This window comes from Streptomyces sp. NPDC002463 (genome assembly GCF_042889835.1).
GTDB classification, from domain to species: domain Bacteria; phylum Actinomycetota; class Actinomycetes; order Streptomycetales; family Streptomycetaceae; genus Streptomyces; species Streptomyces nymphaeiformis.
In genome coordinates this window covers 57,015-169,954 of sequence record NZ_JBIARL010000006.1, presented here as the reverse complement: position 1 = coordinate 169,954, position 112,940 = coordinate 57,015, and the positions used below count along the sequence as shown (strand labels likewise).

At 73.3% G+C, this 112,940-nt stretch carries 100 protein-coding genes and 4 pseudogenes (2 of these 104 cut by a window edge); 55 read left to right on the top strand and 49 right to left on the bottom strand.

Annotation, left to right across the window (positions count from 1 at the left end; translation table 11 throughout):
- A protein-coding gene (locus ACFYX3_RS14775) for an acyl-CoA synthetase (RefSeq protein ID WP_385657717.1) crosses the window boundary here: on the bottom strand, window positions 1–237 show its beginning. It extends 1,452 nt beyond the left edge of the window; the window shows 237 of its 1,689 coding nt (coding positions 1–237); it begins with the start codon at window positions 235–237; its stop codon lies beyond the left edge, outside the window.
- A 172-nt stretch (window positions 238–409) separates the two neighbouring features.
- On the opposite strand from ACFYX3_RS14775, the gene ACFYX3_RS14770 reads away from it, so the two are divergent.
- The 8 genes from ACFYX3_RS14770 to ACFYX3_RS14735 all read left to right on the top strand — a co-directional run bounded on the left by ACFYX3_RS14770 (window position 410) and on the right by ACFYX3_RS14735 (window position 9,623).
- Entirely contained in the window at window positions 410–1,210 is an 801-nt protein-coding gene (locus ACFYX3_RS14770; RefSeq protein WP_376585394.1) for a crotonase/enoyl-CoA hydratase family protein, read from the top strand.
- Between the two features lie 569 nt (window positions 1,211–1,779).
- Window positions 1,780–2,742 carry a Zn-ribbon domain-containing OB-fold protein gene (locus ACFYX3_RS14765; protein ID WP_389012753.1) on the top strand — a complete coding sequence of 321 codons (963 nt, stop codon included), beginning with the start codon at window positions 1,780–1,782 and terminating at the stop codon, window positions 2,740–2,742.
- Complete coding sequence (locus ACFYX3_RS14760; protein WP_389012750.1) at window positions 2,739–3,791, top strand: thiolase domain-containing protein; 1,053 nt, start codon at window positions 2,739–2,741, stop codon at window positions 3,789–3,791. The genes ACFYX3_RS14765 and ACFYX3_RS14760 overlap by 4 nt, the downstream gene beginning before the upstream one ends.
- Window positions 3,784–4,965: a thiolase domain-containing protein gene (locus ACFYX3_RS14755; protein ID WP_376585400.1), complete on the top strand. Its 1,182-nt coding sequence runs from the start codon at window positions 3,784–3,786 to the stop codon at window positions 4,963–4,965. Before ACFYX3_RS14760 ends, ACFYX3_RS14755 begins: the two co-directional genes overlap by 8 nt.
- A 29-nt stretch (window positions 4,966–4,994) precedes the next feature.
- The gene (locus ACFYX3_RS14750) at window positions 4,995–5,405 is read left to right on the top strand and encodes an ACT domain-containing protein (RefSeq protein WP_382657281.1); all 411 of its coding nucleotides are present in this window, start codon (window positions 4,995–4,997) and stop codon (window positions 5,403–5,405) included.
- A 397-nt stretch (window positions 5,406–5,802) separates the two neighbouring features.
- The gene (locus ACFYX3_RS14745) at window positions 5,803–8,673 is read left to right on the top strand and encodes an ATP-binding protein (RefSeq protein WP_389013204.1); all 2,871 of its coding nucleotides are present in this window, start codon (window positions 5,803–5,805) and stop codon (window positions 8,671–8,673) included.
- Between the two features lie 66 nt (window positions 8,674–8,739).
- On the top strand, window positions 8,740–9,240 hold the full coding sequence (locus ACFYX3_RS14740; protein WP_116162955.1) for a hypothetical protein: 501 nt from the start codon (window positions 8,740–8,742) through the stop codon (window positions 9,238–9,240).
- Between the two features lie 17 nt (window positions 9,241–9,257).
- The gene (locus ACFYX3_RS14735) at window positions 9,258–9,623 is read left to right on the top strand and encodes an RNA-binding S4 domain-containing protein (RefSeq protein ID WP_389012745.1); all 366 of its coding nucleotides are present in this window, start codon (window positions 9,258–9,260) and stop codon (window positions 9,621–9,623) included.
- Window positions 9,624–9,687: 64 nt separating this feature from the next.
- Here the strand turns inward: ACFYX3_RS14735 and ACFYX3_RS14730 are convergent, their stop codons facing one another.
- The 3 genes from ACFYX3_RS14730 to ACFYX3_RS14720 all read right to left on the bottom strand — a co-directional run bounded on the left by ACFYX3_RS14730 (window position 9,688) and on the right by ACFYX3_RS14720 (window position 15,455).
- Window positions 9,688–11,886 (bottom strand): germacradienol/geosmin synthase, encoded by a 2,199-nt coding sequence (locus ACFYX3_RS14730; protein ID WP_389012742.1) that lies wholly within the window; start codon window positions 11,884–11,886, stop codon window positions 9,688–9,690.
- Window positions 11,887–12,045: 159 nt separating this feature from the next.
- Complete coding sequence (locus ACFYX3_RS14725; protein WP_389012739.1) at window positions 12,046–13,965, bottom strand: N-acetylmuramoyl-L-alanine amidase; 1,920 nt, start codon at window positions 13,963–13,965, stop codon at window positions 12,046–12,048.
- A gap of 362 nt (window positions 13,966–14,327) precedes the next feature.
- Window positions 14,328–15,455 carry an aminoglycoside phosphotransferase family protein gene (locus ACFYX3_RS14720; RefSeq protein WP_389012736.1) on the bottom strand — a complete coding sequence of 376 codons (1,128 nt, stop codon included), beginning with the start codon at window positions 15,453–15,455 and terminating at the stop codon, window positions 14,328–14,330.
- A 233-nt stretch (window positions 15,456–15,688) separates the two neighbouring features.
- Between ACFYX3_RS14720 and ACFYX3_RS14715 the strand changes: the two genes are divergently transcribed.
- Window positions 15,689–17,179 carry a hypothetical protein gene (locus ACFYX3_RS14715; RefSeq protein WP_389012733.1) on the top strand — a complete coding sequence of 497 codons (1,491 nt, stop codon included), beginning with the start codon at window positions 15,689–15,691 and terminating at the stop codon, window positions 17,177–17,179.
- Between the two features lie 174 nt (window positions 17,180–17,353).
- On the opposite strand, the gene ACFYX3_RS14710 is transcribed toward ACFYX3_RS14715, so the two are convergent.
- The gene (locus tag ACFYX3_RS14710; protein WP_389012730.1) at window positions 17,354–18,838 is read right to left on the bottom strand and encodes a PP2C family protein-serine/threonine phosphatase; all 1,485 of its coding nucleotides are present in this window, start codon (window positions 18,836–18,838) and stop codon (window positions 17,354–17,356) included.
- 434 nt (window positions 18,839–19,272) lie between these two features.
- On the opposite strand from ACFYX3_RS14710, the gene ACFYX3_RS14705 reads away from it, so the two are divergent.
- The 3 genes from ACFYX3_RS14705 to ACFYX3_RS14695 all read left to right on the top strand — a co-directional run bounded on the left by ACFYX3_RS14705 (window position 19,273) and on the right by ACFYX3_RS14695 (window position 22,537).
- On the top strand, window positions 19,273–20,667 hold the full coding sequence (locus tag ACFYX3_RS14705) for a hypothetical protein (protein ID WP_389013201.1): 1,395 nt from the start codon (window positions 19,273–19,275) through the stop codon (window positions 20,665–20,667).
- Window positions 20,668–20,766: 99 nt separating this feature from the next.
- The gene (locus tag ACFYX3_RS14700) at window positions 20,767–21,969 is read left to right on the top strand and encodes a pyridoxal-phosphate dependent enzyme (RefSeq protein WP_389012727.1); all 1,203 of its coding nucleotides are present in this window, start codon (window positions 20,767–20,769) and stop codon (window positions 21,967–21,969) included.
- Between the two features lie 55 nt (window positions 21,970–22,024).
- Entirely contained in the window at window positions 22,025–22,537 is a 513-nt protein-coding gene (locus ACFYX3_RS14695) for a GNAT family N-acetyltransferase (RefSeq protein WP_389012724.1), read from the top strand.
- Here the strand turns inward: ACFYX3_RS14695 and ACFYX3_RS14690 are convergent.
- The gene (locus tag ACFYX3_RS14690; RefSeq protein WP_389012721.1) at window positions 22,519–23,124 is read right to left on the bottom strand and encodes a YdeI family protein; all 606 of its coding nucleotides are present in this window, start codon (window positions 23,122–23,124) and stop codon (window positions 22,519–22,521) included. The genes ACFYX3_RS14695 and ACFYX3_RS14690 overlap by 19 nt on opposite strands.
- 179 nt (window positions 23,125–23,303) lie before the next feature.
- On the opposite strand from ACFYX3_RS14690, the gene ACFYX3_RS14685 reads away from it, so the two are divergent.
- From ACFYX3_RS14685 to ACFYX3_RS14645, 9 genes are all read left to right on the top strand, one after another.
- Window positions 23,304–24,290: a LacI family DNA-binding transcriptional regulator gene (locus ACFYX3_RS14685; protein WP_389012718.1), complete on the top strand. Its 987-nt coding sequence runs from the start codon at window positions 23,304–23,306 to the stop codon at window positions 24,288–24,290.
- 74 nt (window positions 24,291–24,364) lie between these two features.
- Window positions 24,365–26,053 (top strand): ABC transporter substrate-binding protein, encoded by a 1,689-nt coding sequence (locus tag ACFYX3_RS14680; RefSeq protein ID WP_389012716.1) that lies wholly within the window; start codon window positions 24,365–24,367, stop codon window positions 26,051–26,053.
- 67 nt (window positions 26,054–26,120) lie between these two features.
- Window positions 26,121–27,098: an ABC transporter permease gene (locus ACFYX3_RS14675; protein WP_389012714.1), complete on the top strand. Its 978-nt coding sequence runs from the start codon at window positions 26,121–26,123 to the stop codon at window positions 27,096–27,098.
- 15 nt (window positions 27,099–27,113) lie between these two features.
- The gene (locus ACFYX3_RS14670; RefSeq protein ID WP_389012711.1) at window positions 27,114–28,064 is read left to right on the top strand and encodes an ABC transporter permease; all 951 of its coding nucleotides are present in this window, start codon (window positions 27,114–27,116) and stop codon (window positions 28,062–28,064) included.
- On the top strand, window positions 28,061–29,008 hold the full coding sequence (locus ACFYX3_RS14665; RefSeq protein ID WP_389012708.1) for an ABC transporter ATP-binding protein: 948 nt from the start codon (window positions 28,061–28,063) through the stop codon (window positions 29,006–29,008). The genes ACFYX3_RS14670 and ACFYX3_RS14665 overlap by 4 nt, the downstream gene beginning before the upstream one ends.
- Entirely contained in the window at window positions 29,005–30,018 is a 1,014-nt protein-coding gene (locus ACFYX3_RS14660; RefSeq protein ID WP_389012705.1) for an ABC transporter ATP-binding protein, read from the top strand. The genes ACFYX3_RS14665 and ACFYX3_RS14660 overlap by 4 nt, the downstream gene beginning before the upstream one ends.
- On the top strand, window positions 30,015–31,511 hold the full coding sequence (locus tag ACFYX3_RS14655) for a glycoside hydrolase family 32 protein (RefSeq protein ID WP_389012702.1): 1,497 nt from the start codon (window positions 30,015–30,017) through the stop codon (window positions 31,509–31,511). The genes ACFYX3_RS14660 and ACFYX3_RS14655 overlap by 4 nt, the downstream gene beginning before the upstream one ends.
- An 83-nt stretch (window positions 31,512–31,594) precedes the next feature.
- On the top strand, window positions 31,595–35,188 hold the full coding sequence (locus ACFYX3_RS14650) for a glycoside hydrolase family 32 protein (protein ID WP_389012700.1): 3,594 nt from the start codon (window positions 31,595–31,597) through the stop codon (window positions 35,186–35,188).
- Between the two features lie 3 nt (window positions 35,189–35,191).
- Window positions 35,192–36,121, top strand: a complete 930-nt coding sequence (locus ACFYX3_RS14645; protein ID WP_389012697.1) for a carbohydrate kinase — start codon at window positions 35,192–35,194, stop codon at window positions 36,119–36,121.
- Here ACFYX3_RS14645 and ACFYX3_RS14640 read toward each other — a convergent pair.
- The 3 genes from ACFYX3_RS14640 to ACFYX3_RS14630 all read right to left on the bottom strand — a co-directional run bounded on the left by ACFYX3_RS14640 (window position 36,099) and on the right by ACFYX3_RS14630 (window position 38,444).
- Window positions 36,099–37,388: an ATP-binding protein gene (locus ACFYX3_RS14640; RefSeq protein ID WP_389012694.1), complete on the bottom strand. Its 1,290-nt coding sequence runs from the start codon at window positions 37,386–37,388 to the stop codon at window positions 36,099–36,101. The two genes, ACFYX3_RS14645 and ACFYX3_RS14640, sit on opposite strands and share 23 nt — an antisense overlap.
- A gap of 111 nt (window positions 37,389–37,499) precedes the next feature.
- Window positions 37,500–37,859, bottom strand: a complete 360-nt coding sequence (locus ACFYX3_RS14635) for a DUF805 domain-containing protein (protein WP_389012691.1) — start codon at window positions 37,857–37,859, stop codon at window positions 37,500–37,502.
- 225 nt (window positions 37,860–38,084) lie between these two features.
- Window positions 38,085–38,444 carry an SPW repeat protein gene (locus ACFYX3_RS14630; RefSeq protein ID WP_389012688.1) on the bottom strand — a complete coding sequence of 120 codons (360 nt, stop codon included), beginning with the start codon at window positions 38,442–38,444 and terminating at the stop codon, window positions 38,085–38,087.
- Between the two features lie 381 nt (window positions 38,445–38,825).
- Between ACFYX3_RS14630 and ACFYX3_RS14625 the strand changes: the two genes are divergently transcribed.
- The gene (locus ACFYX3_RS14625) at window positions 38,826–39,197 is read left to right on the top strand and encodes a cupin domain-containing protein (RefSeq protein WP_389012685.1); all 372 of its coding nucleotides are present in this window, start codon (window positions 38,826–38,828) and stop codon (window positions 39,195–39,197) included.
- A 93-nt stretch (window positions 39,198–39,290) separates the two neighbouring features.
- Here ACFYX3_RS14625 and ACFYX3_RS14620 read toward each other — a convergent pair whose 3' ends face one another.
- Window positions 39,291–39,689, bottom strand: a complete 399-nt coding sequence (locus tag ACFYX3_RS14620) for a hypothetical protein (RefSeq protein WP_389012682.1) — start codon at window positions 39,687–39,689, stop codon at window positions 39,291–39,293.
- A gap of 145 nt (window positions 39,690–39,834) precedes the next feature.
- Here ACFYX3_RS14620 and ACFYX3_RS14615 point away from each other — a divergent pair, with 145 nt between their 5' ends.
- A complete protein-coding gene (locus ACFYX3_RS14615; protein ID WP_389012679.1) occupies window positions 39,835–41,277 on the top strand; it encodes a carboxylesterase/lipase family protein in 1,443 nt (480 codons plus the stop codon).
- Window positions 41,278–41,325: 48 nt separating this feature from the next.
- On the opposite strand, the gene ACFYX3_RS14610 is transcribed toward ACFYX3_RS14615, so the two are convergent.
- Window positions 41,326–41,832, bottom strand: coding sequence for a DinB family protein (locus ACFYX3_RS14610; protein ID WP_389012676.1), 507 nt, complete (start codon window positions 41,830–41,832; stop codon window positions 41,326–41,328).
- 136 nt (window positions 41,833–41,968) lie between these two features.
- Here ACFYX3_RS14610 and ACFYX3_RS14605 point away from each other — a divergent pair, with 136 nt between their 5' ends.
- Entirely contained in the window at window positions 41,969–42,661 is a 693-nt protein-coding gene (locus tag ACFYX3_RS14605) for an RraA family protein (protein ID WP_389012673.1), read from the top strand.
- A gap of 9 nt (window positions 42,662–42,670) precedes the next feature.
- Here ACFYX3_RS14605 and ACFYX3_RS14600 read toward each other — a convergent pair whose 3' ends face one another.
- The 3 genes from ACFYX3_RS14600 to ACFYX3_RS14590 form a co-directional block, all read right to left on the bottom strand.
- Window positions 42,671–43,108 (bottom strand): OsmC family protein, encoded by a 438-nt coding sequence (locus tag ACFYX3_RS14600; RefSeq protein ID WP_359518070.1) that lies wholly within the window; start codon window positions 43,106–43,108, stop codon window positions 42,671–42,673.
- A 65-nt stretch (window positions 43,109–43,173) separates the two neighbouring features.
- On the bottom strand, window positions 43,174–43,926 hold the full coding sequence (locus ACFYX3_RS14595) for a type 1 glutamine amidotransferase (RefSeq protein ID WP_389012669.1): 753 nt from the start codon (window positions 43,924–43,926) through the stop codon (window positions 43,174–43,176).
- A 510-nt stretch (window positions 43,927–44,436) separates the two neighbouring features.
- Entirely contained in the window at window positions 44,437–45,090 is a 654-nt protein-coding gene (locus tag ACFYX3_RS14590) for a class I SAM-dependent methyltransferase (protein WP_389012666.1), read from the bottom strand.
- Window positions 45,091–45,254: 164 nt separating this feature from the next.
- On the opposite strand from ACFYX3_RS14590, the gene ACFYX3_RS14585 reads away from it, so the two are divergent.
- Together ACFYX3_RS14585 and ACFYX3_RS14580 are read left to right on the top strand one after the other, a co-directional pair.
- A complete protein-coding gene (locus tag ACFYX3_RS14585; RefSeq protein WP_389012663.1) occupies window positions 45,255–47,618 on the top strand; it encodes a molybdopterin cofactor-binding domain-containing protein in 2,364 nt (787 codons plus the stop codon).
- 14 nt (window positions 47,619–47,632) lie between these two features.
- Complete coding sequence (locus tag ACFYX3_RS14580; RefSeq protein ID WP_116163013.1) at window positions 47,633–48,112, top strand: (2Fe-2S)-binding protein; 480 nt, start codon at window positions 47,633–47,635, stop codon at window positions 48,110–48,112.
- A 28-nt stretch (window positions 48,113–48,140) separates the two neighbouring features.
- Here the strand turns inward: ACFYX3_RS14580 and ACFYX3_RS14575 are convergent, their stop codons facing one another.
- The gene (locus ACFYX3_RS14575) at window positions 48,141–48,833 is read right to left on the bottom strand and encodes a FadR/GntR family transcriptional regulator (RefSeq protein ID WP_389012660.1); all 693 of its coding nucleotides are present in this window, start codon (window positions 48,831–48,833) and stop codon (window positions 48,141–48,143) included.
- Window positions 48,834–48,983: 150 nt separating this feature from the next.
- Between ACFYX3_RS14575 and leuA the strand changes: the two genes are divergently transcribed.
- Window positions 48,984–50,717, top strand: a complete 1,734-nt coding sequence (gene leuA / locus ACFYX3_RS14570; RefSeq protein WP_389012657.1) for a 2-isopropylmalate synthase — start codon at window positions 48,984–48,986, stop codon at window positions 50,715–50,717.
- 216 nt (window positions 50,718–50,933) lie between these two features.
- Window positions 50,934–51,737 carry an ABC transporter ATP-binding protein gene (locus ACFYX3_RS14565; protein ID WP_389013198.1) on the top strand — a complete coding sequence of 268 codons (804 nt, stop codon included), beginning with the start codon at window positions 50,934–50,936 and terminating at the stop codon, window positions 51,735–51,737.
- Here the strand turns inward: ACFYX3_RS14565 and ACFYX3_RS14560 are convergent.
- On the bottom strand, window positions 51,667–52,041 hold the full coding sequence (locus ACFYX3_RS14560) for a MerR family transcriptional regulator (RefSeq protein WP_376585447.1): 375 nt from the start codon (window positions 52,039–52,041) through the stop codon (window positions 51,667–51,669). The genes ACFYX3_RS14565 and ACFYX3_RS14560 overlap by 71 nt on opposite strands.
- Before the next feature lie 62 nt (window positions 52,042–52,103).
- On the opposite strand from ACFYX3_RS14560, the gene ACFYX3_RS14555 reads away from it, so the two are divergent.
- Complete coding sequence (locus ACFYX3_RS14555; protein WP_389012653.1) at window positions 52,104–53,345, top strand: MFS transporter; 1,242 nt, start codon at window positions 52,104–52,106, stop codon at window positions 53,343–53,345.
- 130 nt (window positions 53,346–53,475) lie between these two features.
- Here the strand turns inward: ACFYX3_RS14555 and ACFYX3_RS14550 are convergent, their stop codons facing one another.
- The 4 genes and pseudogenes from ACFYX3_RS14550 to ACFYX3_RS14535 all read right to left on the bottom strand — a co-directional run.
- Window positions 53,476–54,303, bottom strand: coding sequence for a hypothetical protein (locus ACFYX3_RS14550; RefSeq protein WP_389012650.1), 828 nt, complete (start codon window positions 54,301–54,303; stop codon window positions 53,476–53,478).
- Window positions 54,303–55,577 (bottom strand): VWA domain-containing protein, encoded by a 1,275-nt coding sequence (locus ACFYX3_RS14545; protein WP_376594452.1) that lies wholly within the window; start codon window positions 55,575–55,577, stop codon window positions 54,303–54,305. Before ACFYX3_RS14545 ends, ACFYX3_RS14550 begins: the two co-directional genes overlap by 1 nt.
- 52 nt (window positions 55,578–55,629) lie before the next feature.
- Window positions 55,630–56,166, bottom strand: a complete 537-nt coding sequence (locus ACFYX3_RS14540) for a hypothetical protein (RefSeq protein ID WP_389012646.1) — start codon at window positions 56,164–56,166, stop codon at window positions 55,630–55,632.
- A 112-nt stretch (window positions 56,167–56,278) separates the two neighbouring features.
- A pseudogene (locus tag ACFYX3_RS14535) lies at window positions 56,279–56,489 on the bottom strand (flavodoxin family protein); the annotation flags it as partial.
- 507 nt (window positions 56,490–56,996) lie between these two features.
- On the opposite strand from ACFYX3_RS14535, the gene ACFYX3_RS14530 reads away from it, so the two are divergent.
- The 5 genes and pseudogenes from ACFYX3_RS14530 (at window position 56,997) to ACFYX3_RS14510 (ending at window position 63,472) form a co-directional block, all read left to right on the top strand.
- Window positions 56,997–57,353: a CU044_2847 family protein gene (locus tag ACFYX3_RS14530; RefSeq protein ID WP_389012643.1), complete on the top strand. Its 357-nt coding sequence runs from the start codon at window positions 56,997–56,999 to the stop codon at window positions 57,351–57,353.
- Window positions 57,350–61,510, top strand: a complete 4,161-nt coding sequence (locus ACFYX3_RS14525) for a trypsin-like peptidase domain-containing protein (protein WP_389012640.1) — start codon at window positions 57,350–57,352, stop codon at window positions 61,508–61,510. Before ACFYX3_RS14530 ends, ACFYX3_RS14525 begins: the two co-directional genes overlap by 4 nt.
- A gap of 57 nt (window positions 61,511–61,567) precedes the next feature.
- Window positions 61,568–62,320: pseudogene (locus ACFYX3_RS14520) on the top strand (lycopene cyclase); the annotation flags it as partial.
- 129 nt (window positions 62,321–62,449) lie between these two features.
- A pseudogene (locus ACFYX3_RS14515) lies at window positions 62,450–62,606 on the top strand (glycosyltransferase); the annotation flags it as partial.
- Between the two features lie 74 nt (window positions 62,607–62,680).
- Window positions 62,681–63,472: a DNA-methyltransferase gene (locus ACFYX3_RS14510; RefSeq protein WP_389013195.1), complete on the top strand. Its 792-nt coding sequence runs from the start codon at window positions 62,681–62,683 to the stop codon at window positions 63,470–63,472.
- A gap of 682 nt (window positions 63,473–64,154) precedes the next feature.
- Here ACFYX3_RS14510 and ACFYX3_RS14505 read toward each other — a convergent pair.
- The 3 genes from ACFYX3_RS14505 to ACFYX3_RS14495 all read right to left on the bottom strand — a co-directional run bounded on the left by ACFYX3_RS14505 (window position 64,155) and on the right by ACFYX3_RS14495 (window position 66,355).
- Window positions 64,155–64,871: a flavodoxin family protein gene (locus tag ACFYX3_RS14505; RefSeq protein ID WP_389012637.1), complete on the bottom strand. Its 717-nt coding sequence runs from the start codon at window positions 64,869–64,871 to the stop codon at window positions 64,155–64,157.
- A gap of 367 nt (window positions 64,872–65,238) precedes the next feature.
- On the bottom strand, window positions 65,239–65,502 hold the full coding sequence (locus tag ACFYX3_RS14500) for a DUF6296 family protein (protein ID WP_389012634.1): 264 nt from the start codon (window positions 65,500–65,502) through the stop codon (window positions 65,239–65,241).
- Window positions 65,503–65,512: 10 nt separating this feature from the next.
- Entirely contained in the window at window positions 65,513–66,355 is an 843-nt protein-coding gene (locus tag ACFYX3_RS14495) for an N-formylglutamate amidohydrolase (RefSeq protein ID WP_389012631.1), read from the bottom strand.
- A gap of 202 nt (window positions 66,356–66,557) precedes the next feature.
- Here ACFYX3_RS14495 and ACFYX3_RS14490 point away from each other — a divergent pair, with 202 nt between their 5' ends.
- Window positions 66,558–67,115 (top strand): HPP family protein, encoded by a 558-nt coding sequence (locus ACFYX3_RS14490; RefSeq protein WP_389012629.1) that lies wholly within the window; start codon window positions 66,558–66,560, stop codon window positions 67,113–67,115.
- A 213-nt stretch (window positions 67,116–67,328) separates the two neighbouring features.
- Window positions 67,329–68,822 carry a SulP family inorganic anion transporter gene (locus ACFYX3_RS14485; RefSeq protein WP_389012626.1) on the top strand — a complete coding sequence of 498 codons (1,494 nt, stop codon included), beginning with the start codon at window positions 67,329–67,331 and terminating at the stop codon, window positions 68,820–68,822.
- A 10-nt stretch (window positions 68,823–68,832) separates the two neighbouring features.
- On the opposite strand, the gene ACFYX3_RS14480 is transcribed toward ACFYX3_RS14485, so the two are convergent.
- On the bottom strand, window positions 68,833–69,261 hold the full coding sequence (locus ACFYX3_RS14480) for an ATP-binding protein (protein WP_389012623.1): 429 nt from the start codon (window positions 69,259–69,261) through the stop codon (window positions 68,833–68,835).
- Window positions 69,262–69,439: 178 nt separating this feature from the next.
- On the opposite strand from ACFYX3_RS14480, the gene ACFYX3_RS14475 reads away from it, so the two are divergent.
- Window positions 69,440–70,309 carry an RNA polymerase sigma factor SigF gene (locus ACFYX3_RS14475; RefSeq protein WP_389012620.1) on the top strand — a complete coding sequence of 290 codons (870 nt, stop codon included), beginning with the start codon at window positions 69,440–69,442 and terminating at the stop codon, window positions 70,307–70,309.
- A gap of 36 nt (window positions 70,310–70,345) precedes the next feature.
- Here the strand turns inward: ACFYX3_RS14475 and ehuA are convergent, their stop codons facing one another.
- From ehuA to ACFYX3_RS14425, 10 genes are all read right to left on the bottom strand, one after another.
- A complete protein-coding gene (gene ehuA, locus ACFYX3_RS14470) occupies window positions 70,346–71,143 on the bottom strand; it encodes an ectoine/hydroxyectoine ABC transporter ATP-binding protein EhuA (RefSeq protein WP_389012617.1) in 798 nt (265 codons plus the stop codon).
- Window positions 71,133–71,768 carry an ectoine/hydroxyectoine ABC transporter permease subunit EhuD gene (gene ehuD, locus ACFYX3_RS14465; protein ID WP_389012614.1) on the bottom strand — a complete coding sequence of 212 codons (636 nt, stop codon included), beginning with the start codon at window positions 71,766–71,768 and terminating at the stop codon, window positions 71,133–71,135. Before ehuD ends, ehuA begins: the two co-directional genes overlap by 11 nt.
- Window positions 71,768–72,442 (bottom strand): ectoine/hydroxyectoine ABC transporter permease subunit EhuC, encoded by a 675-nt coding sequence (gene ehuC / locus ACFYX3_RS14460; protein WP_389012611.1) that lies wholly within the window; start codon window positions 72,440–72,442, stop codon window positions 71,768–71,770. The genes ehuD and ehuC overlap by 1 nt, the downstream gene beginning before the upstream one ends.
- A 12-nt stretch (window positions 72,443–72,454) precedes the next feature.
- Window positions 72,455–73,345, bottom strand: a complete 891-nt coding sequence (gene ehuB, locus ACFYX3_RS14455; protein ID WP_389012608.1) for an ectoine/hydroxyectoine ABC transporter substrate-binding protein EhuB — start codon at window positions 73,343–73,345, stop codon at window positions 72,455–72,457.
- Window positions 73,342–74,238: an ectoine hydroxylase gene (thpD, locus tag ACFYX3_RS14450; protein ID WP_376594469.1), complete on the bottom strand. Its 897-nt coding sequence runs from the start codon at window positions 74,236–74,238 to the stop codon at window positions 73,342–73,344. The genes ehuB and thpD overlap by 4 nt, the downstream gene beginning before the upstream one ends.
- A 31-nt stretch (window positions 74,239–74,269) precedes the next feature.
- Window positions 74,270–74,680, bottom strand: coding sequence for an ectoine synthase (locus ACFYX3_RS14445; protein ID WP_389012605.1), 411 nt, complete (start codon window positions 74,678–74,680; stop codon window positions 74,270–74,272).
- A gap of 28 nt (window positions 74,681–74,708) precedes the next feature.
- On the bottom strand, window positions 74,709–75,989 hold the full coding sequence (gene ectB / locus ACFYX3_RS14440) for a diaminobutyrate--2-oxoglutarate transaminase (protein ID WP_389013192.1): 1,281 nt from the start codon (window positions 75,987–75,989) through the stop codon (window positions 74,709–74,711).
- Window positions 75,990–76,060: 71 nt separating this feature from the next.
- Window positions 76,061–76,591, bottom strand: a complete 531-nt coding sequence (ectA, locus tag ACFYX3_RS14435; RefSeq protein WP_389012602.1) for a diaminobutyrate acetyltransferase — start codon at window positions 76,589–76,591, stop codon at window positions 76,061–76,063.
- A 348-nt stretch (window positions 76,592–76,939) separates the two neighbouring features.
- Window positions 76,940–77,743, bottom strand: a complete 804-nt coding sequence (locus tag ACFYX3_RS14430) for an endonuclease I family protein (RefSeq protein WP_389012599.1) — start codon at window positions 77,741–77,743, stop codon at window positions 76,940–76,942.
- 197 nt (window positions 77,744–77,940) lie between these two features.
- The gene (locus ACFYX3_RS14425) at window positions 77,941–78,405 is read right to left on the bottom strand and encodes an Lrp/AsnC family transcriptional regulator (RefSeq protein WP_389012597.1); all 465 of its coding nucleotides are present in this window, start codon (window positions 78,403–78,405) and stop codon (window positions 77,941–77,943) included.
- A 118-nt stretch (window positions 78,406–78,523) separates the two neighbouring features.
- On the opposite strand from ACFYX3_RS14425, the gene ACFYX3_RS14420 reads away from it, so the two are divergent.
- From ACFYX3_RS14420 to ACFYX3_RS14410, 3 genes are all read left to right on the top strand, one after another.
- Window positions 78,524–79,645 (top strand): asparaginase, encoded by a 1,122-nt coding sequence (locus ACFYX3_RS14420; protein ID WP_389012594.1) that lies wholly within the window; start codon window positions 78,524–78,526, stop codon window positions 79,643–79,645.
- A gap of 276 nt (window positions 79,646–79,921) precedes the next feature.
- Window positions 79,922–81,364 (top strand): aspartate ammonia-lyase, encoded by a 1,443-nt coding sequence (locus ACFYX3_RS14415; protein WP_389012591.1) that lies wholly within the window; start codon window positions 79,922–79,924, stop codon window positions 81,362–81,364.
- 121 nt (window positions 81,365–81,485) lie between these two features.
- Entirely contained in the window at window positions 81,486–83,135 is a 1,650-nt protein-coding gene (locus ACFYX3_RS14410) for a GMC oxidoreductase (protein ID WP_376588013.1), read from the top strand.
- 56 nt (window positions 83,136–83,191) lie between these two features.
- Here the strand turns inward: ACFYX3_RS14410 and ACFYX3_RS14405 are convergent, their stop codons facing one another.
- The 4 genes from ACFYX3_RS14405 to ACFYX3_RS14390 all read right to left on the bottom strand — a co-directional run bounded on the left by ACFYX3_RS14405 (window position 83,192) and on the right by ACFYX3_RS14390 (window position 86,721).
- Window positions 83,192–83,680, bottom strand: coding sequence for a carboxymuconolactone decarboxylase family protein (locus tag ACFYX3_RS14405; RefSeq protein ID WP_116163075.1), 489 nt, complete (start codon window positions 83,678–83,680; stop codon window positions 83,192–83,194).
- A complete protein-coding gene (locus tag ACFYX3_RS14400) occupies window positions 83,680–84,756 on the bottom strand; it encodes a dihydrodipicolinate reductase (protein WP_389012586.1) in 1,077 nt (358 codons plus the stop codon). Before ACFYX3_RS14400 ends, ACFYX3_RS14405 begins: the two co-directional genes overlap by 1 nt.
- Before the next feature lie 80 nt (window positions 84,757–84,836).
- On the bottom strand, window positions 84,837–85,277 hold the full coding sequence (locus ACFYX3_RS14395) for a GNAT family N-acetyltransferase (protein WP_376588020.1): 441 nt from the start codon (window positions 85,275–85,277) through the stop codon (window positions 84,837–84,839).
- A 31-nt stretch (window positions 85,278–85,308) separates the two neighbouring features.
- A complete protein-coding gene (locus tag ACFYX3_RS14390) occupies window positions 85,309–86,721 on the bottom strand; it encodes a pyridoxal phosphate-dependent decarboxylase family protein (RefSeq protein ID WP_389012582.1) in 1,413 nt (470 codons plus the stop codon).
- Window positions 86,722–86,972: 251 nt separating this feature from the next.
- On the opposite strand from ACFYX3_RS14390, the gene ACFYX3_RS14385 reads away from it, so the two are divergent.
- Window positions 86,973–87,764 carry a hypothetical protein gene (locus ACFYX3_RS14385; protein ID WP_389012579.1) on the top strand — a complete coding sequence of 264 codons (792 nt, stop codon included), beginning with the start codon at window positions 86,973–86,975 and terminating at the stop codon, window positions 87,762–87,764.
- A 69-nt stretch (window positions 87,765–87,833) separates the two neighbouring features.
- On the opposite strand, the gene ACFYX3_RS14380 is transcribed toward ACFYX3_RS14385, so the two are convergent.
- Window positions 87,834–89,210 (bottom strand): NAD(P)/FAD-dependent oxidoreductase, encoded by a 1,377-nt coding sequence (locus ACFYX3_RS14380; RefSeq protein ID WP_382657124.1) that lies wholly within the window; start codon window positions 89,208–89,210, stop codon window positions 87,834–87,836.
- 136 nt (window positions 89,211–89,346) lie between these two features.
- Here ACFYX3_RS14380 and ACFYX3_RS14375 point away from each other — a divergent pair, with 136 nt between their 5' ends.
- Window positions 89,347–89,919, top strand: coding sequence for an NADPH-dependent FMN reductase (locus ACFYX3_RS14375; RefSeq protein WP_359508923.1), 573 nt, complete (start codon window positions 89,347–89,349; stop codon window positions 89,917–89,919).
- 14 nt (window positions 89,920–89,933) lie between these two features.
- Here the strand turns inward: ACFYX3_RS14375 and ACFYX3_RS14370 are convergent, their stop codons facing one another.
- The 3 genes from ACFYX3_RS14370 to ACFYX3_RS14360 all read right to left on the bottom strand — a co-directional run bounded on the left by ACFYX3_RS14370 (window position 89,934) and on the right by ACFYX3_RS14360 (window position 92,270).
- Window positions 89,934–91,112 carry a YncE family protein gene (locus tag ACFYX3_RS14370; protein WP_389012575.1) on the bottom strand — a complete coding sequence of 393 codons (1,179 nt, stop codon included), beginning with the start codon at window positions 91,110–91,112 and terminating at the stop codon, window positions 89,934–89,936.
- A gap of 170 nt (window positions 91,113–91,282) precedes the next feature.
- Window positions 91,283–91,864: a dienelactone hydrolase family protein gene (locus ACFYX3_RS14365; protein ID WP_376588034.1), complete on the bottom strand. Its 582-nt coding sequence runs from the start codon at window positions 91,862–91,864 to the stop codon at window positions 91,283–91,285.
- Window positions 91,865–91,955: 91 nt separating this feature from the next.
- The gene (locus ACFYX3_RS14360) at window positions 91,956–92,270 is read right to left on the bottom strand and encodes a hypothetical protein (protein WP_389012572.1); all 315 of its coding nucleotides are present in this window, start codon (window positions 92,268–92,270) and stop codon (window positions 91,956–91,958) included.
- Between the two features lie 192 nt (window positions 92,271–92,462).
- Between ACFYX3_RS14360 and ACFYX3_RS14355 the strand changes: the two genes are divergently transcribed.
- The 6 genes from ACFYX3_RS14355 (at window position 92,463) to ACFYX3_RS14330 (ending at window position 98,645) form a co-directional block, all read left to right on the top strand.
- Complete coding sequence (locus ACFYX3_RS14355) at window positions 92,463–93,671, top strand: RNA ligase (protein ID WP_389012569.1); 1,209 nt, start codon at window positions 92,463–92,465, stop codon at window positions 93,669–93,671.
- A gap of 4 nt (window positions 93,672–93,675) precedes the next feature.
- Window positions 93,676–94,593: an AAA family ATPase gene (locus ACFYX3_RS14350; protein WP_389012566.1), complete on the top strand. Its 918-nt coding sequence runs from the start codon at window positions 93,676–93,678 to the stop codon at window positions 94,591–94,593.
- A gap of 66 nt (window positions 94,594–94,659) precedes the next feature.
- A complete protein-coding gene (locus tag ACFYX3_RS14345; RefSeq protein WP_376588046.1) occupies window positions 94,660–95,361 on the top strand; it encodes a ribonuclease H in 702 nt (233 codons plus the stop codon).
- Between the two features lie 288 nt (window positions 95,362–95,649).
- Entirely contained in the window at window positions 95,650–96,333 is a 684-nt protein-coding gene (locus ACFYX3_RS14340) for a GNAT family N-acetyltransferase (RefSeq protein ID WP_389012561.1), read from the top strand.
- Window positions 96,334–96,600: 267 nt separating this feature from the next.
- Entirely contained in the window at window positions 96,601–97,725 is a 1,125-nt protein-coding gene (locus ACFYX3_RS14335) for an enoyl-CoA hydratase/isomerase family protein (protein ID WP_389012559.1), read from the top strand.
- Window positions 97,722–98,645, top strand: coding sequence for a glutaminase (locus ACFYX3_RS14330; protein ID WP_116163105.1), 924 nt, complete (start codon window positions 97,722–97,724; stop codon window positions 98,643–98,645). Before ACFYX3_RS14335 ends, ACFYX3_RS14330 begins: the two co-directional genes overlap by 4 nt.
- An 18-nt stretch (window positions 98,646–98,663) precedes the next feature.
- On the opposite strand, the gene ACFYX3_RS14325 is transcribed toward ACFYX3_RS14330, so the two are convergent.
- Window positions 98,664–99,272, bottom strand: a complete 609-nt coding sequence (locus ACFYX3_RS14325; protein WP_389012555.1) for a TetR/AcrR family transcriptional regulator — start codon at window positions 99,270–99,272, stop codon at window positions 98,664–98,666.
- Between the two features lie 58 nt (window positions 99,273–99,330).
- On the opposite strand from ACFYX3_RS14325, the gene ACFYX3_RS14320 reads away from it, so the two are divergent.
- A complete protein-coding gene (locus tag ACFYX3_RS14320; protein ID WP_389012552.1) occupies window positions 99,331–99,759 on the top strand; it encodes a DUF4345 domain-containing protein in 429 nt (142 codons plus the stop codon).
- 15 nt (window positions 99,760–99,774) lie between these two features.
- Here ACFYX3_RS14320 and ACFYX3_RS14315 read toward each other — a convergent pair whose 3' ends face one another.
- Window positions 99,775–100,461 carry a lysophospholipid acyltransferase family protein gene (locus ACFYX3_RS14315; RefSeq protein ID WP_389012549.1) on the bottom strand — a complete coding sequence of 229 codons (687 nt, stop codon included), beginning with the start codon at window positions 100,459–100,461 and terminating at the stop codon, window positions 99,775–99,777.
- 198 nt (window positions 100,462–100,659) lie between these two features.
- Here ACFYX3_RS14315 and ACFYX3_RS14310 point away from each other — a divergent pair, with 198 nt between their 5' ends.
- On the top strand, window positions 100,660–101,151 hold the full coding sequence (locus ACFYX3_RS14310; RefSeq protein ID WP_389012546.1) for a hypothetical protein: 492 nt from the start codon (window positions 100,660–100,662) through the stop codon (window positions 101,149–101,151).
- A 145-nt stretch (window positions 101,152–101,296) separates the two neighbouring features.
- Complete coding sequence (gene secD, locus ACFYX3_RS14305) at window positions 101,297–103,585, top strand: protein translocase subunit SecD (RefSeq protein ID WP_389012543.1); 2,289 nt, start codon at window positions 101,297–101,299, stop codon at window positions 103,583–103,585.
- A 57-nt stretch (window positions 103,586–103,642) separates the two neighbouring features.
- On the opposite strand, the gene ACFYX3_RS14300 is transcribed toward secD, so the two are convergent.
- The 3 genes and pseudogenes from ACFYX3_RS14300 to ACFYX3_RS14290 form a co-directional block, all read right to left on the bottom strand.
- The gene (locus ACFYX3_RS14300) at window positions 103,643–104,041 is read right to left on the bottom strand and encodes a DUF4440 domain-containing protein (RefSeq protein WP_376588068.1); all 399 of its coding nucleotides are present in this window, start codon (window positions 104,039–104,041) and stop codon (window positions 103,643–103,645) included.
- A 10-nt stretch (window positions 104,042–104,051) separates the two neighbouring features.
- Window positions 104,052–105,315: pseudogene (mgt, locus tag ACFYX3_RS14295) on the bottom strand (macrolide-inactivating glycosyltransferase); the annotation flags it as partial.
- Window positions 105,312–106,484, bottom strand: coding sequence for an FAD-dependent monooxygenase (locus ACFYX3_RS14290; RefSeq protein WP_389012539.1), 1,173 nt, complete (start codon window positions 106,482–106,484; stop codon window positions 105,312–105,314). The gene ACFYX3_RS14290 and the pseudogene mgt, both read right to left, overlap by 4 nt.
- Before the next feature lie 79 nt (window positions 106,485–106,563).
- On the opposite strand from ACFYX3_RS14290, the gene ACFYX3_RS14285 reads away from it, so the two are divergent.
- The 3 genes from ACFYX3_RS14285 (at window position 106,564) to ACFYX3_RS14275 (ending at window position 110,237) form a co-directional block, all read left to right on the top strand.
- On the top strand, window positions 106,564–107,136 hold the full coding sequence (locus ACFYX3_RS14285) for a TetR/AcrR family transcriptional regulator (protein ID WP_389012536.1): 573 nt from the start codon (window positions 106,564–106,566) through the stop codon (window positions 107,134–107,136).
- 237 nt (window positions 107,137–107,373) lie between these two features.
- Window positions 107,374–108,084, top strand: coding sequence for an NPP1 family protein (locus tag ACFYX3_RS14280; protein ID WP_389013189.1), 711 nt, complete (start codon window positions 107,374–107,376; stop codon window positions 108,082–108,084).
- A 65-nt stretch (window positions 108,085–108,149) separates the two neighbouring features.
- The gene (locus ACFYX3_RS14275) at window positions 108,150–110,237 is read left to right on the top strand and encodes an NAD-binding lipoprotein (RefSeq protein WP_389012533.1); all 2,088 of its coding nucleotides are present in this window, start codon (window positions 108,150–108,152) and stop codon (window positions 110,235–110,237) included.
- On the opposite strand, the gene ACFYX3_RS14270 is transcribed toward ACFYX3_RS14275, so the two are convergent.
- On the bottom strand, window positions 110,206–111,222 hold the full coding sequence (locus ACFYX3_RS14270; RefSeq protein ID WP_389012530.1) for an AraC family transcriptional regulator: 1,017 nt from the start codon (window positions 111,220–111,222) through the stop codon (window positions 110,206–110,208). The two genes, ACFYX3_RS14275 and ACFYX3_RS14270, sit on opposite strands and share 32 nt — an antisense overlap.
- Before the next feature lie 125 nt (window positions 111,223–111,347).
- On the opposite strand from ACFYX3_RS14270, the gene ACFYX3_RS14265 reads away from it, so the two are divergent.
- On the top strand, window positions 111,348–112,187 hold the full coding sequence (locus ACFYX3_RS14265) for an NAD(P)H-binding protein (RefSeq protein ID WP_389012527.1): 840 nt from the start codon (window positions 111,348–111,350) through the stop codon (window positions 112,185–112,187).
- 55 nt (window positions 112,188–112,242) lie between these two features.
- On the opposite strand, the gene ACFYX3_RS14260 is transcribed toward ACFYX3_RS14265, so the two are convergent.
- A protein-coding gene (locus ACFYX3_RS14260; protein WP_389012524.1) for a class I SAM-dependent methyltransferase crosses the window boundary here: on the bottom strand, window positions 112,243–112,940 show its 3' portion. The gene runs 73 nt beyond the window's last position; the window shows 698 of its 771 coding nt (coding positions 74–771); the start codon falls outside the window, past its right edge; the stop codon is at window positions 112,243–112,245.

Here is a 112,940-nt window from a genome sequence, read left to right as displayed (position 1 = left end):
GGCGAGGACGGTCTGGAGGTACTCGACGCCGTTGTACAGGTGGAGGCCGAGGTGCTCGCCGGGCCGGATGCCCGCGTCGGTCAGGTGGTGCGCGATCCGGTTGGCGGCGGCGTCCAGCTCGGCGTAGGTGAGCCGCCGCTCCTCGCCGGTGCCCGGATGGTCGACGTACACCAGCGCCTCGCGGTCGGGGACCACGTCGACGACCGATTCGAACAGGTCGGCAAGGTTGTACTCCACCGTTCCTCCTGACCCCGGTTCGCTGGTTCACATGGACGTGGCGGTCATTAGAGCGCCGACCGCCCGCCGGGGGAAGGGGGTGCGCAGAAGAATCTGACTGAGTGTCAGAAAACTATTGAACTGGGCCCGCGGCTCCTGCAACCTGTTCCAGAACTGGAGACGGGAGACCCCCATGGGCGGCACCGAACACCTCAGCGTCCGGCGCGAAGGCGCCACGCTCGTCCTCACCTTGAACCGGCCCGAGGCCAAGAACGCCCTGTCCTTGCCGATGCTCGTCGGCCTGTACGACGGGTGGCTCGAAGCCGACGCCGACGACACCGTCCGCTCGGTCGTCCTCACCGGTGCGGGCGGTTCCTTCTGCGCCGGCATGGACCTCAAGGCGCTGGCCGGGAAGGGAATGGAGGGCGAGCAGTACCGGGACCGGATGAAGGCCGACCCCGACCTGCACTGGAAGGCGATGCTCCGCCACCACCGACCCCGCAAGCCCGTCATCGCGGCCGTCGAGGGGTACTGCGTCGCCGGCGGCACCGAGATCCTCCAGGGCACCGACATCCGGGTCGCCGCCGCCTCCGCGACCTTCGGCCTCTTCGAGGTCCGGCGGGGCCTCTTCCCCATCGGCGGCTCCACCGTCCGCCTGCCCCGGCAGATCGCCCGCACCCACGCCCTCGAAATGCTCCTGACGGGCCGGCCGTACAGCGCCGAGGAGGCCGCCGCGATCGGCCTCGTCGGGCGCGTCGTCCCCGACGGCACCGCCCTCGACGCCGCCCTCGACATCGCCGAACGCATCAACGCCTGCGGGCCGCTCGCCGTCGAGGCGGTCAAGGCCTCGGTGTACGAGACGGCCGAGCTGAGCGAGACGGAGGGGCTGGCGGCCGAGCTGAAGAGGGGGTGGCCGATCTTCGACACGGCGGACGCGAAGGAGGGGGCGCGGGCGTTCGCGGAGAAGCGACGGCCGGTGTACCGGAGGGAGTGAGCCTTCCCCTACCCCGCCCCTCCCCGAAACCGCGGGCTCGGCCCCCGACCCGGGTGAACGGGGCTCGGCCCCCGACCCGGGTGAACGGGGCTCGGCCTCCGATTCCGGTGAACGGGCCTATGCCTTCGGACCCTGGTCATGGGCTCTGCCCCGGACCCCGGTCGTGGGGCGTTTCGCCCCGCACCCTCACCGTGACCGGGCTCCACCCCGAACCCACCCGTGACCGGGGCTCCACCCCGGACCCACCCATGACCGGGGCTCCACCCCTGGAACCCCGGTCATGGAGCTTCGCCCAGCCCCCGGTCGTGGGGGCTCCGTCCCGGACCCTCGCCTCGAGCTCCCCCTACGCCTGCGGCGCGGGGGGATCCCAGCGGGGCTGAACTCCCCGTCCAGCGGGCGGGAGTTCAGCCCGCCCGGCGTTCGAGGGCACGGCCGCAGGCCGTGCGGGGCCCGGGGGCTCGCCCCCGGTTCGGGAAGGGGCGGGGTGGGGAGAAGGCCCCGCGCAGCGGCCCCACCCGCACCCCACGCCGCCCGCCCGTCCACCCATCCCACCCCAGAGGAGCCGTCCCATGACAGCCGCCGCACCCCCGCCCGAAGCCCTCCAGGCGCCCCTCGTCGTCGAGTTCCCCTTCACCCGCTCCCTCGGCCCCGTCCAGTCCGCCTTCCTCACCGGACTCCGCGAGCGCACCGTCCTCGGTGTGCGCACCGAGGCGGGTGGCGTGCTCGTCCCGCCCGTCGAGTACGACCCCGTGACCGCCGCCGAGCTCCGCGAGCTCGTCGAGGTCGCCGTGACCGGCACCGTCACCACCTGGGCCTGGAACCCCGAGCCCCGCACCGGCCAGCCCCTCGCGACCCCTTTCGCCTGGGTCCTCGTCCGTCTCGACGGCGCCGACACCGCCCTGCTCCACGCCCTCGACGTCCCCGGCCCCGAGGCCGTCCGCACCGGCCTGCGGGTGCGGATCCGCTGGGCCGCCGAACGGGCCGGCGCCATCACGGACATCGCCTGCTTCGAGCCGTACGAGAGCAGCCCGCAGGACAGCACCACCCCGCACGACGGCCGGTTCGAGGAGCCCGTGACCGGCATCGTCGCCCCCGCCCGCCTCGACTACACGTACAGCCCCGGCCGCGCCCAGACCCGCTATCTGCACGGGCTCGCCGAACGCCGCACCGTCGGCGAACGCTGCCCCTCCTGCGCCAAGGTGTACGTGCCGCCCCGCGGCGCCTGCCCCACCTGCGGCGTCGCCACCACCGACCAGGTCGAGGTCGGCCCCCGCGGCACCGTCACCACCTTCTGCATCGTCAACATCAAGGCGAAGAACCTCGACATCGAAGTCCCGTACGTCTACGCCCACATCGCCCTCGACGGCGCCGGGCTCGCCCTCCACGGCCGGATCGCCGGCATCCCCTACGACGAGGTCCGCATGGGCCTGCGCGTCGAACCCGTGTGGAGCGAGGACGGCCGCTACCCCGACCACTACCGGCCCACCGGCGAGCCCGACGCCGACTACGACACGTACAAGGAGCTGCTATGAGCCGGGACGTGGCGATCGTCGCCTTCGCCCAGAGCGACCACCGGCGGCACACCGACGACCTCTCCGAGGTCGAGATGGTGATGCCCGTGCTGCACGAGGTGCAGCGCCAGACCGGCCTGAAGGCCGCCGACATCGGCTTCACCTGCTCCGGCTCCTCCGACTACCTCGCCGGGCGCGCCTTCTCCTTCACCATGGCCCTCGACGGCGTCGGCGCCTGGCCGCCGATCTCCGAGTCCCACGTCGAGGCCGACGGCGCCTGGGCCCTCTACGAAGCCTGGGTGAAGCTGCTCACCGGAGAGGCCGACACGGCCCTCGTCTACTCCTACGGCAAGTCCTCGCCCGGCTCCGTCCGCGACGTCCTCACCCGCCAGCTCGACCCGTACTACCTCGCCCCGCTGTGGCCCGACTCCGTCGCCCTCGCCGCCCTCCAGGCCCAGGCCCTCATCGACGCCGGGGAGACCGACGAACCCGCCCTCGCCGCGATCGCCGCCCGCAGCCGCGAGGACGCCCGTACCAATCCCCACGCCCAGCTGCCGGGCGCCCGGCCCCAGGGCGCGTACGCCGTCCAGCCCCTCCGCACCGGCGACTGCCCGCCGGTCGGCGACGGCGTCGCCGCCGTGATCCTCGCCGCCGGCGACCGGGCCCGTGAGCTGTGCGAGCGCCCCGCCTGGATCCGGGGCATGGACCACCGGATCGAGGCCCACTCCCTCGGCGTCCGCGACCTCACCGACTCGCCCTCCACCCGCCTCGCCGCCGAACGCGCCGGAGCCTTCGAACGGCCCGTCGACACCGCCGAACTCCACGCGCCCTTCACCTCCCAGGAGGTCGTCCTGAGGAAAGCCCTCGGGCTCGGCGACAGCGTGACGGTCAACCCCTCCGGGGGTGCCCTCGCCGCCAACCCCGTCATGGCCGCCGGACTGATCCGGCTCGGCGAGGCCGCCGCCCGCATCCACCGCGGCGAGTCCGACCGCGCCCTCGCCCACGCGACCTCAGGACCCTGCCTCCAGCAGAACCTCGTCGCCGTCCTGGAAGGAGACAGCCGTGGCTAAGGCCGTGACATCGAAAGAGTGCGTCGCCGTCGTCGGCATCGGCCAGACCAAGCACGTCGCCGCCCGCAGGGACGTCTCGATCGCCGGACTCGTCCGCGAGGCCGCCCTCCGTGCCCTGGAGGACGCCGAGCTGACCTGGGCGGACATCGACGCCGTCGTCATCGGAAAGGCCCCCGACTTCTTCGAGGGCGTCATGATGCCGGAGCTGTACCTCGCCGACGCCCTCGGCGCGGTCGGCAAGCCCATGATCCGCGTCCACACGGCCGGATCGGTCGGCGGCTCCACCGCCCTCGTCGCCGCCAACCTGGTCTCCGCGCGCGTGCACCGGACCGTCCTCACCCTCGCCTTCGAGAAGCAGTCCGAGTCCAACGCCATGTGGGGCCTCTCCCTGCCCGTCCCCTTCCAGCAGCCGCTGCTCGCCGGTGCCGGCGGATTCTTCGCCCCGCACGTGCGCGCGTACATGCGCCGCACCGGCGCCCCCGACACGATCGGCTCCCTCGTCGCGTACAAGGACCGGCGCAACGCGCTCAAGAACCCGTACGCCCACCTCCACGAGCACGACCTCACCCTGGAGAAGGTCCAGGCCTCCCCGATGCTCTGGGACCCGATCCGCTACTCCGAGACCTGCCCCTCCTCGGACGGCGCCTGCGCCATGGTCCTCACCGACCGCGCCGGAGCCGACCGCGCACCCCGTCCGGCCGCCTGGGTGCACGGCGGGGCGATGCGCAGCGAACCCACCCTCTTCGCGGGCAAGGACTTCGTCTCCCCGCGGGCCGGCCGGGACTGCGCCGCCGACGTCTTCCGGCAGGCCGGCATCACCGACCCCCGGCGGGAGATCGACGCCGTCGAGATGTACGTGCCGTTCTCCTGGTACGAACCCATGTGGCTGGAGAACCTGGGCTTCGCCGAGGAGGGCGAGGGCTGGAAGCTCACCGAGTCCGGGGTGACCGAACTCGACGGCGACCTGCCCGTGAACCCCTCGGGAGGGGTCCTCTCCACCAACCCCATCGGAGCCTCCGGGATGATCCGCTTCGCCGAGGCCGCCCTCCAGGTACGGGGGGACGCCGGCGCGCACCAGGTCGAAGGCGCCCGCCGGGCCCTCGGCCACGCCTACGGCGGCGGCGCCCAGTTCTTCGCCATGTGGGTCGTGGGCGACACCCCGCCCACCGGCTGAGCCGCGGCGGGGCACCTACCCTGACCTCCATGAACGCGGAACGTGATCTCACCCGGCTCCTCGCCGGCATGCGCCCGGAACTCGACCCCGGCCGCTACGTCTTCACCACGGTGGACGGCCCCGCACCCGCCGGGGTCGCCCCCGTCGTCACCGTCACCGAACCCGAGGGACTCACCCTCGTCGTACGCCAGGAGGAGGCGGACACCGCCGGCCTGCCGTACGACTACGTGGCCGGCTGGATCACGCTCCGGGTGCACTCCGCGCTCGACGCCGTCGGACTCACGGCCGCCGTCGCGGGCGAGCTCGCCGCGGCGGGCCTGAGCTGCAACGTCGTGGCCGGATTCCATCATGACCACCTCTTCGTGGAACACGACCGCGCAGGTGAGGCGTTGGACGTTCTGACCCGGCTCTCGGAGCGGTCGGCCCTCTTGGCCGAATGACGGTCACAAGCGGCCCCGCCGGGCGTACGCTGGGGCCTTCGCGGGGCCAGTCGCCCGGTCCTCCCGGACATGCGCCGGGCGTGTGCCCTCGGTGTGGGGGTGGAACGTGGCGCGACAGGGTGACCGGCCGACCCGTCAGGGATTCGGCCTCTTCGAACGCGAGGCGGCGCTCGACGCGGCCGAGGACGCGCTCGACCTCCTGACGGGACTGACGGATCCGGTGGGGCTGCCCGGATCGGCTGCCGTCACCGGCGAGCCGCCCCGGCCCGAGCGGATCCCCGCCCCTCGCGAGGCCGCCGGCCCGCACCTCGTGGTGGTTCCGAGCGGCCCCCACGCGCGCGTGGACGGCGAGACCGCGACCACGCCGGGACCTCACGCGCGCGCGGCCCGCGAAGCCATGACCGTGCGGGCGCCCCGCCCCCGCGTGGACGGCGAGACAGTGACCTCCGGGTCCCCCGATGCCGATGCCGCCGCCCACGGCTCCGGCGCCCCCGCCCGCCCCCGTACCGCAGCCCGGCGCGGAGGCGTGCTCGCCTACGCCGCTCCCGCCGGACTCGGCAAGACCACCCTGCTCGCCGAGATCCGCCGCCGCGCCGCCGCCCGAGGCTGCACCGTGCTCTCCGCGCGCGGCGGCGACCAGGAGCAGCGGGTCGCCTTCCACATGGCCCGGCAGCTGCTCCAGCCGCAGCTGGCCCACGCCTCCGACGCCGAACTGCGCGAACGCCTCGGCTCCTGGTACGACATCGTCGGCCCCGCCCTCGGGCTGCGGGCCGCCGGCGAGGGCGCGCCGCCCGACCCCCAGGGCCTTCGTGACGGCCTCGACTGGGTCCTCACCCACCTCGCCGTGCGCCGCGACCCGCTGGTCGTCGTCCTCGACGACGTCCACTGGGCCGACCCCGAGTCCCTCGGCTGGCTGGCGGCCTTCGCCCCGCGCGCCGAGGAGCTGCCCATGCTCCTCGTCGCCGCCTACCGGCCCGACGAACTCCCCGACGAGGGGAAGGAGTTCACCGGACACCGGTCCGGGCAGCGGCCCCACGGGCTGGCCCCGCTCACCTCCGCCGCCGTCGCGCACCTCGTCCGCGACCGCGTCGGCGCCCACGCCGACGACGCCTTCTGCCGCGACTTCTGGACCGTCACCTCCGGCAACCCCTTCGAGGCCGTCGAACTCGCCGCCAAGGTCCGCGACCGCGGCCTCGAACCGACCGCCCACGGCGCCCGCCACCTGCGCGACCTCGCCGCCGCCCTCAAGGGCAGCGGACTCGTCACCCGCCTCGAACGCCTCGGCGCCGCCACCGTCCGCCTCGCCTGGGCCTGCGCCGTCCTCGGCACCGAGATCTCCCCGCAGGTCGCCGGGGCCGTCGCCGGCCTCGGCGGAGAGGCGGTCGCCGACAGCGCCGCCCGGCTGCGCGAGGCCCGCGTCCTCGCCGGGGCCGAAGGGCCCGACGAACCCCTGGAGTTCGTCCACCCCCTCATCGCCACCACGGTCTACCGCTCCATCCCCGCCGCCACCCGCGTCGCCCTGCACGGCCAGGCCGCCTGGTGCGTCGTAGACGCCGGACTCGGCCCCACCGCCGCCGCCCGGCACCTCCTGGAGACCCACCCCGAGGGCGACCCGTGGGTCGTCCACCAGCTGCGCGCCGCCGCCGGGGAGAACCTCCGCGCCGGAGCCCCCGACGCGGCCCGCCGCTTCCTCGCCCGCGCGCTGCGCGAGCCGCCCGCCGCCGACGACCGCGCCGCCGTCCTCTACGAGCTCGGCTGCTCGTCCCTCCTCACCGAACCCGCCACCACCGTCAACCACCTGCGCGCGGCCCTGGAGGAGCCCGTCGCCGACCCGGCGCTCCGGCACGGCATCGTCTACCGGCTCTCCCAGGTCCTCGCCCACAGCGACCGGCTCGTCGAGGCCTCCGAGCTCCTCGGCCGCGAGGCGGGCCGCACCACCGACGCCCGCAGCCGGCTGCGGATGCAGGCCGAGAAGTTCATGTGGGACGCGTTCCGCGCAGACGAACCCGAGTCGCCCGCCCGCTCCCGCCGCCTCGCGGCCCTCGCCGACCGGCTCACCGGGCGCGACCTCACGGAGCGGTACGTGATCGGCCTGCGCGCCTGGGACGCCACCCTCCGCGCCGAACCCTCCGCCACCGCCCTCCGCCACGCCGAGCGCGCCCTCGAAGGAGGCCTCAGCTGGGCCGACGAGAGCCGCGGCTTCGAGGTCCCGGTCCTCACCGCCCTCACCTTCCTCTACGCCGACCGCCCCGGCCGCGCCGAGGAGCTCTTCGCCGCCGGCACCGCCGAGTTCGAGCGCCAGGGCTGGCGCGGGGCGCACCTCTCCTTCGCGTACACCCTCCTCGGGTACATCCGCCACCGGCGCGGCCGGCTCGTCGAGGCCGAGGACTTCGTCCGCGCCGGCCTGCGCCTCGCCGAACGCGTCGGACCCCGCACGCCCGCCCAGTGGTACGCCGTCGGCGTCCTCATCGAGGTCCTCCTCGCGCGGGGGCGTACGGAGGAGGCCGCCAGGATCGCCTTCGACCACGACTTCGGCGAACCCTTCCCCGCCGCCGTCACCTTCCCCGACTCCCAGACCGTCCACGCCGAACTGCTCCTCGCCCGGGGGCGCACCGACGAGGCCGCCGCCGAGCTCGCCGCCGTCGGCCGCCGCCTCGACCCGCGCGGCATGCGCAACCCCGCCTGGTGCCCCTGGCAGCTCCACCTCGCCCTCGCCGAGGCCGCCACCGCCCCGGGCAGGGCCCGCCGCATCGCGGAGGACGCGGTCGCCCGCGCCCGCCAGTACGGTGCGCCCTCCGCGATCGGACAGGCGCTCCGGGTGACCGCCGAGGTCTCCGAGCCCTCCGCGCGGGTGAAGCTCCTGGAGGAGTCCGTCGACTGGCTCGACCAGTCACCCGCCGCGTACGAGCTGGCCCGCTCCCTCGTCGCCCTCGGCGCCGCCCTGCGCCGCACCGAACGCGCCGGGGAGGCCGCCGAGCACCTCTACCGGGGCCTGGAGACCGCCCAGGACTGCGGCGCCGACGGCCTCGTCGACGAGGCGCGGGCCGAGCTCGCCGCGGCGGGGCTCCGCCCCCGCGCCCTGCACCCGGCGGGCACGGACGCGCTCACCGCCCGTGAGCGGGCCGCCGCCGAGCTCACCGTCCGCGACGAGGACGCGGCCGCCGCGCTCGGCGTCGACACGACCACCGTCGGCAGGCTCCTGTCGTCCGTCTACCGCAAGCTCGGCACCGACCGCTCCGGCCTGGCCCAGGCACTGGGGCGCCGCTGAGAGGCGCCGACCGGAGGCGGCCGCCCGGCGCGTCGCGCCACGCGCGGAGACACGTACCATGGCCGTATGTCCTTCCTCCGCCGCCGCAGCGCCGCCACACCCGCGGGCCCGGACTTCGACGTCCTGGCCATGGATCCGGGGGACTGGCCCGGCAATCTCGGCGCCGGCCTGCTGCCCGCACCCGACGGCTCCTGCCAGGGCGTGTTCCTCCGCTACGACCTGTTCGGCGGCCGGGGACCCGCGATGATCATCGGCAACCTCCCCGAGGGCTCCCCGGCGCGCGAGCTCGCCGACGGCCAGATCCCCTTCGAGGTCGCCCAGCTCCTCGTGGCCCTGGAGAACGACGAGCCGGTCGAGGTCCTCGACACCGAGGACATGCCCGTCATGCAGGGCGACAACCTCCTCATCGTGCGCCGCCTCAAGCTCTCCGAGAGCCGCATCTCCTGCGTCCAGTTCGACCGCAGCGACAACGTCCTGGTGACGATCGCCAGTTGGGACCGGCCGATCACCGACGACCTGTACGCGCTGCTCAAGCCGCTGCCCGCCGAGCTGTTCCAGCAGGGCTGACGGGGGAGCGGGGGCCGATGAGCGCGCGCGTCGACGCCTGGATCTGGGCGGTCCGCCTGACCAAGACCCGCTCGCAGGCCGCGGCCGCCTGCCGGGCCGGGCACGTCAAGGTCAACGGCGAGCGGGTCAAGCCCGCGCAGGCCGTGAAACCCGGCGACGAGGTCCGGATCCACCACGGCGGCCGGGAGCGGATCGTCGAGGTCAAGGAGCTCCACACCAAGCGGGTCGGCCCGCCGGTCGCCGTCGAGGCGTACGTGGACAACAGCCCGCCCCCGCCGCCCCGCGAGCACGTCGCGGTCGCCGCCGTGCGCGACCGGGGCACGGGCCGCCCCACGAAGCGCGAGCGCCGCGAACTCGACGAACTGCGCGGCCGCCGCCCCTGATTTGTCGACTCGTCGACCCGAAGGCCTCCGGGAGTCCTCCCGGAGGCCTTCGGCGTACGTCGGGTCAGCGGGGGCCCGCGCCGAGCAGCTCCGCGATCCGGGCCGCCGAGGTGCCGAGCCCCCTCGGCCCCCGCAGCAGCAGCGGGCTGCCGCTGCCCGCGCGTACGTCCTCCGCGCCGTAACGCCGTACCTTCCGGTGCCAGTTGAGGACGCCCGCGAGCCAGTCCTCCAGCTCCCGCAGATACGCCTCGAAGGCCGCACGGCCCGCCGCGTCGAGCCCGAAGTCCTCGTACAGCAGCGGGATCTCACGCTGCTTCAGGGTCTCGTACTGGCGCAGCCGGCCCCGCATCAGGTCGTCGACCATCGACACCGCGGTCGGGTAGTCGCAGTCGAAGAACTTCTGGAGCACCAGGACGCCGTTGTGCACCTCGCCCTCGACCTCGATCTCCTTCTGGTACGAGAAGAGGTCGTTGACGAGCGCCCCGTAGTCCATGACCGAGTTCTCCAGGCTGCGCACCGTGCCGGACCGGAACAGCTCCGGCGGCAGCGCCGCGTCCTGCCGCAGCCGGCACAGCAGCATGGTCAGCTCGGAGCCGAAGGTGCTGCGCCGCATCTCGATGTAGTCGACCGGGTCGGGCACCCGGTGCTGCACCGTGTTGTGCATCTCCCACATCCAGCTGTCGAGCATCACGTCGAGCGCGACCCGCAGCTGCGCCCGCGCCTCGGGCGCCATCGGCGCGGCGGTCCGCTCCCAGATGTCGGCGAGCGAACGCTCCAGCGGGTTCACCGCGCTCGCCGCGCCGGCCGCGGGCTCGTCGAGCGGCATGCAGGCCTTGAGCCGCTCGGTCTGCTCCTTCGCGCCGGCCAGACCGCCCGTCCGCCCGAAGACGGCCGGGTAGTAGTCGTCCGCGTAGGTGCCCCAGGTCAGCCAGTCGGAGCTGAGCTCCAGCTGCTCCAGGGACGCGTCCGGGTCGAGACCCGCCGCGCACAGGGCGAGGTCGAAGCCCTCCGCCATCGGCCGGTCCCAGAGGTCGTCGAGGAGGCCGAGCCGCTCGGCCCAGTCCACCGTGTGCCGCGCCGCCTCCGGGTGGTGGGGGTTGATCGTGAGCGGGTACGGCAGGTCGAACCCGGGCAGCCGCGAGGGCCCCACGTGCTGGTGCGGGGCATGAGTGAACGCCCGGTGCCGCGCCGCCGCCGGCCGGCCGAAGAGGGTGCGGATGTCGAGCGCGGAGGTGCCGATGATCCCGTCCAGGTGGGAGGGACCGCCGACCATGCCCTCGTTCATGTAGCGGCTGGAACGCATGTGCCACTCGTGACCGCCGGACTGCCAGTCCTGGAGCCCCTTCGCGTACGCGGCGACGGCCGCGCACTCCTCCGGGCTCAGCCCCTTCTCGGCGGCGAGCAGCGGCACCTCGGTGAGCGCGGTGTTCTCGAACTGCTGGACCCGCGAGGTCAGCAGGTCGTTGACGGCGTTCGCCGCCTCCTGGGTCGTGCAGCCCAGGAACCGCTCCAGGACGAGGACGCCGTTGCTGTTCTCGCCCTCCTCCTCCACCTCGCGCTGGTACGAGAAGAGGTCGTTGCGCAGGTGCACGGCGTCCGAGAAGGCGTCCCTGAGCACCCGCAGCGGCCGGGAGTACGCCACCTGGGCGGGGACCTCGGCCCCCGCCGCGTACTCGACGAGACCCGCCGACCAGGGCGCGCCGCCCACCTTGCGGCGCATCTCGATGTACTCCAGGGGGTTGGCCACCCGCCCGTCGTTGATGTTGTCGAGCTCCCACAGGGACTCGTAGAGCAGGTGCTCGGTGGCCTCCGCGAACCGCACCCGCCAGCCCTCGGACATCGAGGGGACCGTCCGCCGCCAGAGGTCCGCGAGACCCGCCTCGACGGGGTTGGTCGGCTCGGGCATGCCGGTCGCCGGGTCCGCCGGCATGAACAGGGGGAGCCGGTCCAGATAGGCCTTGCTGCCCGCCCGGTCCTGGGTGCGCTTGAAGACCTCAAGGAAGTGGTCGTCGAAGAAGAAGACCCAGGTGTACCAGTCGGTGACGAGGTTCAGTGTCTCCTCGTCGCAGTCGGGATGCGTGTACGAGCAGAGCAGCGCGTAGTCGTGGGACTGGAGGTCCTCCTCCTCCCAGACCCCGGAGCCCTCCAGCATCCCCATCTCCCGCGCCCAGTCGCACGTGTGCGTGCGCGCGGCCTCCAGATGGGGATTGAGCCGGGCCGGATACGGAACATAGAAATCCGGCATGACGAAGGGCTGAGGCATTTCCTGGGGGGCCTTCCGGTGAGCTGGGCGATGACCGGCCCCAGCCTTACCCCTCGTCCATGGGGCGCACGCGCTCTCCCGAATAGTCGTATGAACGCCGACGGGGTGGTGCCGGACCCCGCGTCCGGCACCACCCCGCACCCTCCGGCCGGCCCTCCGTCAGCCTTGGGAAACCCGCACGTCAGCGGCCTTCACGAAGGCGACCCGATGGCCGAACTGGATCTGGTAGTACTCCTCCTGGCCCCGGACGACCGTGTGCCCACTGGGGTCGAACACCGGAGCGAAGTAGTACTCGCCGGGGGTCTGGCCCCCCACCACGTACCGCTGACCGGCGAGCAGCTTGTACGGCAGCGGCGACACCGACTGCACCGGCACACCCGCCGGATACGCCGAGGCCTCCGGATACGCCCGCCCGTACACCGACACCTGCGCCAGTCCCTCCCGGGGCGTCAGGACCTGCCCCCGGACGTTGACCGCCGTCGGCTCCGCCACCGGGTTGCTGAACCAGGCCTTCTGTCCGAGGTACCAGACGGCCGTCCAGTCCCCCCGGCGCTCCGCCACCGCGAAGCTCTGCCCGGTCGAGGCCCGCGCCCCCGTGTCGTTGACCCCGGTGGTGGAGTCCTGCCCGCCGGGCCGCAGACCGATGTCCTTCACCAGGGGCGCGTCGGCGCTCGGTGCGGTGTGCAGGCGCACCGCCCCGCTGCCGTGCGGCACACACGCCTGCCCCGCCGTCACACAGCCCGTGTAGACCGGCCGGTGGGACTCGTAGTCGGGCCGGATCGTCACCACGCCCGCCTGCGGACCGGCGCTCGGGGTGATCGGACGGCCGAGCAGCTGGAAGTAGTGCGCCCAGTCCCAGTACGGCCCCGGGTCCGTGTGCATGCCCTTGATCGAGGACGTCACCGTGCCCGGCACGTTGTCGTGGCCCAGGACGTGCTGTCGGTCCAGCGGGATGTCGTACCGCGCGGCGATGTACCGCACCAGGCGCGCCGACGACCGGTACATCGCCTCCGTGTACCAGGAGTCCGGCGAGGTCAGGAAGCCCTCGTGCTCCAGACCCACCGACTTGGCGTTCACGAACCAGTTCCCGGCGTGCCAGGCCACGTCCTTCAGCGGCACGTGCTGGGCGATGTGCCCGTCGGAGGACCGCAGCGAGTACTGCCAGGACACGTACGTCGGGTCCTGCACCAGCTTCAGGGTGGTCTTCCAGTCGGCCTCGGTGTCGTGGATCACGATGTAGTCGATCGACTGGGAGACGGGCCGGTTCGCCTTGTCGTGGTTGCCGTAGTCGCCGTCGCCGAACTCCTCGTACGGCGCGGGGATCCACTCGCAGGCCACCGAGGCCGGGCACTCCACGGGCCCCGCGGCCGGCCGGCGCAGCCCCAGGGCCGCCAGCTGCCCCGTCGCAGGCGCGACCGAGGGGGCGGCCGGGAGCGTCACCACCTGCCCGCTGTCCGTCGTCCGCGTCTCACCGCTCCGGATCACGTCGAAGACGTCGTTCGCGTACGTCGCCGCCGTCGCCGAGTCGTCCGCGCCGGAGAACCGCGCCACCGCCCCGTACCAGTCGGCCGGGTCCGCGCTCGCCGGAAGGCCGGCCTCGCGCTGTGCCGCGGCGAGCAGCGCCGCCCCGCCCTCGATGTTCGCCGCCGGTACGGTACGCAGCTCCTCGGCCGGGATCCCGGACAGCGCGGACGCCCGCTCCAGGGTCCGCAGCCGCTCGGGCAGCTCCTCGGGCGCGGGCACCGGGAGGTCCTCGCCGGCACGCGCCGGGCGGGAGTCGTCGCCCCGGGCGTCCTCCTCGCCCTCCGAGTGGTGCGGGACGGTCCCGGCCAGTGCCGTCACCGCGTCCGTCAGGTGCATCGGACCGTAGCCGCCGGTCACGCTGGGCGCCCCGCCGTGGGTGTCCCACCGCGACTGCAGGTAGGAGACGGCGAGCAGCACGCTCTCGGGCACGCCCTGACGCTCGGCGGCCCGCGCGAACTGCCCCTGCAGGACACCCGCCTCGGGCACCTCGGCGCCGGCGGGCGGGGCGGCGGACAGCAGGGGGAGCAGCAGGGCGGCGGACGCCAGGGCGCCCACCGCCCCCCGTACACGAATCGGGGAAGGGTGTCTGCGCGCAGCGGAACGGAGCAAGGCAGCCTCCAGAGGCAGGGGGTGACACGGGGGCGTGCGGGGCCGAACCCGTACAGGGGTATCGGCTCCCGGACGCTGCGTCAATCACACCCGCACGAAAGGAAGTTCCCACGTCAGGGCGGGAATGGAGGCCATGTGGCGGAGTTTCGCGGAGACGGGTCCCGGGCCTGGGACGCGTCACTGGAGTGGACCAATGGAGTGCCTCTCCACGCCGATTTCGACGCGGAGAAGCCGATGCGCCGCGTCCCGGTGTGTCGGCACCGGGCTCACGGCGCATCGCCCCCGTGTGGTCGGCCGGACCCGCCCCTTCAGCGCGTCCCGACCGCCGCGCGCACGGCCCGCCGTGCCAGCGCGCAGTCGTCGTGCAGCCGCCTCAGCAGCAGCCGCTGTTCCTCGCCGGGCGCCAGCGCCCCCGAGGGCACCGGAACCGAACCGGCCGGCGGAGCCTCCTTCATGGTGCGCTGCACCGCCGTCTCGTAGGTACGGATCTCCCGCGTCAGCACGATCATCAGGTTCACCAGGAAGGCGTCCCGGGAGGCCGGGCCCGCCTGCTGGGCGAGCTGACTGATCTGCCGCCGTGCCAGCGGCGCGTCACCGAGCACCGTCCACAGCGTCGCCAGGTCGTAGCCGGGCAGGTACCAGCCGGCGTGCTCCCAGTCGACGAGGACCGGTCCTGCCGGGGAGAGCAGGATGTTGGACAGCAGGGCGTCACCGTGGCAGAACTGGCCCATGCCCTGACGGCCGCCCGCGTGCGCCAGACCGTGCAGCAGCTTCTGCAGGTCGTCCCGGTCCCGGTCCGTGAAGAGCCCGAGCTCGTGGTAGCGGGCGATCCGGGCGCCGTAGTCCAGCGGGGCGTCGAAGGTCCCGGCCGGCGGCCGCCAGGCGTTGAGCCGGGCGATCGCACCGAGCGCGGCCCGCACGTCGGCCCGGGGCGGGGCCTCGACGGGGTGGCGCGAGAGCGCCGCCGCCCGCCCGGGCATCCGCTCGATCACCAGCGTGCAGTTCTCCGGGTCCGCGGCGATCAGCCGCGGTGCCCGCACCGGAGGACGGTGGCGGACGAAGGAGCGGTAGGACGCTATCTCGTGCCGGAACCGCTCGACCCACGCGGGGGAGTGGTCCAGTAAACACTTGGCGACCGCCGTCATCCGCCCGGTCGTCCCGACGATCAGTACGGAACGGCCGCTGCGTCGCAGCACCTGCACCGGGTTGAACTCCGGGCAGATCCGGTGGACCGACGCGATCGCCATCTTCAACTGCGCCCCCTGGGGGCCGGACAGATCGATTCTCCCGCTGACCGGCTGGGTACCGGTGCCGCCCGCCCAGCGCCTCGGCCGGACGGCCTGGGGCGCGGGGGCGAGGTACGGTCCGGCGCCTGCCGGGACGATGCGGTGCTGCGGCCGGGGCGGGGCGGACACGGAGGACGATGCTGTGTACATGGAGGTGACAGATCCCTTCGTGCGCCGACGAATTGCGTGCGTCGCCCCGCCCGCCCCCGGTCCGCACCCTGGGGAATGAGGGCCGGTCGGCGGGGCGGGGTGGCGCGTTCCTACCTGACACCCGGGCGCGGGTGGCGGAACATCTCGCGCACCCTGGCGAAGCCTGGCGAATTGTCGCCAGGCCTATGACAGAGGGCTACTGTCAACTCAGCCGAGAACCTGGGGGCTTAGACGTGACCGGACAAACCAACACCCGCCTGGCAGACCTGTTCGGCCTGGCCGGCTGGTCCAAGGGCGAACTCGCGAGACTCGTCAACCGGCAGGCGGCGGCCATGGGCCACCCCCAGCTGGCGACGGACACCTCGCGGGTGCGGCGGTGGATCGACCGGGGCGAGACCCCGCGCGATCCCGTGCCCCGGGTGCTGGCAGCACTGTTCACCGAGCGACTCGGCCGTGTCGTGACCATCGAGGACCTCGGGTTCGTACGACACGGGCGTGCCGGAAAGAAGCAGGACGTCAGGAAGACGGAGAACCCTGACGGGCTGCCCTGGCCCCCCGATCGTGCGGCGGCGGTCCTCACCGAATTCACGGGAATGGACCTCATGCTCAACCGACGCGGCCTGGTGGGCGCGGGTGCCGCGCTTGCCGCCGGCTCCGTACTCAGCAACGCCATGCACGACTGGCTGCAGACCGACCCCACGCGCACGGGCGTCGCCCCGCGAGCCACCGATCCCCTCCACGCCGACCCCGCTGGGTTCGACCGCTACGAGGCCGCCCCCATCGGGTCGGAGGAGATCGAGGCCCTGGAGCACTCCGTCATCGTCTTCCGCGCCTGGGACGCCTCCCGGGGCGGAGGTCTGCAGCGCAAGGCGGTCGTGGGCCAGCTCAACGAGGTGGGCGGCATGCTCGCCTACCGCCACGCCGACCACCTCCAGCGGCGCCTGTGGGGCGTCGCCGCCAACCTCGCGGTCCTCGCGGGCTGGATGTCCCACGACGTCGGCCTCGAACCGACGGCGCAGAAGTACTTCGTCATCGCCGCCCACGCGGCCCGCGAGGGCGGCGACCGGCCCCGGGCCGGCGAGGCGCTGTCCCGGGCCGCCCGCCAGATGGTGCACCTGGGCCGGCCCGACGACGCCCTCGACCTGATGAAGCTCGCCAAGGCGGGCTCGGGCGAGCGGGTGCTTCCCAGGACCCAGGCCATGTTCCACACCATCGAGGCCTGGGCGCAGGCCTCGATGGGACGGGGGCAGGCGATGCGGCGGACCCTCGGCGAGGCCGAGGACCTCTTCGTCTCCGACACGGGCGAGGAGAGGCCGAGCTGGATGCAGAACTTCGACGAGGCCGACATGCACGGCATGCAGGCCCTCGCCTACCGCACCCTCGCCGAGCACGACCCGGCCGCCGCGATCCCCGCGCAGCGGCACGCCAAGCTGGCCATCGAACTGCGCCACGGCGGGCACGAGCGGTCGAAGCTCTTCGACCACATCTCGCTCGCCTCGGCCTGCTTCATCGCCGACGACCCGGAGCAGGCCGACCGGTACGCCCGGCTCGCCCTGATGTCCATGGGGGACACCTCGTCCCACCGGACCTGGGACCGGCTACGGGAGATGTACCGGCTGACCGGCCAGTACGCGGGCTACTCGAGGATCGAGAGCCTGCGGGAGGAGATCGAGCTGGCCCTCCCGAGGTCCCCCGTCAACCGCCCGAGGACCGGGCAGGCCTGAGCCTCCCGGTCCTGAGGGAAGGGGAGGCCCGGGTCGTCGGGGCTCGGCGGTTTTCGGCTCGTCGGGTGGCTGGACGGCTTCAAGGCCGGCGATGGCCCGGCGGATTCAGGCTCGTCGGGTGGCTGGGCGGCCTCCAGGGCCGGCGGTGGGTCGGCGGCTTCATGCTCGCCGGCTTCAGGCTCGGCGGGCGACCCGGACCACCATCACGCAGGCGTCGTCCTCGCGTGACTCCTCGCCGAACTCCTCCACCACCGCGCGCACACCGTCCTGCGCGTCGCGCGCCTCCGCCAGCCGGGGGCCGAGGGCGAGCAGCCGTCGCGTGCCCGTGTCGTCGTCCGCGCCGGTGCCACGGGTCAGCCCGTCGGTGTGCAGGACAAGGAGGTCGCCAGGGAGCAGCCGGGTCTCGGCCTCGCCGTACACGGCGCCGGTCGTCGCCCCGAGCAGGACACCCTCGGGCCGCCGCAGCGTGTGCCCCGTCCCGTCGCGGAAGAGCAGCGGGGCGGGGTGTCCGGCCTGCGCCCAGGCCAGGGTCTGGGCCACCGGGTCGTAGCGGCAGCACATCGCGCTGCCGAGCGCGGGCTGCCCGGAGGTCTCCAGGAGCTGGTTGAGGTGGCTCATCAGCGCGGCGGGGCGGATGCCGGCGACGGCCATGCCGCGCAGCGCGCCGAGGAGCATGGCCATGGAGGAGGTCGCGGCGACCCCGTGGCCCGTCAGGTCGCCGACGGTGAGCAGCGCGTCCCCGTCGGGCAGTGCGAGCGCGTCGTACCAGTCGCCGCCGATCAGACCGGTGCTGGCGGCCGGGAGGTAGTGCGCGGCCACGTCGAGCGGGGCGGGGCCGTCGTGGGCGAAGCGGAGCGAGCCGCGCCACGGCGGGAGGACCGCCTCCTGGAGCTCGACGGCGACCCGTCGCTCGGTGAGCTCGATGTGGCGGCTGCGCTCCAGGCTGTCCCGGCTCTCGCGGACGGCCCGCTCGCTGCGCCGCAGCTCGCTGACGTCGCGCAGGACGGCCCACATGGAGGCGGTGCAGCCGTCGGCGTCGAGGACGGGCTCGCCGGTCATGTGCACCGTGCGCACCCGGCCGTCCGTCCGTACGATCCGGAACTCGCCGTCGATCGGCTTCCCGTCGATCAGGCAGTCCGTCACCATGCTCTGCAGGACGGGCTGGTCCTCGGCGAAGACCATCGTGGGCATCTCGTCGAGCGACATCGGGCCGCTCTCGCGGAGCCGGCCGAAGATCTGGAAGAGCTCGTCGGACCAGCTGACCTCGTCGGTGAGCAGGTTCCACTCGGCGCTGCCGACCCGGGAGAGCAGCGAGCCGGTCCGGGGCGGGGCGGCCACGCCGTACGCCGTGCCGGGGACGGTCGCGTGCGCGGTGTCGACGGGGACCTCGATCTCCTCGGCCGCGTCCACGAGGCTCGCGCTCGCCGGGACTCCGGCGCGGAGCTGACCCAAGTGGGCGCCCAGGTCGTCGAGTTGATGGACTGCCAGGTCGCACAGGGCGCGCTGCCACCGCTGCTGGGGGTCGTCCTCGTCCGCCACGGCGTCCCGGCGGACGGCGTCCACCTCGCCGCGCAGGCGGCGGGTCTGTGAGATCAGCGCGTCCACCGCGCCCGGCTCCGGCGGCTGGGCGGGGCGATCCGCGAACAGATGGGACGGCATGTCGTACTCCGATACAGGCGCGGCGCGGCCAGGTGTGGAAGGTGGCCCGTAGACGACTGTTGCACAGCCCGGGACAGCCCGTAAGGGATTTGGCAACACTCGATCCGGTGGTGCTTCCGTCATATGCCAAAGGCCCGGCGATTATCGGACAGGCCGTGACCCGTTACGGTGCTGGGGTGGTGAACGACGACGCAAACAGCACGGTGGGCGCGGGTGCGACGGTCACGGGCGGGCCGGCCGCGGGCGGTTCGGACGTGCGTACGGGGGCGGGTCCGGGAGTGCCGGGGGCTCTTGCGCCCGGCGCCGTGACGGGTGCCGCGGGCACGGCTGTGGGCGGTCCGGACGCGCGTACGGACGCGGGTGCGGCCGCCGCCGTGAACGCGGTGGGCACCGCCTTCCTGCTCGCCGCGGCGCCCGCCGGCCGGGGCCGCGCCATGGACGCCGCCTCCGTGCTGCCGGCGCTCGCCGCGGTGCCGCCCGGGGTCCTCACCGGCGCCACGGCCGCCACGGTCGTCGAACTCGCCGACCCGCTCGACCCGCAGACCGTCCTCACCCGGCTGCGCGCGGCCGCCGCGAGCCCCGGCCCCCTGGTCGTCTGCCTCGCGGGCCAGCTCCACCTCGACCGCCGCCAGCAACTGCCCCATCTCGCCCTCGCCCGCACCACGCAGGCGACCCTCCGCTACACGGCGCTGCCCTGGCACTGGCTCGCCGGCGAGCTCGGCGTACGGCAGCCCGGCACCACGACCGTCGTCGCGGACCTCGCGGCCGACCCGGATGTCTGGCAGCGCCTCACGGCAGCGCCCGGACTCCTGCACCTCGGGCCCGGCCCCCTCCTCTACGGGCGCGTGGTGCCCGCCCCGCGCAGGGGCGAGCCCACGACCCCCGAGTACCTGCGCGCCTGGGCCGAACTCTGGCGCTCCGGAGCCCGGTTGACACCGGCGTCGGCGCACGCGGAGGCGGCGGCGCGGGCGATGACGGTGGCACCGGCACCGGAACCGGTGTTCCTGACACCGGGACTTGCGCCCCCGGGGGCCTCGGCCGCCGGGCCGGCGACGCGCCACGCGCCTGCGCCGGGGTCCGTACCCTCGGCCGGTCCGCCGGCCGGCCACCCGGCAGCTTGGGCACCGGCGCCCGGCCCGGAGGCAGCGCACCCGGCCGGTGGTCCGGGAGCCGTGCGCCCGGCCGATGCGGCAGCCGCGCCCGGTCGGGGAGACGTGCACCGGGCCGGTGGGGCAGTCGTGCCGGGTTCCCCAGCCGCGCACCCGGGCGGTACGGCACCTGGGCCCGGTCCGGCGGCCGTACCCCCGGCCCGTACCGCACCCGCACCCGCTCCGGCTTCCGTTCCCGTGACCCGGCCCGCGCCCGCGTTCCCTCCGGTGCCGGCGCCCCCGCCCGCCCGTGCGCACGCGCCGGCGGTCGCCGCCGTCGACCCGCACCCCGCGATCCTCGCCGCCGCCATGGCAGGCCGGCACGGGGAGGCGGCGGCGGTGGCGGCCGCCTGGGAGCACGAGGCCTTGCGCCGTCACGGACCCCGGTCGGTGGAGGCCGTGCACTGGACGGAGGTACGGGCCGACCTCGCCCGCCTCGCCGGGGAACCGGCCCGCAGCTGCGAGCTCTGGATCGCCGCCGCCGAGGCCCGGCTCGGGCTGCACCAGCGCCCGGACGACCCCGACGTCGAAGGGGCCGTCGACCGGGCCCACCACCAGTGGGAGCACATCGAGGATCCCGGCCGCGCCCGGGCCATCGGGCCCCTCCTGGTCGACCTCCGCCGACGGGTCCCCGGCCGCAGGCCCGGCGCACTGGCCGCGCTCACCCGCCGCATGGGCTGAGCGGCCGGGACGGGGGCGAGGGGCGGCGGCCTCCGCCCGCGCCCGTACGGCCACGACGGAAAGCAGGCCCCGATCTCCCGTCCTCGAAAGGACCGCCCCATGACCTCGCTCGCCCTCGCCCAGCGCTCGCTCGCGGATCCGTCCGTACGCCACCCGCTGTGGCCGCCGCTCACCAGGGGCTGCCCGGTCACGTCCACCGAGGACGTGGCGTACCCCCTCGACATCGACTACGACTACGACCGGGTCCCCGCCGACCTGTTCGAGCGCCCGGCCGTCCACGGCCTGGAACGGTGGGCCCCACTGCTCCCGCCCCTCGCCGCGCCCGGCCTCGGCGAGGGGAACACGCCCCTGGTCGAACTCCCCGACGGCGTCTGGATCAAGGACGAGTCCCGCAACCCCACCTGGAGTCACAAGGACCGGCTCAACCGGGTCGCCGTCAGCGCCGCCGTCGCCTCGGGCGCGCGGGGCGTCGTCGTCTCCTCGTCGGGCAACCACGGCGCCGCGGCCGCCGCCTACGCGGCCCGTGCCGGCCTGCCGTGCGCCGTCTTCACCTCCCCCGACGCCCCGCCCGCCGTCGCCTCCCACCTCCGCGCCTACGGGGCGACGGTGCTGACCGTCCCGTACGAGTCCGTTCGCCCGCTGATGCGCCGCATCGTGGACGAGCTCGGCTTCCAGAGCGTCAACAGCGTCACCGAAACCGCCCACACCGGGCACCCCTTCGGGCCCGAGGGCTACAAGACGATCGCGTACGAGATCGCGCTCGACCTCGGGCGCGCGCCGGCGGAGGTGCATCTCCCCTGTGGATACGGCGAGTTGCTCTTCGGGGTGGCCAAGGGCTTCCAGGAGCTCGCACGGCTCGGCGTCACCGACTCCGTGCCCCGTGTGTACGCGGCGGAGCCCGCCGCGGCCGGTGCCCTCACCGAGGCCCTGCGCACCGGCCGGCCCGTGGCCCGCGTGCCCGTCGGGCCGACCGCCGCGTACGCCATCGACTGCGAGATCAACAGCTACCGGGGCGTCCTCGCCGTACGCACGACCGGGGGCGGCGCACGCACGGTGACGGACACTCAGATGGCGTCTGCGCGAGCGGAGTTGGCGGCCCAGGGCGTCTGGTGCGAGACCTCCTCCGCCGCAGGCCTCGCCGGCCTCCGCGCCCAGGGGCCGCGCGAGACCGAAGGACCGGTGGTGTGCGTGGTCACCTCCAGCGGCTACAAGGACATCGCCACGGCGAAGGAGGCCTTCGCGCCGACGCCCCCGGACTGGGAGCCGATCAAGGAGGCCCTGACCTCCACGAGGCCTTCCTGACACCGGCCCCGGCCCCCGGTCGCCGGTCGCCGGGTTCAGGCCCGAGCCTGCGATGATGGGAGGCGTGACCGTCTCCCCGCACCCCGTCCACCACGTCGGCCCGCTCGTCACCGCGCGGCTGGTGCTGCGGCGCGTCCGGAGCGGGGACGTGGCTGCTGTGACGCGGCTGTGGACCGACCCGCTCGTGCGGCAGCACCTCGGTGGTCCCGTCATCGAGTCGGTCGTCCGGATCCGGCAGCGGCGGATCGTGGGGGCGCCCGGTTTCCACGCGGTCGTCAGGGCCGAGGACGGTGTCCTCGTCGGTCTGGTCACGGTGGAGGACGGCGCGCGGAACGGGGAGACGGAGGTCTCGTACCTGTTCCTGCCCGAGCACTGGGGGCAGGGGTACGCGCGCGAGGCGGTGGACGCGGTCGTCGCCCGCGTCCTGGAGGGTGTGCCGAGCGTGGTCGCGCTCACGCAGGAGGCGAACCATCCCTCGCGGCGACTCCTGGAGGCGGTCGGTTTCGAGCACGCGGAGTCGTTCGTGGAGTGGGACGCCCGTCAGGTGCTCTACCGCCGGCGCGTCTGATCGGTGTCCTGTCGGGGACGCCTTCCCGCAGCCAGTGCTGTCACCGCCCGTTCCAGTCGCGCCGCCCGGGTCTTCGCGGTGCGGGCCTGCCAGAGGCCGAGGATCACCAGGTAGCGGTCGGTCTTCCCCAGGGCCTCGAAGGCCTCCGCGGCGCTCGGCTCCGCCGCCAGGGCCGCCGCCAGGTCGTCCGGCACCGTCGCGTCCTTCTGGGAGGGGTACGCGGCCTCCCACCGGCCGTCGGCCTGCGCCGCCCGCACCTCGGCGAGGCCCGGCTCCCGCATCCGGCCGGCGGCGGTCAGCGCCTCGACCTGGCGCACGTTGACCCGGGACCAGAGGCTGCGGGGCCGGCGCGGGGTGATCTTCTGGAGGTAGCTCCGCCCGTCGCGGGCCATGCGCTTGCCGGTGATCCAGCCGTACGCGAGCGTGCCGTCCAGGATCTCCTCCGCGCTGGGCGAGGCGAGGTCCGAGCCCTTGCGGGCGAGCAGCAGCCAGATGCCCGGAGTGTCCCCATGGTGCTTTTCCAGCCAGGCCTCCAGCTCCTTCCCGCCGCCGAAGGCCATGACCGGAAGCCCCTCGACCGTCTCCATCGGGCACCTCTTCCCCACCGTCGGTCATCCCTGGTGACCAGGATATTGACAGTGGCCGGAAGACGGCCGTAACTTGCCTGCAACGTCGTACTAACGCGCGTTACTAAAGCGCGTAACCAAGAGAGAACGACAAAGGCAGGGGGAACGACATGGCGGCCGGCAGTCCTCGCAGCGTCACCATGAGTGATGTCGCCCGGCGGGCGGGGGTCTCGCGCACGGCCGTCTCCTTCGTCCTGAACGACCGCCCCGGCGCGGCCATCCCGGACGAGACCAGGCGGCGCATTCTGGCCGCGATCGACGAGCTCGGCTACCGCCCCAACGCGGGCGCCCGCGCCCTCGCCGCCCAGCGCAGCGAGTGGTACGGGCTGATCACCGAGATCGTCACCGCGCCCTTCGCCGTCGACGTCATCAAGGGAGCCCAGGACCGCGCCTGGCTCGACCGCAAGTTCCTGCTGATCGCCGCGAGCGAGGGGGACCGGGCCCAGGAGGCCGCCGCCCTCGACAAGCTCCTCGAACAGCGGGTCGAGGGACTGCTCTACGCCACGACCTGGCACCGGGCGGTCACCCTCCCCAAGGCGGCCCGCGAGGTCCCCACGGTCCTCGTCAACTGCTACGACGCCGAGGGCGAACTGCCCTCCGTCGTCCCCGACGAGATCGGCGGCGGCCACCGCGCCGCCCGCCGGCTCGTCGAGGCCGGCCACGAGCGCATCGGCTTCATCAACCTCGACCCCGACATCCCCGCCGCCCTCGGCCGGCGCGAGGGGTACGAGCGGGCGCTGCGCGAGGCCGGTCTGCCGCTGGACCCGTCGCTGGTCGTCTCCGGCCACGCGACCGCCGACGGCGGCTACACCGCCGCCTGCGAACTGCTCGACCGCGCCGACCGGCCGACCGCGCTCTTCTGCGGCAACGACCGGATGGCGATGGGCGCGTACGACGCCATCAAGGAACGCGGGCTGCGCATCCCGGACGACGTGGCCGTGGTGGGCTACGACAACCAGGAACTCATCGCCGCCTATCTGCGGCCCAAACTGACCACGCTCGCCCTGCCGTTCGAGGCCATGGGCGCCAAGGGCGTGGACATGCTCGCCGCTCTCGCAGCGGGGCAGCCGCTCGACACCCCTCGGGTGATGGTCGACTGCCCGCTGCTCGAACGCTCGTCGGTCTGACCGCGAATCAGATCCGTCGAGTTCTTCCGTCCCGTCTTCGTCCGGTGTGTTGAAGAGAGGAAAGAGCCACCATTATGACACCCTCCCCTGCCCGCGGCCGAGCGCCGCGGGGGCTCCGCCCCGCCCTCCTGGCGGGCGCCGCGGCGACCGCCCTGCTCCTGACCGGCTGCTCCGGCGGCGCGGGAGCAGCCGGCGCCGGAGACACCTCCGGCAACCAGCTCCTCACGATTCCCCGCGAGGACATGGGCACCTTCACGCGGAACTTCAACCCCTTCTCCCCGAAGGCCGCGCCCATGACCAAGGAGGCGGTCTACGAACCGCTGATGGTCCACAACCCGGCCGACGGCAGGGACACTCCCTGGCTCGCCACCGCGTGGACCCAGGCGCCCGACGGGAGGTCCGTCACCTTCACCCTTCGCGAGGGCGTGAAGTGGTCCGACGGGAAGCCCTTCGCCGCCGAGGACGTCGTCTACACCTTCGAGCTCCAGAAGAAGCTGCTCGGCGGCTTCGACTACCTCCGCGAGGTCACCGCCGACAGCCCGCAGGAGGTCACCTTCCACTTCACCAAGCCGTTCTCGCCGTCGCTCTACGAGATCGGCGGGCACTACATCGTCCCGAAGCACATCTGGTCGAAGATCGCCGACCCGGCCAAGGACACCAACGCCACCCCCGTCGGCACCGGCCCGTACACGCAGGTCGGCCACTTCCAGAGCCAGTCCTACGAGCTGCGGAAGAACCCCTCGTACTGGCAGCCGGCGAAGCAGCGGATCGCCGGCATACGCCTGCTCGCCTTCTCCGGCAACGACAGCGCCAACCTCGCCTTCACCAACGGCGAGGTCGACTGGACCCAGGCGTTCATCCCCGACATCCAGAAGTCCTTCGTCGCGAAGAACCCCAAGACGAACCACTACTGGTTCCCCACCACCGGCGCGATGATCAACTGGCAGCTGAACACGGCCAAGGCGCCCTTCGACGACCCCGCCCTGCGCAAGGCGCTCAGCCGGGCCGTCGACCGGGCCAAGATCGCCAAGGTCGCCATGAACGGCTACAGCGTCCCCGCCGACTGCACCGGCCTGTCGAACGCCTACGACACCTGGCGCGACAAGAACGTCGCCGCCGCCTGCGACTGGACCACGTACGACACCGAGGCCGCCGCCCAGGCCCTCGACGACGCCGGCTACAAGCTCGGCGCCGGCGGGAAGCGCACCCAGAAGAACGGCAAGCCGCTCGCCCTCGACATCTCCGTCGGCTCCGCCTCCTCCGACTGGATCTCGGTCGCCAACATCATCAAGCAGAACCTCGCCGAGGTCGGCGTCACCGCCACCGTGAAGTCCCCGGACTGGTCCGCCGTCGTCTCCTCGTACGAGACGGGCACCTTCGACAGCGGCATCGTGTGGAGCAACAACGGCGCCACGCCGTACGAGTTCTACCGCGGCGCCATGGCCACCACCCAGGTCAAGCCCGTCGGCCAGAAGGCCACCGAGAACTACCACCGCTTCGGCGACCCGAAGGCCGACAGGCTCATCGACGCCTTCGCCGCCACCACCGACCCGAAGACCCAGCGGGCCGGGGCGAGCGAGCTCCAGAAGCTGTTCGCCGCCGACGCCCCCGTCGTCCCGCTCTTCCCGGGACCCGAGTGGGGCGCGTACACCGACGCCCGCTTCACCGGCTGGCCGACGAAGGACGACCCGTACGCGACGCTCTCCAACCGGTCCGTGACCACGATCCTCGTGCTCACCTCCCTCCAGCCCGTCAAGGGCTGACCCGCCCCAGGGGGGACGGCCCCACCGGGCCGTCCCCACCCCCCGAGAAACAACAGGGAGAAGAGCAGTGCGTCTCGTCCTGCGCAACCTGGGGTTCTACCTGATCGCCTTCTGGGCCTCCGTCACCCTCAATTTCCTGCTTCCGCGCTTCATGCCCGGAGACCCCGTCTCCCGGATGTTCGCCCAGGCCCAGGGAACGATGCAGCCCGATCAGATCGCCCAGTTGCAGAAACTCTTCGGTCTCGACGACCGCCCGCTGTGGCGCCAGTACGTCGACTACCTCCACAGCGTCGCCACCGGCGACCTCGGCATCTCCATCTCGCGCTTCCCGACCCCGGTCTCCGAGGTCATCGGCTCCCAGATCGGCTGGACGCTGCTCCTCGGCCTCACCGCCCTGGTCGTCGCCGCCCTCGTCGGCAACCTCCTCGGCGTCCTCGCCGCCTGGCGCCGGGGTGGGATCCTCGACTCCGCGCTGCCGCCGCTGCTGATCTTCGTCGGCTCGTTCCCGTACTTCTGGCTGGCGATGGGCGCGCTGTACCTCTTCGGCGTCACCCTCGGCTGGTTCCCGCTCCGGCACGCGTACGACGTCGGGCTCGAACCCGGCTTCGACGCCGTGTTCCTCGGGAACGTCGCCACCCACCTGGTCCTTCCGGCCCTCACCATCGTGCTCGTCTCGATCGGCGGCTGGATGCTCGGCATGCGCAACACCATGATCGCCACCGCCGCCGAGGACTACATCACCATGGCCGAGGCGAAGGGGCTCAGCCCCGTCCGGATCATGTTCCGGTACGCCGCCCGCAACGCTCTGCTGCCGTCCGTCACCAACTTCGGCATGGCCCTCGGCTTCATGGTCGGCGGCGCCCTCCTCACCGAGGTCGTCTTCGCCTACCCCGGCATCGGCTACCAGCTCCTCGCCTCCGTCCAGGCCCTCGACTACCCGCTGATGCAGGGCATCTTCCTCACCATCACGGCGGCCGTCCTGCTCGCCAACTTCGTCGTCGACCTCATCCACGTCCGCCTCGACCCGCGCGTCCGCGTCCGCTGAGGAGGGAACCCCGCCATGCCCGGCCCCGACATGCCCGTCCTCGACACCCCGGACACCGCCACGGCCGTGTCCCACGCCCCGCCGCCCGGCCCGCCGGGCACCCCGCGCCCCGCCCGCCGGGGCCTCGGACGCCGGCTGCTCGCCGACCGCAAGGCCCGCGCAGGACTCCTCCTGCTCGCCGTCTTCGCGCTGCTCGGCGCGCTCGCCCCGGTCCTCGCCCCCGGCGACCCGTCCCTCATCACCGACCTCGGTGCCACCCCGCCGTCCGCCGGCCACTGGCTCGGCACCACCGCCAAGGGCCAGGACGTCCTCGCCCTCACCCTGTGGGGCACCCGCAGCTCGATGCTCGTCGGCTTCACCGTCGGCATCGCCGCCACCCTCGTCGCGCTGCTCGTCGGCCTCGCCTCCGCCTACCTCGGCAAGCTCGTCGACGACCTGCTGACCCTCGTCACCAACGTCTTCCTGCTGCTGCCGGGCCTGCCGCTGCTCGTCATCCTCGCCGCGTTCCTGCCGCCCGGCACCACCACCGTCGTCCTCGTCCTCACCGTCACCGGCTGGGCCGGCTCGGCCCGCGTGCTGCGCGCCCAGGCCACCTCCATCCGGGGCAAGGACTTCGTGGCCGCCGCCGTCGTCACCGGCGAGCGACCGCTGCGGATCATGTTCCGGGAGATCCTCCCCAACATGGCGTCCGTGGTCATGACCACCCTGCTCGGCTGTGTCATCTTCGGCATCGGCGCCCAGGCCGGCCTGGAGTTCCTCGGCCTCGGCGACGCCTCCGTCGTCAGCTGGGGCACCAACCTCTACTGGGCCGGGAACGACGGCGCCCTGATGACCGGGGCCTGGTGGGCGTTCGTCCCCTCCGGCCTGTGCATCGCGCTCGTCGCCTTCGCGCTCGCCCTCGTCAACTACGCGGTCGACGAGATCACCAACCCGCGACTGCGCGCCCGCCGGAAGGGGAAGAAGTGAACGTCCTCGACGTCCAGGGCCTGCGGGTCGAGTACCAGGGCGACGGCCGCACCGTCGTCGGCGCCGACGACGTGTCGTTCACCATCGGAGCCGGAGAGATCTTCGGACTCGCCGGCGAGTCCGGCTGCGGCAAGTCCACCGTCGCCAACGCCGTCATGCGGCTCCTCAAGCCGCCGGCCGAGATCACCGCCGGCTCGGTCACCTTCCGCGGCCGCGACGTCCTCGCCATGGACGCCCGCGAACTGCGCGCCTTCCGCTGGCGGGAGATCGCCATGGTCTTCCAGTCCGCGATGAACTCCCTCAACCCGGTCCTCACCATCGGCGAACAGATCGGCGACATCTTCACCACCCACGAGAAGCTGAAGAAGCGGGCCGCCCGCGACCGCTCCGCCGAACTCCTCGACCTCGTCGGCATCTCGCCCGACCGGCTGAAGGCCTACCCGCACCAGCTCTCCGGCGGCATGCGCCAGCGCGTCGTCATCGCCATGGCCGTCGCCCTCAGGCCTGCCCTGCTCATCATGGACGAGCCGACCACGGCGCTCGACGTCGTCGTCCAGCAGGAGATCATGGCCCAGATCCGCGAACTCCAGCAGACGCTCGGCTTCTCCGTCCTCTTCATCACCCACGACATGTCCCTGATGGTCGAGCTGTCGGACCGCATGGGCGTGATGTACGGCGGCCGGCTCGTCGAGCTCGCGGCGGCCGAGGAACTGTTCGCGCGGCCCCTCCACCCGTACACCGAAGCGCTGATGAACGCCTTCCCGCCGCTCACCGGACCGCGCCGGGAACTCACCGGCCTCTTCGACGCCCCGCGCACCGCCGACAGCTGCGGCTTCCACGTCCGCTGCCCCGACGACCGCTCCGACTGCTCCACGAACATCCCGGACCTGCGCCAGGTGGCCCCCGGTCGCTGGGCAGCCCTCACCGAAGGCACCGCCGCATGACCCTCCTCCAGATCCGCGGACTCACCAAGGACTTCCCGGTCGGCACCGTCTTCTCCCGCCGCCGCGTCCGCGCGGTGAACGGCGTCGACCTCGACCTCGCCCCCGGCCGCGTCACCGCCCTCGTCGGCGAGTCCGGCAGCGGCAAGTCCACCATCGCCCGCTGTCTCGCCCGCCTCGAACGGCCCACCTCCGGGCAGATCCTCCTCGACGGCGAGGACGTGCTCCGCACCGAGCGCCGTCGCGCCTCCCGTACGTACCGGGGCAAGGTCCAGATGGTGTTCCAGGACCCCTTCGGCTCCCTCAACCCCGTCCACCGCATCGAGCACTTCCTCACCCGCGCCCTCGTCCTCCACGGCCACGCGGCCGACCGGGGACGACTCGCCGCCCTCATGGAGGAGGTCGGCCTCACGCCGGACATGCTCGACTCCTACCCGCACGAGCTCTCCGGCGGACAGCGCCAGCGCGTCGCGATCGCCCGCGCCCTCGCCGTCGGACCGGACGTCCTCCTCGCCGACGAACCGACCTCCATGCTCGACGTGTCCGTCCGGGTCGGCGTCCTCAACCTGATGCGCCGGCTCCGCGACGAACGCGGCCTGTCCATGCTCTACATCACCCACGACCTGGGCTCGGCCCGCTACCTCGCCGACACCACCGTCGTCATGTTCGCGGGCGAACTAGTCGAGGGCGGCGACGCGCTCGCCGTCATGGACGCCCCCGCCCACCCGTACACCCGGCTGCTGCTCTCCGCCGTGCCCGACCCCGCCCGGCGCACCGGCTACGACAAGGCCGAGCGCGCCGGGCTGCGGGCCGCCGTCCTGAACCCCGAGTCCTGCCCGTACGACGACGACACCTGCAGCACCACCACTCCCGTACGCCACACCGTCGGCGAGGACGGAGGGCAGCCGCACTGGGTGCGCTGCCACCTCTACGCGCCCGCCCACGAGATCGCCCGACGAGTGCTCCAGCCCGCCGACGACGCCTCCCCGGAAGCCGAGAACACCGCCGCATGACACACGACCTGATCGCCACCGCCGTCGAGGAAGGGCTCTCCGAACGGGCCTTCCGCGACCCGCACCGGCCCCGTTTCCACTTCACCTCGCCCGGCGGCTGGCTCAACGACCCCAACGGGCTCAGCCACTGGGACGGCGTCTACCACCTCTTCTACCAGTACAACCCGCTCGCCCCCGCCCACCACCGCATCCACTGGGGCCATGCCGCCTCCACCGACCTCGTCACCTGGACCGACGAACCCGTCGCCCTCGTCCCCGGCACCACAGGACCCGACCGCGACGGCTGCTGGTCCGGCGTCCTCGTCGACGACGGGGGAGTGCCCACGCTCGTCTACTCGGGCCGGCACGGCGAACGCGAACTGCCCTGCGTCGCCACCGGCAGCCCCGACCTGCGCCACTGGACGAAGGACCCCGCCAACCCGGTGATCGCCGCGCCGCCGGCGGGCGTCGACGTCACCGCGTACCGCGACCACTGCGTGTGGAAGGAGGATGCCGTCTGGCGCCAGCTCGTCGGCTCCGGCATCCGGGGCAAGGGCGGCACCGCCTTCCTGTACGAGTCCCACGACCTGCGTCACTGGCGGTACGTCGGCCCGCTCCTCACCGGCGACGCGAGCCGCGGCACCGCCGCCGACCTCGACTGGACCGGCACCATGTGGGAGTGCGTCGACCTGTTCCGGGTGGACGGCACCGACGTCCTCGCCTTCTCCGCATGGGACGAGGGCGCCACCCACCACCCCCTGTACTGGACGGGCCGGTACGAGGGCGACCGCTTCGAGCCGAGCGCCCTGCACCGCCTCGACTACGGGCAGAACTACTTCTACGCGCCCCAGTCGACGCGCGACGAGCACGGCCGCCGGATCATGTTCGGCTGGCTTCAGGAGGGCCGCGGCGAGGAGGCCACCGCCTGCGCCGGCTGGTCCGGCGTCATGTCCCTGCCGCGCCTCGTCACCCTCGGCCCCGACGGCGCCCTCGCCCAGACGCCCGTGCCGGAGCTGTCGCGGCTGCGCCGCGACCACGTGCACGCCGGCCCCTTCGAGGGGGACGTCGACCTGGACGCGATCCGCGGCGATCAGCTCGACCTGGAGGCGACCCTCCGGCTTGCTCCCGGCGCCACGGTACTGCTCGGGGTGCGGGAGACCCCGGACGGCGCCGAGAGGACCGTCGTCGAGATCACCCGCGACGACGCCGGCACCTCGGGCACCCTGCGCCTCCACCGCGAGGCGAGCAGCCTCGACCCGGACGTCGACACCGCACCCCGTCACGGCGAGCTGCCCTTCGGATCGGACGGTACGGTCGAACTCCGCGTCCTCGTCGACCACTCGGCCCTGGAGGTCTTCGCCAACGGCCGCGCCCTGGCCGCCCGCGTCTACCCGACCCGCCCCGACGAGGCGACCGGCGTCTCGCTCACCGTCACCGGCCGCGCGACCGTCACCCGCCTCGACGCCTGGCACATGGCCCCGATCGAGACGGCCCCGCGCCCGCTCTGGCCCTGACGGCCCTCCCGGTGCCGGGCACCGGCCCGGCACCGGCCCCCATTCTTTCGTACAGGCGCCACCCCACCGCCGAGGAGGCCCTCATGCGCATCCCCGAACTCCCCCTCCACCGCCGCACCCTGCTCCAGGCCGGCGGACTCGCCCTCCTGCCCGCCCTCACCGCACCCCGCACCGCCGAGGCCGCCCCCGCGCGCCGCCGCCGGACCGCGACGCTCCCCGAGGCCGTCACCTCACCGCTCCCCGACCCCCTGCCGTACCAGGGGAGTTGGCAGCGCACCCCCGACGGCGGGCAGCGTGCCTCCGCCGCCTCCGGGGCCGCGCTCGCCGTGTCCGAGCACCGGATCGGCGCCCGCGCCGGCTGCTCCGTCCGCATCACGACCGATCCGGCCACCCCGCACGCCCGGGGCGGGCTCGTTCTGCGGGCGGCGTCCGACGGCTCCACCGGCTACGCCGTCCTCCTGGGACCCGCGAACGGCCACGTCGAGCTCGTCGACCTGGCTTCCGGCACCACCCTCGCCACCGGCGGCAACGGCCCCGGAACGACCCTCGACGTCACCCTCGACGGGTCCGCCCTCACCGTCCACGTCGACGGCGAGCAGGTCCTCACCGCCGTGGACCGCCGCCACACCGCCGGCCATGTCGGCCTGCTCGCCGACGGCGGCGCGGTCACCTTCGGACCGCCCCGGACCTGGACCGTTACCACCGACCTGAGCGGCTGGACCTCCAGCGGCACCTGGACCCCGACTCCGCTCGGGCTCACCGGGGCCGCGCCCGAGGGCGCCAACATCCGTACGATCGCCGCCGAGGAGGCGTACGACACCTCCGTCCAGGCGGACCTCCTCGTCCACGACCCGTACGCCGTCGCCGCCCTCCTCGTCCGCGCCGACGCCACCGGCACCCGGGGCTACGCCGTCGAGGCCGACCCGAACCTGGGCCGCCTCCGCCTGTACCGCGTGGACGGCGACGTCACCCTCGCCACCCACACCACCCCGATCACCCCCGGCACCGTCCACCGCCTGCGCGTCGAGGCCGAGGGCCGCCGCCTCCGCGTGTACTGGCAGAGCGACTTCCTCCGCCCCGACGGCTACGCCCCCGTCATCGACGCCGAGGACCCGGCGCCCGCCCCACACCTCTCCGGCCGCCCCGGGCTCCTCGCCTACAACGGGCGGGTCTCCTTCGAGAACGTCACCGCCGCCGGTCCGCCCGCCGAACTCCCGGGCGCCACCACGCTCTCCGGCACCTGGACCCGCGACCTGAAGGGCGTGCGCGGCCACGACGGGGTGCGCACCGCACCCGCCCCGGACGGCCCCGGCCTCGTCGCCTCCGCCGACGTCCTGCTCGCCGGGGCGAGCGCCGCCGGACTCCTCGTGCGCGGTCACGAGCTCCTCCTGGACACCGCGACCGGCGCGATAAGGCTTCTCGACCACACGAGCCGTACCGTCCTCGCCACCGCGCAGCCGTCCGTACGCCCGATCCGCACGGGAACCCCGTACCGCGCCGAACTGCACCTCCTTGGTGGCGAGTTCACCGCCTACGTGGACGGGGTGGAGGCCCTGCGCGTCCCGGTCACCGCCTCCGGCGACACGGTCGGGCTCGTCGCGGCCGGCGGCACCGCGTACTTCCAGGACGTGTACGCCTCCGACGTGCGCGACCACTACACCGAGCCGTACCGCCCCGCCGTCCACCACTCGCCGCGCACCGGACCGGGCAGCGACCCCAACGGCCTCGTGCACCTCGACGGCGAGTACCACCTCTTCCACCAGGCCGAGGGCCGCTGGGCACACGCCGTCTCCACCGACCTCCTCCACTGGCGCGCCCTGCCGACCGCCCTCGACTGGGACGAGTACGGCCACCGCTGGTCCGGCTCGGCCGTCGCCGATCTCGGCGACGTCTCCGGCCTGTTCGGCGGCGGTACCGGCCTGATCGCGTACTACACGAGCTACCACCCGGACAAGATCGGCGGGAACCAGGCGGTCCGCGCCGTCTACAGCACCGACCGGGGCCGATCCTGGCAGCCGTACGGCGGTCCCGAGCCGCTCGTCGGCAACCCCGGCGGCCCGGACGGCGGCTGGGACTTCCGTGACCCGAAGGTCGTCCGGGACGAGGCCCGCGACCAGTGGGTCATGGTGGTGTCCGGTGGCGACCACGTGCGCTTCTTCACCTCCCGCGACCTCCTCCACTGGTCCCACACCGGCTCCTTCGGCTACGGGGACTGGGTGGCCGGCGGCGGGGTCTGGGAGTGCCCCGACCTCTTCCCGCTCCCCGTCGACGGCGACCCCGCCCACACGGTCTGGGTCCTCACCTTCAGCACCGGCGCCGTCCGCACCACCGACGGCTCCACCGCCCGATACCTCACCGGCGACTGGAACGGCACCGTCTTCACCGCTCACCAGGCCCCGGGCCCGGCCCCGCGCAGCGACCACGGCCGCGACTTCTACGCGGCCATCACCTTCGCGGACCTGCCCGACGCACGCCGCGTCTGGCTCGGCTGGACCACCAACTGGGACTATCCGTTCAGCGCCCCCACCCACCCGTGGAACGGCCAGCACTCCGTCCCCCGTGAGCTCACCCTCGCCGACGGCCCGGACGGCCCCGTCCTGCGCCAGTGGCCCGTCGCCGAACTGGCCTCCCTGCGCACGGACACGATCGTACGGAGGGACCTCACGGCCGGACCCGGCGTGCCCGACCCCTGCGCGGGCCTGACCGGCACCACGTACGACCTGGAGGCCGAACTCGTGCTGCCTCCGGCCGGCGCCGCGACCAGCTGCGCCTTTCACCTGCGGGCCAAGGACGGGCAGGCCACCCTCGTCGGCTACGACGCCGTCCGCGAACGCCTCTTCGTCGACCGCACCGCCTCCGGACGCACCGACTTCACCCGGTACTTCGCGGGCCGCACCGAGGCCCCGCTCGAAGCCGTCCGGGCCGCCGACGGCAGCCGGACGGTCCGGCTGCGGATCCTCGTCGACTCCTCCTCCGTCGAGGTCTTCGGCGGCGCGGGCGAGGCCGTCGTCACCAGCCTGGTCCTGCCCGACCCCGACGCCGACGGGATCGCCCTCACCGCCGAGGGCGGGACGGTCCGGATCGCCGAACTCGCCGTCCACCGGCTCGCCTCCACCCGCCGTCTGAGCGAGACGCTCCCGGCTCTGCCCCCGCCCCCGCCGCCGGGGGAGTTCCGCACGGACCTCGGTACCCTCGCCACCGTCCCCGCCGGGCGCTGGGAGGCCACGGGCGCCGGGCACACCGGGGTCTTCGACCGTGACAGCGACGCGCTGTCCACCCGCCGCTTCGCCGACCTCGAACTCACCACCCTGCTCCGGCTCGGCGGCTCCGACGGCACCCGGGGCGCCGCCTCCCTGATCTGGCGGGCCTCGGCCGACGGCGCCGACGGGTACGTCCTCAACCTCGACCCCGATCTCCGGGCGGTCCGGCTCGTCGTCCGGCGCGGCGGCTCCTTCGACGACGCGGCCGCCCTCGCCCGGGTGCCCGCCCTGGTACGGCACGGCGCCACGTACGATCTGCGGATCGTCCACCAGGGCACCCGTATCCAGGTCTTCCTCGACGGGGAGCGGATCATCGACCTCACCGACCCGGCGGCCACCTACACCGACGGCCACGTCGGCCTGAACGTCTTCGGCGGCCGGGCCGGCTACCAGGACACCTACGCCAAGGAGCTCTGACCCATGTCCTTCCTGGTGATCGGCGAGTGCGTCGCCGACATCGTGCGCGGCGCCGACGGCACCGAACGGATCCACCCGGGCGGCAGCCCCGCCAACGTCGCCTACGGCCTCGCCCGCCTCGGCCGGGACGTCACCCTGCTCACCCAGCTCGCCGACGACCCCAGCGGGCGGCTGATCGCGGACCACCTGAAGGACGCGGGGGTACGGGTGGAGGTCGGCGGCGTACCCGTACGCACCCCGTCGGCGGTCGTCGGGCTCGACGCGCACGGCGGGGCCTCGTACACCTTCGACATCGCCTGGACCCTGGAGACCGGGGAGCTCCTGGTGGAGCAGCCCGGTCATGTGCACATCGGCTCGATCGCCGCCGTCACCGCTCCCGGCGCGGCCACCGTCCTCGCCGAGGTCGAGCGGCTGCGCGACCGGGCCACGGTCAGCTACGACCCGAACGTGCGGCCCGCGCTGATGGGGGACCACACCGAGGCCGTCGCACGCGTCGAGCGCTGTGTCGCGCTGAGCGACGTGGTGAAGGCGAGCGACGAGGACCTGGACTGGCTGTACCCCGGAGCGGAGCCGCACGAGGTCGCCGCCCGCTGGCGGGCCCTCGGCCCGGCCGTCGTCCTGATCACCCGGGGCGCGGCCGGATCGATCCTCTTCACCGGGCGGGAGACGATCACCGCGGAGGCGCCGCCGGTCACCGTCGTCGACACCGTCGGCGCGGGCGACTCCTTCATGTCCGCCGTCCTCGACATCCTCGGCCGGCGGGGTCGGGAGACCCTCGCCGGGCTCGGTGCCCATGACCTCGTGCGGATGCTGTGCAGAGCGACCGCGGCGGCGGCCGTCACCGTCTCCCGGGCCGGCGCCCAGCCCCCCGACCGGGCCGAACTGGACGCGGCCGAAGAGCGGTTCACCCTCAGGTTCGGGCGTGTGAGGTGATGTCCGCCGCGAACTGCTCGACCATCTCCGGCGTGACCGTCGGCCGGCACTCGGCGATGGCCTCCAGGTAGTCCGCCGTGCTCGCGCCGGGCGCCGGATCGTCCCCGACGCGCCCGCCGACCGCGACCAGGTCCCGCTCGAAGGAGGCCTGGGCGGCGATCCGCGCCGCGTGCTCGATGTCGGCGGGGGTGAACAGCTCGCTCGCGAGGACCAGTTCGTCGATGTCGACGTCCGTCCGGCCGTCGGTGTAGCGGGCCCAGATCGCCGCCCGCGCCGCCTTGTCCGGCGTACCGATCGGGATGAGGTAGTCGAAGCGGCCGGGCCGCAGGAACGCCGGGTCGAGGGAGCGGATCGAGTTGGTCGCGCAGACGAGCAGCCGCTCGTCCCGCTCCCGGAAGCCCGGTATCAGCTTCAGGAGTTCGTTCGTCACCCCGTGCATGCCGCCCGGCTGGGCGGGCTCCGAACGGACCGGGGCGATCTCCTCGACCTCGTCGATGAAGACCAGGACCCGCTCCAGCTCGGCGATCCGCGCGAACGCGGACCGCAGCGCGGCGGCGAGGTTCCCCTCGTCGGCGAGGCGGGACGGCAGGATCTCCACGAAGGGCCAGCCGAGCCGGGAGGCGATGCCCCGCGCGAACGTGGTCTTCCCGGTGCCGGGCGGGCCGAACAGACAGACCGCGCGCGGCGGCCGCACGCCGTGCCGGTTGGCCCGCTCCGGCTCGGCCAGGGGCAGCACCACACGGCGCTCGATGAGGTCCTTCTCCCGCTCCATGCCGGCCACCTTCGCCCACAGGTCGCCGGGGAGCAGCCGCCCGCCCAGGTCGTCGAGGAGCCCGGCGGCGGGGCCGTGCAGCGGCTCCACCTTCTCGAAGTACGCGACGGCCGGCTGGCGCGTGTACCCGGCGTTCAGCAGGCCCTCTCCGAGGAGCTCCTCCTCCGGCAGGACGTACGCGATGCGCCCGACGCGGGCCGCGACGAGCCGCCGCTCCAGCTCCACGAGCAGGGCGCTGGCGAGGCCGCGGCCCCGCCACGCCGAGGAGATCGCGATCCGCATGACCCAGGCCCGCTCGCCGGAGACACAGGCGAGCGCCGCCCCGATGGGGGCGCCCTGGTGCACGGCGACCACGGCCGGCTGGCGGGTGGTGAGGGCGCCGATGCACTCGGCGAGCGAGAAGACGGACTCCTGCCCGAGTTCGGCGGTGGTGTCGATCAGATGGACGACGGCCGCGAGATCGCTCTCGCGGTAGTCGTGGATGTGCCAGTTCACCGGTGGTACCGCCCCTCGTTCGCTGTGTTGCGGCGAGGCTAGGCGGAGGGCCGGGGCGAGGGCCTGCGCCGCCGTGCACAAGGCGGCGCCTCCCATCGCTCCGTACCGGCTCTATGCAGCGGCCGGAGCCGTCTTCGGGGCCGGGCCGTAGGCGTTCTGCCGCTGCTCGCCCTCGGTGGCGAGGAAGACGATCAGGACGATGCAGCCGATCAGCGGAACGAGGGCGATGAGGAGCCACCAGCCGGAGCGGCCGGTGTCGTGCAGACGGCGGGTCATCACGCCCAGGTGCGGCAGGAACACGGCCAGGAAGTAGACCGCCCAGAGGAGCGGGAAGGTGCCGACCGCCAGGTCGATCGCCACGACGACGATGACCGCGATCGCGTTGACCAGGAAGAACATCCAGTGTTCCGTGCGGCGCGCACGGCCGCTGAACACCGCGTACTTCTTGAGCACGTCGAGATACCAGTTCACTTTGTCCCCCGAGGACTGGGTGTGTGAGCGGGAGGCCGGCCCTGTGGAGCAGGCCGACGAAGAACCTATGCGGCGGAAAGCGCGGGGGTCAATCGGTTCTCGGACGTCCGCAGTTCACACGTGGAAGGTGCGTCAACGCGGTGAACGGCGACACCTCCGGGAGAGGAGATGCCGCCGTTCCGGGGAGAGGATCGACGAAGGTCCGGGAGTCGGACGATCAGAACGTCACGTCCTTCTCTTGGTCATGAGAATTCCGCCGGCCGTGAGGGAGAACAGGCAGACGCACGCGCCGGTGATCACGTTGCTGAGCACCGTGCCCGTGTCGGGGTGCCGCGAGACCACCCACGGCGCGACGATCAGCCACGCGCCCAGGAGCAGGACGACGAAGTTCAGGTCCTGCGACCGTTCGGGAGCCATCGACATGCACAGGCCGAGCCCCGCGAGAGCGATGCCGACGATCAGGTTGGTGATGGCCAGCTCCGGTCGGGCGGCGGAGAAGTGGACCGTCCACGCGGAGATCGCGGCCCACAGACCGGCGAGGATCACGAGCTCCTCGACAGCCGCGACACCTCTCGTCTGGAGCATGCGGGCATAACGGTCCCGCATTTCCGACGCATCGGGGTGCCCCGAGATATCACCGGGACGGTGAGAGACGTCGGCCATGTGACTCGCCTCCTTCTGGCGTCCTGCATGTCTGGCCGCACTGCGGCAATTGCGCCGCTGCTTCATTGTGCTCTTATCTGGCCTTTATGTGTAGGTCTGTCCGGTGGCGATGCGTACAGAAAAGGAGCCGTGGATGTGCGTGGATCCACCAAAAGGTCATTTCCGGTCAATGAAAATTCAGCGCAAAGTCGAGCCGTTCTTCGTATCGGTATGCGCATGGCCCCGCGCGGTGGCCGTGACCGCCCCGGCGTAGCCTGGAAAAGGACTCGGGGACCGGATCTTTCCACCGCCCGGGAGTGCGCGATGGCCGGCATCGTACGGAAGAGCTTCGACTCGGCGGACGAGACGCGTCCCTTCGAGGACGGCAAGGGCAGGCTCGACCTGCTCGTCGGCGACGGCGGCTCGGTGGGCCGGGCCGTCTTCGAGCCGGGCTGGCAGTGGTCCAAGCACGTCAAGCCCATCGCCGGCACCGACAGCTGCCAGGCGTCGCACGTCGGATACGTGATCAGTGGCCGGATGAAGGTCGTCATGGACGACGGTGAGGCGACGGAGTTCGGGGCGGGCGACTACATGGAGGTCAAGCCCGGTCACGACGCCTGGGTCCTCGGCGACGAGCCCTGCGTGACCCTCGACTGGCTGGGCTTCACGAACTACGCCGTGCCGCAGTCCTCCTGACGGGCTTCCTGCCGGCAGTGCCCCGGAGCCGCCGGAGTCCCTCGAGAGCTGCCGGGCGGGACGGTGCTCGCGTGAAGGCCCGGCCCGTGAGGCCTATCCGTACGCGTCCGTGACGCAGTCGGCGGCGCAGCGCCAGTGCTCGAACCTGCGGCGGAGCGCCGCCGCCGCGTGCGGCCGCTCCACGCCCGCGTGGCCGTACCGCTCCTCGGCCGTCCGCATCACCGCAGTGACGGTGACGATCGCCGGCTCGCCCTCGCCGGCGGACCGGCGGGCCTCGGCGATCACGTGGTCGGCCGCCCGCTGGAGGTCCCGGGCGTACTCCCGCCGGGCGACGGCCCGCGCCCGTGAGGCGGCGAAGGGCCGCACGGCCCGGCCCTTCCAGATCGCCCCGGCGGCCATGAGGCCCGCCCCGGACAGGAACAAGAGCGCCCAGCCCACGGTGCCGGCGTCCCACTTCATCGCCGCCGCCTTCCCCTGACCCAGCGTGTTCATCCCGAGCATCCGAGTCTAGGGGCGCCGCTTCCACTGAGGGGATCCCGCGCGCCGGCCTCCCGGTACAGAGGATTGACACGTGTAAGTGGGCGGTGACAGGCTCGTGCTCCGGCCCCGTGTGCCCGCGCAGAAGGAGCAGCACCCCATGAGCACCACCGTCACCACCGACCGAGGACCCGTGCGCGGCGAGCGCCGTGCCGACGGGACCCTGCGTTTCCTGGGCATCCCGTACGCGCAGCCGCCCGTCGGCGACCTCCGTTTCGCGGCCCCCGTGCCGCCGGAGGCCTGGTCGGAGCCGCTGGACGCGACGGCGTACGGGCCGACCGCGCAGAAGCGGCCGTTCGCGGACGTCACGACGATCCCGGAGCCGTCGATCCCGGGCACCGGGGTGCTGAACCTGAACGTGTTCACGCCGGCGACGGACCCGGAGGCCGGTCTGCCGGTCCTGGTCTGGATCCACGGCGGTGGGTACGTGGCGGGCTCGGCGGCGAGCCCCTGGTACGACGGTGCCGCCTTCAACCGGGACGGCGTCGTGGTCGTCTCGGTCGGCTACCGCCTCGGGATCGAGGGCTTCCTGCACCTGGAGGGCGCACCGGACAACCGCGGCGTACGGGACTGGATCGCGGCCCTGGAGTGGGTGCGGGACAACATCGCGGCCTTCGGCGGCGACCCGGCGAAGGTCACGATCGCCGGCCAGTCGGCGGGCGGCGGCGCCGTGCAGACGCTGCTCGCGGTCCCCTCGGCACAGGGCCTGTTCCGGGGCGCGCTCTCCGTCTCGGGCGCGGTCATGCGGCCCGACGGCCCTGAGGTCGCCCGCGCGGCGGCCCGGCTGTTCACGTCGCGCACCGGCGTCCCGGCCACGGCCGCCGCTCTGCGCGACCTGAGCGACGACGAACTCCTCGACCTCCAGGACCTGATGTCCGCACCGGGACCGGACCGCGAGGGCCTGCCGCCGATGCTGGCCCTCGCCCCCTTCGCGGACGGCGAGCTGATCCCCGTACCCGTCCTGGACGCCCTGACGGCGGGAGAGGCCGGCGCGGACGTACCGCTGATGCTCGGCTTCACCGCGGACGAGTTCACGATGATCCCCGGACCCGGCCCGGACGCCCCTCCGCTGCCCGTCCTCCTCGGCGGGCTCGGCCTGGACGCGGCCGGGGCGGACGCCTTCACCGAGGAGTACGCGGAGGCCGGCGAGGAGCGGTACTTCGGGCAGGCACTGACCGACACGGTCTTCCGCGCCCCGAACCTCGCCGTCGCGGACGCCCGCGCCGTGCGGGAACGGCCCACCTGGTTCTACGAGTTCCGCTGGCGCTCGCCGGGTCTCGGGCTCGCGTTCCACTGCCTGGACCTGCCCTTCGCCTTCGACCTCCTCGACGCCGAGGGCGTCGCGGCCGTCGCCGGCGACGAGCCGCCGCGCGCGCTCGCCGACGCCCTGCACCGGGCCTGGGTCGGCTTCGTCACCGACCAGGACCCGGGCACCGACTGGCCGCGCTACACGGCGACGGAGCGCGCCACGATGATCTGGGACGCGGAGCCCCGGGTCGCCTCGGACCCGGTGCACCGCGTCCGCGACATCTGGCTCGGCTGAGCCGCCGGGGCCCCAGGGCCTGTCCGGCCGGAGGGGGACGGACAGGCCCTAGTCGCCGGTCGTCCCGTCGAGCAGTTCGCGCAGGATGTCCAGATGGCCGTTGTGGCGGGCCGTCTCCTCGGTGAGGTGGAGGAGGATCCAGCGCAGGTCGACGTGGAGGCCGCCACGGACGGGGCGCTTCGCCCGGGCGTCCAGGTCGCTCCCGGCGACCAGTTCGCGGTAGCGGGCGCTCTGTCCGGCGTACTCGTCGAGCAGCTGCGCGAGCGGGAAGTCGACGGCGATGCGCATCTCGCGGTCGGGGTCCTCATCGGTCCAGGGCCCCTCGTCCTCCTCACCGAGGAAGACCATCTGGAACCAGTAGTACTCGACCCAGCGGAGATGGTTGATCAGCCCGCTCATGGTCATCAGCGGGGAGCCCGGCAGGAGCGCCTTGCGGGCGTTCTCCTCGGAGAGGCCCTCGCACTTGACGCGGGCGGTGTCACGGGCGTAGTCGAGGAACGTGGTGAGCTGGGTGCGCTCGTCCCACGCGGGCGGTGTGTCGTCGATTCTGGTCATCGCGTGAAGCGTCCCCGATCACCGCGACCGCTGTCGAGGCAATTACCGACCGACCCGCCACCCCCTAGCATCGGGCTCAGCCCACCGCGCCCATCGGGCCCACCGGGCCCGCCGAACGGACGGATCGGAACGCCAGATGCTCAAGGACTTCGCCGACCTCTCCACGCCGCTCGTCGCCGACGCCTGCGTACGGCTCGGAGAGCCCCTGCGGGCCGCGCCCGCCGGGATCCTGCCCGTCGTCACCGGGCAGCGGGTCGCCGGCCGGGTGCTGCCGGCCCGCCACTACGGAAGCGTCGACGTCTTCCTGGAGGCCTTCACGCACGCCGCGCCCGGGGACGTCCTCGTCATCGACAACGGCGGCCGCCGCGACGAGGCCTGCGTCGGGGACCTCGCCGTCCTGGAGGCGGAAGCGGCAGGCGTCGCCGGGGTCGTCGTCTGGGGGCTGCACCGCGACACCCCGGACCTGGTCGAGATCGGACTGCCCGTCTTCTCGTACGGACGCCACGCCCCCGGCCCCGTTCGCCTCGACGACCGCGACCCCGACGCGCTGACCGTGGTGCGGTTCGGCGACCACGAGGTCACCGCCGCCGACGTGGTGTTCGGCGACGACGACGGCGTGCTCTTCGTGGCGGCCGACCGCGTGGACACCGTCCTGGAGACCGCCCGGTCCCTCTTCCGCACCGAGCGGGAACAGGCCCGCCGGATCAGGGCGGGGGAGACCCTGCGTGCACAGACCCGCTTCGACGAGTACCTCACGGGCCGCACCGAGGACCCCTCGTACACCTTCCGCCGCCACCTGCGCCGGATCGGCGGCGCGATCGAGGAGTGAGCGCGCGGGTCAGCCCTCGAAGCCGACCGTGCCGTCCGGCAGGAGTGCCTCCACGTGTGCGCCGTGCTCCACCGTCCGGCTCACCGTGCAGAACTTCTCGTGCGTCAGGCGCACCCCTCGGGCGAAGACCTCCGCCGCCTTCGGGTTGTTGTCCGGCAGGTCGAACTCGTAGCTCACCCGGATCCGGCCCAAGCGGCCGTCGTCCTCGGGGCCCGAGACCGACTCCACCACGATCCGCAGGTCGTCGTGGTCCACCGCGCGGGCCGTGCGGTCGATGACGAGGCCGCCGCAGCCGCCCATCGCCGCGAGCAGCAACTCGACCGGCGTGAAAGAGGGCTGCGCGTCCGCGTCGTCGGCGGCGGCCATCCGGACCTCCGCGCCCCGGTCGTTGCGGGCGGTCCAGTTGCGGTACCCGGTGCGGACGGTCTCGATCCGGTAGTCGGCCATGGCGGCGGGGCTCCTTCGTTCACGTGCGTGTTCTCGTACGGTACGCGTCGGGGGCGTACGGAGCCTCAGATGCCCCGCGCGTGTGCGTGGGCGTGGACGACCTCACCCCACGCGTCCGACACCGTTCCCCAGACCGCCCGGAGTTCCGGCTCGGCCTCCCGTACCGACGCCACCGCCCCCGCCGGGTCGCCGCCCGCCGAGCTCAGCAGGCCGCCGTCCCCGGCCGCCCACGCCGCGACCGTGTCCGCGCCCGCCTCGGGATGGAACTGCACCGCCCAGCACGCACTTCCTACCCGGAACGCCTGGTACGGGCAGTCGTCGCCGCTCAGCAGCGGCACGGCGCCGGCCGGCAGGCGGTCCACCTCGTCCCAGTGCCACTGCGCCGCCGGGGCGCCCTCCGGCACCCCGCCGAGCACCGGGTCGCCCTCGGCGTCCGGCAGCCTCCGCAGCGGCACGGCACCCACCTCGGGCCCTTGGGGCCGCTGCGCCACCGAACCGCCCAGCGCGTGGGCGACGATCTGGCCGCCCAGGCATATCCCGAGCAGCGGCACCTCCCCGGCCACGGCCTCCCGGACGAGCGCACGCACCCCCGGCAGCCAGGGCGCGGCCTCGTCGTCCTCGCAGTTGACGGACCCGCCGAGGACGACAAGGCCCGCGTGGCCGCCCAGCGTCTCCGGGAGCGCCTCGCCCCGCCAGGCGCGTATCACGTCGAGGCGCAGCCCGCCCCGTACGAGGTGCTCACCGACCAGGCCGGGACCGGCGTCCTCCTCGTGCTGCACGACGAGCACGGCGGGCCCCGCCACATCGGTCTGCTTCATCTGCGCCTCCACGTTCTTCCCCCGGAGCGCCCGGGGCCTTCGCTCTGCCGAGGATCGTTGACGAAGGGCCGGTGCGGGAGCCCCTGAGAGCGCGTACGTGATCACATCTGAGTAGCGCGGTACGGGCGGCTGAGTACGCCGACCGATACGGCGGCCGCCGCCCGCTGATGGACTGGGGTCATGACCTTCGACGCCCGGCGCGCCCGCCGCCTCCAGCACGTCACCGCCACCGGCACGGCCCTTGCGGTGGCCCTCGGCCCGCTGGTCATCGGCGCGCTCTTCGCCAAGTCGGTGGGCGGGGACCCGATGGTCTCCGTCAACGCCCTGATCGCGGGCGGCGGCCAGCGGGCCCGGATCTCCCGCGCCCAGCTCCGGACCGGAGCCCGGCTGCGACCCGTCGCCCAGATCCGGACGGGAGCCCGGCTGCGGCCCGTCGCCCGGCTCCGCAGCAGTGCGCGTCTGCGGAGTCGCGGGGCCGTCGCGCGACCCGGTTCCGTCGCGCGACCCCGCTCACGCGCCCGGCTTGCGCGTCAGGAGGAAGCCCTGCGGCGTCTTCTCCCCGGCGTCCGGCTCCCGTACCAGCCGGGCCGACTCGACGAGACCCGCCGCCGTCAGCAGGGACGCCAGTCGGTCGGGTGACCAGCGGTACACGTGGAGGTCCACCTCGTGCCCGTACGCCCGCTCGAGACGGACCCGCTCGTCGCCCACCTTGAAGGCGACGAGGGCGTACCCGCCCGGTGCGAGGACCCGGTGGAACTCGGCGAAGGAGGCCGCGAGTTCGTCCTCGGGCATGTGCACCGTCGAGTACCAGGAGAGAACCCCGCCGAGCGAGGCGCCGGGCAGGTCGAGCGCCGTCATGGACCCCACCTCGAAGCGCAGCCCCGGGTGGCCGTCCCGGGCGACCGTGATCATCCCCGGCGACAGGTCCACGCCGAAGACGTCGGCGCCGAGGTCGCGCAGACGGGAGGTGACCCGGCCCGTCCCGCACCCCAGGTCGCCGATCACGCGCGGCCCGTCCACGGCCGCCACCCTCTCCGCGAAACCGGAGAGCATCGCCCGGTCCAGCGGCGTCGTCTCCAACTGACCGGCGAGCAGCCGCCCGTAGTCGGCGGCGACGGTGTCGTAGGAGCGGCGGGTGGCGGTGACGTGCGCGGCTTCGGTCATGCGGCGACCCTACGGCGGCGCCTCCCGCACGGTGTCCCCGCAGGACGTCCGCACAAGACGTCCACGCCGAACGGCTCCCGGAGGTCCCGGACATGCGCGATGATCGTCGCCTCTGAGGATACCCGGGAGTAGCAGGCCGGGTTCATGGCGAAAGGGCACACCGAATGGCGAGGCGGCACCCCGTGCGGGACGACGACCACACGAGCGGCACCGAGGGCGGAGGACCCGGCATCGGTCGGCGGCGGTTCCTCGGGTACGTCCTGGCCGCGCCCACCCTCACGGTCGCCGCCCAGCTCGGCGCCGAGGCCCTCGCTCCGCGCGAGGCCGCCGCGGCGACGCCCGCGCTCATCCCCTCGCTGCCGGGTCCGGCCGAACTCCTCGACCTCAACGAGCTGCTCACGATCGCGGCGCTGCCCACCGGCAACCTCATCACCATCCGCGTCGACGCCGACGGCACGGCCCACTTCGCCCTGCCCCGCGCCGAGGTCGGCCAGGGCGTCACCACCTCCAGCGCCATGATCGTCGCGGAGGAACTCGACCTGCCCCTGGACAAGGTGAAGGTCACCCTCGCCGACGCCCGCCCCGAGCTGCTCTTCAACCAGCTCACCGGCGGCTCCAACACCACCTACTCCACCTACACCCCCATCCGGGTCGCCGCCGCCCTCGCCCGGGGACGGCTGCTCCACGCCGCCTCCGTCGTCCTCGGCCAGGCCGTCGAGACCCTGACCACGAAGGCCGGCGCCGTCGTCTCCCCGGCCGGTGCGCTCCTCGGTTACGGCGAACTGGCCGTGAAGGCCGCCGCCGTCACCGACGCGGCCGTCGAGGTCACGCTCAAGGACGCGGGCGACTTCCGTGTCATCGGCACCGGGCAGCGCCGGGTGGACGCCCTCGAAGCGGTCACCGGGCGCAAGAAGTTCGCCATGGACCTCCAGGTCCCGGACGCGCTGCCCACCATGGTCTGCCGCCCGCCGACGATCAACGGCACGGTCCGCTCGGTGGCCAACCTCGACGAGGTCCGGGCCATGCCCGGCATCACCGACGTCGTCACCGTCTCCACCGGCGTCGCCGTCCGCGGCCGCACCTTCGGCCAGTGCGTCGACGCCGTCCGCGCCCTCCGCGTCGACTGGGGGCCCGGCACGGCCGAAGGCGCCTCCGACGCCACGATCCTGGAGAAGCTCCGCCGGGCCGAACTCCCGCTGGTGGTCCCGCCGCTGCCGCTCCTCACCAAGGCCGTCGACGCCCGCTTCACCTTCCACTTCGCCAGCAACGCCGCCCTGGAGACCAACTGCGCCATCGCGGACGTGCGGAAGGACTCGGCGGAGATCTGGGCCTCGCTCAAGTCGCCGATCGTCGCCCAGGAGCAGATCGCCCTCAAGCTCGGCCTGCCGCCCACCGCCGTCCGCGTCCACGTCACGGAGGGCGGCGGCTCCTTCGGCCGCAAGCTGTTCTCCGACGCCGCCCACGAGGCCGCCGAGATCTCGAAGGCCCTCGGCAAGCCCGTGAAGCTGATGTGGCACCGTACCGACGACTTCCGCCAGGGCCGTACGCACCCGATGTCCACCTCCCGGGTCCGGGCCACGTACTCGCTCGGCGAGGTCCTCACGTACGAGCAGCGCCACACCTCCGTGGCCACCGACTTCGGGCACGGCATCGGCGAGGTCCTCACGGCGGAGGCGGCCCGGCTGCCCGTCGCCGACGCCACCTTCTCCGAGACGATGTTCCAGCTCACCCAGATCAGCCCGTACCACCTCGGCGTCACCACCCAGCTGCTCGCCGAGACCGACAAGGGCTTCAACACCGGTTCCATGCGGAACATCTACTCGCCCAACGTCCGCTGCGCCCAGGAACTCGTCCTGGACGAACTGGCCGAGCGGACGGGCCAGGACCGGTACCGGATGCGGCGCAAGCTGCTCAAGGACGCGCGGGCCCGCGCCGTCCTCGACAAGGTCGCCGAGGTGGGGCAGTGGGGCCGGAGCATGCCGGCCGGCACGGGCCAGGGCATCGCCGTCCACACCGAGTACCACTCCGCCGTCGCGATCCTCGCCGAGATCGACTGCAGGCCCGCGACCACCGGACGGAAGATCCCCAACGCGTACACCGGGCCGCGCGTGACCAAGGTGGTCTGCGCCGTGGACGTCGGCCTCGCGGTCAACCCGCGCGGCCTCGAGGCCCAGATGATGGGCGGCATCGCCGACGGCATCGCCATCACCCTGACGTCCGGGCTCCACCTGAGCGACGGGCACTTCCTCGAAGGCAGCTGGGACCAGTACTTCTACACCCGGCAGTGGAACACCCCGCCCGAGCTGGAGATCATCGTCATGCCGCCGAGCGGCGACAAGCCGGGCGGCGCGGGGGAGCTGGCGGTCGCCGGCGCCATGGCCGCCGTCGCCTGCGCCTACGGCCGGGCCACCGGCACGATGCCGACGGTCTTCCCCGTCAACCATGCCGAGCCGCTCGCCTTCACGCCCCTGCCGACCGTCCCGCCCGTCCCGGCCTCGCCCACCGACGGCCGCGACCGCACCATCTGAGACCTGGAGCCCCCGTGCCGCAGCACACCTTCATCCTGAACGGCAAGGCCGTCACCGCCGACGTCGAGGGCGACGTCCGGCTCCTCTGGGTCCTCCGGGACGTCCTCGGCGTCACCGGCCCCAAGTACGGCTGCGGGGTCGGCGTCTGCCGGGCCTGTACGAGCCACCTCAACGGCAAGGCGTTCACCCCCTGCGCCGTGCGCGTCGACGACGTCGCCCCGACCGACGAGATCACCACCATCGAGGGCCTCCCGGACACCGTCGGCGCCGAACTCCACCCGATGCAGGAGGCCTGGCTCGACCTCGACGTCGCCCAGTGCGGCTTCTGCCAGCCGGGCCAGATCATGGCGGCGGTCGCCACCGTCCGCAAGGCGCGCGAGGCCGGCCGCGAGGTCACCGAGGCCGACCTCGACACCATCCGCAACATCTGTCGGTGCGGCACCTACCACCGCATCCGGCAGGCCGTCCTGGAGGGCGCCCGCCGGATGGAGTGACGACGGGGGAGCGGTGCCGCCGCCGTGCTCAGGGGGCCGACTGGAGGAGGGCCAGCGTCGACTCCAGCTCCTGCCGGGTCAGCCGGGCGGCCTCCTCCGGGTCGCCCGCCTCCACCGCCCGTACGACCTCGGCATGGGCGTCCTCGCCGTGCCGCAGGTCGGTGCCCCGCAGCCCGAGCAGGTCGAGCAGCTCGATCAGGCCCTCGCGGAGCACCGGCGCGAACTCCCCGAACAGGTCGGTCAGGACGGGGTTGCGCGCCGACGCCACGATCGCCGCGTGCAGGGCGATGTCGGCGTCGACGAAACCCGCGTCGTCGAGCGCGGCCGCCGCGCGCCGCCCGTCAAGGGCTTCCCGCATCGCCGCCACGTCCTCCTCGGTGCGGCGCTGAGCCGCGAGCCGCGCCGCCTCGACCTCGACCAGCATCCGCACCTCGTACACGTCCGTCACCGCCGCCCGGCGCAGGCGGGCCGGCCAGTCCTCCGTCGGCCGGGTCGCGATCACGAAGACGCCCGCGCCCTGCCGGGGCTGGACGAGCCCCGCGCCTGCGAGGGCCCGCAGCGCCTCGCGGACCGTGGAGCGGCCGACGCCCAGCTCCTTGGCGAGCGTCGTCTCGCCGGGGAGCTTCGTGCCGACCGGCCAGTGGCCCCGGACGATCTGCTCGCGCAGCCGCTCGGCGGCCTGTTCGACCAGGGGGCTGGGACGCAGGGCGCCGAGCGGCATGGGGGTCACCTGATTCTCTCGGTTCTCTGGACGGAATTCTCCGGACGGGTGCTCCGGACGACCTCCGCAATCCACTGATCTCCGCAATCTACTCGAACTTGTCTGAGGAGTACTTGTCTGAGGAGCTGAGGAGTGGTTACGGTACCCGCCATGATCCGCAATCCCCAGCGCCCCAGCCCCATGCCGTACCACCGCTACCGACCGTTCCAGGACCGCGTCCACGTCCCCGAGCTCGACCGCCGCTGGCCTTCCGCACGCCTGGAGCGCGCCCCGCTCTGGGTCCCCGTCGACCTCCGCGACGGCAACCAGGCGCTCGTCGAGCCCATGGACACCGACCGCAAGCACCGCTTCTTCGAGCTCCTCGTCCGCACCGGCTTCAAGGAGATCGAGGTCGGCTACCCCTCCGCCAGCCGTGCCGACTTCGACTTCGTCCGCCACCTCGCCGGACTCACCGCCTCCGGCGCCGTCCCCGAGGACGTCACCCCGGTCGTCTTCACCCCGGCCCGCCCCGAACTCATCGAGCGCACCTTCGCCTCCCTCGACGGGCTGCCCCGCGCCGTCGTCCACCTCTACATCGCGACCTCGCCGGTCTGGCGCGACACCGTCCTCGGCCGCGACCGCGCCGAGGTCCGGCGCGCCGTCCACGAGGCCGCCACGCTCATGGCACGGCTCGCCGAGGCCCGCCCCGGCGCCGACATCCGCTTCCAGTTCTCCCCGGAGACCTTCAACCTCACCGAGCCGGACTACGTCCTGGAGCTCTGCGACGGCCTCACCGAACTGTGGGACGCGAGCCCCGACCGGCCGGTCACCCACAACCTGCCCGCCACCGTCGAGATCTCCACCCCCAACGTGTACGCCGACCAGATCGAGTACGTGCACCGCCACCTCGCCCGACGCGACTCCGTGATCCTCTCCGTCCACCCCCACAACGACCGCGGCACCGGAGTGGCCTGCGCCGAACTCGCCGTCCTCGCCGGCGCCCAGCGCGTCGAGGGCTGCCTCTTCGGCAACGGCGAACGGACCGGCAACGTCGACCTCGTGACCCTCGCCCTCAACCTCTACGCCCAGGGCGTCGACCCCATGCTCGACCTCTCCGACATCGACGCCGTCCGCGAGGTCGTCGAGCACTGCAACCGGATCCCCGTCCACCCCCGCCACCCCTACGCCGGCGACCTCGTCCACACCGCCTTCTCCGGCACCCACCAGGACGCCATCAGCAAGGGCCTCGCCCGGCACGCCAAGGACGCCGCCGAGGCCGGGACCCCGCCGGAGCTCGCCCCCTGGAACGTGCCCTACCTGCCCCTCGACCCCGCCGACCTCGGCCGCGGCTACGAGGCCGTCATCCGCGTCAACTCCCAGTCGGGCAAGGGCGGAGTCGCCCACCTGCTCCGCACCCGCCACGGCCTCGACCTGCCGGAGCGGATGCGCCCGGACGTCTCCCGGACCGTGCAGGCGGTGACCGACGACAGCGGCCGCGAGGCCACCCCCGACGACCTCCACGCGCTCTTCCGGAGCGCCTACCTGGAGCCCGGCCGGGGCGCCGGCCGTGTCGCCCTGGAGTCCTGGAGCACCGACGGCGACGCGGCGGGCGGCCACCGCTTCAGCTGCGTCCTGCGCGTCGGCGACCGCACCGCGCCGGTGGAGGGCGAGGGCAACGGACCGCTCTCCGCCCTGGCCGACGCCCTCACCCGGGCCGGAGTCCCCGTCGACGTCCTGGACTTCGCCGAGCACGCCGTCACCAGCGGCAGCGCGGGCGAGGCCGCCGCCTACGCCGAATGCCGGGTGGGGGAGCGCACGGCCTGGGGTGCGGGCCTGGACACCTCCGTCCTCACCGCCTCGGTGCAGGCCGTCCTGTCCGCCGTGAACCGGGCGTACGCGGCGTGAGGCAGCACGTGCGGCCGGCCCCGAAGCCGGCCATGGACCCGCTTCCGTACCCGGCCCTCAACCCGCCTCCGCACCCGGCCCTCAACCCGCCTCCGCACCCGGCCCTCAACCCGCCTCCGCACCCGGCCCCCAACCCGCCTCCGTACCCGGCCCCGCCCCCCGACGCCCGTCCTCCACGCCGAAGCCGTCTCGGTCGTCCGCGAGGGGAACCCCCTCCTGAGCGACGTCACGCTCACGGTCCGGCCCGGGGAACACTGGGCGCTCCTCGGCGCCAACGGCGTCGGGAAGACCACGCTCCTCGGCCTGCTCGGCGCGCAGAACCATCCGACCCGCGGCCGGGTCGAAGTCCTCGGCCGCCGACTCGGCCGGGTGGACCTCCGTGAACTGCGGACGGCCATCGGTTATGTGACGCCACGTCACCCACTGCGCTCCGCGCTCGCCGTCCGCGACGTCGTCCTCACCGGGGCCGTCGGCTCCGTCGAACGGCCGCCCCGCTGGACTCCCACCCCCGAGCAGGAGGCGCGCGCGGACCGGCTGATCGCCACCCTCGGGCTCGACGGACGGCACACCGCCCGCTGGCCCACCCTCTCGCAGGGCGAGCGCGGCCGGGCCCTGATCGCCCGCGCCCTCATGCCCGCGCCCCGGCTCCTGCTGCTCGACGAGCCCGCCACCGGACTCGACCCGCCCGGCCGCGAACAGCTCCCCGACGCCCTCGACCTGCTCGGCGCCGAACACCCGGACCTCGCCACGGTCCTGGTGACCCATCACCTGGAGGAGCTGCTCTCCGGCACCACCCACGCCCTGCTCCTGCGCGAGGGGCGGGCCCTCGCCCGTGGGCCCGTCGGCGAGGTGCTCACGGGGGAGCTGCTCGGCGCCTGCTTCGGCCTGTCCCTCGCCGTGGAGCGGCACGGCGGCCGCTACGCCGTACGCACCGCACGCCCCCTGCGCGCTACGCCTCCGCCGTCAACTTCTCCCGCACCACGTCGAGATACTCCGCCACCGCGTCCCGGTTCCGGGTGAGGCAGCGGATCCGGTCGGTCATCCGGTCCCGCTCGTTCTCCAGGGTCGCCAGCATCTCCGGGGTCGCGTCGGGGAAGTGGATGATCCTCGGCTTGTCGAGGCACGGGAGGATCTGCTTGATGATCCGGGTGGGCAGACCGGCGTCGAGCAGGCCCCGGATCTGCATCACCCGGTCGACGTTCGACTCGTCGTAGACGCGGTAGCCGTTCGGCAGCCGGTCCGCGACGATGAGACCCTGCTCCTCGTAGTAGCGCAGGAGTCTGCGCGGTGTTCCGGTGCGCTCGGACAACTCGCCGATCCGCATGGGAGTCCCCTCCAGGGAATCGCTTGACCTTCACATCAATGTGAGGGTTCGAGCATACGGACATGACCCACGACACGACAGTGGCGGCCGGTCCCGCCACCCCCGCGCCCGGTTCCTCCGACCCCCGTCCCGCCTCCGGCCGGCTGCCCCTTCCGGCGCTTCTCGCCCTCGCCACCGCCGTCTTCGTCACCAGCCTCACCGAGACCCTCCCGGCCGGTGTCCTGCCCGGCATGAGCGCCGACCTCGGCGTCGGCGAGGCCGCCATGGGCCAGTCGGTCACCGGCTACGCCCTCGGGACGGCCCTCACGGCCGTCCCGCTGGCCGCCCGCACAGCCGGCTGGCGCCGCAAGCGCCTCCTGCTCACCTCGATGGCCGGCTTCGCCGCCGCCAACACGGTCACGGCCGTCTCCTCCTCGTACGCCCTCACCATGGGCGCCCGCTTCCTCGCAGGGGTCGCCGCCGGCGTCGCCTGGGCCCTGCTCGCCGGCTACGCCCGCCGCATCGCCCCGGCGCACCTCCAGGGCCGCGCGGTCGCCGTCGCGATGACCGGCATCCCGCTCGCGCTCTCCCTCGGCGTCCCCGCAGGCACCTTCCTCGGCGACGCCGTCGGCTGGCGCGCCGCCTTCACCGCCATGACCGTGATCGCCGTCGTCCTCCTCGGCTGGATCGCCCTCGCCGTCCCCGACCTGCCGGGCGAGCCGCGCGGCGGGCGTGCCCCGGTCGCCCGCACCCTGAAGACGCCGGGCGTCCTCCCCGTCCTCGCCGTCACCTTCACCCTCGTCCTGGCCCACACCGTCCTCTACACCTACGTCGCCGCCTACCTCGACCACCTCGGCCTCGCCGGCTCCACCGGTCTCGTCCTGCTGGTCTTCGGCGCGGCCTCGCTCGTCGGGATCTGGTTCACGGGCCGTCACATCGACCGCAGGCTCCGGGCCCTGACCCTCGCCGGGGCGATCCTCTTCGCCGTCGCCGCGGCCGTGTTCGCCGTCCCGGCGGCGAGCGCCGCGCTGGTCCTCGTGGCCGCCGCGCTCTGGGGTCTCGGCTGGGGCGGCGCGCCCACCCTGCTGCAGACGGCCGTCGCCGAGGCGGGCGGGGACGACGCCGACACCGCGCAGACGATGCTGGTGAGTCTCTGGAACGCGGCCATGGCGGCGGGAGGTGTCGCGGGCGGCCTCCTCCTCGACGGGCTCGGCGCCGGAGCCCTTCCCTGGAGCGTCCTCCTGCTGCTCGTCCCGGTGGTCGCCGTCGTGACCGGAGCCCGCGCCCACGGCTTCCCGGCCCATGGCTTCCCGGCCCGCGGATGAGGAAGGCCCCGGACACGACAAACCCCGGACACGAAGGCCCCGGATGACGAAAGCCCTGGATGACGAAAGCCCTGGATGTACGGAGGCCCCCACCGCGCGCGGTGGGGGCCTCCGTACATCCAGGGCAGGGTCAGACGCCCGGCGGCACCCGGGACGGGCGGCCCGAGCCGCGCGTCAGGACGTAGCCGCCTATGCCCGCGAGCGCGGCCAGAACGCCGCCCGCGAGGGTCCAGATCCAGCGGTCGGACCACCAGCCGGAGGACCAGCCGTCCTCCGGGGCCGCCGCCTCGACGGCGGTCTTCCGGCCGGCGTCCTCGTCGGCCTTCGCCTGGTCGGCGGTGGTCGCCCCCGGGACGAGCGGCGCGGCGAGCGAGCCGTCGGTGGCGTAGGCGCCGCCCTTGTCGAGGACGTCGGCCCCGAGCCGCGCGGTGAACGGCTGGCCGAGGTCCTCGTCCGGGCCGCCGGTGCGGGTCAGCCGGACGTAGTAGCTGCCGGGCAGCGGGTCGTTCGCCCAGGCGTCGGCCGAGGCCCGGACCGGGCGCAGCACACAGGCCAGCTCCACGGTCGCGGCGTCCTTCGCCACCGCACGGGACTGCATCCCGTACATGCACGGCTGACGCCGCCGCAGCCCGTCGTACACGTCGATCCGCCAGGTGGCGGGCCCGTGCCGCAGGGCCGCGTCGGGCAGCGTGACCGTGGCCTTCACGGTCGGCCGCTCCCCGGTGTCCGCCGGGAACACCCAGTACAGGTAGTCACCCGTGGCGGCCTGGGCCGTGGCCTGCTGTCCCGGCAGGAACCGGGCGGCGGTACGGAAGGTGGTGCCCGCCTCCGTGGGGCCGGCCTCGTCGGAGGGGGACGCCGAGGCGCTGGGCGAGTCGGCCAGGGCCGCCGGGGCCGCGAGACCGAGCAGGGCCGCGCCCGCGAGGGCGGCCGTGGCGAGCATGCGTACGGTACGCATCAGTTGGTCCTCCAGACAGCGACGCGCCAGCGGGACAGCCAGCCCCAGAGCAGACCGGCCAGGAAGCCGGCGAGCACCAGCACCCCGAGCAGCCACCAGCCGCGGCCGAGACCGAACGAGGCGACGTCCGACGCGCTCGACGGGCCGTCGACGACGTCCACCGTCAGCTCGACCGGCATGCCCGGCGTCGTCTTGACCGACGGGGGAGCGGAGAAGGAGTTGCTGACCTGGAGGCAGACCGTCTCGGCCGCCGGCTTGGCGTCGCCGGGAGCGTCGTCGGCCTCGGGCTTCGGGTAGCGCAGTCCGGTGGAGATGACGTCCGTGCGCCCGTCGCCCGCCTCGGAGCCGCGGACGATCTCCCGGCCGTGGAGGGTGACGGCGCGCAGCAGCACCCCGTAGTCGTTGTTGACGGCCCGGTCGGCCGACACGCTGACGGAGGCGCGCAGTTCCTGGCCGGGCAGCAGGTCCACCCGGTACCAGCGGTGCTCGCCGAAGGACTCGCGGTCCGTGTAGAGGCCGGGCTTCAGCTGCGGCGCCTTGTCGCACTGCAGCGCGCCCTCGGTGGCCACGGGGGTGACGACCGGGTCGGCCGCGCGGTCGACCAACTGCTTGACGCGGTTCGAGAGCTCCTCGGTGCGGTGGACCGAGGTGTACGTGCCTCCGGTCGCCTCGGCGATGCAGGTGAGCTGCTGCCGGGTCTTGGCGTCCGGCACCAGGCCCAGGGTGTCGATGACGAGGTGGATGCCCTTGGCCGCGATCTCGCGCGCCACCTGGCACGGGTCGAGCGGGGCGCAGGTGTCCTCGCCGTCCGTGATGAGCACGATCCGCTTGGTCGCCCCGTCCTCGCCGAGGTCGTCGGCCGCGCCGAGCAGCGCCGGGCCGATCGGCGTCCAGCCGGTCGGGGCGAGGGTGGCGACGGCGGTCTTGGCCTCGGTCCGGTCGAGCGGCCCGACCGGGTACAGCGAGCGGGTGTCCTTGCAGCCGCGCTTGCGGTCGTTGCCGGGGTAGTCGGCGCCGAGCGTGCGGATGCCGAGCCGGACCTCCTCCGGCACCGCGTCCAGGACCTCGTTGAAGGCCTGCTTGGCGGCGGCCATGCGGGACTTGCCGTCGATGTCCTTGGCCCGCATGGAGCCGCTGACGTCGAGGACCAGCTCGACCTTGGGGGATTCCTTCGCCGCCGGCTCGTCGGCGGCCGCGCTCGTCGGCAGGAGCACGGCGCTCAGGGCGGCGAGCAGTGCGCAGGCCCCGGTCGCCAGCCGTTTTCTCGTGATCATCGCCGGATCGTATTGATGATCGTCCGACAAACCAAAACCGGGGTGGGTCCTGTCACCCCTGACTGTTGAGGAATCCGATGAGGCAGGCGCCCCACCAGCCGGTCTGGCTGACGGCCGCCGCCAGGCCCGAGCGGACGAGCAGCCCCCGCGGAGCGGTGCCGGTGCGGTGTGCGTCGAGGAGCTGGCCGAGGCGGTGCGCCCAGAGGCCGTTGAGGGTGACGGCGACGACGAGCCCCAGTTTGACCAGCGTCAGCGAGGAGTGGAGGTCGGGGCGGAGGAAGAGGCCGGAGACGACGAGTCCGCCCAGGCCGGCCCAGATCGGCGTCTGGAGGGCGACGGCCGTGTCGAGGACGGCGGCGAGCGGCCGCTTCCCCGTCAGCCAGAGCACGGCCAGCCAGTCCACGGCGAGCACCGAGCCGAGCCCCACGACGAGGAAGGCGACGTGGAGGAAACGGGCCACCGTCAGCAGGGAGGCGTCCGCGTGGACGTGCCCGGCGGTCCAGCAGGCTGCCGCGATCCCGGCGGTGGTGACGAGCCCGAGGGCGGTGAGGAGCCAGGAAGGGGTGAGCTCCTGCGCGGTTCTGGACATGCGTTGATCTTCCGGACGTATGGACGGCATAAATTAGGTAAGGCGAAGCTAAGTTCCCGTCTGTGTGCACGTCAAGCCGGTGTGGCGTTCGTCCCAGCCCCGGGACCGTCTACGAGGGTCCCGGGCCGGCCTCGCCGATCCAGGCCGGCGTCGGCCTGCGGCGGCACCGTGTACCCCAGGTGCTGGAGGCCGTAGAGCACGTTCGTCGCGCAGTGCTTCACGCCGTCCTCGTCGCCCGTGATCGGACAGTCCCCGGCGCGGCCGTAGTACGCGTACCGCCCGGCGTCGTTCAGCAGGCTCGAACAGGCGTAGAGCCACTCGATAGAGAAGCTCCAGGCAGGCAGTCGGTACGAGGTCTCGGTGCTCGGGCCGGAGGATGGTACGTGGCTCACGCGATTCGTGAGGGCGGTGCCGGCCGGGAAGACGGCAGATGCTGTGGCCTCGCATGGAAGGCTGAGATCGCGAATGGCTTCGCCGAGGCCCCGTGTGACGGCACTGCCGTGTCGTAGGAGTTCACCTGTCGGCCCAGCTTTCGAAGGGCGACCTGCTCGTCCCCCGATATGGGAAGACGTACCCGGAGGGTGCGGCAGGTGCGCTGCAGTTCTGCGTCGGACGCGATGGCCCGGAAGCGGCCACAGGAAGGTCACACCGGGACAAGCAGAATACGTGTACGTCCCTGCGTTGCTGTCCTGTGCCAAGAGGTCGATGCGGGCACGCGGGTGCATGGACGGGGGTGTGCCGATGGGGGCGTACGGGTCAATCCGAGGTGCAGTCGGTGCCGAGGCCACCGACGCTTGGGGAAACGACGCCTGACGATCCGAGGAGGGATCGTGACACCGCTGGCCCGAATTCCGTTGGCGGGCGGGGGCAGCATCCTCGTCGAAGGGTCGGGGCTGTCGACCGGCCCCGTGCAGGCTGGCCGCTTCGGTGATGCCGTGCACGACCTGCCGGAAAGTCTGCAGGCGGCACTGGAGCCGGTCACCGAGGCGGCGCGCGCCACGCTCGAACAGTTGCGCAAGGCCCGGCCCGACCAGATCACCGTCGAGTTCGGCCTCGACCTGGCGGTCGAGGCCGGGGCCGTGATCACCAAGAGCCAGGCGATGTGTCACCTGAAGGTGACCATGTCGTGGATGCGGGCGGTTCTGGACGAGGGTGGGGGCCGATCGGTGAACGGGGCCGGGCAGTGAAGGGCGCCGGGCAGTCGGACCTGCCCCGTGCCGTGACGCAGATCCTCGACCCCGACGGCCGGGTGGCCGGGGCCGGATTCCTGGTGGCCGAGGACGTCCTGGTCACCTGCGCCCACGTCGTCCGAGCGGCGGGAAGCGGCCCGGGTGGCAGCGTGCGGCTGGCGTTCCCCCACGTGGAAGGCGCTCCCCAGGCCGAAGGGCAGGTCCTCGAAGGGGCGTGGCGTGCCCCGGAGGCCGAGGACGTGGCGTTCGTACGGCTGAGCGGTACCGCTCCGCGTGTGGCTGCGCTGCCACTGGGCTCCGCGGCCGGGTGCCGGGGCCACGCGGTGCGCTCGTTCGGGTTCCCCGCCCAGGCCCCGCCGGACGGACACTTCGGCTTCGGTGTGGCCGGCGAGCTGCTGCCGGCGACCGAGAGCCGGGGCGCGCATCTGCAGTTGACCGCCGCCAACGACCTCACCACCGGCTTCAGCGGTGGGCCGGTGCTGGACGAGGTGACCGGCCTGGTCATCGGCATGTTGACAGAGATCACGGCCCCCGACGAACACGAACGGGGGCAGGGCATCGCGTACGTCACTCCCACGCAGGTCCTCAGGGAGGTCCTGCCGACGCTGGCCGAGCAGGATTTGTGCCCGTACCAGGGGCTGGAGTCGTTCACCGCCGAACGGGCCCGGTGGTTCGAGGGCCGCAGAGAAGCGGTGCGGCAGGTGGTGGCCAACCTGGCCAGCGGGCATCGGCTCACCCTGCTGCTCGGGCCTTCCGGCTCGGGCAAGTCCTCCCTGGTGCAGGCCGGTGTGCTGCGGGCGCTGGCGGCGGGCGCTCTACCGGGCAGTGACCGGTGGCTGCCCGTGATCGTCCGGCCGCGTCAGGACCTGATGGCCGAGATGGAACGAGCGGGACTGCCCGGCGTCGCCACGGACGGCATCGCCGCGGCGGTGGGCAGCAGACTGGCCGCCGAGCCCGATCGGGACCGCGTCCTGCTGGTCGTCGACCAGTTCGAGGAACTCCTCACCGGACCTGCGGCAGGGGGACAGGAAGGCCGTACGGTGGTCGCCGCTGTCGCGGACAGGATCGCACAGGCGGCCGGCTCACCGGCCCCGCTGTCCGTCGTGCTGATCATGCGTGACGACTTCTACCCCCAACTGGCCGCCGTGGCCCCCCGGCTGCTCGAAGCCTCGATGCCGGGACTTCTCAACGTACAGGGCACCCTGAGCGAGGAGGACCTGCACGACATCATCGTCCTTCCTGCCCAGGACGTGGGACTGCACTTCCAGCCGGGCCTGCCCGAGCAGATGATCGCCGACGTCCTGGCCGAGAGCCCCGAGGAGGCGGCCACGAGCCGCCGGGCACCGGCCACCGTGCTGCCCATGCTGGAGCTCGCGCTCAGTCAGCTGTGGCTCCGGCGCGAGGACGGCTACCTCACCCACGAGGCGTACCGGCGCATCGGAGCGGTCACCGGAAGCCTCGCCACGTGGTGCGACACCGCCCTCAACCAGCTGCCGCCAGGACAACAGCCCGTTGCGCAGGGCATCCTGACCGCTCTGGTCCACCCGGCCGACCCGGCCCGCCGCGTTCCCGCCGTTCGTGCGCAGGTTCCGCTCGACGAACTCCGAGAGCTGGTGGCGGGTGGCGGCGGAGCGGACGGGGGCGGTCGCGCAGAGGACGCCCCTCGCGGTGGCGGTGGCGACCACGTCGTGGACCAGGTCATCGCCGGCCTCGCGCACCATCGCATCATCACAACCCATCGCCGGGACGCCCCGACCGGGCGGGCGGTTGCCGAACTCGTCCATGACTCCCTCATCCGCGACTGGGGCACCCTGCGGGAGTGGGTCGGTCAGGACCACCGTTTCCAGGAGTGGCTCGACCGCACACGGGAACGCCGTGCCCGCTGGGCCGCGCAGCGCGACCCGGGGGACCTCCTGGCCGGGACGGCTCTGGCCGAGGGCCTGGAATGGTCGCGGCAACGCCATCTGCCGGGCCACATCACAGCTTTCCTCACTGCCAGCAAGCAGCGTCAGCAAGCCGTGATCCGGCGCAGCAGGCGCCTCAACGGCATCCTCGCCGGACTGCTCGTCCTCGCGCTCGTCGCCGCGGGCGGCGCCCTGTGGCAGTGGCGGACAGCGGTCGGGCGACAGCAGGCGGCCCTGTCCCGGCAGCTCGCCGCCCGGTCCGACACGCTGAGCAACACGAACCCCGAGCTCTCCGCCCTGCTGGCCATCCAGGCCTATCGCACCAGCCCGACGCCCGAGTCCCTCGCCAGCCTGCGGTCCTCCGCCACCCTCCCGCTGCACCGCCGCTGGTCCGGCCACACCAACCTGGTCAATTCCCTGGCGTTCAGTCCGGACGGCCGCACCCTCGCCAGCGGCAGCAGCGACAAGACCGTACGGCTCTGGGACGTGGCCACCGGCAGGACCCGCGCTGTTCTCAAGGGCCACACCGACACGGTGACGGCCGTGGCGGCCAGTCCCGACGGCAGTACCTTCGCCACCGGCAGCCTGGACGGCACCGCACGGCTGTGGGATGCCGGGACCGGCAGGCTGCGCACCATCCTGCCCAGGCAGTCCGACGACGTCTGGGCGGTGGCGTTCAGCCCCGACGGCAGCACCCTCGCCGTCTGTGACGGCGACAGGAAGGCGAGGCTGTGGGAGCTGGGCACCGGCAAGGTCCGCGCCACCCTCGAAGGACACACCGACCAGGTGGTGTCGATCGCCTTCAGTCGGGACGGTCGCACCGCAGTCACCGGCAGCTGGGACCGGACCGCGCGCATCTGGGACGCCACTACCGGGCAGTACCGCAGAAAGCTGGAGGGGCAGTCCGCGGCGTTGCAGTCGGTGGCACTCAGCCGGGACGGCCGTACGCTCGCCACCGGCAGCTGGGACGGCACGGCATGGCTGTGGGACGCCGAGACGGGCAAGCCGCGCCTTTCGCTGAGCGGGCACTCCGACGTGGTGTATTCGGTGGCGTTCAGCCCCGATGACCGCACCCTCGCCACCGGCAGCGTCGACCACACGGCGCGGCTGTGGGACGTGGCCACCGGTGCGACCCGCGAAGAGTTGGCAGGGCACACCAACATGGTCTACGCGGTGGCCTTCAGTCCGAACGGCCGGACCCTCGCCACCGGAAGCCGCGACGAGACCGTACGACTGTGGGACGTCGCCCGTGCGATCCGGACGATCCTGGTAGGGCACATCAACCAGGTGACCGCCGTGGCGTTCCGTCCCGACGGCCGCATCCTCGCCACGGCCGGCGCCGACTTCACCGTGCGCTTGTGGAACATGCCCGCCAGCACTATGGGCCCCGTCTTGAAGGGCCACACCCAGGGGGTGAACGCTGTCGCGTTCAGCCCGGACGGCCGCACCCTCGCCACCGGCGGCGCCGACAAGACGGTACGACTGTGGGACGTGGCCACCGGGAAGGAGCGCGCAACGCGGCTGGTCGGCCACCAGGGCGGGGTGAACTCCGTGGCGTTCAGCTCGGACGGCAGAACTCTCGCCACGGGCAGCAGCGACAAGACAGCGCGGTTGTGGGACCTGGCCACCGGCAAGGAGCGTACCGCCGCCCTGCGCGGCCACGAGGAGCAGGTGTACGGCGTGGCGTTCAGTCCCGACGGCCGTACGCTCGCCACCGCGGGCGGGGACTTCACGGCGCGGTTGTGGGACGTGGACACCGGCAGCGAGCGCACCGTCCTGCGCGGACACACCGACCAGGTCCAGTCGGTGGCGTTCAGTCCCGACGGCCGAACCCTCGCCACCGGAAGTCTCGACTACACCGCCCGGGTGTGGGACGCGAACACCGGCAAGACCCGCAAGACCCTGCTCGGGCACTACGACGGGGTGGTCTCCGCTGTCTTCAGCCCTGACGGCCGGACTCTCGCCACCGGCAGCAGCGACTCGTCCGCGATGCTGTGGGACGTGGCCGCCGGGAAGTCCCGCACCACCTTGTGGGGGCACTTCGACGCACTGACCTCCGTAGCCTTCAGCCCCGACGGCCGCACCCTCGCCACCGGCAGCGTGGACCGGACGGCCCGGCTGTGGGAAGTCCACCTCGTCCCGGCCGGCGAAGCCATCGAGAAGATCTGCCGCACGGTCGGCCGCGACCTCACCCCCGCGGAGCGCACGGCGTACCTGCCGGGGCGGTCCACCGGCCCCGTGTGCGACTGAGCGCCGCACCACGGTCCCGGGGTGGCGGTACGGGACGCCACGGTCACCGCCCCGGGCGGGGAGCTCGCCCGGGCGGCACTGGGCGCGGAGCCCGCCTCCGGCCACGCCGTACACGCCCTCACCCATGTCCACTACGAGTCCGGTGAGCACCGCGTCGGCCGGGACTGGCTCGACGGCAGGATCGGCGGCCAGGGGCGAAGGGCCGTGCACCGGGCGCACTTCTCCTGGCACGTGGCGCTCCACGAACCGGCCCTCGACGACACCGCGGCCGTGCGCCGCCGGTGGTCCGCCCAGCTCACCCCGGGCCAGGTGAACGGGGTACGGGCGCTCGCCGACTCCGGATCGCTGCTGTGGCGGGCCCGCATGTCCCGGAACTGGACCGGCCGCGTCCCCGCCGACGGCGTGCTCGACGCGGTCGCCCGCGATCTGGTCGAACGCTCCACGACCGCGTTCACGGCCCTGCACAGCGCCGTCGTGCTCACCGCCGTGGGCGACCTCCCCGCACTCCGCCGCCTGCGCGCCCACGCGGCCGGCGCGGACCCGGTGCAGAGGGGAGGTCATCATCCCGCTGCGCGGGGCGCTGGAGGCGGTTCTGGAGCAGGAGTGGGCCACGGAGGTACGGGACCTTTCGGGACTGCTGCCCTTGCTGCACCGCGTGGGGGCAGCGCTGCACAGCGGGAGGTCGTCGAGGAGATCCTGCTGTACGCGTTGGTGGAGGCGGGTCACAGCGACACCGTCCGCCACCTCCTCGAACAGGGCCTCGATCGCCGGGCGTCGCCGCTCGACAGCCGGAGGCTGGCCGGGCTGCGCGGCTGGCAGGGGTTGCACGACGTGCCTGTGCAGGAGGTCCCGCGCGGCGGATGCCGCCGGGCGGTACGGGCAGGTCTTCCGTGGTGTCGCATCAGGGCGGGGCACACTGGCGGCGTGCGCATTGTGATGATGACGGCGGGATCGCGGGGGTGACGTCGCGCCTTATACGGGTCTGTGTGCCGGTCTCGTACGGGCCGGGCATGAGGTGACCTTGGCCGCGCACGGGGCGTTCGAGCCGCTGGTGGCGGGGGCGGGGGTGCGGTTCCGTCCGCTGCCGGTGGACCCCGTGCCGAGCTGCACTCCGCTGAGCGCTGCCCGGAACGGCCCCAGCCCCGCCATGCCCTGAGAGAGGGCCTTCCCGTGAGCTACACGCTGCATCGGGGCGATGCTCTGACCGTGCTGAAGTCCCTTCCGGACGAGAGCGTCAACGCCGTGATCACCGACCCGCCGTACAACTCCGGCGGCCGTACGAGCTCGGAGCGCACCGGACGGACCGCGCGCGCCAAGTACGTCACCGGCAACAGCGCCCACGACCTCGCCGACTTCCCCGGCGAGAACCGCGACCAGCGCTCCTACCGCTCCTGGCTGACCGAACTGCTCACCGAGGCGTACCGGGCCTCGACCGAGCACGCGATGGCCATGGTCTTCACCGACTGGCGCCAGGAACCGACGACGTCCGACGCCCTGCAGATGGCCGGGTGGACCTGGAGCGGCACCATCCCGTGGATCAAGCCCGCCAGCCGGCCCCGCAAGGGCGGGCCGAGGCAGGACTCCGAGTTCATCGTCTGGGGTGTCAAGGGGGCCGTCGACAACACCCGAGACCTCTACCTCCCCGGCCACTACATCGCCTCGCAGCCCCGCAAGGGCCGGGTCCACATCACCCAGAAGCCCGTCGGGATCATGCGGCAGCTCGTCCAGGTCTGCCCCGAAGGCGGCACCGTCCTCGACCTCTTCACCGGAAGCGGGTCCACGGGCGTCGCGGCCCTTCGCGAGGGACGTCGCTTCGTGGGCGTCGAGCTGTCCTCGCACTACGCCGACGTGGCCGAGCAGCGGCTCCGCCGTTGGGCAAGGGCCTGGTACCTCCAGCAAGGGATTGACGAGCTGTCAGATGCTCTGCAGGAACTGCCCCCGCTCGTGAGCAAAGGTGCCTGATCGGAAGACGTTCATGCCGTGCTGCAGTAAGCGTCTCGACGCGGCAGAAGACGACGGAGTGACCGGCAACGAGCAGGCCGCCACCCGCATTCAGGTCACCTCGATGCGGGATCTCAGTGGTGTTCGAGTGAACAACGGACAAGAATGAACGGCCCCATAAGGCGGGATGGGCAGCTGACCCAGCCTCCAGCCCGGCCCGACCCTAGCTCACCGATCGGCTGGTGCCGGTCCTGGAGCTGTCGAGAGCACCGACCGGACGGCGGAGATCGCGGAGGTGTCCACTCGGCTATTGCTCGACCTGCTCGGCTGACCGGGTTGTTTGGTGCACAGCAGCGCACTCGTCGCCGGGACGGGGTGACCCCGGCGCCTGGTGGACCTGTGCCGCGTCGGCGGTGCCCACGTCTACCCGTGCGGCACCGGCGGAGGTACGTCGAGCAGCAGTTGTTCGCGGATGCCGGGATGAACCTTCGCCTGTTCTCCGTGCCGGCCACAGGGGGATGGGCGGGTGCGAGGATTTTCAGTGCCGTGCGCTCCCTGATGGTGCACGGCACTCAAGCTGTTCGGCGCGGCCTCGATGTGGGACGTCAGGCTGAGGCCGCTGTCGTCGCGGGCGCTGCCGGGCGATGGATCTGCTTGATCCGGAGCTGACTTCCACCGGACCTCCGACCGTTCCGGCCCGCACTCAACGGTGCTCGGGGTTCTCGAAGTCGAACCGGCAGCCGGCGTCCCATTCGGAGCGCTGGTTTCCGTGGGCGGGGATGCCGCCGGTGTCCTTGAGCATCCTCGCCAGGTGGAGCTGGTTCCAGGCCATGAAGGTGGTGTTGCGGTTGGTGAAGTCGTTCTCCGGACCGCCCGAGCCGGGGTCGAGGTAGGACGGGCCGGGGCCGGCCGGGCCGACCCAGCCCGCGTCGGCCTGCGGCGGAATGACGTATCCGAGGTGCTGGAGGCTGTAGAGGACGTTCATCGCGCAGTGCTTGGCGCCGTCCTCGTTGCCGGTGATCAGGCAGCCGCCCACACGACCGTAGTAGGCGTACTGGCCGCGCTCGTTGAGGATCGACGAGCAGGCGTACAGACGCTCGATCACCTTCTTCATGATGGAGGAGTTGTCTCCCAGCCATACAGGTCCAGCCAAGGTAAGGATGTCCGCGGCCATCACCTGCGAGTAGATGACGGGCCACTCGTCGGTCTCCCACCCGTGCTCGGTCATGTCGGGCCAGACGCCGGTCGCGATGTCGATGTCCACCGCCCTGAGCACCTCGACCTGCACGCCCTGGCGCTCCATGATCCCGGTGCTGATGTCGATCAGCCCCTGCGTGTGGCTGCGCTCCGGCGACCGCTTGAGGGTGCAGTTGATCACCAGGGCGCGGAGATCACGGTAGGACGTGCCGGTGTCGGTCATCGATGCGTTCCCCTGCGGACGAGTGGGCGGGTCGGGCGGCGAAACACGTCCGGCTGCCGACGTCGATGGGGCCCCGGGTTGGTCCGGCCGAAGATCCCGTCCACTGTCTCGCCTCGCTCGGGCGGAATGATCGAACGCCGCGCCCACGGTCACGGAGTCGGCCGCCAGATCACCCGCATGGCCCCGCACCGATGACATGTATCCCCGAATCGGATCGGCCCGCACGGCACCAGGATGTCCGCGGCCATCGGCGGGGTCCCCTCGCTTCGGGTGCGGCCCCCTCCCGGGGCCCGTCCCCGGCCTGCGCAGCCGACGGGCCCCGGGGCCGCTCCGGAGCGACCGAGCGCATGAGGGCCGGGGGCGAGCCTCAGGCGGCCGGAGCGGGTGGATCCTCCGGACCTGGATCGGGCAGTGCACGGGCCGTGACCGGCCGGGAGATCTCCTGATGGCCTCCGCTCGCGAGAATGCGCACCTCGTCCCGGTCGCTGATCTCGGCTCGGATGATGCCGGTGGCGTCGACGTAGACGGGATGGCCTCCGGACCCCTTGAGGGCCGTGCGCTCCACGACCACGACGTCCTGGGCCGATCCCGCGCCGTCGGAGAACACCAGCTCGTATCGGAGTGGGCTCATCTACCCGATTTTACGCTGATCGGACACGCTCACCCGCCGGAGCCACCGCGTCGACCAGGGCCGCCAGGGCCCTCCCGAGGGCCTCGACACCCGGGCCGGCAGGCCCGCCCGGCTCGCTCATGTACCCGTCACGGCGGATCTCCACCATCAGGGCACTCACCCGCGGATCCCGTCCGTAGTACTCCAGCGGCACGTACGTCCCCGCGAACGGGCTGTCCGTCCCGACGCCGCCGAACCCCCCGAACGCCTCCCGCGCCGCGTCGAGCAGCGCGGGCGGCGTGTGGAAGGGGTCCGTGCCCAGACAGACCGGCGGGCGCGGGCCGTCGCCGTGCAGCTCGTACGGCAGCGGCTCCGTCGGGTACGAGTGGACGTCGACGATCACCGCCCGCCCCGCCACCGCCAGACGCTCGGCCACGGCCTCCGTCATCGCCCGCGCGTACGGGACGAAGTACCGGTCGAGCAGCGGCGCCGGATCGAACCCGGCCGGCCGCAGCGCTTCGCGGTGGGTGGTGCGGGTGTACACCGCGCCCATCCCGACGGACAGCATCTCCTCGCGCTCGTCCGGGAACCGCTCGGGGTCGACGACGAGCCGCGACAGCCCGTTGACGAAGCGCCAGGGCGCCGCGCCGGCCGCCGCCGCGGCCACGGTGGCGATCTCCGCCGTGTGGGAGTCCGTGATGTGGTCCAGCTCGCGGGCCAGCTCCTCGTCGCCGAGCAGGATCCCGTCGCGCACGCCGGCCGGTATCCCGCGGGAGGAGTGCGGCACGTGGAGGAGGACGGGGGAGTCAGGGGCCCCGGGGAGGAGCCGGAAGGAGGGCGGGGTGTCGGAGCTCATGTCGGCTGCGTCGGTCATGGAGCGATCCTGCCTCCGACCCCGCCCGCGCCGTGGCGAAACCGCTCCTCCGACCCCGCCCGCGCCGTGGTGAAACCGCTGGTTAGAGTGGTGGGAGGTCGCGCCGCCGCACCAGGCTCAGGCGCGAGACCGGGCCGACTGTCGACCACAGGGACCCGTACGACCACCCCTGCCCGTCCCAGTCCCGGAAATCGCGCATCCCATGAGCATCGACGCCGCACCGCGTCCCGACACCGCCGCCTCCGCCCCACGGGATCCCCGCCCGCGGTGGATCGCCGGCCGAGCCCCGGCCCGCCCCGCGCCCGGCGCCGCCGTCCACAGCGTCAGCGCCGCGACCGCCGCCCTCCTCGGGCTCGTCGCCATCGGCGCCCTCATCCACGAGCCGGTCCTGATACCCCCGCTGGCCGCCAGCGCCGCGCTCGTCCACTGCGCCCCCGCGCTTCCCCTCGCCCAGCCCCGCAGCGTGATCGTCGGCCACCTCCTCGGCGCGGCCGCCGGATACGCCGTGGCGGCCGTCGCCGCGCACGGCAGCGCCTGGGCCGCGGCCGTCGCCGCCGGGGTCACCCTCGCGCTGACCACCCTGGCCCGCACCCCGCACTCCCCGGCCTGCGCGACCGCCGTCGTCATCGTGCTCCAGGCCCCCGCGCCCGGCCGGTTCGTCCCCCTGCTGTTCGGGGCGACGGTGCTGCTCGTCCTGACCGCGTTCGCCGCCTCCCGCATCCGCCGCGCCGCCCCGAGGTACCCCGCCTACTGGTGGTGACGCCCGGAGCCTCCGCACCCCTGCGCCCCGGCGTGGCGACCGTACGCCCTCCCGCTGATCGCGTGTGCGGGCGCCTGCGGCCCGGTGCGCCCCCGGTGATCCGCACCTCCGGGCGCCTTCCCCCGGGGTGATCGGGTCACCTTCCGGCCGGTTCCGGTCGGAAGGTGACCGTGGATGCCGGACCGTCCGGAACGAGGGCGTATGACCCTCTGTATGGCCACCTCCTTTCCGTACCTCCGGCAGGACTTCGCCGCCTCCCTCGTCGTCTTCCTCGTCGCGCTGCCGCTCTGCATCGGCGTGGCCGTCGCCTCCGGCGTCCCCGCCGAACTGGGTCTCGTCACCGGCATCGTCGGCGGCGTCGTCACCGGCCTCATGCGGGGCAGCAGCCTCCAGGTCTCAGGCCCCGCCGCCGGCCTCACCGTCCTCGTCCTCGACGCGGTCCGCACACTGGGCCCGGCCGCGCTCGGCGTCGTCGTGCTCCTCGCAGGGCTGCTCCAAGTCGCCCTGGGCCTGCTGCGCTGGGGCCGCTGGTTCCGGGCCATCTCCCTCTCCGTCGTCGAGGGCATGCTCGCCGGGATCGGCCTCGTCATCGTGGCCGGCCAGCTCTACGCCGCGGCCGGACTCAGCGCCCCCGCCTCCGGCCCGTCCCGGCTCGCCGGACTGCCCGCCGCCCTGGGGCGCGCGGTGACCGGCGGCGACACGCTCGTCCCGCTCGCCGTCGCCGCCGCCACGGTCCTGGTGATCGTCGGCTGGCGGCACGTGCCCCGCAGGGCGCGGGCCGTCCCGGGCGCCCTCGTCGCCGTCCTCCTCGCGGCGCTCGCGACCGCCCTGCTCGACCTGCCCGTCGCGACGGTACGGGTGAGCGGTGTCGTCGACGCCGTGCGGCTGCCGGGGGCGGACGGTCTGGCCGCCCTGACCGACCTCGCCCTGCTCGGCACCGTCCTCGCCTTCGCGCTGATCGCCTCCGCGGAGTCCCTGTTCAGCGCGGCGGCCGTGGACCGGCTGCACGACGGAGCGCCCACCGACTACGACAAGGAACTGGTCGCCCAGGGCTTCGGCAACACGCTCTGCGGGCTGCTCGGCGCCCTGCCCATGACCGCCGTGATCGTCCGCAGCTCGGCCAACGTCCAGGCGGGCGCCCGGACCAAGGCCTCCCGTGTGCTCCACGGGCTGTGGCTCCTGGTCTTCGCCGCCCTGCTGCCCGGCACCCTGGAGTACGTGCCGCTCGCCGCGCTCGCCGGGATCCTCGTCCACGCGGGCTGGAAGCTGATCCCGTTCAGGGGCCTCATCACCCTGTGGCGCGGCCACCGGGGCGAGGCGCTCGTCCTCGTGGTGACGGCCCTGGCGATCGTCTCCCTGAACATGCTCGAAGGCGTCCTGATCGGACTCGTCGTCTCCGTCGCCAAGGCGGCCTGGGACGCCTCCCACCTGCGCGTCGACCACACCGACGAAGGCGAAGGGCCGGTCCGCGTCGGCCTGTCGGGCACGGTGACCTTCCTGCGGCTGCCCACGATCCTCGACACCCTGGAATCCCTGCCGCGCGACCGCCCGGTCGTCCTGGACCTCTCCGGCCTCCACCACCTCGACCACGCCTGCCGCGCCGCCCTGGAGTCCTGGGCCGACCGCCACCGCACGAGCGGCGGCCCCGCCTCCGTACACCTCCACGGCCCGCCGGACCGTCACCCCGCCCGCCCCGCGGACGCCTGAGGGCACGGCCTCAGCGGTCGACGGTCACCGCCGCGTGGACGGTCTTTCCGTCCGGCCGGGTGTCCACGGACACCTCGCGGCACAGCCGCAGCACGATCGGCCAGCCGAAGCCGCCGGGCCGCAGCTCCCCTTGGAGCTCGTGGTGCGGCGGCTCCCCGCTGGCGTCGGCCACGGAGACGGTCACCCGGTCGCTGCCGACGGCGATCCCGAACGAGGTGACACCACCCCCGTGACGATGGGCGTTCGTGACCAGCTCCGAGGTGACGAGCAGCAGGTCGTCGACCTGGGACGGCGGCAGCGGGCCGAGGGCCGTGAGCGTGCGGCTGACCAGCCGGCGGGCCTGCGCCGGGGTGAGGAGCGGCGGCGGTCCGGCCCTTCCGGCGGCTGCCGGAGAAGCCGCGGCGGTCGTACGGGACCGGGTTTCGCTCCGGCTGTTCATCGCGGGGCCTCACTTCCCGATGCGTCGAAGGCTGTTGGGGGACGCCTGCCCGGACACGCCGGAGTGATGCCTCCCGGCCGGGCCGAGGACGAACCGGGCCGCCGAGGAGTGCGTCCGCGCGGAGCGGGTACGCGAACCGGGACCGCCGAACGGACAGAGAGCAGGAGGAGGTCGTCCCGTGCGGACCGAGGTGGCCAAGGCGACGACGGACGTGACGAGCGGTACGAGGGGGGACCTCCCCCTTCTCGAGGCGCCCCGCGAGGTGCCACCCCGGGACGCCCGCGCGCTGTCGCGGGTGTTCCTCCGCGAGCTCGCGGCGCGGGAGGAGGGCACGCCCGGGCACCAGTACGTCAGGAACACCCTGATCGAGATGAACATGACGCTCGTGCGGTACGCGGCGGGCCGCTTCGCCACGCGGGCCGACGAGCGGGAGGACATCGTCCAGGTCGGCATGATCGGCCTGATCAAGGCGATCGACCGCTTCGACCTGTCCCGCGAGGTGGAGTTCACCACCTTCGCCGTGCCGTACATCGTGGGCGAGATCAAGCGGTTCTTCCGTGACACCTCCTGGGCCGTCCACGTCCCGCGTCGGCTCCAGGAGGCACGGGTCGAACTGGCGAAGGCCACCGACGAACTGAGCGCGCGGCTCGGCCGCGCACCCCGGGTCGCCGAACTGGCGCCCGTCATGGACCTGTCCGAGGAGCAGGTGGTCGAGGCGCAGCTGGCCGCGAACGGCTACCGGTCGACCTCCCTGGACGCGGCGCTCGGCAGCGGTGACGAGGAGAACGACGACGCGGCCCTGGCCGACCTCATCGGCGAGGAGGATCCGGCGCTCGCACTCTTCGAGGACTTCCACACCCTCGCCCCGCTCGTGGAGGCCCTCGGCGAGCGCGACCGGCTGCTGCTGCACCTGCGCTTCGTCGAGGAGCTGACCCAGACGCAGATCGGCGAACGCCTCGGTGTGTCCCAGATGCACGTCTCGCGCCTCCTGGCCCGCAGCCTGGACCGTCTTCGCCAGGGCATGGCCGGGGCGACGACCGGTGGCTGACGGGCGGGGCGCGCCCCGGGCACCCGGCCGGTGGGCTCACCGCACCGAGCCGAGGAACGCGCGCGTACGCGCATGGGCGGGGGACTCCAGGAGTTCGCCGGCCGGGCCCGACTCCACGATCCGGCCCCGGTCGAACATCAGGATCCGGTCGGAGACGTCCCGGGCGAAGCCCATCTCGTGCGTCACGCACAGCAGGGTGATGTCGGTGCTGCGGGCGATGTCCCGCAGCACGTCGAGCACCTCCGCCACCAGCTCCGGATCGAGCGCGGACGTCACCTCGTCGAGGAGCAGGATCTCGGGCCGCATCGCGAGCGCGCGGGCGATGGCCACGCGCTGCTGCTGGCCGCCGGAGAGCCGGGTCGGCCGTGCGTCGGCCTTGTCGCCGAGCCCGACCAGGTCGAGCAGGTCCCGCGCCCTGTGGCGGGCCTCCTCCCGGCCCTCGCCGAGCACGTGGACGGGTGCCTCGACGACGTTCTCCAGGACGCTCATGTGCGGGAACAGGTTGAACTGCTGGAACACCATGCCGATCCGGCGCCGGAGCACCGCCAGATGCCCTTCGTCCGCCGGCACGAGCTTCCCGCCCGCGCCTCGCGGCATGTGCGAGTAGGGCTGCCCGTCCACGAGGACGAGGCCGTCGGTGACCCGCTCCAGCGTCATGAGCAGCCGGAGGATCGTGGTCTTCCCCGACCCGCTCGGACCGATCAGCGTCACACGCTCCCCGCGCCCCACCTCCAGATCGAGGCCGTCGAGCACGGTGTGGTCGCCGAACCGCTTGGTGACCCGTTCGAAACGCACCGCGGGGGCTGCCGGATCCTTCCGGTCCTCAGTGGGCAAGGCGTGCCTCCAGGCGTCGTACGAGGACGGACGTCGGCCAGCTCGCGAGCAGGAACACCGCGGCGGCCAGGGTGAAACTCTCCAGGTAGGCGAAGTGCGTACTGCCGAAGGTGTTCGCCTCGTGGACCATCTCGTGCACCGTGATCACCGAGAGCAGGGGCGTCTCCTTGAACATGGACACGGCGTAGTTGCCGAGCGGGGGCAGCACGTTCCGTACGGCCTGCGGCAGCACCACCGCCCGCCACACCCGCCGCCGCGGCAGCGAAAGGGCCGTGCAGGCCTCCCACTGGCCCCGCGGCACGGCGTCGATGCCCGTCCGGTACACCTCGGACAGGTACGTGGCGTAGTGCACGCCGAGCACCAGGACGCCGAGCACGGGCGCGTCGAGCGCGGGCACCAGGACCCAGGCCGCGAACAGCTGCACCAGGAGCGGCGTCGAGCGGACGAACGCGGCCGCCGCACGCACCGGGAGCGCCAGCCACCTGGGGCCCGCCCGCTGGACGAGGGCGAGGACGAGCCCGAGGACCACGGCGACGGCGAACGCCAGCACGGTCGCCAGGACCGTGACGCCGAACCCCTCCAGTACGGCGGGCAGCGCGGCCCGGGCCGCCTCCCCGTCCCACATCAGGTACCGCCTTCCTGCCCGAGCCGGGCCTTCGCCGCCCGCTCCAGGGCGTTCATGAGGAGGCTCAGACCCACGGCCATCGCGAAGTAGAGCCCGAGGAGCAGCAGGTACGAGGCGGCCGTCGCGCCCGTCGCCGAGCGCAACTGGTCGATCTGGAAGGTCAGATCGGGGACGGTGACCAGGGAGAGCAGCGGCGTCGCCTTCAGGAGCTGCACGAGCAGGTTCTTGAACGGCGCGACCATCAGGGCGTGGGCCTGCGGCAGGACGACCCGCCGCAGGCGCAGCGCCGGCCCCATGCCGAGTGCGATCCCCGCCTCGGTCTGCGCGCGGGGGACCGCCGCCACCGCGCCCCGCACCACCTCGGCGCCGTACGCCCCGTAGTTGAGGCCGAGCGCGAGCACGGCGCAGGCGAGCGGTTCGAGCCGGAAGCCGACCATCGGGAGCGCGAAGAACAGCCAGAACAACTGCACGTACAGCGAGGTCCCCCGGAAGAACTCCACGACGAACCGCGCCGCACCGCGCACCGGCAGCCGCGCCGACCGGGACGACAGCCCGAGGACGTACGCGAGGAGCAGGGCGAGCGCCGCGCCGAGCACCGTGGCCTCCGCCGTCACCAGGAGCCCCTCCGCGAGCCGGGGCAGCGCGCGCCGGAGCTCGGCCGGGAAGTCAGCCACGCCGGGCGCCCGTCAGCCGGCGCACAGGTCGGCGGTCCGCAGCGAACGGGGCGGCACCTCGCGGGCGGTGAAGCCGTACTTCCCCACGAGCCCGACGAACCGGTCGGGGGAGCCGGTGATCTTCAGGAGTTCCCGGTCGAAGGCGTCCCGCAGCCCGCCCGCCCCCGGCCGGAACACGGCGCCGCCCGCGCCCAGCTGCCGGGCACCGCCGACCACCGGGACGAACGCCTCGCCCACCTCCACCGGCGCGTCCCCGTTCGTCCGGGCGAGCCAGCGCAGGGAGATGGCGGTCAGCGCGAAGGCGTCGATCCGGCCGGCCAGGAGGGCGTCGAGCCCGTCCTGCTGCTTCGCCAGCGTCTTCACGGAACCGTCCGGGACGCCCGCCGCCTTCGCGTAGGACGCCTCCACGGCCGCGGTCAGCACCCCGACCGTGGCGCCCTTCGCCGCGCAGGACTCCAGGTCGCTCACCCCCTTCGGGTTGCCCTTGCGGACCATGAGCGCGGTGGGGGAGACGAACTCCGGCTCGGAGAAGATCACCTTGGCGCAGCGCTCCGGAGTGATCGCCATGCCCGCGCTCACCACGTCGAACCGGCCGGCGAGTAGTCCCGGGATGAGCGCGCCGAACTCCGCCAGCGTGGGCCGCAGTTCACGTACGCCGAGGGCCCTGAAGATCTCGCGGTGGAGCGTCGGGGCCTCCCCGGCGAGCTCGCCGCCGTCCTGGAAGCCGTACGGCGCCTCACCGGCGAACCCGACCCGAACGAAGCCCTGCTCCCGCAGGGTCGAGAGGAGCTTCCCGTCGCCCTGGGGGGCTCCCGTCCCGGCCTCGGTGCGGGTGCACGAGGTCAGGGCGAGACCGCCGAGGAGGGCCGCTCCGGTGAGGAAGCCGCGGCGGCCGAGCGTCATGAGCGGTCTCCCGGGCGCGCGGCGATGAAGGAGGGGCGCCGGACGGGGGCGGCGAAGGGCGCCTCGGGCGCGTTCTCGACGCTGTTGAAGACGAGGAACACGTTGCTCCGCGGGTAGGGGGTGATGTTGTCGCCCGAACCGTGCAGGGCGTTGCAGTCGAACCAGGTGGCCGATCCCGCCGGGCCCGTGAAGTGCCGGATGCCGCAGGCGTCGGCGAAGGTGGTGAGCGCCTCCTGGGACGGGGTCCCGGCGTCCTGCATCCGCAGCGACTGCTTGTAGTTGTCCTCGGGCGTCTCGCCGGCGCAGCCGAGGAAGGTGCGGTGCGAGCCCGGCATGATCATCAGGCTGCCGTTGGTGGTGTGGTTCGGGGTGAGCGCGATCGAGACCGACACGGTCCGCATCCGGGGCAGGCCGTCCTCGGCGTGCCAGGTCTCGAAGTCGGAGTGCCAGTAGAAGCCGCTGGCGCCGAAGCCGGGCTTCACGTTGACCCGCGACTGGTGGACGTACACGTCGGAGCCGAGGATCTGCCGGGCCCGCCCGACGATCCGCGGGTCCTCGGCGAGCCGGGCGAAGACCGGGCTGATCCGGTGCACCTCGAAGACGGAGCGGATCTCCTGGGAACGGGGCTCGACGACGGCCCGCTCGTCGGCCCGTACCGCGGGATCGGCGACGAGCCGGTCCAGCTCGGCGCGGAGCTCGTCGACCTCGTCCGGCGTGACGATCTCTTCCACCGTGACGAAGCCGTCGCGGTCGTACTCCTCCAGCTCCCGGTCCCAGAAGGGGCCTGCCGTGCCGGGCTCGGACCAGACGACGGGGTCCTTGCGGCCGATGAGCTCCTCCCGGGAGCCGCGGGTGGGGTAGAGGTCGACGGGACGGGTGGGTGCGGAGGCCATGGGGTGCCTTCCTTTCGGGTACGGAGCGGGCTCAGGCCTGACCGGTCTCGGGCTCGGTGAGGAGCGGGTAGACGCCGTTCTCGTCGTGGTCCTCGCGCCCGGTGACGGGCGGGTTGAAGACGCACAGGCAGCGGAAGTCCCGCTTGACCCTGAGGGTGTGGCGCTCGTGCCCGTCGAGCAGGTACATCGTTCCGGGCAGGATCGTGTACGTGTGCCCGGTCTCGTGGTCGGTGAGCTCGGCCTCGCCGGCGGTGCAGACGACCGCCTCGACGTGGTGGGCGTACCACATGGAGGTCTCGGTCCCGGCGTACAGCACGGTCTCGTGCAGGGAGAAGCCGACCCGCTCGCGGGCCAGCACGATGCGCTTGCTCTCCCAGGTCCCGGACGCGGCCCGGACGTGCCGCTCGGTGTTCTCCAGCTCGTCGAAGGTACGGACGATCATGGGGTGATGGCCTTTCGTGCGGGGGTGGTCAGGCGGCGAGGCGGCCGGCGGTGTGACGGACGGAGCGGGCCAGGACGCCGAGGCCCTCGTCGAGCTCGTCGTCCGTGGCGGTCAGCGGCGGCAGCAGCTTGACCACCTCGCCGCGCGGCCCGGAGGTCTCCAGGAGCAGACCGGTCTCGAAGGCCCGCCGGCACACGGCCTCGGCGCGCTCTCCGTCGGCGAACTCCAGGCCCCACACGAGGCCGCGGCCGCGCACCGCCGTCCCCGTCGCCGCGTCGTCGCCGCACAGGTCGAGCAGGGCGCGCTCCACGCGGGCGGCCCGGCTCAGGGTGCGCTCGCGGAGGGCGCCGTCGTGCCAGTAGGCGTCGAGGGCGGCCGTGGCGGTGACGAAGGCGGGGTTGTTGCCGCGGAAGGTGCCGTTGTGCTCGCCGGGCTCCCACAGGTCGAGCTCCGGGCGGAAGAGGCAGAGGGACATGGGCAGGCCGTAGCCGCTGATGGACTTGGACAGGGTGACGATGTCGGGCGTGATGCCCGCCTCCTCGAAGGAGAAGAAGTCGCCGGTGCGTCCGCAGCCCATCTGGATGTCGTCGGCGATGAGGAGCATGTCGTGCCGTCGGCAGAGTTCGGCCAGCCCGCGCAGCCACTCGGCCCGTGCGACGTTGATGCCGCCCTCGCCCTGGACGGTCTCCACGATCACGGCCGCGGGGTGGTCGAGGCCGGAGCCGGAGTCGTCCAGGAGCCTCTCGAACCAGAGGAAGTCGGTGACCTGCCCGTCGAGGTAGTCGTCGAAGGGCATGCGGGCGGCGTGGTGCAGCGGGACGCCCGCTCCGGCGCGCTTGGCGGCGTTTCCGGTGACGGCGAGCGAGCCGAGCGACATGCCGTGGAAGGCGTTGGTGAAGGAGACGACCGTCTGGCGCCCCGTGACCTTGCGGGCGAGTTTGAGGGCGGCCTCCACGGCGTTGGTGCCGGTGGGGCCGGGGAACATCACCTTGTACGGCAGGGCGCGGGGCTCCAGGACGGTGGCGCGGAAGGTCTCCAGGAAGGCGCGTTTGGCGGTCGTCGACATGTCGAGGCCGTGGGTGATGCCGTCGTCGGCGAGGTAGTCGAGGAGGGCGCGCTTGAGCACCGGGTTGTTGTGGCCGTAGTTGAGCGAGCCCGCCCCGGCGAAGAAGTCGAGGTACGGGCGGCCGTCCTCGTCGTACAGCCGGCTCCCGCTTGCGCGTTCGAAGACGACGGGCCAGGCGCGGCAGTAGCTGCGGACCTCCGATTCGACGGTCTCGAAGACGGAGGGGGCGGCGATGTCGGTCAGGGTCACGGAGTCTCTTCTCCAGGGTGGGGCGGAGCGGGGGAGCGGCGGAGCGGCGGAGCGGTGGTGTGGGCTCAGGACGCCGGGGGTGCGAGGGGGCCGATGCGGTAGAGCACCTCGGTCTCGTGTCCCGTCACGGGGAAGGCGGCGGGCGGGAAGAGGGCCTCGCGGCTGAGGTCCGCGCCGTGCCGGCGGGCGAAGGAGCGGAACAGCCGGTCGGAGGCCAGGTTCCCCGGTGTGACGGTGGCCTCCACCCGGTCGAGTCCGTGCTCGGCCGTCACGCGGGCGGCCAGAGCGTCGAGCAGGGCCCCGGCTACCCCGGTTCCGCGGTGTGAACCCTCCACGGCGACCTGCCAGACGAAGAGCGTCCCCGGCTCGTCGGGCCGCAGGTATCCGGTGACGAAGCCGACCGGTCGTCCGGTGGCGTCACGGGCGACGGCGGTCGTGTCGGCGAAGTCGCGGCACCACAGCAGGTAGCTGTAGGGCGAGTTGAGGTCGAGTTCTCCCGAGCCGCGCGCGATGCGCCACAGCTCGGCGCCGTCCGCGATCTCGGCCGGGCCGACGGAGACGCCGCCGACCGGGGATGTCAGGGGGGCAGTGGTCATGGGCGCCGAAGCTACCGAGCGGACCGCGGAACTTCCTGGGGCGGAGGTCTTGTTGGGGGTGGTGCGGGCGTGATAGATGCGGCGGCGGTCTCCGTGGCGGGAATCCCTTCCCGAGCGCACGGCACAACCGATCAGAAGCGGTCAAAATGACCGTTTATAACGGGTGGATAACGCATCTTGGTTGTCGGATCCGATCTCTTGAGAACGTGAGACGATCCGGGATTTCGCGTTTGAAGGCGCCGGAAGCGGTCAGGTGTAGGGGTCGACATGGCGGGAGCCGGGCCGGGTGCGCCACCGCACCCGGCCCGGCTCCGTCACGTCCGTGTCGCTCGGACCGCCGGATCGCGACTACCAGATCGCCTCGACCCACTCCGGGTGGTCGATGAACGGGTTCCGGTTGTGCTGGTAGGTGTTGTAGATGACGTCGTTGCGGCGCTCCTCGAAGGCGCTCGGCGGGTCCTGCTCGTTCCACTGCTTCAGGACCGAGAGGCGGCCGTGGAAGGGCACGCTGCCGTTCGTGGACGACTCGTTGGGCTCCAGGTCCGGAAAGCCGTCGTCGCCCTCGTAACGGACGGCCATGTAGAGGATCATGCGGGCCACGTCGCCCTTGTCGGCGTCGCGCGGCTCGAAGGAGTCGCTGTCCGTGTAGCTGCCGGGCGCGCCGCTGACCGCGCTGCCGCCGTTGTCCCAGTCCTTGTTGCCCCGCGTGCTGTTGACCTGCACGTCGCAGGCGCGCAGGTGGTGCAGGTCGGTGCCGGGGCCGGCCGAGGTGCCGAAGTTCCCGTGGGACTGGGCCCAGGTGTGCTCGCGGTTCCAGTCGCCCACGGAACCCCCGTTGAGGGACTTGCTGCGCGAGACGCCGCTGTAGAGCAGGATCACGTTGTTGGTGTTGTTCGGGTCCTGGTCGGTCGCCTTCAGTGCGTTCCAGACCGCGTCGTACGAGATCTTGCTCTGGCTGCTGATGATGGTGTGCAGCGAGGACTTGAGGCTCGTTCCGGTCTTGCCGATCGCGTTCTTGTAGTACGTGCTGTCGTACGCGGTGGTCGTGGCGCTCGCGGGAGTCGCGGTGACCGCGGGGAGCGTGATGCCGACGAGGGTGGCGGCGACGGCCGCAGCCCACGCCTTCCATCCACCGATCCGCACAACGGACATGGGGGGCCCTTTCCCGGGGACGGCACGCGCGGGGCGGCGGGCGTGACTCAACGCCGCCGTTGTCTACGCGTGTTGACTACGTGTCATCGGGAGGGTGGCACACGTCAGGTACCTGTCATGTAACGAGGAGGAGGCTGTTCCGTGACGTTCTCGCATCCGGCGCAACCGGAACCGCCCCCCGGCGTTCACCCGGAGCCTCAGGCGCCCCGGACGTCCACCGGCATCCCCTTCGGCTCCTTGATCCGCTTCATGATGATCTGCGAGTTCACCTCGGTGACCCCGGCCAGCGTCGTCAGTCGCTCGATCCACAGCCGCTCGTACGCCGCGAGGTCCGCCACCGCGATCCGCAGCAGACAGCCGGGACTCCCGAACAGCCGGTACGCCTCGATCACGTCCGGCACGTCCTGGAGCGCCGCCTCGAAGGCCTCCACCGTCTCCCGGTCCCGCTTCACCTCCACCGAGACGAGCACCTCGAAGCCCCGCCCCACCGCTTCCGGATCGATGATCGCCCGGTAGCCCCGGATCACCCCGTCCTGCTCCAGCTGGCGCACCCGGCGCAGACAGGGGGAGGCGCTGAGCCCGACCCGCTGGGCCAGCTCCTGGTTGCTCAGCCGGCCGTCGTTCTGGAGCTCACGCAAGATGTGGAGATCGATCCGGTCCATGGCGCAATTATCCACCACGCTGAAACAAAGAAGGGGCTGATTTCGCAATCGGCTTGCGTGCCTCCTGTCCTATCGTTGCGAGCGCAGGAGAAATGGGTACGGAGTGAGGACGGCAGGCATGAAGCGGACGAACGACGGAGGAGAGCGCCGGATCGTCGTCATCAGCACGGGCGGCACGATCGCCAGCCGCTGGCAGGGCACCGGCTACGCGGCCGACGCCTCCGGCGACGACGTCCTGGCCACCGCCCCGCTGCCCGAGGGCGTCACCGTCGAGGTCGTCGACCTGTTCAACGTGAACAGCTCCCGCATGACCTCGGCCCACCAGCTCGCGCTGCTGCGCACCGTCCACGAGACCTTCGCCGACCCCGGCGTCGACGGCATCGTCGTCACCCACGGCACCGACACCCTGGAGGAGACGGCCTTCCTCCTGGACCTCCACCACACCGACTCGCGTCCCGTCGTCCTCACCGGCGCCCAGCGTCCCTTCGGCACCGGCGACGGCGACGGCCCCGGGAACCTCTACGACGCCCTCCAGGTCGCCGCCTCCGTCCGCGACCTCGGCGTCCTCGTCGTCTTCGACGGACGCGTCCACGCGGCACGCGGCACCGTGAAGAGCCAGACCCTCGCCGCCGACGCCTTCTCCGACCCCTCCGCCGAGCGCCTCGGCCGCGTCGGGTTCTCCCGCGTCGACATCGAGCGGCAGCCGGAGCGCCCCGCCGCGCTGCCCCTGCCGGCCGCCGCGCGGACCGCGGCGCCCGGGGCCACCGGCCCCGACGCCACCCCGCTGCCCCGGGTCGACATCGTCACGCACCACTCCGACGGCGATCCGTTCCTGCTGAACGCGGCCGTCGCCGCCGGCGCCCGGGGCGTCGTCCTCGTCGCCACCGGCGCCGGCAACGCCACCCCCGAGATCGCCGCCGCCGTGGCCGACGCGGTCGCCCAGGGCGTCCTCGTCGCCGTGACCACCCGCGTCCCCGCGGGACCGCTGGCCGAGATATACACCGGCGGCGGCGCGGTCGACCTCGTCGCCGCGGGCGCCCTGCTCACCGGCACCCTCCGGGCCGGCCAGGCCCGCATCGCCCTCCTCTCCACGCTCCTCGCCGAAGGCGCCGCCGGCGCGGGCGACCCCGCCCGCAGCACCGCCCTTCTGCGCCGCCTCCTGGAGGGGCCGGTCCGCGACGAGCCCGCCCTCGCCACCGGCCACTCCCGCTCGGCCTCGGCGGTCGCCGCCCGCGTGTAGGGCCGACCGGCGGCCCAGGGCCGAGAGCCCCGCAGGTCCGCCTCGCCCGGCTGCTCGGGCCCGACAGGCCACCCCACAGCCCCGGCTCGCGGACGGTGCACCCCCCGCCCGCGAGCCGGAATTCAACCTCCCTCACCGGCGCACCGCGCCCGCCGGGGCCGCCCGGCGGCTCCGGCGTGCCCGGAAACGGCCTCCCGGCCGTAGGCGCGCCTTCCCGCGCCCGCCCCGCACCACCACCCGGCACCCCTCCCCTCCTCTCCCCAAGGACGGCCCTTCATGGTTCCCGCGGTCCCCGCACCGGCCCCGCACGACGCTTCCGTACGCCGCGAGCACGACCTGCTCGGCGACCGGGACGTCCCCGCCGACGCCTACTGGGGCGTCCACACCCTGCGCGCCACCGAGAACTTCGCCATCACGGGCACGCCCATCTCGGTCTACCCGCTGCTCATCGACGCGCTCGCCGCCGTCAAGGAGGCCGCCGCCCGAGCGAACGAGGAGCTCGGCCTGCTCCCCTCCGACAAGGCCGACGCCATCGCCGGAGCCTGCCGGGAGATCCGTACGGGAGGGCTCCACGACCAGTTCGTCGTGGACGTCGTCCAGGGCGGCGCGGGCACCTCCACCAACATGAACGCCAACGAGGTCGTCGCCAACCGGGCCCTCGAACTCCTCGGTCACGCCAAGGGCGAGTACGCCCACCTCCACCCCAACGAGGACGTCAACCTCGGCCAGTCCACCAACGACGTCTACCCGACCGCGATCCGCATCGCGGCGATCGGTGCCGCCCGCGAGCTCCTGAAGGCCATGGCGGTCCTCCAGGACGCCTTCGCCGCCAAGGCCCTGGAGTTCCGCGAGGTCGTGAAGATGGGCCGCACCCAGCTCCAGGACGCGGTGCCCATGACGCTGGGTCAGGAGTTCTCCACGTACGCCGTGATGCTGGAGGAGGACCGCGGCCGCCTCGCCGAGGCGATCGAGCTCATCCACGAGATCAACCTCGGGGCCACCGCCATCGGCACCGGTCTCAACGCCGCCCCCGGCTACGCCGAGACGGCCCGGCGCAACCTCGCCGAACTGACCGGCCTGCCGCTCGTGACCTCCGCCAACCTCATCGAGGCCACCCAGGACTGCGGCGCGTTCGTCCAGCTCTCCGGGGTCCTCAAGCGGATCGCGGTCAAGCTCTCCAAGACCTGCAACGACCTGCGGCTGCTCTCCTCGGGTCCGCGCGCGGGTCTCGGCGAGATCAACCTGCCCCCGGTGCAGGCCGGTTCGAGCATCATGCCCGGCAAGGTCAACCCGGTGATCCCCGAGGTCGTCAACCAGGTCGCCTTCGAGGTGATCGGCAACGACATCACCATCACCATGGCGGCCGAGGCGGGACAGCTCCAGCTCAACGCCTTCGAACCGGTGATCTTCCACGCCCTCTCGAAGAGCCTCCTCTCGCTGCGCGCGGCCTGCCTCACCCTCGCCGAGCGCTGTGTCGACGGCATCACCGCGAACACCGAGGCGCTCCGGGCGGCAGTGGAGAACTCCATAGGCCTCGCCACGGCCCTCAACCCGCACCTCGGCTACACCGCCGCCACCGCCATCGCCCAGGAGGCGCTCGCCACCGGCCGCGGGGTCCTCGAACTCACGGTGGAGAAGGGCCTGCTGCCCGCCCAGCGGCTCGCCGAACTCCTCACCCCCGAGCGCCTCACCGGAGCCCCGGGCCCGGCCGGCGTCTGAGTGCGGGCGGGGGTGATCAAGAGGGCATGTCCGGTCATAAGTTACCCGGCAGTTTCTCGTGACTTCCTCGGCGGCCGGTCGTAGAACGTGTTCCCATTCACTCGCGACCGAGGAAGATCACATGAGTGAACACCCCCTGTCCGCCCAGGGAAACCAGAGAGTAAGCCGCCGCCGCTTTCTCGCCGGAACAGGTTCTGTTCTCGGCGCCGCCGCCCTCGCCGGTACGATCACGACCCCCGCCCGCGCCGAAGTGCCCGGCCTGAACTGCACCCCCATCCCCGACGGTTCCCAGGTCCGCGCCCTCGTCATCGGCACCGGCTACGGCGGCTCCGTGGCCGCCCTGCGGCTCGCCCGTGCCGGCGTCGACGTCCACATGATCGAGATGGGCATGGCCTGGGACACCCCGGGCCCCGACGGCAAGATCTTCGCCAACACCACCAAGCCGGACTACCGTTCGTTCTGGCTGCGCACCCGCACCAAGCAGCCGCTGAGCCAGTTCCTCGGCTACCCCCTCGACAAGGACGTGCCGGTGCACACCGGCATCCTCGACGCGGAGGACTTCGCCGGCATCACCGTCTACCAGGGGCGCGGTGTCGGCGGAGGGTCCCTCGTCAACGGCGGCATGGCCGTCACCCCGCTCCGGGAGCGCTTCCCGGCGATCCTCCCCACCGTCGACCCGGCCGAGATGTACTCCACCTACTACCCGCGCGCCAACGCGGGCCTGGGCGTCACCTCGGTGGACGTGAACTGGTGGGAGAGCCAGGACTGCTACCAGTACGCGCGCGTGGGCCGCAAGCACGCCGAGCGCTCCGGCTTCCCCTTCGTCTTCGTGCCCAACGTCTACGACTGGGACTACATGAAGCAGGAGGCCGCCGGGACCGTCCAGAAGTCAGCCCTCGCGGGCGAGGTCATCTACGGCAACAACGTCGGCAAGAAGAGCCTCCAGAAGACCTACCTCGCCCAGGCCGCCGCCACCGGCCGGGTGAACGTCTCCCCGCTCCACCGGGTGACCTCCGTCAGCCCGGCCGCCGCAGGCGGCTACACCGTCGTCATCGACCAGATCGACACCACCGGCGCCACCCTCGTCACCAAGACCGTCCGCGCCGACCGGGTCTTCTTCGCCGCCGGCAGCGTCGGTACCAGCAAGCTCCTCACCCGGCTCAAGGCGACCGGCGCCCTGGGCGCCCTCAACGACGAGATCGGCAAGGGCTGGGGCGACAACGGCAACGTCATGTGCGGCCGCGCCAACCACATGTGGGACCCCACCGGGCAGCTCCAGTCCTCGATGCCCACCGCGGGCATCGACAACTGGGAGGCGGGCGGCGCCTTCTCCGAGGTCGCCCCGCTGCCCACCGGCATCGAGACCTACGCCTCGTTCTACCTCTCCATCACCCGCACCCCCCGCCGCGCCGAGTTCACCTGGAACCCGGCCACGGGCAAGGTCGACCTGAGCTGGGACCGGGCCTGGAAGCAGACGTCCATCGACATGGCCAGGTCCATCTTCGACAAGATCAACAGCAAGGAGGGGACGATCTACCGGACCGACCTCTTCGGTGCCTACAAGATCTGGGGCGACCACCTCACCTACCACCCGCTCGGCGGCGCCGTCCTCGACCGGGCCACCGACAACCACGGCCGCCTCCACGGCTACCAGGGCCTCTACGTCATGGACGGCTCGCTCATCCCCGGGAACACCAGCGTCAACCCGTTCGTCACCATCACCGCCCTCGCCGAGCGCAACATCGAGCGCATCATCGCCGAGGACTTCTGAGCACCCCGTGCGAAAGAGGGGCCGGCCGGAACGCCGGCCGGCCCCTCTCCGTACCCTCAGTGCGTCGGCAGCACGCACACCTCGTCGAGCCCGAGCACCCGGTTGAGCCGCCCGAACGCCAGCCACGAGCCCAGGCTCATCGTCAGCTCCACGATCTCCGCCTGGCTGTACCGCGCCGTCATCCGCGCCCAGAACTCCTCGTCGAGACCGTGGTGGTCGAGCGCGTACCGCTCCGCGTACTCGGCCGCGAGCCGCGTCCGCTCGTCGAAGGCCTCCGAGACCTCCGTCTCCCGCCACGCCGCGACGAGCTCGTCGAACCCCTCCTCGACCTTCACCCCGTCCCGGTCCGTACGCCAGTCGAGGCAGAAGCCGCAGCCGTTGATCTGCGCGATCCGCAGCCGTGCCGCCTCGAACTCGCGCAGTCCCAGGGTCGTATGGGCGTACACGGACAGCGAGAAGTTCGCCGCCGCCGTCCCGATCTCCGGGACCATGTCGCCCCACACGTACCCGATCGGCTCCTGGCCCTCGGGAATGTCGATGATCACTACGGTCTCCTTCCCAGCTTCCCGACCGCCGGCCGCAGCGGCACGTCCAGCGCGTCGTACAGTCCCGGCTCCGCCTCCACCAGCCACTCGACGGCCCCGACGAGCCGTCCCACCGCCGTGGCGTTCCCGCCGGCCGAACGGTTCTCGCCCTCGTCGGTCGCCGCCACCGTCACCTCGATCCGGGGACTCCCCTCGACGATCACCCGGTGCGCGCCCGCACCGTCCGGCGGCACCGGCCAGTCCGGCGCGCACGAGGGGTGGATCCGGGTGACGTGCTCGATCACGATCCGGGGCTCCCCGCCGACGATCCCCTGCACCTCGAAGCGGACCGCGCCCTGCGTCCCCGCCTCGAACACGCCCATCGTCCGCGTCTTCACCGTGGACTCCAGCGGGCGTCGCTCCAAGGTCTCGCGGATCTCGTCGAGTTCGGCCCCGAGCGCGCGGGCCATCAGCCGTATCTGCCCGCCCCAGACCATCGTCGGCACCGACGGCCAGAGCATGGGCGGCTCGTACTCCATCGGCCGGCCCATTCCCACGAGTTCGCGGACCGACTCCTCCTGCTCGTACGTCGAGTAGTCGAAGATCTCCTGGCAGCGGATCACGTCCACCGTGGCGGCGAGCCCGCTCACCAGGAGCGGCAGCACGTCGTTGCCCCAGCCGGGGTCCACGCCCGACACGAAGAGCGAACCACCGCCCTCGGCGACCGCGGCGAGCACCGGATCCCGGAACTCGGGCGGCGCGTTGCGCTGGTCGTACAGCGGATACAGGGCGGGCGTCACCACCACCGCGCCCGCCGCCACCGCCCGCGCCACATCGGCGAGCGCACCGTCGGGCCGGGTGTCGCCGGAGGCCGCGTACACCACCGCCCCCGGCCGCCCGTCGAGCACCGCGTCGACGTCGTCGCCGGCCGGCACCCCGAGATCGCGCCCGAGCCCCGCGAGCCGGCCCGCGTCACGGCCCACCTTGGCCGGGTCGGACACGAGCACGGCCGCGAGCTCGAGACCCGGATGGGCGTCCACGGCGCGAATGGCCGCGCGCCCGACATTCCCCGTACCCCACACCACCGTCCGAATCATGCGCGGAGGGTAGCGCCGGGCACCGGAGGTTCCCAGACCCGTGACGAGATGTTCTGACGGAGCGTCAGAAATAGTGCTGGTCAGGCCAGACGGAGTGCCACGAACGGAATCGTGTCCCCCGGCAGGACGTACCGCTCCACCTCCGTGAAACCGCGCGCCAGGGCGAACCGCAACCCCTCCTCGTTCGAGGCGAGGACCACCGTCTCCACGCCCTCGTCGCTCAGCGTCCGCGCGTGCGCGAGCCCCGCCTCGTACAGCGCGGTCCCGAAACCCCGCTCCCGGTACTCGGGCAGCGTCCGCGCGATCACCGTCGCCGCCGGGGTCTCCTCGTCCGGCGGACGCACGGTCGAACAGCCCACGGCCACGTCCCCGAGATAGGCGACGTCGAGCCGGTTCCGGCCCGCTCGCTCCCGCACGTCCTCGGCGGAGAGCACCGCCGTCGGGATGATCGTGTTGTGCACGGCCCGCCAGTCGGCGAGCTGCTCCTCGGTCCTGGCCCGCTCGATACGAAGGTCACTCATCGCAGCAGGAAACCGCGCCCCGCCAGGCGGGTCAAACGCTTTCGGGTTCGGGGAGCCCCTGGACCGCCCGCGCGAGCGCGTCCCGTACCCGGTCCGTGTCCTCCTCCGTCGTCCGCCAGTTGCTGAACGCGGCGCGCAGCGCGGGCGTCCCGTGCAGGACCGTGGGGGTGAGGAAGGCCTCGCCGGAGTCGGCGACCGCCCGCGCCACGGCGGCGAGCCGCTCCGCCGTCGGACGGTCGGCGAGCGTGAAGCAGACGACGTTCAGGTGCACCGGCGCGAGGAGCCGAAGCCCGGGGACGGCCGAGATCCCCTCGCCGAGGCGGCGGGCAAGCGCCGCGCAGCGCTCCACGATCTCGGCGTGCCCCTCGCGCCCGTACGCGGTCAGCGAGAACCACGTCGCCAGGGCGCGCAGCCTCCGCGAGTTCTCCGGCGTCAGGTGCAGGAAGTCGGGCGTCCCGGTGGGGAGGCCGAGATACGGCGACTCGTTGTGGAAGACCCGCACCTGGAGGTCCTGGCGGCGGGTGAACTGGACGGCGGCGTCATAGGGGACGTTCAGCCACTTGTGCAGGTCCACGCAGATCGAGTCGGCGGCGTCGAGCCCGTCGACGAGCGAGGCGTGGGCGGGGGAGAGGGCGGCGAACGCGCCGAACGCCGCGTCGACGTGCAGCCAGAAGTCGTACCGCTCCTTGAGTGCGGCGATCGCCCGCAGGTCGTCGAAGTCGACGGTGTTCACCGTCCCGGCGTTGGCGACCACGATCGCGGGCCGCCCGTCCAGCGACTCCAGCTCCTCGGCGAGGCGCGCCACGTCCACGGCCTCCCGATCCCCGCCGAGCAGGGGCACCGGCCGCAGCCGGTCGCGCCCGATGCCCAGGACCGACAGGGCCTTGGTGACGCTGGAATGCGGGCTGCCGGACAGCACGGTGACGGGGCCGAGCGCGGCCACGCCGGCGCGCGACACCGAGACGCCCAGGCGCTCGCCCAGCCACTCCCGGGCGATGGCGAGCCCCACGGTGTTCGACATGGTGGCACCGCTGACGAACGCGCCCCGGTGCGCCTCGCTCAGCCCGAAGAGCTCCCGCAGCCAGCCCACCGTCTCGCGCTCCAGCGCGTCGGAGGTCGAACCGCCGCCGCTGGAGCCGTTCTGGTCGTACGCACCGGTGAGCCAGTCCCCGGTCAGCGCCGCCGGGGTGGCGCCGCCGGTCACGAAGCCGAGGTAGCGCGGACCCGCCGAGCCCGAGAACCCGGGCTCCCAGCGCTGCGCGAACCGGTCGAGGGCGCCCTGTGCCCCGACGCCGTCCGCCGGGAGCCGCTCGGGTCCGGGAGCCTCCTCGGCGGTGGCCACCGGCCGCTCGTCCACCCGGGAGAGCTCACGGGCGGCGAAGTCGCGGGCGGTCTGGAGGAGTTCGGGGAGCCGGGCGAGGTCGGCGGCGAGGGTGGGATGCATGGCCTCAGACTAGGCAGTCGATCAAGAGGTGGGCGGGGGCCAATTCAAAGAAAGTGGCCTGATATCCGGATCCATGGGCAGGCCTATCCCTCTCAGTGGTACGGATCCGGTCGGGCCACCCGGGAACAGCGCCGTCGGCCGTTCGCATCACGGACGCAGCCGTACGGGTGAGGGCGCGGCCGCGGCGGCAGTGCCGCCCGTCGAACGGGTACGGATCGCTGCACTGCCCCCGGCCAGGAGGATGCCGTCCCATGCCCGTCCGCAAGGGCGCCCCCGCGCTGCTGAGCGCCGGCACACTGTGCGCCGCCCTGCTGTTCACCGGCTGCGCGAGCCCCACCGCCCCCGTACCCGCACCCGCCCGCACGACCGCGCCCGCCTCGGGCGACAGCCGCCCCCATCCGGCCCCGCCGGCCGCGGGCGCCAACCGCCTCGCCTCCGCCCCGGTCCCCGTGCCCCGGCTTCCCGGAGTCGGACCCGGCACCCGGGCCCTCGTGCCCGACGGCAGCACCCAGGCCCTCGTCGTCACCGGCGCCACCGAGGACTCCAACACCTCGACCGCCACCCTGTACCGGCGCGACCCCGCCCGTGGCTGGATCGAGGCCGCCGGACCGTGGCGCGCCCACAACGCCCTCCAGGGCTGGACCTCCGACCACACGGCCGGTGACCTGCGCAGCCCCATCGGGGTCTTCCGGATCGGCGACGCGGGGGGCAAGCTGCCCGACCCCGGCGCCCGGCTCCCGTACGACGAGGACGAGGCGTTCGACATCAGCGGCACCGGCTTCCTGGGGGAGCCCCTGGAAGGTTCGTTCGATCACGTGATCGCGATCGACTACAACCGGGTGCCCGGTCGGAGCCCGCTCGACAAGGAGCGCCCGCTCGGCGAGGAGAAGGGCGGTGGCGTCTGGATCCACGTCGACCACGGAGGACCCACGCAGGCGTGCATCACCCTGGACCGGGAGGCGCTGCGCGAACTCCTGCGCGCCCTCGACCCGGCCGCGGAACCCGTCGTGGTGATGGGCCCGGTGCGGGAACTCGCGGAGTGACGGCCCGGCTCACGTACTGACGGCCCGCGCGGCGCCGGGATCCGGTCACCCGGCGCCGAGCTCAGGGCGTCAGTCGCCCCTCCCGACCGCCCCGCGGAACGAGCCCGCGTGCTCGCGGACCTGCTCCGGTGTCAGATACGCGTCCGTGTACTCGAAGTCCCGGAGCGTCCCCGCCTTCGAGGCCAGGAACCCGGTCCGTACGTAGTCGTCGCCCGCGACGGCGTTGAGCAGCCAGTTCGTCATCACCCGGGTCTTGGCCACATTGGTCCGCAGCGCCGCCCAGTGGTAGCCGCGGGCCACGGCCTGGGCGGGCGCCCCGTGCAGTTCCACCCCGAGCGGCTTCGACACCCCGTCCATCCCGCCCAGGTCCACGACGAGCCCCAGGTCCTTGTGCATGTACGGGTGGGTCTGCTCGCGTCGCAGCGTCGCGACCAGGTTGTCGGCGACGGCCTTGCCCTGCCGCATCGCGTGCTGCGCGGTCGGCGGGCAGATCGCGCCCTCCTCGCCCTTGGCGAGGTCGGGGACGGCGGCCGCGTCGCCGAGCGCCCACACCCCGTCGAGCCCCGGCACGTCCATCTCGGCCGAGACGGCGAGCCGGCCCCGGACGGTCTCCGCGCCGAGCGTGCCGATCAGCGGACTCGCGGCCACGCCGGCCGTCCAGATCAGCGTCCGGCTGGGCAGCACCCGCCCGTCGGTGAGCGTCACCGCCTCGTCGTCCACCGAGGCCACCGACACTCCGAGCGACACCTCGATGCCGCGCTTCGTCAGGATGTCCATGGCGGCGGCGCCGAGCTTGTCGCCCAGTTCGGGCATCAGCTTCGGCGCGATGTCCACGAGGTGCCACTTGATGAGGTCGGGGTCGAGACGCGGGTACCGCTTGACCGCGTTGCGGGTGAGCAGCTGGAGACAGGCAGCCGTCTCCGTGCCCGCGTAGCCGCCGCCGACCACGACGAACCGCAGCCGCGCGGCCCGCTCCGCGTCGTCGTCGCTCGCGTCCGCCAGGTCCAGCTGGGCGATGACGTGGTCGCGGATGTAGACGGCCTCCGCGAGGGTCTTCATCCCGCGCGCGTGATCGGCGAGCCCCGGGATGTCGAAGGTGCGGGTCACACTGCCCGGCGCGAGGACGAGATGGTCGTACGGCTCCGTCACGAACTCGCCGGAGATCGTCCGCACCACACAGACCTTCGCGGCCGTGTCGATGCCGACGACACCGCCCGGGACGATCCGGGTCCGGTGCCGCTGGCTGCGGCGCAGCGAGAGCGCGACCGACTGCGGGGTCAGCACGCCCGCGGCCACCTGGGGGAGCAGCGGCAGGTACAGCTGGTACGAGAACGGTGAGAGGAGCGTGATCAGCGCCTCCCGCTCGGCAAGCCGCCGCTCGAGCCGCCGTACGCAGCCCACTCCGGCGAAACCGGCGCCCACCACGAGGATTCTCGGTCGCGTCACGCTGTCCGCCCTTCCCTATGAGCGTTGGTTCACCCTTTTTATCGCGATTGGTGACGTATCGCTCCTCGGGTTACGTTGCGGAAGGTCCTACGGAAGGCCCCGGAAACATCCCCCAGCGGAAGGCAGGACAGCGCGCATGACCACGTACCAGGTCGGCTATTTCGTCGGCAGCCTCTCGACGAAGTCCATCAACCGGATCCTGTCCCGTGCCCTGATCCGCGTCGCGCCCCCCGGCCTCGAGTTCCGCGAGATCCCCATCAAGGACCTCCCGCTCTACAACCACGACTTCGACGCCGACTACCCGCCCGAGGGCAAGGCGCTCAAGGACGCCATCGCGGCCGTCGACGCGGTCCTCTTCGTGACGCCCGAGTACAACCGGTCCATCCCCGGCGCGCTCAAGAACGCCATCGACTGGGCCAGCCGGCCCTGGGGCACGAACTCCTTCACCCACAAGCCGTCCGCCGTCATCGGAGCCTCGCCGGGCAAGATCGGCACGGCCGTCGCCCAGCAGAGCCTCCGTTCGGTGCTCAGCTTCTGCAACTCCCCGCAGATGAACGCCCCGGAGGCGTACATCCAGTTCACCCCGGGGCTGTTCGACGAGGACGGCGAGGTCACCGATCCGACGACCCAGCAGTTCCTGTCGGACTTCATGTCCGACTTCAAGGCCTTCGTGGAGCGGGTCCTCACCGTCCTGCCGCCGCAGCGCTGAGGCCCTGCCGCAGGTCAGAGGACCGCGATCCCCAGGGGCCGCGAGCCCGCCGGGAGACGGCGGGTGTCGCCCGTGCCCAGGTCGACGACGGTCAGACCGTCCCAGTACCCGTCCCGGGTGAAGCCGCCCGTCACATAGGCGGTGCGGCCGTCCCGGGACACGGCCACGCTCTCGTGCGGGCCCTCCAGCGGGTAGACCCGCTCGGCACCGCCGGGCGTGCGCACCGTCAGGGAGGGCCCGCGGTCCACGTCCGGGTCGAGGGGGCCGGTGCCGACGGTCAGCAGCGTCCCGTCGGCGGTCACGGTCGCCCCGTGCTGATGGGTGTTCGCGGTCATCGGCTCGATCGTCGTCCGGCCCGTCCGGGGGTCGACCACCGCGAGCCGCTCGCCCTCGAACGGCAGCAGCAGCTTCCCGTCGGAGGGCCGGACGGCCGTGTAGTGCGGCTTGAGCCAGGAGCCGAGCCCGCCCTCCGTGCCGTACGGGGCGACCTCGATCCGGCGCGGCTCCAGCGTCCCCGCCGCGACGACCGTGACGTCGAAGGAGTCGTGGTCCGTCGCGTACACCTCGGCGCCGTCCCGTGACACGTCCACGTCGAAGGGGCGCCGGCCGACCGGGACGGTGTCGGTGACCTCGAGCGCCGTCGTGTCGACGATCTCCAGGGTGCCGTTCCCACCGGGCACGTTGACCCCCACGTACGCCCGACGGCCGTCCGGGGAGAGTGCGATGCCCATGCCGCCGCCCCGGTACTCGCCCGTGGTGACGGGCCCGGTGTCCGTGCGGTACGGGATCAGCGCGAGGCGTGCGCGGCTCTTCGTGTCCACGACCGCGACTCCCTCGGCGGTCGCCACCCAGGCCCGCCCGTCCTCGCCGACGGCCAGACCGTACGGCGCTGTGCCGACCTTCACGGAACCGGTGGCGCCCCGCGCGGGGTCGACGAAGGTGACCGTGTCGGAGCCGAAGTCGGAGACGAGCAGGGTGCCCGGCGCGACCGTGCCGTCAGGGGCGGGCGTCACGGTGACGGAGGAGCCGGGGGTGGGCGGTCCGGCCGTGGGGGAGGTCCCGGCGGGAGTCGCCGGACCGGTGGCGGAGGCCGTCCCGCCGGAGCCCTGGGCGCAGCCCGCGAGCAGGACCACGGCCACCGCGCCGGGCAGGAGCAGCCGGGCGGCACGGGACGAACGGCGGAACTTCGGCATGACGGACTCCTCGGTACGGCGATCACGCGGACGGCCCCGCCGGGGTCCCGCGCCCTGTCCCGATCCTCCGCCCGCGCCGGGCCCCGCCGGGTCCGCCGCCCGTCCCCTCGCGGACGGAGGGACGGCCGACCCCGGGGTCCACCGATCGGTTGACCCCGGCCCCGCCGGGCTCATCCGTCGAGGGCGTCCAGGAAGCACAGCACCCGCTCGGCGCACAGCGCGGCCGCCTCCGGCACGAAGTCCGGCGTCCCGCGCTCCGCGAACAGATGGGCCGCCCCCGGGTAGAGGAACAGCTCCCGGTCCCCGGATCCCGCCACCAGCTCGCGCGCCGCCGCCAGGTCCCCGTCGCCGACGAAGTACGGATCGGCGTCCATGCCGTGCACCTGGACCCGTACGCCCTCCGGCCAAGCGGCGCCGAACGCGTGCACCGGCACACAGGCACCGAACAGCAGCGCGCCGGACGCGCCGGGCCGGGTCTGCGCCAGCTTCTGCGCGGGCACCACGCCCAGCGAGAACCCGGCGTACACGACGTCCTCCGGGAGCCCCTCGGCCGCCCGCTCGCCCCGGGCCGTGATCGTGTCGAAGCCGACCTCCTGGGCGTACCCGACGCCGGCTTCCAGGTCCTCGAACGTGCGCCCCTCGTACAGATCGGGCACGTGCACCGTGTGCCCGGCCCGCCGCAGGCCGTCGGCGAACGCGCCGACGCCGTCCGTCAGCCCGAGCGCGTGGTGGAAGAGCAGTACCTCGGCCATGTCGTCATCCCCTGTGTCACCGCACGGTCACGTCGGAAGGCAGCATGACGCACGCCACTGACAACGGGCCCGGCATTCAGGTCCGACGAGGTCAGTGCATCGGCCGGTGCGGGACGACGGCGCCCGCCTGGCCGATCATGCCCCCGGGGCCGCCGACGCCCATCGGGCCGCCGACACCGGGGTGCGGGGCACCGGCGGGCACGATCGCGCCCTGCGGCACCATCCCCTGCGGCGGCATGCCCTGCGGCACCATCCCTTGCGGAGGCATCCCCTGCGGAGGCATCGGGATCACCCGGCTCAGATCCCGCAGAAGCTCCTCGGCGACCTGACGGACGTCACGGGGAACGTCCCCCCGCTCCCGTATGAGCTCGGCATAGATCGGTGCCGTGCCGTCCGCGTGGTTCATGGGACTCGCTTCCTTCGTCTGGGCCGGTTCCGTCACCGACGGGCAGACGGCGAGTCTACGGGGCGCCACCGACACGCCCGGGCTCGGGAGTCCGCCCGACAGACCCTCCGGCGGCTCCCCGCCACGAAATTCGCTGTTCTGCCCGGCCGTCCCGCCCCGAGAATGGATCATCGAACACACGGGAGGGACCCCATGAGCCAGGCGACCCTGACTCTCCACGACCTGATGCCGTCCGACGAGCTCGCCGCCGCACTCGCGAACGGGCACGTCACACGCAAGCACCACCCCGAGCTGCCGCTGTCGATCTACACGTACACGCGCGCGTGCCAGTACGCCCAGGTCTGGAACCGGGTGACCACACGCTGCCGCGGACTCGTCGCCGACGACACGACCGGGCGGATCGTCGCGCTCCCCCTCCCCAAGTTCTTCAACCTCTCCGAACACGCCGGCGGCCGCCCCTACGCGCCCCCGCTGCCCGACGAGCCCTTCGAGGTCTACGACAAGGTCGACGGCAGCCTCGCCGTCGTCTTCCACTACGCCGACCGCTGGCACGTCGCCTCCAAGGGCTCCTTCACCAGCGGCCAGGCCACCTGGGCCCAGCGCCGCCTCGACGCCGCCGACACCACGGGCCTGACCCCCGGCGTCACCTACCTCGCCGAGATGCTCTACCCGGGCAACCGCATCGTCGTGAACTACGGCGAGCGCCGCGACCTCGTGCTGCTCGCCGCCTTCCGCGCGGACGGCACCGAGCTCCCCCTCGCCGAGGCCGCCGAGGGCTGGCAGCCGCTCGGCTCCGTCGTCCGCACCTGGCCCGCCATGGGAGTCGACGAGCTCGTCGCCCTGACCGAGTCCAACACCCTCCCCGGCGGCGCACGGGCCACCGGCACCGACGCCGAGGGCTTCGTCCTGCGCTTCGCCTCGGGCATGCGCGCCAAGGCCAAGCTCAGCGAGTACGTACGCCTGCACAAGGTGCTCACCGGCGTCACCGAGCGGGACATCTGGCGCAGCCACGGCATCCAGCGCTTCGCCGCCCTCCCGGCCGGCGAGCTGGCCAAGGGCCTCGGCTGCGCCGTCACCGACGTCGAGGCCTCCGGCGGCAAGCCCCTCGACGCCCTCCTCGAACAGGTCCCGGACGAGTTCGACGCCTGGGTGCGCGAGGTCATCACCCGCCTCGAGGCGGCCGCGGACGACCGCGAGCGGGCCGTCGACGAGGCGTACGCCCGCCTGGCCCACCTCGCCGACGACCGGGCGGCCTTCGCCCGCGCCGCCTCCGGCCTCACCGACCGGGCCCTGCGCGCCCTGCTGTTCCTGCGTCTCGACGGGCGCCCCACCGACCTCCTCGTCTGGCGCCAGCTGCGCCCCGAGGCCACCGACCCCTTCGCCCACGACGAGGAGAACTGAGACCGTGCCTGTCGTCCACCTCATGACCGGCCTCCCGGCCTCCGGGAAGACGACCGCCGCCCGCGCCCTCCAGGCCGCCGCCGAGGGGCGGATGCGGCGCGTCAATCTCGACGACCTCCGGGCCATGCTCGACGTCCCCTCGCCGGAACGCGGCCGGTCGCACCAGCACGAGCAGACCGTGCTCGGCATCCAGGACGCGGCGGTCCGCGCCGCCGTCGACGACGGCTTCGACGTCGTCGTCGACAACACCCATCTGACCCCGCACGTCCCCAAGCGGCTGAAGGCGGCCGTGGGCGGTCTCGCCACCTTCGCCGTCCACGACTTCACCGACGTACCCCTCGACGAGTGCGTCCGCCGCGACGCCGCCCGCGAGCGGCCCGTCGGCGAGGAGATCATCCGCATCCTCGCCGACAAGCACGCCAAGGCCACCCGGGGCGGCTGGCGGCTCACCGCGGACTGGCTCAACGACCGCCCCACCGTCGGAGAGCCCTACGTCCCCGACCCGAGCCTCCCCACCGCCGTCATGTGCGACATCGACGGTACCCTCGCGCTGCGCGTCGACCGGGGCCCGTACGACTTCAGCCGCTGCGACCGCGACCTGATCAACCCCTCCGTCCGCGACGCCCTGCGGGCCTTCCGGCACTCCGAGCGGGACCGGATCGTCCTGCTCTCCGGGCGCAGCGAGGACCACCGCGCCCTCACCGAGAGCTGGCTCGCCCGGCACGAGGTGCCCTACGACGAGCTGTGGATGCGCGCCTCCGGCGACGGCCGCGGCGACGACCTCGTGAAGGCGGAACTCTTCGACGCCCATGTGCGCCACCGGTACGCGGTCCGGGTCTCCCTGGACGACCGTGACCGCGTCGTCGCCCTCTGGCGCCGGATGGGCCTGCCCACCTGGCAGGTCAACTACGGCGCCTTCTGACCGGACCCGGCCGTGCGGCGGAGGGGGTGGGACCGCCCACCCCCTCCGCCGTGTCAGGATCGTGGGATGGTGGAGAAGATCATCGCGGCGTGCGACGGCGCGTCGAAGGGGAACCCCGGCCCCGCGGCCTGGGCATGGGTCATCGGCCGCGCCGACGGAGCGATCGACCGCTGGGAGGCAGGACCCCTCGGCCGGGCGACCAACAACGTGGCCGAGCTCACGGCCCTGGAGCGCCTCCTCGAGGCCCTCGACCCCGCGGTGCCCGCCGAGGTCCGCATGGACTCGCAGTACGCCATGAAGGCCGTCACGACCTGGCTCCCCGGCTGGCGCCGCAAGGGCTGGAAGACCGCCGCCGGCACCCCGGTCGCCAACAAGGACCTGGTCGTACGGATCGACGAGCTGCTCACCGGCCGGGACGTCGACTTCGTGTACGTCCCCGCGCACCAGGTCGACGGCGACCCGCTCAACGACGCCGCCGACCGCGCCGCCAGCCACTCCGCCCGCACCCAGGAGCCCCTCGACTCCGCCGCCGGGGCCGAACTGCCCCCGGCGGAGCCCGCCACGCGCGCCTCCACGCCCCGAGCGCGCTCCTCTGCGCCCCGCAAGGGCTCCGCGAGCGCCGGCGGGGGCTCCGCCCGCAGGACTCGCCCGTCCGGCGGCACCCTCAACGCGAAATTCCCGGGCCGCTGCCGCTGTGGTCGTGCCTACGACAAGGGCGAGACCATCGCGAAGAACTCCGACGGCTGGGGCCATCCCACCTGCGTCTGAACCGACGGGCCGTCCGACTGGCGGGCGGCCCCGTCCGGCCCGTGAGACCGGTCGACCCCGCCGGACGGCAGGCTTCACCCTCGCGTGGACGCAGGTTCTCCCCGGGTTCTGTTCTCGGAGCGGTTGTGGCTGCATACTGATCCTCCTCGCACCCGGTGGCGAACCGTTTTACCTGCTCATTTGTCGTTCTCACGACACAATCGGCACCGGGCGAGAACCTCCCTCCTGCTGCCGCCGCGGCCTCTCCGCGGTGGTGGTCGTCCCTGCCCGTGAAAGACCCGAGGACCCGTGCCAGTACCTGTTCTCCTGACCGGGCGCTCCGTGCGCCTGGAGCCGCTGGCGATGCGGCACGCCGAAGCCCTCGCCCGGGCCGGCGGGGCGGACCGATCGGCCTACGCCTTCACCCCCGTACCCGATGGCCTCGAATCGGCCCTCGACTACATCGCCCGCGCCCTCGCCGATCAGGCGGCAGGCCGTTGCCTGCCCTTCGCCCTGGTCGGTACGGCCGACGAGAGAGTCATCGGCTCGACCCGCTTCCTCGAACTCGACTACTGGCGGGGCCCGCTGATCTGGCCGCCCGTGCCCGGCATGCCCCACGGCGATCCGCTGACCGCCGTCCCGGACGCCGCCGAGATCGGGAACACCTGGATCGCCGGCGACGCCCGGGGCACCGGCATCAACACCGAGGCCAAGTACCTCATGCTCCGGCACGCCTTCGAGGCCTGGGGCGTCCGCCGCATCTCCATGCGCGCCGACGCCCGCAACACCCGCTCCAGAATCGCCATCGAGCGCCTCGGAGCGACCTGCGAAGGCATCCGTCGCGCCCACTCCCGTGGCCTCGACGGCGCCGTCCGCGACACGGCCTTCTACTCGATCCTCGACGAGGAATGGCCCACCGTCCGGGACATCATCGAACTGCGCCTCTCCACCCCCCGGCAGGTGCGCATCCCGCAGGACCTGCTGCCCGCCTGAGGCACCGGGGGGACGCACGGGACGCGGTCACCCGGTGACCCGCGTCCCGTGCGCGCGCCGGGCGCTCGCGCCCCCGTCCCGCCGGTGGTTCCATGGAGGTGACGGGAAGGACTCGGTGTGAGGACGCGGAGTAGCGGCCGTCACAGGACCGCGCACCGTGCAATCAGGATCCGCGAGAAGCGGATGAGTCCTTCCCGCCCTTCGGTGCCGCTCGCGCCTCCCGGTACGGTGGCCGGGTCAGTGAGTCGTGCCACCCGAAGGGACCGAGTGATCGTGCCGACCGGAACTCCCGACGTGCTCCTCCGGACGGAGGGCCGCGCCGGGATCATCACCCTCAACCGGCCCCGCGCCATCAACGCGCTCACCCACGCCATGGTCCTCGCCGTCGACGGCGCGCTCACCGACTGGGAGCACGACCCGGCCGTCACCACCGTCGTCATCGAAGGCGCCGGGGAGCGGGGCCTCTGCGCCGGCGGCGACATCCGCGCCATCCACGACGACGCCCGCGCCGGCGGCTCCGCCTCCGCGGCCTTCTGGCGGGACGAGTACCGGCTCAACGCCCGCATCTCCCGCTACCCGAAGCCCTACGTCGCCCTCATGGACGGCATCGTGATGGGCGGCGGCGTCGGCGTCTCCGCGCACGGCTCCGTCCGGATCGTCACCGAGCGCTCCCGGGTCGCCATGCCCGAGACCGGCATCGGCTTCGTCCCCGACGTCGGCGGCACCCACCTCCTCGGCCGCGCCCCCGGCGAACTCGGCACCCACCTCGCCCTCACCGGCGCCCACGCCGGCGCCGCCGACGCGATCCTCGCGGGCCTCGCCGACGCCTGCGTACCCTCCGCCGAACTCCCCGCCCTGGCCCGCGACCTGACGCGGCTGCCCGCCGACGAGGCCCTCGCCCGCCACGCGGTCGCCCCGCCCGCGGGCGTCCTCGCCGAGCAGCGGGAGTGGATCGACGCCTGCTACTCCGCCCCGACCGTCGAGGAGATCGTCGAGCGCCTCTTCGACACCGGCGTACCCTCCGCCAAGGAGACGGCCGAGACCCTCCTCGGAAGGTCCCCGGCCGCCCTCAAGGCGACCCTGGCCACGCTCCGCCGCTCCCGGGCCCTCGCCACCCTGGAGGAGGTCCTCGACCTGGAGTACCGCGTCTCCTGCGCGGCCCTCTCCACCCCCGACCTCGTCGAGGGCATCCGCGCCCAGGTCGTCGACAAGGACCGCGACCCGCACTGGACCCCGGCCACCCTCGCCGAGGTCACGGAGGCCGACGTCGCCCGCTACTTCGACGCGCCGGCCGGCGGCGACCTGGGCCTGGCCGCGGCTTCAGGGTCCGGTGCGGCCGCCGAAGCCGCCGCGGGGTCCGCGACCGACCCGGGAACGCGGGCCGGCGCGTGACCGCGAACACCTCCTTCCAGCCCGTCCTCGACCGCATCGCCGAGGAGATCGCGGAACTCACCGACCGGGGCACCCCGGCCGACTACATCCCGGCCCTCGCGGCCGGCGACCCGCGCGACTTCGGCATGGCCGTGGCGGAACTCGACGGCACGGTCTACGGAGTGGGGGACTGGCAGCGCCCCTTCTCCACGCAGTCCGTCACCAAGGTCTTCACCCTCGCGCTCGCCCTCGCCGGAGAGGGCGAGGCGCTCTGGGCCCATGTCGGCCGGGAACCCTCCGGCGACCCGTTCAACTCCCTCGTCCAGCTGGAGTACGAGCACGGCATCCCCCGCAACCCGTTCATCAACGCCGGCGCCCTCGTCGTCACCGACCGGCTGCACCGCCTGACCGGCGACGCCTCCGGAAGCCTGCTCGACTTCCTGCGTGCCGAGAGCGGCAACCCGGACCTCGCCTTCGACGCCGGCGTCGCCGCCTCCGAAGCGGCCCACGGCGACCGCAACGCGGCCCTCGCCCACTTCATGGCCTCCTACGGCAACATCACGGGCCCCGTCCCCGACCTCCTGAGCGAGTACTTCCGCCAGTGCTCCCTGGAGGCCTCCTGCGCCGACCTCGCCCTCGCCACCGGTTTCCTGGCCCGGCACGGGCTCCGTGCCGACGGCAGCCGCCTGCTGACCCGCAGTCAGGCCAAGCAGGTCAACGCCGTGATGCTCACCTGCGGCACCTACGACGCGGCCGGGGACTTCGCCTACCGCGTCGGGCTCCCCGGCAAGAGCGGCGTCGGCGGAGCGGTCGTCGCCGTCGTCCCGGGCCGCTGCACGCTGTGCGTCTGGAGCCCGGGCCTGGACAGCCGGGGCAACTCGGTGGCGGGCGTGACCGCGCTCGACCGGTTCACGACCATCACGGGCCTGTCGGTCTTCTGACCTTCGGCTCCTCGGCGGTCAGCGGGGCCAGTCGGGGGCCGGGTCCTCGTCGAGGAGGGGCCGGAGGGCGCCCACGACCGCGCCGACGCACACGTCGCGCAGCTCGGTGCGCGTACAGGTCTCGTGGGTCAGCCAGTCCACGCACAGCACCTGCACGAAGACCAGCCAGCTCTTCAGGACCCCCGACACGGCCGCCCGGGTCCGGTCGTCGGCGAGCGGCAGCACACCGAGCAGACGCTCGCGCAGGGCGTCGAGTTCGCCCGTGATGATCGTCCGGACGAGCCGGTCGCCGGCCAGGACGCGGTTCGCCGCGAGCACCGTGTTGCGGTTCGCCGCGAAGTACCCGATGTGCGCGTCCAGACCCTGTGTCAGCTGCTCGACCAGGGTGTCGGCCGGGTCAAGACGCGTCTGCGCGAGCAGCTGTTCGGAGACCTCCTGGTAGAGCGCGGCGAAGAGGTCCCGCTTGTTGGGGAAGTGCTGGTAGAGCAGCGCCCGCGAGACCCCGGCCCGCTCGGCGACCTCTTCCATCCGCACCTCGTCGTACGGCAGCGCCGCGAAGAGCCGTGCGGCGACGTCCAGGAGCTGGGCGCGGCGTTCGGTAGGGCTGAGGCGTCTGCGGGGCGGCACGCCGCCATCCTACTTGACACGCATCCAGTAAGTGGCCGTACGCTCGTCCTGCTACTGGATGCGTGTCTACTGGATGGGGGTCGCGGACATGACCGGAGCCAAGACACTTCGGGGCCTCGCCCTCGCCATGGGGTACGCCTGCGTGGCGATCGGACTCCTCCACGTCCTGCTCGGAAACGCCGCGATCCCGGGCGCCGCGTCGGCCGGCCCGACGGTCGACAGCCTCGGCCGGTTCTTCGGCGCGATCTTCGCCGGCTACGGCCTCGCCTGGCTCTGGGCGGCGCGACGGTCGCCGATTCCCGCCGCGGCCGTGCGCGGGCTCACCGCCGTGTTCCTGCTCGGAGCCCTTGGCAGGCTCCTCTCCCTCGCCGTCGAAGGACGGCCCCACTGGTTCCAGCTGGCGCTCGCCGCCCTCGAACTCGCCCTGTCCCCGCTGCTGTTCTGGCTGGCGGACGCGGAGGAGCGGGCCGAGGGCGAGACCGTCTGACGAGGAGTCGGGGACTCAGTCCTGACGCAGGGGGCCTTCACCGGCGAGAGCCGCCGGCTCGCCCAGGGCCCCGGCCGCCGCCCGCCAGGCCGCGGTCACGGCCCCGTGCGCCAGCTCCGTCGCGGCGGCCACGTCGTCGGGCAGGTGCAGCGGAGCGCCGATGTGGACGTGCAGGCCCGGCCTGCGCACGGGCGCGGTGAGCACGCCCGCGAGCTGCTTCGCCCGCCCGCCCGAGGTGATCCGCCTGGCCCCGGCCTGACCGATCGGCACGACCGGTGCGCCGGTGGCCCGGGCGAGCCGCGCGAGGCCGGTACGGAACATCTCCGGCGGGTTCTCGGCGGCGTCCCGGCGCGGCGGGATGCGCCCCTCCGCGTACAGCATCACGTGCCGCCCCGAGGCGAGTGCGACCGCCGCGTGGTCAAGCGCCGCCGCGGCCCGCGCCGAGTTGCGGTGGACGGGCACGTGACCCTCGCGCGTCAGCGCCCGGCCCAGGACCGGGATCCGCCAGAGGCCCGAGGTGGCGAGCAGGACGGGCTCGACGGACAGCCGCCTGCGGAGCGCGGCGAGCACGAGAGCCGGGTCGGCGAGCGACGTGTGGTTCACGACGAGGATGCTGCCCGGCTCGACCCGGGCCCCGGGGTCCGAGGTGACGGTCAGCCGCCCGAAGAACGGGACGACGTGGGCGGCGATACGGCTGAGCACGGGAGGCCCCCTGGATCCGAGGCGGAACGGTGACGCGACCATCGTCCGGCGGCCCCGGGACCCGGACATGAGCATCCGTACTCAACTGCCGGGCACGCACCCGTACTCACCGCTCTGCGCACCCGGTGCGGCGCCGCCCAGGACCCCGTCTACGCTGGGCCTCAAGGACGGGGACCAGGGGAGGGGGCGGGTGGCACGGTGAAGAGCTCCGCACGACGCCTCGCGACCCTCGTACCCGCACTCCTGTGCGTGCTCTGGTCGTTGCTGCTCGCCCCGGCGCCGGACGCGTCCGCGCGGGGTGCCGCGACGCCGGCTGTGCCCGCGCACGGCGTGTCGGCTCAGGGCCTCCGGCCCTCGGCCGAGTCCGCGCCCGGCCTCGCCGCCTCCGGCGCTTCCGCGCAAGGCCGATCGGCAGCCGGTACCACTCCCCGAACCCCCTCCCACGCCGCCCCGCGCGCCCACTCCCAGGAACCGCGTTTCGCGCCCGCCGCCGTCGTGGGGCTTCCGGCCGCCGTCGAGAACCCCGTGCGGTTCCCCGCGCCGCCCGCCGCCCCGCCCGTCGCGCACGCCGACCTCTCCGTACCCGCGCGGGGGCTCCTCGTAGGCGATCCGCGCCGTGAGCGGGCGCCGCCCGGCGGCGTCCACCGGCCGCGCGCGTCTCGCGGTCCACCCTCCACCCGGCACAGCTGACGTCCTCCCGCGTCGCCGTCCGGGCCCTCGGCATGCCCACGGGCCGGTCCTCGACGCGCTTCCGACCGTACGTCCCGCACGGACGGCGGGCGCCCCTCCCGACAGGCGGCGCCCGGCCGCGCCGTGCGCCGCCCGTGGAGAACCCATGTCCTCTCGTGCCTCGTTCCGGCGCGCGCTCCTCGCGCTCGCCGTCGTCGCGCTCTCCCTCTGGATCACCCTGACCACCCCGCCCCGCCTCGGACTCGACCTCCGCGGCGGGACCCGCATCGTCCTGCAGACCGAGGACGGACCCACCACCCGCGCCGACGCCGCCGCCACCGACCGCGCCCTGGAGGTGCTCCGCAAGCGCGTGGACGGCCTCGGCGTCGCGGAACCCTCCCTCGCCCGCTCCGGCGAGCGCCGCATCGTCGTCGAACTGCCCGGCCTGCGCGACCCGCGCCAGGCGGCCGAGACCATCGGCCGTACGGCGCAGCTCACCTTCCACGCCGTCACCGGCACGGCCCGGGGGCCGGCCGGACCGGCCGCGGCCGACGGCACGCGCGTCCTGGCCGACCCCGACGCCCCCGGCGGCTTCCTCACCCTCGCCGCACCCGCCCTCACCGGCGACGGCGTCAAGGGCGCCGAGGCCGTCCTCGACACCGCGACCGGCCGGGGCTGGACCGTCGACCTCTCCTTCCGCGACCGCGCCGCGGACGGCTGGGCCCGGCTGACCGGCGCCGCCGCCTGCGCCGCCCCGGCGGACCCGGCCCGCCGCGTCGCGATCGTCCTCGACGACCGGATCGTCTCCGCCCCCGGCATGCAGGCGGGCGTGCCCTGCGGGCCGGGCATCGGCGGCGGCTCCGCGCAGATCACCGGCGGCTTCTCCGCGCAGGAGGCCCGCGACCTCGCGGCGCTCGTCGAGGGCGGCGCGCTCCCCGTACCGGTGACGACGGTCGAACAGAGCACCGTGGGCCCGACGCTCGGCGCGGAGGCGATCCGGGCCAGCGCCCTGGCCGCCGTCATCGGCCTCGCCTGCACGGGACTCTTCGTGATCGCCGTCTACCGACTCCTCGGCGTCCTCGCCACGATCGCCCTCCTGCTGTACGGACTCGTCTCGTACGCCGCCGTCGTCGCCCTGGGCGCCACCCTCACCCTGCCCGGTCTCGCCGGCTTCGTCCTCGCCATCGGCATCGCCGTCGACGCGAACGTCCTGGTCTTCGAACGGGCCAGGGAGGAGTACGCGTCGCTCGGCCGGGCCGCAGGGCGGGATCTGCGACGGCCGGTCGCGACGGCGTTCGGCAAGGTGTGGAGCGCGGTCGCGGACTCGCACATCACCACCCTGCTCGCCGCCGGCCTGCTGTTCGTCTTCGCCACGGGACCCGTCAAGGGGTTCGGCGTGACGCTCGCCGTCGGCGTCCTCACCTCGCTGATCACCGCGATGGTGATCACCCGGCTGCTCGCCGACCTGGCCCTCGGCCTGTCCGCCGTCCGCAGGCGGCCGACCGTGACCGGCATGGCCGGGCTCGGCAGGCTGCGGACCCGGCTGACCCGCCGCGTGCCCCGCCTGATGGCGCACCGGCGCCGCTGGCTGACCGGCTGCGCCGGACTGCTGCTCATGGCCCTCGCCGGAATCGGCGTGCGGGGTCTGGAGTTCGGCGTCGAGTTCACGGGCGGCCGGGTCGTCCAGTACACCGCCGAACGCCCGGTGGACGCCGACACGGCCCGTACCGCCGTCGCACGAGCCGGCTTCCCCGACGCCGTCGTGCAGACCACCGGCGACACCGACGTCTCGGTACGCGTCCGGGAGACCGGGGACGACGAGCAGCGGGAGATCAGGGAGGCGCTCACCCGGGTCGCCGGCCCGGTGGAGGTGGAGCGCGACGACCTGATCGGCCCGAGCCTGGGCGGAGAGCTCCGCACCCACGCCCTCCTCGCGCTCGGCCTCGCCGTGGCGGCACAACTCCTGTACCTGACTGTGAGGTTCCGCTGGACGTACGCGACGGCGGCCGTGGCGGCGATGGCGCAGGACGTGCTGCTCGTGGTCGGCCTGTTCGCGTGGCTGGGCAAGCCGGTGGACAGCGTCTTCCTGGCCGCACTGCTGACCGTCGTCGGCTACTCGGTCAACGACTCGGTCGTCGTCCTCGACCGGCTGCGGGAGCTCCGGCGCCGGGGCGGGGGAGTCCCGCTCGCCGACCTCGCCGACCGGGCCGTGGCCCAGACCCTGCCCCGTACGGTCAACACGGGGATGGGGGCGCTGTTCGTCCTGGTGGCGCTCGCGGCGCTCGGCGGGGACTCGCTCACGGACTTCTCCGTCGCGCTGCTCGCGGGCGTCGTCCTGGGCATGGCGTCCACGGTGTTCACGGCGATGCCGCTGGCCGTGGCCCTCGAGGCCCGCCACCCGCGCCCGGCACCGGCCGCCCCCGAGCCGCGCCGGCGCTCGGGAGCCGTGGTCTGACGGAGACGGCCCCGCCGCCCCTTCATGTACGAAGGGGCGGCGGGGCCGTCGTCCCGGTCAGGGCGTGTCGAACCAGGAGAGGGCCGCGATCCGCCAGCCGTCCGGCGTCCGGACGAACTGCATCGTCTTGGTGCCCTCGCCCTCGTAGGTCCTGCCTTCGAGGACCCCGGACTTGCGGTAGGTGCCGATCCGGGAGGCGATGTCGCCCACGACCCACGTCTCCTCGGTGGTCTCCCACTCGGAGAACTCGACGAGCCGCCCGTCGGAGAGCAGCCGCTCGCGCGGCTCGATGAACTCCTCCACGGTGTACGCGGTGAACGTGGGCGCGGTGCAGACGATGACCCCCTGGGGCAGCACGAGCCGCCGGATCCGGTCCACGTCGGCGGCCTTGCCGTCCCGGTTGTCGAACGCGCCGTAGAACTCGGCGGTCACCTGGTCAATCTCGGTCTTGGACATGACACGGACCCTACGCCTCGGTCCGGGGCCCCGAGCCCGTCCGGACGAGCTCCTCCTCGATCAGGTCGGCGGCGCGGAGCGTGCCGCCCTCGCGGGCCATCGACTCCTGGATCTCCCGTGCGCGGCGCGCCACTTCGGGGTCGTCGACGAGCGCGAGCACGGCCTCCCGGAGCCGCTCGGGGGTGACCTCCTCCATGGGCACATGGCGTGCCACGCCGAGGGCCTGGAGCATGTCGGCGTTCCCGAACTGGTCCACCGCCTGCGGCACGGCCACCATGGGCGTGCCGGTGGCGAGCCCCTCCTGGCTGCCGCCCGCGCCCGCGTGGGTGATGAAGGCGTCGGCCTGGCGGAGGATCGCCAACTGGGGGACCCAGGAGCGCACTTCCACGTTCGGTGGCAGCTCGCCGAGCTCGGTGGGGTCGACGAACCTGCCGATCTGCAGGACGGCATGCCAGCCCGGGAGACCGGCGAACGCCTCGGCGCAGTCCCGGTAGAAGCCGGGTTGCTTGGTGAACGAGGAGCCGAGCGACACCAGGGCCACCTTCTCCGCCCCCTCCGGCCGCTGCCACTCGCCCTGTCCGGCGCGGGTGCCCTGACAGGCGCCGACGAAGGTGTAGACGGACTGGTCGACCCGGTCGGCGTGCGGCTGGAGGGCCCGGGGGATGAGGACGAGCGCGCGCCGGGGGCGGGCGACGAACCGGTCGGGGTGGGTGTCGACCCCGTGCCCCCGGAGCCACTCCTCGAAGCGCGCGTAGTACGCCTTGCCGCGCGGTGAGGCCTTGAGCTCGGCGAACATCGGCTCGGCGACCTCCTCCTCGTACCCCTCCCACGGCACCAGGTTCGGCCACAGCGAGACGGCGGGCACGCCCCACGTGTGGGCGAGGACGGGGGCCGGATAGGCGGTGATGTCGTGGAGCACGAGGTCCGGCCGGTCCTCGTCGAAGGCCTCGGCGAGCTGGGGCAGCACCTGCATCGCGTCGGCGAGGAACGGTTCGAGGTTGTCGATCAGCTCGGTGCCCCAGGCGTCCGGGTCTTCGTCCGTCGGCAGCGTGGAGGTGTAGACGACGGGCGTCGCCCCGGTTTCCGCGACCTTCTCGGCGAAGGACGCGGGGACGGCGTAGCTGACGCGGTGGCCCCGGGTGACGAGCTCGCGGATGACCTCCAGGCTCGGGTTCACGTGGCCGTGGGCGGCGATGGAGAACATGGCGATGTGCGCGGGAGAGGCAGCGGTGGTCATGACGAACACCGTAGGCGAGACGATACGTATCGTCTAATCATTTCCAGGGTTCAGGCTCGGCGGCGTCCAGTCGGCGTGCCGCAGGACGGCGCGCAGCGTCGCGCGGTCCGGCGCCACCCGCAGGGCGGCATTGCGTACGGAGACGGCGAGGGGATGCGAGAGCTGCTGGCCCATCCGGCCGGCCCGGCGGGCCGCGCGGGCGACGGACTGGCTGCGCGGGCGCCGCTCGGCGTCGTACCGGGCCAGCGCCGTGTCGAGGCCGGGTGCGGTGGCGAGCGCGGCGGCCAGTGACACCGCGTCCTCCAGTGCCTGGCAGGCGCCCTGGCCGAGGTTCGGGGTCATCGCGTGGGCCGCGTCGCCGAGCAGGGCGACCCGGCCCGCGACGAACGTCGGCAGGGGAGTGGCCAGTTCGTGGATGTCGTGGTGCAGCACGGCCTCGGGGCGGGTCGCCGCGAGAAGGGCCGGGATCGGCTCGTGCCAGTCCCGGAAGCGGCGGCGCAGGACGCCCAGCGGGTCCGGATGGCGCACGCCTGCCGGGGAGTTGAGCACGGCGTGCCACTCGGCCCGGCCGTCGGCGAAGGCGATGTGCCCGAACTCGGCAGCCCGGCCCCACGTCAGCTCGAAGTCGGTCGCGAGCGGAACGGGGGCGTCGGTGATCGCGCGCAGGACGGTGGAGCCGCTGTACGCCGGCCCCGGGTGGCCGGGGAAGAGCAGGGTGCGGAGGGTGCTGTTCACGCCGTCGGCGGCCACCACCAGATCCGCCTCCCGTACCCCCGCACCGGTGACCACGCCCACGCGGTCCGGGGCGGCCACGTCCAGGGAGGTCACTTCCGCCCCGACGGCCAGGCACCCGGCGGGCAGCGCCGCGCGCAGCAGCCGGTGCAGGATGGCGCGCGGGATCCCGACGATCGGGGTGCCGAGCGCCCGTTCGAGGGCGGCCCCGTCCATCCGGGCCAGCCGGCCGCCGCCCGGGACGCGGGTGCCGCCGGTGTACTGAGGCCGGGCGGCCGCGCGTACCGCCGCGCCGACGCCCAGCGCGTCCAGGGCGCGGATGCCGTTGGCGTGGAGGGAGATGCCCGCGCCGGCGTCGCCGAGGGCCGCGGCGCGTTCGAGGACGGTCACCTCCCAGCCGGCCCGCCGCAGCCCGATCGCCGCCGCGAGGCCCCCGATCCCGCCACCGACCACCACCGCGTTCCCGCCGTCCATGACAGACACCCCTCCGTACGGTTCTTCTACAGCTGTAGAAGAACCGTACTCCTTCCCTCTACAGGTGTAGAAAGGAGGGATGTCCGCCCACGCCTCCGCCGCCACCCGGCGGGCCCTCCTCGCCGACACCGCCATCGAGGTCCTCGCCGACCACGGCATGCGCGGGCTCACCCATCGCGCGGTAGACCGGGCCGCCGGCCTGCCGCCCGGCACGACGTCCGCGTACCACCGCACCCGCCAATCGCTCCTGACCGCGCTCGTGCTCCGCCTCGTCGAGCGCGACCAGGCCGAGATCCAGGAGGCGGGGCGGCGGGCGGGTGCGCCGCGCGACGCCGAGGAACTCGTCGCCGGGCTCACGGCGTTCGCCGGGCTGCGGCTCACGGGGGAGGGGCGCCGGCGTTCCCTCGCGCGCTACGCCTGTGCGCTGGAGAGCGTGCACCGGCCCGAGCTGCGGGAGATCCTCGTGCCGCGCGACAACGTGCCCCGGCGGTCCGTCGAGGGCTTCCTCGCCGCTCAGGGCCTCGCGGACGCCCGCGCGCGCACGGTCGCCCTGCTCACCTGTGTGGACGGACTGGTCTTCGACCGCCTGGTCAACGGCGGCGCGGTCTCCGCCGAGGAGGTCCGCCGCCTGGTCGCGGCCGCGCTGCGGTAGGCGTGGGACCAGGGGTGGCCGCGCTGCGGTGAGTGCGGGGGTGGCCGTGTCGCGGTGGGGCGGCCAACCGGAAACGGCTGTCGGGTGAAGGCTCGTCCGGCGGGCTCGGGCACCCTCGCGTATGTGGAGTGTGCATGCCAAGATGCGCTCGGCCCATGCCCACCGACCCAGGGGGACGCAGTGAAGACACCCGCGTACGCCGCCAGGGGCACCCTCGCCCTCGCCGGCGCCCTCGCGCTGATCATCGCCCTGCCGAGCAGCGCGCTCGCCGCACCGCCCACCGCCCTGCCCGCCAACGCCGACGGCCTGGAACAGACCTTCCAGCCCGCCTACGACTACGACACGGACGGCTGCTACCCCACCCCCGCCATCGGCCCCGACGGGACGCTCAACGGCGGCCTCAACCCGTCCGGCGCCCTCAACGGCCAGTGTCATGACGCCTCGGACCTCACCAACACCAACGGGTACGCGCGCGAGAAATGCAACAACGGCTGGTGCGCGATCATCTACGGCCTCTACTTCGAGAAGGACCAGGCGGTGATCGGCAGCAGCCTCGGCGGACACCGCCACGACTGGGAGCACGTGGTCGTCTGGGTGCAGAACGACCAGGCTCGGTACGTCTCCACCTCCGCGCACGGCAACTTCGACATCTACGGCCGCGACAAGATCCGCTGGGACGGCACCCACCCGAAGGTCGTCTACCACAAGGACGGCATCGGCACCCACTGCTTCCGCCCGGCGAACTCCAACGACGAACCGCCCGAGAACCACCAGCACACCTGGCAGTTCCCCAGCCTGGTCGGCTGGAACGGCTACCCCGCGGGCATCCGCGACAAGCTCACCCAGGCCGACTTCGGCAGCGCGGTCTTCGGCCTCAAGGACGGGAACTTCGCCGCGCACCTCGCCAAGGCCAAGCCGGCCGGGATCCCCTTCGATCCGTACGCCTGATCACGAAGGGATGAATATGCCCCGATGCCGCCCCGCCGTCGCCGGCGGGGCGGCACCCTGCTGACGTGCGAAAAGAAGACAAAAAGGTCGTACCCGGGCAGCGGGTCGCCGCACAGGGATCCGGCCCCGGCCGGACCGAGGACACCCCGGCCGGGACCGACGGGCCCCCGTACCGGAACCGGCCCGCCGAAGGGACCCGTTCCTCCGACCCGACCTGGCCCTCCGTCAGGATCCGTTCCGCCGCGGCGAATCCGTCCGCCCGCCGGCCCCACTCCGCCGAAGACCGTTTCCGCTACTGGTTCGACACCACCCTCACCCGGGGCATCGCCGCACTCTGCGGCTGGCTGGCGCTCGCCTGTCTGGCGCTCGTCGTCCCCGTCAGCACCGTCCTCGCCTGGACCGACCAGCGCACCCCCGCCTCCCTCGGTGCCAGGATCGCCGCGGTGTGGCGCAACACCGGACAGACCATGCGCCTGGGCGGCGAGGTCGGCCCCCCGCTGCGCGTCGCCCTGTCCGTACTCCTCGCCCTCATCGCGCTCCTCTACGTCTCCACCCTCGTCAGCCTCATCACCACCGGCCTCACCGACCGCATCATCGCCCTCAACCGAGGTCACGCCCGCATCCTGGAGAGCGGTCACACCGTCGTCCTCGGCTGGTCCGAGCAGCTCCCCACCGTCGTCTCCGAACTCGTCGCCGCCCGCACCGACCGGAGCCGCCGGGTCATCGCGGTCCTCGCCGACCGCGACAAACCCGCCATGGAGGAGGACCTCCGAGCCACCGCCGGCGCGACGGGCCGCACCAGGATCGTCTGCCGCACCGGCCGGCCCACCGAGCCCGCCGCACTCGCGCGCGTGAGTCCGGCGACCGCGGACAGCGTCCTGGTCCTGCCCGGCGACGACCCCCGCGACGACACCGAGGTCGTCAAGTCCCTGCTGTCCCTCTCCGCGGCCGTGGGGGAGGCGAATCCCGTGCGCGTCGTGGCCGCCGTACGGGACGACCGTTTCCTCCACGCCGCCCGCCTGGCCGGAGGGTCCCGGGCCACCGTCCTCGACATGGACGACATCGCGGCCAGGCTCCTCGTCGACTGCGCACGACAGCCCGGACTCTCCCTCGTCCACCAGGAACTCCTCGACTTCGCCGGACACGAGTTCCACACCCTCCGGGACCCGGGGTTACCGGGCCGCACCTTCGACGAGGCCGCCCGCGCCTGCCCGGTGTCCACCGCCGTCGGCATCGTCCACGGCGACGGCACCGTCGCGCTCAACCCGCCCCGCTCCACCCCCCTCCTCGACGACGACACCCTCCTCGTCATCGCCGAGGACGAGCGGTCGACCCGACTGTCGGTCACCCCCGCGCCCTACGACCCGACAGCGCTCACCCAGGCACCGCCCGCGCCCCCCGCACGACCCGAACGGATCCTCCTCCTCGGATGGAACCGCCGGGCACCCCGGATCGCCGCCCAGCTGGCGCGCCGTACACCGCCCGGCTCGGTCCTCGACGTCGTGGCCGAGCCGCGCACCGCCACCCTCGCCGGCATCCGCTCCGTCACCGCGACCGTCGGCGGGCGCCTGTCGGTGCTCCACCGGTCCGGCGATCCCACGCTGTGCGAGACCACGGACGCGCTCGACCTCGCCCGGTACGACACCGTGATCGTCCTCGGCCCCGACCACCGGCCGGGCGGCACCGACCCGGACGACCGCACGCTCGTCACCCTCCTCCACCTGCGGGCCGGGCAGGAGACGAGCGGCCTGCGCGTCCCCGTCGTCACCGAGTTCACCGACGACCGCAACCGGCTCCTCGCCCCGCCGGCCCCGGGCTCCGACTTCGTCGTCAGCGGCAGGCTCATCGGGCTCCTGATGACCCAGATCTCCCAGAACCCCCACCTCGCCGCCGTGTTCGAGGAGCTCCTCGCCCCCGACGGCAACACCCTGCGCCTCCGCCCGGCGGCCCACTACGTCACGACCGGACGCACCACGTCCTTCGCCACCGTCGCCGAATCGGCCGCCCGCCAGGGCGCCGTCGCCATCGGCTACCGCGCGACGGCCCCCGACGGAGACGGCCTGTGCGTCAACCCGCCCAAGGCACATGCCCGGCACTGGCATCCCGAGGACCAGGTCGTGGTCATCGTCCGGGCGACACCTCCGACGCCGTGAGCGAGCCCCCGGACCCGTCGGCCCGGGAGCCCTCGCCGGGCGCGCCACGGTGCCTTCGGTACCGGCCGGGCGCGGTGCCGAAGGCGCGCTTGAAGGCGTTGGCGAAGGCGAACGGCGAGGTGTAGCCGACCCGGGCGGCCACCTGGCTCAGTGGAGCGTCGGACGCGCGCAGCAGCCGTGCCGCGGTCGTCAGCCGCCACCAGGTCAGGTACGCCGCCGGGGGCCGGCCGACGGTGTCGGCGAAGCGCTTGGAGAAGGCCGCGCGGGACAGCCCCGCCCGCGCGGCCAGGACCGCGACGGTCCAGGGGTGGGCGGGATCGCCGTGGATGGCGTGGAGCGCGGTACCGACCGCGGGGTCGGCCAGCGCGGCGGCCCATCCCGAACCCTTGTCCCGCCGGGGATTCTCGTCGAACCAGGCCCGCAGGGCGTACAGCAGCAGGGTGTCGAGCAGAGCGGGCACGATGGCGTCCGTTCCCGGCCGGGGCGCGCCGAGTTCGCCGGCCAGCAGGTCCACGGTGGCGCGCAGCTCGGGGCGGTGGCCGGGGCACGCGGGAAGGTGGACGACGTCCGGCAGATCGCGCAGCAGCGGATGCGCCTGGGCCGGGTCGAGCCGGTACCCGCCGCACAGGAGCACCGTGGGTGCCACTGCGGAAGCGTCCTGCGGGGGCAGGCCGACGGACACCGAGGCATGCAGGTCGGCCTCGTCGAGCGGATCGCAGACGGGGGCGGCCAACGCGGTGGCGGGGCTGTCCGCCAGGCCGTACGCGTGCCCGTGGGGGAAGAGGACCACATCGCCGGCTGTGAGCGCGACGGGCGCCGAGCCGTCGGGCGGGAAAAGCCGGCACGAGCCCTGCAGGACCACCTGAAAGCCCGCCGAGCCGACAGCGGCGGGGAAGCGCTGTCCCCAGGGCGCATGTCGACGGACGAGCGCGGATCGGGGAGTTCCGCTGCGGATGACGGCGACCACGTCGCTGAGGACGTCCACGACGGAAGGGTATCGCCCGTCAGCCGGCTGGACGATCGCGTATGCATGAGCGCCTTCGACGCATAGGAAGTCTTGTTGCCGCTGCCTAGGTTGGTCACCGGATGACTTCGGCATGAGGAGTACGGGTGAGTGGACGCACGTTCCTGGTCACGGGCGCGACGGGCACGGTCGGGCGGCAGGTGGTGGCCCGACTGTCGGGCGTCGGAACCTCGGTACGGGCTCTGGCCCGTGACCCCCGCGCCGTGGAGGCCGGGGACGGGATCGTGGCGGTGGCGGGGGACCTGACCGCCCCGGACGGCCTGCGCGCATCCCTGACGGGAGTCGACGCCGTCTTCCTCGTATGGCCCTTCGACACCGCGGACGGGGCGCACGAGGTCCTGGAGGCGATCGCGGAGCAGGCCCGCCGCGTGGTGTACCTGTCGTCGGCGACGCCTCGCGACGGGGAACGCCGAGTGGAGGAGGCGATCGTGGACAGCGGTCTCGAATGGACGTTCCTGCGCCCGCACGTGTTCGCCTCCAACGCCCTGCGCTGGGCCCGGCAGATCAGCGAGGAGGGTACCGTGCGCGCCCCGTACGGCGCGGCCACCACCGCGCCGCTCCACGAGCACGACCTCGCCGCCGTCGCCGTACGCGCGCTCACCGACGACGGTCATGCCGGGGCGAGCTACCGGCTCACGGGTCCCGAGGCCCTGACCCAGGCGGAGCAGGTACGCATCATCGGCGAGGTGATCGACCGGCCGGTGGTGTGGACCGAGACACCGGAGGAGACCGCACGTCAGGAGCTGCTCGCGCAGGGCTGGCCGCCCGCCGTCGTGGACGGAGTCCTGCGTGCCCAGGCCGAACTGGTCACCACGCCCGGACCGCTCACCTCCACGGTGGAGAGCGTCACCGGTGCGCCCGCCCGTACCTTCCGCGCATGGGCCAGGGACCATGCACGGAACTTCCTCGCGGGCGGGCCGAACTGACGGGGCGCACGGCGTCAGGACCGCGCGTTCGGGGCGTGCGGTCGCCCCGGCAGCCCTACACGGCCGGTACGGAGGGCTTCCGCGCCTCGATCAGGGTCCGCGAGGAGTGCGCCACGAACGGCCCCTCCGCGCGGATCAGCGCGTCGAGGTCGCGCAACCGGGGCAGCCGGTCCTCGACCGTGAACCCCGGCACGATCCAGATGACCTTCCGCAGGAACCAGACCACGGCGCCGATGTCGTGGAACTCCATGCGCAGCCGCTCGGCGCGCACGTCCACGACGTCGAGCCCGGCGGCCCGCGCCGCGGCGGTCTCGTCGTCGGGATGACGGCCCCGGGCCGCCTCGGGCTGCGGCCCGAGGAACCACTCGACCAGCTCCCAGACGCTGGCAGGGCCCACATGCTGCGCGAAATAGGTGCCGCCCGGCCGCAGGACACGGGCGATCTCGGCCCACCACACGGTGGCCGGGTGCCGGCTGGTGACGAGGTCGAAGGCGGCGTCGCCGAAGGGCAGCGGCGGCTCGTCGGGGTCGGCGACGACGACCACCCCTCGGGGATGGAGCCGCGCGGTGGCCCGCGCGATGTTCGGCGGCCACGACTCGGTGGCCGCCATCGTCGGCGGAAGCACCGGGACCCCGCCCAGGACCTCCCCGCCACCCGTCTGGATGTCGAGTCCGGCCGCGGCGGTCGCCAGCCGCTCGCCGAGGAGCCGCTGGTAGCCCCAGGAGGGCCGCTCCTCGCTCGCCCGCCCGTCCA

Bases quoted from the DNA above. Each gene is read 5' to 3' on its own strand.
- ACFYX3_RS14770 (WP_376585394.1), top strand. From the start codon at position 410: ATGGGCGGCACCGAACACCTCAGCGTCCGGCGCGAAGGCGCCACGCTC.
- ACFYX3_RS14765 (WP_389012753.1), top strand. From the start codon at position 1,780: ATGACAGCCGCCGCACCCCCGCCCGAAGCCCTCCAGGCGCCCCTCGTC.
- ACFYX3_RS14760 (WP_389012750.1), top strand. From the start codon at position 2,739: ATGAGCCGGGACGTGGCGATCGTCGCCTTCGCCCAGAGCGACCACCGG.
- ACFYX3_RS14750 (WP_382657281.1), top strand. From the start codon at position 4,995: ATGAACGCGGAACGTGATCTCACCCGGCTCCTCGCCGGCATGCGCCCG.
- ACFYX3_RS14745 (WP_389013204.1), top strand. From the start codon at position 5,803: ATGACCGTGCGGGCGCCCCGCCCCCGCGTGGACGGCGAGACAGTGACC.
- ACFYX3_RS14740 (WP_116162955.1), top strand. From the start codon at position 8,740: ATGTCCTTCCTCCGCCGCCGCAGCGCCGCCACACCCGCGGGCCCGGAC.
- ACFYX3_RS14735 (WP_389012745.1), top strand. From the start codon at position 9,258: ATGAGCGCGCGCGTCGACGCCTGGATCTGGGCGGTCCGCCTGACCAAG.
- ACFYX3_RS14730 (WP_389012742.1), bottom strand. From the start codon at position 11,886: ATGCCTCAGCCCTTCGTCATGCCGGATTTCTATGTTCCGTATCCGGCC.
- ACFYX3_RS14720 (WP_389012736.1), bottom strand. From the start codon at position 15,455: ATGTACACAGCATCGTCCTCCGTGTCCGCCCCGCCCCGGCCGCAGCAC.
- ACFYX3_RS14710 (WP_389012730.1), bottom strand. From the start codon at position 18,838: ATGCCGTCCCATCTGTTCGCGGATCGCCCCGCCCAGCCGCCGGAGCCG.
- ACFYX3_RS14705 (WP_389013201.1), top strand. From the start codon at position 19,273: ATGGACGCCGCCTCCGTGCTGCCGGCGCTCGCCGCGGTGCCGCCCGGG.
- ACFYX3_RS14700 (WP_389012727.1), top strand. From the start codon at position 20,767: ATGACCTCGCTCGCCCTCGCCCAGCGCTCGCTCGCGGATCCGTCCGTA.
- ACFYX3_RS14695 (WP_389012724.1), top strand. From the start codon at position 22,025: ATGGGAGGCGTGACCGTCTCCCCGCACCCCGTCCACCACGTCGGCCCG.
- ACFYX3_RS14690 (WP_389012721.1), bottom strand. From the start codon at position 23,124: ATGGAGACGGTCGAGGGGCTTCCGGTCATGGCCTTCGGCGGCGGGAAG.
- ACFYX3_RS14685 (WP_389012718.1), top strand. From the start codon at position 23,304: ATGAGTGATGTCGCCCGGCGGGCGGGGGTCTCGCGCACGGCCGTCTCC.
- ACFYX3_RS14680 (WP_389012716.1), top strand. From the start codon at position 24,365: ATGACACCCTCCCCTGCCCGCGGCCGAGCGCCGCGGGGGCTCCGCCCC.
- ACFYX3_RS14670 (WP_389012711.1), top strand. From the start codon at position 27,114: ATGCCCGGCCCCGACATGCCCGTCCTCGACACCCCGGACACCGCCACG.
- ACFYX3_RS14660 (WP_389012705.1), top strand. From the start codon at position 29,005: ATGACCCTCCTCCAGATCCGCGGACTCACCAAGGACTTCCCGGTCGGC.
- ACFYX3_RS14655 (WP_389012702.1), top strand. From the start codon at position 30,015: ATGACACACGACCTGATCGCCACCGCCGTCGAGGAAGGGCTCTCCGAA.
- ACFYX3_RS14650 (WP_389012700.1), top strand. From the start codon at position 31,595: ATGCGCATCCCCGAACTCCCCCTCCACCGCCGCACCCTGCTCCAGGCC.
- ACFYX3_RS14645 (WP_389012697.1), top strand. From the start codon at position 35,192: ATGTCCTTCCTGGTGATCGGCGAGTGCGTCGCCGACATCGTGCGCGGC.
- ACFYX3_RS14630 (WP_389012688.1), bottom strand. From the start codon at position 38,444: ATGCTCCAGACGAGAGGTGTCGCGGCTGTCGAGGAGCTCGTGATCCTC.
- ACFYX3_RS14625 (WP_389012685.1), top strand. From the start codon at position 38,826: ATGGCCGGCATCGTACGGAAGAGCTTCGACTCGGCGGACGAGACGCGT.
- ACFYX3_RS14620 (WP_389012682.1), bottom strand. From the start codon at position 39,689: ATGAACACGCTGGGTCAGGGGAAGGCGGCGGCGATGAAGTGGGACGCC.
- ACFYX3_RS14615 (WP_389012679.1), top strand. From the start codon at position 39,835: ATGAGCACCACCGTCACCACCGACCGAGGACCCGTGCGCGGCGAGCGC.
- ACFYX3_RS14610 (WP_389012676.1), bottom strand. From the start codon at position 41,832: ATGACCAGAATCGACGACACACCGCCCGCGTGGGACGAGCGCACCCAG.
- ACFYX3_RS14605 (WP_389012673.1), top strand. From the start codon at position 41,969: ATGCTCAAGGACTTCGCCGACCTCTCCACGCCGCTCGTCGCCGACGCC.
- ACFYX3_RS14600 (WP_359518070.1), bottom strand. From the start codon at position 43,108: ATGGCCGACTACCGGATCGAGACCGTCCGCACCGGGTACCGCAACTGG.
- ACFYX3_RS14595 (WP_389012669.1), bottom strand. From the start codon at position 43,926: ATGAAGCAGACCGATGTGGCGGGGCCCGCCGTGCTCGTCGTGCAGCAC.
- ACFYX3_RS14590 (WP_389012666.1), bottom strand. From the start codon at position 45,090: ATGACCGAAGCCGCGCACGTCACCGCCACCCGCCGCTCCTACGACACC.
- ACFYX3_RS14585 (WP_389012663.1), top strand. From the start codon at position 45,255: ATGGCGAGGCGGCACCCCGTGCGGGACGACGACCACACGAGCGGCACC.
- ACFYX3_RS14575 (WP_389012660.1), bottom strand. From the start codon at position 48,833: ATGCCGCTCGGCGCCCTGCGTCCCAGCCCCCTGGTCGAACAGGCCGCC.
- leuA (WP_389012657.1), top strand. From the start codon at position 48,984: ATGATCCGCAATCCCCAGCGCCCCAGCCCCATGCCGTACCACCGCTAC.
- ACFYX3_RS14560 (WP_376585447.1), bottom strand. From the start codon at position 52,041: ATGCGGATCGGCGAGTTGTCCGAGCGCACCGGAACACCGCGCAGACTC.
- ACFYX3_RS14555 (WP_389012653.1), top strand. From the start codon at position 52,104: ATGACCCACGACACGACAGTGGCGGCCGGTCCCGCCACCCCCGCGCCC.
- ACFYX3_RS14550 (WP_389012650.1), bottom strand. From the start codon at position 54,303: ATGCGTACCGTACGCATGCTCGCCACGGCCGCCCTCGCGGGCGCGGCC.
- ACFYX3_RS14545 (WP_376594452.1), bottom strand. From the start codon at position 55,577: ATGATCACGAGAAAACGGCTGGCGACCGGGGCCTGCGCACTGCTCGCC.
- ACFYX3_RS14540 (WP_389012646.1), bottom strand. From the start codon at position 56,166: ATGTCCAGAACCGCGCAGGAGCTCACCCCTTCCTGGCTCCTCACCGCC.
- ACFYX3_RS14505 (WP_389012637.1), bottom strand. From the start codon at position 64,871: ATGACCGACACCGGCACGTCCTACCGTGATCTCCGCGCCCTGGTGATC.
- ACFYX3_RS14500 (WP_389012634.1), bottom strand. From the start codon at position 65,502: ATGAGCCCACTCCGATACGAGCTGGTGTTCTCCGACGGCGCGGGATCG.
- ACFYX3_RS14495 (WP_389012631.1), bottom strand. From the start codon at position 66,355: ATGACCGACGCAGCCGACATGAGCTCCGACACCCCGCCCTCCTTCCGG.
- ACFYX3_RS14490 (WP_389012629.1), top strand. From the start codon at position 66,558: ATGAGCATCGACGCCGCACCGCGTCCCGACACCGCCGCCTCCGCCCCA.
- ACFYX3_RS14485 (WP_389012626.1), top strand. From the start codon at position 67,329: ATGGCCACCTCCTTTCCGTACCTCCGGCAGGACTTCGCCGCCTCCCTC.
- ACFYX3_RS14480 (WP_389012623.1), bottom strand. From the start codon at position 69,261: ATGAACAGCCGGAGCGAAACCCGGTCCCGTACGACCGCCGCGGCTTCT.
- ehuD (WP_389012614.1), bottom strand. From the start codon at position 71,768: ATGTGGGACGGGGAGGCGGCCCGGGCCGCGCTGCCCGCCGTACTGGAG.
- ehuB (WP_389012608.1), bottom strand. From the start codon at position 73,345: ATGACGCTCGGCCGCCGCGGCTTCCTCACCGGAGCGGCCCTCCTCGGC.
- thpD (WP_376594469.1), bottom strand. From the start codon at position 74,238: ATGGCCTCCGCACCCACCCGTCCCGTCGACCTCTACCCCACCCGCGGC.
- ACFYX3_RS14445 (WP_389012605.1), bottom strand. From the start codon at position 74,680: ATGATCGTCCGTACCTTCGACGAGCTGGAGAACACCGAGCGGCACGTC.
- ectA (WP_389012602.1), bottom strand. From the start codon at position 76,591: ATGACCACTGCCCCCCTGACATCCCCGGTCGGCGGCGTCTCCGTCGGC.
- ACFYX3_RS14430 (WP_389012599.1), bottom strand. From the start codon at position 77,743: ATGTCCGTTGTGCGGATCGGTGGATGGAAGGCGTGGGCTGCGGCCGTC.
- ACFYX3_RS14425 (WP_389012597.1), bottom strand. From the start codon at position 78,405: ATGGACCGGATCGATCTCCACATCTTGCGTGAGCTCCAGAACGACGGC.
- ACFYX3_RS14420 (WP_389012594.1), top strand. From the start codon at position 78,524: ATGAAGCGGACGAACGACGGAGGAGAGCGCCGGATCGTCGTCATCAGC.
- ACFYX3_RS14415 (WP_389012591.1), top strand. From the start codon at position 79,922: ATGGTTCCCGCGGTCCCCGCACCGGCCCCGCACGACGCTTCCGTACGC.
- ACFYX3_RS14410 (WP_376588013.1), top strand. From the start codon at position 81,486: ATGAGTGAACACCCCCTGTCCGCCCAGGGAAACCAGAGAGTAAGCCGC.
- ACFYX3_RS14400 (WP_389012586.1), bottom strand. From the start codon at position 84,756: ATGATTCGGACGGTGGTGTGGGGTACGGGGAATGTCGGGCGCGCGGCC.
- ACFYX3_RS14395 (WP_376588020.1), bottom strand. From the start codon at position 85,277: ATGAGTGACCTTCGTATCGAGCGGGCCAGGACCGAGGAGCAGCTCGCC.
- ACFYX3_RS14390 (WP_389012582.1), bottom strand. From the start codon at position 86,721: ATGCATCCCACCCTCGCCGCCGACCTCGCCCGGCTCCCCGAACTCCTC.
- ACFYX3_RS14385 (WP_389012579.1), top strand. From the start codon at position 86,973: ATGCCCGTCCGCAAGGGCGCCCCCGCGCTGCTGAGCGCCGGCACACTG.
- ACFYX3_RS14375 (WP_359508923.1), top strand. From the start codon at position 89,347: ATGACCACGTACCAGGTCGGCTATTTCGTCGGCAGCCTCTCGACGAAG.
- ACFYX3_RS14370 (WP_389012575.1), bottom strand. From the start codon at position 91,112: ATGCCGAAGTTCCGCCGTTCGTCCCGTGCCGCCCGGCTGCTCCTGCCC.
- ACFYX3_RS14365 (WP_376588034.1), bottom strand. From the start codon at position 91,864: ATGGCCGAGGTACTGCTCTTCCACCACGCGCTCGGGCTGACGGACGGC.
- ACFYX3_RS14360 (WP_389012572.1), bottom strand. From the start codon at position 92,270: ATGAACCACGCGGACGGCACGGCACCGATCTATGCCGAGCTCATACGG.
- ACFYX3_RS14355 (WP_389012569.1), top strand. From the start codon at position 92,463: ATGAGCCAGGCGACCCTGACTCTCCACGACCTGATGCCGTCCGACGAG.
- ACFYX3_RS14345 (WP_376588046.1), top strand. From the start codon at position 94,660: ATGGTGGAGAAGATCATCGCGGCGTGCGACGGCGCGTCGAAGGGGAAC.
- ACFYX3_RS14320 (WP_389012552.1), top strand. From the start codon at position 99,331: ATGCGTGTCTACTGGATGGGGGTCGCGGACATGACCGGAGCCAAGACA.
- secD (WP_389012543.1), top strand. From the start codon at position 101,297: ATGTCCTCTCGTGCCTCGTTCCGGCGCGCGCTCCTCGCGCTCGCCGTC.
- ACFYX3_RS14300 (WP_376588068.1), bottom strand. From the start codon at position 104,041: ATGTCCAAGACCGAGATTGACCAGGTGACCGCCGAGTTCTACGGCGCG.
- ACFYX3_RS14290 (WP_389012539.1), bottom strand. From the start codon at position 106,484: ATGGACGGCGGGAACGCGGTGGTGGTCGGTGGCGGGATCGGGGGCCTC.
- ACFYX3_RS14285 (WP_389012536.1), top strand. From the start codon at position 106,564: ATGTCCGCCCACGCCTCCGCCGCCACCCGGCGGGCCCTCCTCGCCGAC.